We start from the raw sequence: 94343 nt of genomic DNA on the forward strand, positions 1-94343 counted from the left end.
CGCCTCCGCGCGGTGGGCCTCTCGACACCGGCGCGCCCCTGCGGCTCCCTCTCGGGCCGGCGCGTGGGGACAGTGGGAGTTGGTGGGCCCTTGCCCGGGGTTACTCCGTGGCGATGGCTCGGAGTAGGTCCAGATGTGCGGCTCGGCGGGCTGGACGGAGGCCTGCGAGTGCCCCTGCTGTCAGGCCTACCAGGGCTACCAGGAGGAGTTGTCGGGGTGGGATCGCGAAGGCGAAGGTGGTGTCGCTTGCGCCGTCCGAGGCCTTGACCAGGACCCAGCCGAGGAAGGCGCCGAGAGTGAGGCCGCCCAGGGTGCCGAAGGCGGCCACCAGGACCGACTCCCAGCGGATCATGGCCCTCAGCTGGCGGCGGGTCTGACCTACGGCCCTCAACAGGCCCAGTTCTCGGGTGCGTTCGTGGATCGCCAGGGTCAGTGTGTTGGCGATGCCGAGCAGGGCGATCAGGACCGCCAGAGCTAGAAGGGCGTAGACGAGGGTCAGCATCATGTCGATGCCGCCTGCCGAGGACTGCGCGTATGAGTGGCGGGTCTGGACCTGTGGGTTGCCGTAGCGCGCTGCGATCTCTTCGACCGCGGTCCTGCCCGTCGCCGTGCTCACGCCTTTCTTGAAGGACACGGCGACCAATGTGTCGGAGTCCTGGGTGCGGTGGGGGGCCCAGGCGGTTCGGGTGATGACGTAGTCTCCGACGAGTTCGGACTGGCCGTAGACCGCGCGGACCGTGAAGGTCTTCTTCTTGCCGTCGGTGAAGGTGAGTTGGGCCTTGCTGCCGGTGGTGAGGTGTTGGCGGTTCGCTTCTGTGCGGGTGATGGCGATGCCGTCGGTGCCCAGGGTGGTCAATGATCCTTGGACCTTGCCCAGGTCGAAGGTGCGGACCAGGCCCGTGGGATCCGTTACCGTCAACGCCCTTCCGCTGCCGTTGACTTCGGCAACTCCTCGGCCCAGGCCCACTGCTGTGTCCACCTCGGGCAACTTGGCTATGGCTCGGGCCAGTTGAGGGCTCAGGCCGCTGCCGCCCGCACCGAAGGAGGGGGTGCTGACCGCCACGTCTCCGGCGAAGGACCGGGACACGGTCTGGTCCATCGTGGCCTTCAGCGAGGCGCCGAAGACCGTGAACAGGGACACCACGGCCACGCCGATCATCAGTGCGCTCGCGGTGGCCGCCGTGCGGCGGGGGTTGCGGAGGGCGTTGCGCCTGGCGAGGCCGCCCGTGATGCCCCGCAGTCGGTCCAGGGGGCTGCCCAGGACGCGTACTGCCGTGGAGGAGGCGACCGGGCCCAGCACGACGAAGGCGGCAAGGGCCAGTACGGCGCCAAGTCCCGCCAGCGGGAGGGACGGTGACACCAGTACGCCTGTGAGGGTGACCGCGATCGCCAGGGCGGCGAGCCCCGTTCCGGTCACCGCGCGGACGCGGGACGCGCCGGACTGGTCGACGGCCGTCTCGCGGAGCGCGGCCAGAGGCGCGGTGCGGCCGGCGCGTACGGCCGGCATGAGTGCGGAGCCGAGGCAGACGACCACGCCGACGGCGAGGGGCAAGACCATGGAAGAGGCCCGGATCACCAAGTCGCCGTCCGGGAAGGGGAATCCGATCGCCGGGAAGAGTGCCTGGAGTCCGGCCGCCGTACCGATGCCGCCAGCGAGACCCGCTGCCGATGCCGTCACCGCGATCGCACTCGCCTCGGTGACCGTGGCCGCGGTGATCTGGCGGCGGGAGGCGCCGATGGCCCGCAACAGGGCGTTCTCGCGGGTGCGTTGGGCGATGACGATGGCGAAGGTGTTGTGGATGGAGAGGGTCGCGACCAGGAGGGCGATGCCGGAGAAGACCAGGAGGAACGTGGTGAACATCGTCAGGAATTGGGAGGAGATCATGTCGGTGTTCTCCTGTGCCGACTCCTGTCCCGTTATCGCCTCAACTCCCTTGGGGAGTATGGGATTCAGGCGGTCGACCAGTTGGTGCTGGCTGATGCCGGGGCCTGCGCGCACGCTGATGCTCGATGCCTCGCCGGGCCTGGCGGTGAGGTACTTCTCGGCGTCGGCCTGGGTCATGCCGGTGAATGTCACCTGGGCCATGCCGTCCTCGCCGGCGAAGGTCGCGAGGCCCACGATCTTCACCTTGACGGGGTTCGGTGTGCGCAGTGTTGTGGTGTCTCCGATCTTCAAGTGACCCTTGTCGGCGGCGCCCCGGTTGACGACGACCTCGCCGGGGGCAGTGGGCGTGCGGCCCTCGGCCAGGCGGTACGGGTTGAGTTTCGGGTCGGTGATCCAGTTGCCGGCGAGGGTGGGCGGACCCTTGCCGCCGATCGGTTCGCCGTTGGCGCCGACCAGTTGGCCCGCGCCCTGGATGCTGGGGGCGGCGGCCGCGACGCCGGGTACCTGGGCGATGGTCTTTGCCAGGGATGTGCTTACTGGTTGCCGCACGCCCTGGCTCTCGCCGGGGGTTGTGATGGCGTCGGCGCTGCGGACCACGGCATCCGTGCCGCTGGTCGCGTCGCCGAACATGGTGTCGAAGCCGGCGCGCAGGGTGTCGCCCATGACGAGGGTTCCGGCGAGAAAGGCGACGCCGAGGAAGACCGCGAGGAACGTACCGGCGAAGCGCCTTTTGTGGGCCCGTAGGGAGGACATGCTCAGGCGTACGGACGCGTTCACGACCTCACCTCGAAGGCCTTGAGGCGGTCCAGCACCTTGTCGGCCGTGGGGGATTCCATACGGTCCACCAGGCGTCCGTCGGCGAAGAAGACGACCTCGTCGGCGTGGGCGGCTGCGACCGGGTCGTGGGTGACCATGACGACCGTGCGGTCCGTCTGGCGTACGGCGCGGCGGAGCAGGCCGAGTACCTCGCCGCCGGAGCGGGAGTCGAGGTTGCCGGTCGGCTCGTCGGCGAAGACGACCTCGGGGCGGCCCGCGAACGCCCTTGCCACGGCGACGCGTTGCTGCTGGCCGCCGGAGAGTTCGGAGGGGCGGTGGTGGAGGCGGTCGCGGAGGCCTACGACGTCGATGAGTTCGTCGATCCAGTCGTGGTCGCCTCCGGCTCCGGACAGGTCGAGGGGGAGGGTGATGTTCTCGGCGACGGTCAGGATCGGGATCAGGTTGAAGGCCTGGAAGACGAAGCCGACGCGGTCGCGGCGGAGGAGGGTCAGGCGCCGGTCGTCGAGCGCGCCGAGTTCGGTGTCGCCGATGTAGGCGGCTCCGGAGGTGAGTGTGTCGAGTCCGGCTGCGCAGTGCATCAGGGTGGATTTGCCTGAGCCCGAGGGGCCCATGATCGCGGTGAAGCGGCCGGTCGGGAAGTCGACGCTCACTCCGTCGAGGGCGCGCACGGCGGTGTCGCCGACGCCGTAGACCTTCACGGCGTCGACGACCCGCGCGGCCGTGCGGGTGGTGGTCGCGGTGGTCATGCCGGGCCGCCTCCCTTGCCGACGCGGCCGAACTGCTCGTCGAGGACGGACAGGCGACGCCAGTACTCGTCCTCGTCGATCTCGCCGGAGGCGAAGCGGCGGCCGAGGACGGCGAGCGGGGAGTCGCCGGTGGGGCGGGGGTCGGGCATCGCGCGCCACGGGCCGCCGCGAGCGCGCCAGGCGCTGCGGCGGAGCACGGTCACCACGCCGACCACCACGGCCGCCCAGATCAGCGGGAAGAACAGGATCCACGGGCCGGGGCCGCCGCCGTTCCAATTCGCGAGAGTCTGCATGTCGATTCATCTCCAAGGAGTCATGAGCCCTCAACGGGCTTCCGGTGATGTATCGAGACTGGCTCCGGGACGGGGGCGGGTCGTCGTACGGCCAGCGGCAGTGTGTGTACCTCCCGGGGAGTAGGTGCGTTCGTTCCGGCTGCTCCTCAAGTCCTCAAGTCCTCGACTTCTGTAACTACTAGTATGTACAGTCAGTGCATGAGCACCCCGGAGCGGTTGATCGAGTCCACCCGCGAGCTGTTGTGGGAGCGCGGGTACGTGGGCACCAGCCCCAAGGCGATCCTGGAGCGCGCGGGCGCCGGGCAGGGCAGCATGTACCACCACTTCAAGGGCAAGCCGGATCTGGCCCTGGCGGCGATCCGGCGGACGGCCGAGGAGCTGCGGGCTACCGCGGCGGGAGTACTCGACGGGCCGGGCACCCCGTACGAGCGGATCGAGGCGTATCTGCGGCGTGAGCGCGATGTGCTGCGCGGGTGTCCGGTCGGGCGACTGACGATGGATCCGGACGTGATCGCCAGCGCCGAACTGCGCGAGCCGGTGGACGAGACCCTGGACTGGATCCGTGAGCGGCTCGCCGGAATCGTCGAAGAGGGCAAGGAGCAGGGGCAGTTCGGGGCGGAGCTGGACGGCGAGGAGATCGCGGCGACGATTCTCGCGACCGTACAGGGCGGGTATGTCCTGGCCCGTGCGTCCGGTTCGCCGGGCGCGTTCGACGCGGGTGTCCGAGGACTGCTCTCCCTTCTCACCCCGCATCGATCCACTCCCTGATTGGAGTCCAGGCAAGTGCAGATCACCAGGAAGCGTCCCGACACGCGGCAGGGTCCGGCGGAGAACTTCACCGGCATCGTGTGGCTCGACGAGCTCGCCGCGCCCGAACCGCCGTCCCGGATACGGATGTTCAGCGTGCACTTCACGCCCGGCGCACACACCGCGTGGCACACCCATCCGCACGGCCAGGTGCTGTACGTGACGGAGGGCGAGGGACTCGTGCAGCGCGAGGGCGGTGCCGTCGAGACGATCCGCGCGGGCGACACCGTGTGGATCGAACCGGGCGAGTGGCACTGGCACGGCGCCGGACCGCGCACGTTCATGACGCATCTCGCCGTCGTCGAGGCCGCCGAGGACGGCACGACCGCCGAGTGGCACGGGCACGTCGACCCCGCGAACTACCCCTCCTGAGGAGGCACTTGATGCACGCCATGCAGTACGAACTCACGCTGCCCGCCGACTACGACATGGGCATCGTGCGGGGCCGGGTGGCGCGGATCGGGCATCTGCTCGACGACTGGGACGGGCTCGGCTTCAAGACGTATCTGCTGCGCGAGCGCGGGGTGCACGGTTCGCCGGTCAACCAGTACGCACCGTTCTATCTGTGGAACACGGTGGAGGGCATGAACCGCTTCCTCTGGGGCGGTGCCTTCCAGGGGCTCACCAACGACTTCGGGCGGCCGGAGGTTCGGCAGTGGACCGGTCTCGCCTACGAGGAGGGCGGCGCCGCGGGCTCCTCCCCCGCCGTCGCCGTGCGCAGCCGGCGGCGGATACCGGAGGGGATGGAACTGGCCGCGGTCATGGAGGACGCGGTCGGTGAGACCCGGCGGCTGGCCGGTGAGGACGGCGCGGTGCTCGCTGCGGCGGCCGTCGACCCGCACCGCTGGGAGCTGGTGCACTTCTCGCTCTGGGAACTCTGGGAACCCTGGGAGCACGACAGGCCGAAGGCGGAGGGGGACGTGTTCCAGGTGCTGCACGTTTCGGAGCCCGGACGGGGCGCGTTGCCGCGCGGTCGGCAGTGGTAGCGGTGAGTTCCGTCGGCTTCGTCCGTACGGTGCTGGGAGATGTGGCCCCCGGGGAGCTGGGTGTGTGCGACGCCCACGACCACCTCTTTCTGCGCAGTCCCCAACTGCCCGGCCAGGAGCTGGAGGACGCCTCCGCAGCGCGGGCCGAGTTGGCCGCGTTCCGTTCGGTGGGCGGTGGCGGTGTCGTGCAGTGGACGCCGTACGGGATGGGGCGGCGGGTCGCCGATCTGCCCTCGCTGTCCCGGGGCACGGGTGTGCACGTGGTGTGCGCGACCGGGCTGCATCAAGCTGCCCATTACAGCCCGGAGTTGCTGAAGAGCCTGCGGCGCGGACTGGCCGAGGTGTTCGTCGCCGAACTAACGGAGGGCATCGGGCCGTCCGGTGTCCGTGCCGGGGTCATCAAGGTGGCGGGCGGCTTCCACGGCCTCGACGCACACGCGCGGTGGACGATGACCGCGGCGGCCGAGGCCCACCGTGCGACGGGCGCGCCGATCGCCGTCCACTTGGAGATGGGTACGGGCGCACTCGACGTACTCGACCTGTTGTGCGGGGAGTTGGGCGTGGAGCCGGGTCGGGTGATACTCGGTCATCTCAACCGCTCCCCCGACCTCGTGGTCCAGCGGCAGGCCGCGGAAACGGGGGCCCACCTCGCGTTCGACGGGCCGTCCCGCGCCCATCACGCCACGGACTGGCGCATGCCGGACGGAGTGCGGGCGCTGGCCGAGGCCGGTTTCGGTGACCGGCTGCTGCTCGGCGGGGACACGGTCGTCGCGGGCGCCCGCTCGGTGGACGGTGGGCCGGGGATGCCGTATCTGCTGCGGCGGGTCGCGCCACGACTCGCGCTGGAACTGGGTGAGGAGTTGGTGGGGCGCATCCTCAGGGAGAACCCCGCGCGGGCTTTCGCCGTCGACTGGCATTGAGCGGAACCCTGGGTACGAGTTCCGCCCCGGCCGCGCTCGACTGCGTCACCGTCGAGAAGGTCGCCAAGCCGGTGAACGCCTACCAGGACGCCCTGCCGTTCCCGACCTCGCGGTGACGGGCGTCTACGCCACGGAGATGTCCACGGACGGCCGCAGTTTGGCCGCGGCGGCCAGTGCCTCGTGCATGGGGTGGGTGTCGAAGGCCGTCAACAGGGCTTCGTTCGGCGGGAGTTCGGACGCCGGGTAGGCGATCTGCTCGCAGGCGGCCTGGAAGCGCGGGCCCCAGCGGCGGGTGCCGAGGCGGGCCGTGCGGGAGCAGTTGTCGACCATGTACGCCACGTCGCGGGCGTGCATGTAGGGCAGCAGGGAGTCGACCGCCTCGATGACGGACTCGTTGACGATCTCGGACCAGGGGTGCCCGCGCTCGGCGAACTCGTCGACCTGGGCGGTCATCGTCGCCACGAACACTCCTGCGGTGAACGCCTCGACGGGCAGGGCGCGTTCGGACCGGTGGGCGCGGACCTCCGCTCCGGCGGCCCACATGGGTGAGCCGCCGATCCCGCTCATCTCCCGTGCGCCGAGCCGCCGTTCGGCGAGGACGACGCTGCGCAGTTCGGTCCCGTCGGCGACCTCGTCGTAGATCTCGGCGACGATCTCGCGGGCGGGGCCGTAGGTCGCCGAGTACGCGCGGTCGAAGATCTCACGTCCGGCCGGGTCCAACTCCTCGCGGACGGCGCGGAGTCCGGCGTGCGAGATCGTGCGCGCGATCGGTCCGGTGACGTTCTCGCAGGAGCGCTCGTACGCGGTCACCGGGTCGTCGCCGGAAAGGCGGTAGCGGGTGTAGAGGCTCTCGACGATGCCGTGGACCGCGCCGAGCAGGATGGCGCGCTCGCCGACGATGTCGGAGCGGTACTCGCTCTCCAGGGTGGTTCGGAAGGTGTACGGCGAGCCGAGCGCGACCGACCAGCCGAGCGCGCGGTCGGTGGCTCTGCCGTCGGGGTCGGCGTGGACGGCGTAACTGCTGTTGATTCCGGCGCCGTTGATCTCGGCGCCCTGTTCGTAGAGGCGGCGCACGGAGTCGCCCATGCCCTTGGGACAGACGGCGATCACGCCGTGTCCGGGCGGGAAGTCGCCTCCGGTGGCCCGGAGATGGCCGAGGAGGAAGCCGTGCGAGAGGCCGATGGTGGCGCCGGGCTTGAGGGCCGCGAAGATCTCCTCGTGGTGGGCGGCGAGCGCTGCGTCCGCGATCAGGAGGATGACGAGGTCGCTGTCGGCGGTGACGGCGAGCCAGTCGCCGAGTGTGCCGTCCTCCTCGGTGAAGCCGTGGGCGCGGGCGTCGGCGGCGGACGCCGAGCCGGGGCGCAGTCCGACGCTCACCCGGATGTCCGTACCGGCGAGGGAGTCGCGCAGGTTGCGGGCCTGGGCGCGGCCCTGTGGGCCCCAGCCGATGACGCCGATGCGGTGGACGCCGGCGAAGGCCTGCGGGAGCAGCGGGAAGAGGTGCCGGCCGCCGCGCAGGATGGTCTCCGTGCCGCCGGGCACGTCCATCGTTTCGAGGGTGAAGACGGCGGAGGTGTGCGTGGTCGAGGTCATGGTCGAGTTGTAGGCTCCGGGCGAGTGTTGCGGCAAGCGCAATCTGTGCAGCGGACTGTTGCGAGAAGTGAAAGGACCTGGTCACGGGATGCGGGACAACCGGCGGGAGCTGCATCTTTTCCTGCATCTGGCGCAGACGCTGAACTTCGGGCGGACGAGTCTCGACTGCCATGTGAGTCCGGCGACGCTGACACGGACCGTGCAGCGGCTGGAGGCCGACCTCGGGCACCGGTTGTTCGACCGTGGGGCGCGCGGGGTGTCGTTGACGGCGGAGGGGCACCGGTTCCGTGAATACGCCGTCCAGGCACTGGAGTTGTGGCGTGCCTACCGCGAGGAGCATCCCGACCCGGCCGAACTCACCGGCCGCCTCGCCCTGTTCGCCACGGTGACCGCCTGCCAGGCCCTGCTGCCCGACCTGTTGGCGCCGTTCCGGGCCGCGCATCCGCAGGTGCGGCTCGATCTGCGAACCGGCGACGCGGCGGCCGCGCTGGCCCGGCTCGACGAGGGTGAGGTGGACGTGGCGGTCGCGGGCATCCCGGCGCGGCTGCCGGAGCCGCTGGTGAGCCGGACGGTCGCGGTGACAGAGCTGGTGCTGGTCACCGCCCGCGACCGTCCCGATCCGGGGCTGGACGGCCCGTTCGTCCTGCCGCACCGGGGTCTGGTCCGGGAGGCGGCCGACCGCTGGTTCCGGGCCCGGGGCACGACACCGGACGTGGTCTGTGAACCGGACGGCCACGAAGGGCTGTTGACGCTGGTCGCGCTGGGCTGCGGGACGGGCGTGGTGCCCCGGCTGGTGCTGGAGTGCAGTGCCGTACGGGAGCGACTGTCGGTGGTCGCGGCGGATCCCGCGCCGGAGCCGCTCCCGATCGGACTGTGCATACGGCGGGCGGACCTGCGCCGCCCGCTGGTGGCGACGCTGTGGAGCCTCACGGCTCCCTGGTAGGACCGGCCGCCGTGCGCGGCTGCTAGTCGAGGTCCACCGGACCGTCGTCCTTCTTGTCGTCCTTCTTCGCCGGGAGTTGGAGCAGGTTCTTGACCTCGTCGCCGGGGCGGCGGCCGTCGTTGTCCGCGTTGCCCAGGTTGCCCCGGACCGAGTCGAGGATCGTGAGGCCCTGGGAGACCAGGCCGGCCGCGATCTCGCCGAGACCGTCCGCGCCGTTGAGGACGTTGACGTTGGCGCCCGCGAGGCCGCCCGCCGCCTCCTTCACGATCTGCGGGAGCTGGTCGATCAGCATGCGGTCGAGCGCGACCCGGTCGTAGGAGGCCGCCGCCTCGGCCTGGATCTTCATACGGTCGGCCTCGGCGATGGCGAGCAGCTTGATCCGCTGGGCCTCGGCCTCGGCCGGCTTGACGATCTCGGCGACGAGCTGCTGCTGGCGCAACTCGGCCTGGCGCTGGGCCAGTTCGGTCTGCGCGGCGAGCACCTCCTGCTGGGCGTGGGCCTGTGCCAGCGGTCCGGCCTGCGCGGCCTGCGCCTGGGCGCGGTCCACCTCGGCCGAGTACTCGGCCTTGACGACGGCGGTCTGCCGGGCGTACTCGGCCTGGTTGCGGGCCGCGACCTGCTGCGCCTCGGCGGAGGCCTGCGTGGCCTGCGCCTGGGCGATCTGGGCCTGGCGCTGGATGGCCGCCTTGTGCGGGGCGGACATCGCCTCGATGTAGCCGGTGTCGCCGTCGTCGATCGACTGGATCTGCAGCGAGTCCACGATCAGGCCGATCTTGGCCATCTCGATCTTCGAGGTGTCCAGGACCTCGGCGGCGAGCTTCTGCCGCTCGGTGACGATCTCCTCGACGGTCATCGAGCCGATGATGGACCGCAGGTGACCGGCGAAGATCCGGCCGGTCAGGACCGACATCTGGTCCTGGTCGGACAGGAAGCGCTGGCCCGCGTTGATGATGCTCTCGGTGTCGTTGCCGACCTTGAAGGCAATCACGGCGCGGACGTTCAGGGCGATGCCCTGCCGGGTCACGCAGGTCTCGGTGACCTCCGCCTCGCACATCGCCAGGGTGAGGAAACGGGTCTTGCGGAAAACCGGGAGCACGAACTTTCCGTGCCCCGTCACGACTCGGAACGGCGCGCCCCCCAGTCCCCGCCTGCCACCCGAGATCAGCATCGCCTCATCGGGAGCGGGAACGCGGTAACCGAACATTGGTACTCCTCACTCTGCGCCGGCGGGGTCCCCGCCCAGCGCGTCCAATGGATCCACCCATTCGATGACGTGGACCTCACGACCCCCACGCGACTCGATCACGAGCACGGTCGCCCCCGTGGGCAGAGGATCGTCAGACCAGGCGAGGAAGGTCTCGGAGCCGCCGCGGACGCGTACCAGGATCTCGCCGGGGCCCGCGTTTCCACGCGTCCCGATGATCACCTGCCCCGTGCATCCGATCACGGGCTCATCCTGCGGCATCACCGGCCGCCTCCATCCTCTGGCCTTAGGTTTCCGACGATAGACCTACTCTGCCCCGGCTCCCAACGGGCTCGTCAATTCCTTCCGTCACGTGCCGTCCGCGCGGTCAGGAAAGGGCCGCCAGCGGATCGTCGAGCACGGGCTGCCACGCCAACTCCGCGGCGCCCACCAGGCTGTTGTGGTCGAGGGTGCAGGCGAGGATCGGCACGCCCCCGCTCTGCCCCCACAGGCTGCGGTCGGCGACGACCGCGCGCAGCCGGTCCGGGTCGGCGTCCAGGAGGGTGCGGTGCAGTCCGCCGAGGATGATCCGGTCGGGATTGAGGATGTTCACCAGCCCGGCGAGCCCCAGCCCGAGCCGGTCGATGAGGGTTTCGGCAGCCCGCCGTACGGACGGGTCGTCGTAGTGCCGGCGGATCAGGTCGTTGGACTCCTGGAGCAGGGACACCTCGGGGCCCGGCTCACGGCCGGCGGCCGTGAGGAAGGCGAGCGGGTCGGCCTCGACGTCGAGACAGCCGCGGCTGCCGCAGTAGCAGGGGCGGCCCTCGGGGTTGACGGTGAGGTGTCCGACTTCGAGCGCGAGCCCCGAACTCCCCGTGTGCAGACGCCCGTCGAGGACCAGCGCACCGCCCACACCCCGGTGCCCGGTCGCCACGCACAGCAGGTCGCGGGCGCCCCGGCCCGCGCCGTGCCGGTGTTCGGCGAGCGCGGCGAGGTTGACGTCGTTGCCCGCGAACGCCGGTCCGGCGAGACCGGCCGCGCGCACGCACTCGGCGAAGATCCGCCGCACGGGCGCGCCCGCGGGCCAGGCGAGGTGGAGGGGGTTCAGTGCCAGTCCGTCGGGTTCGGCGACGGCGGACGGTACGGCGAGTCCGGCGCCCACGCAGCGGCGGCCCGTCTCGCGCAGCAGATCCGCGCCGGCCTGGACGACCGAGCCGAGCACCTTCGCCGGGTCTGCGTCGACGGCCTCGCAGCCGGGGGCTGTCGCCACGATCCGGCCGCCGAGGCCGACCAGCGCGGCGCGGAAGCCGTCGGCGTGCACCTGCGCCGCGAGCACGACGGGGCCGTCCTCGGCGAGCGCGAGCCGGTGCGAGGGGCGGCCCTGCGAACCGGCTGCCGCGCCGGGCCTCGCGTCGACCCTGATCAGGCCCAGTGCCTCCAGTTCGGCGGCGACCGCGCCGGCCGTGGCCCGGGTCACGCCCAGTTCTGCGGTGAGTACGGCGCGGGTGGGGGCGCGGCCGGTGTGCACGAGTTCCAGCGCGGGGCCGAGGGCTCCGCGTCCTCGGTCCAGCCGCGCTCTTGAGGTTGTCCCTTCGCCGCTCATGAGGGGGAGTCTCCCATGATCCGTATCGAGAGCCAGTGGGGGTTGTGGTCATAGTGGCGGCCGGTGGGGGCTGGTCGCGCCCACGCGGCGGAGCCGCATATCGATACAGCCCCGCGCCCCTTCAGATCTTGCCCCCGTCTTGGAAGCCACTGACCCTCAGCGTCACGTTGAGTCTCCCCCTGAGCCCCAGCTCCCCCGGCGCCGTGCCCTCGTACACCCTCGGCACCCCGTGGTAGGCCAGCCGCGACGGGCCGCCGAACACGAACAGGTCCCCACTCCGCAACTCGACGTCCGTGTAAGGCTTCGTACGGGTGTCGGTGTTGCCGAAGCGGAAGACGCAGGTGTCGCCGAGGCTGAGGGAGACGACCGGTGCGTCGGACTTCTCGTCGCTGTCGCGGTGCATGCCCATGCGGGCGTCGGCGTCGTAGAAATTGATCAGCGCGATGTCGTACGGGGCGGTCGGCGTCCCGAGTGCGTCGGCGACCGCCCGCCGGCCCAGTTCGTCCAGCCAGGCCGGGAACGGCTTCACGGGGGTGCCGTCGCCGTCGGTCGTCTCGCGGGAGTAGGCGTACGGGTACCAGTGCCAGCCCAGGCACACCTGGCGGGCGGTCATCGTGCCGCCGCCGGGGGTGTGGACCGTGCGCAGGCCGGCCGGCGGGCGGGCCCACTCTCGGCAGGCCGCCAGGAGGTCGCGCTGGCGGGCCGGGTCGAGCCAGTCCGGCACGTGCACCGCGCCCGGCGCGATCTCCGTGCGGGCGCGGGGAAACAGCTCGGCGTCCATGTGATCCATCCTGCCCCGACCGGCCGTGAGCTGGTACTCGGTTAGCCTTGGCGCACGATGGACGACCATATCGACCGCATGACGACTCCGTGGGGCGACCGCGCCCTGGCCCGCTTCCCAGAGGACCCGCGCGACCGGCTGCGCGCCTGGGACGCCTCCGACGAGTACCTGCTGCGACATCTCGCGGCGCAGGACACCCCGCTGTCCGGCACGGTCGTGATCGTGGGCGACCGCTGGGGCGCCCTGGCCACGGCGCTCGCGCAGTACGGCCCGGTGCAGATCACGGACTCGTTCCTCACCCAGGAGGCGACCAGGGCGAACCTCGCCCGCAACGAGGTCGCCCCGGATGCCGTACGGCTGCTCACCACCCAGGACCCGCCGCCCGAGCGCGTCGACGTGCTGCTGGTCCGGGTGCCGAAGAGTCTCGCGCTGCTGGAGGACCAGTTGCTGCGGCTGGCGCCCGCGGTGCACGCCGGCACGGTCGTCGTGGGCACCGGCATGGTGAAGGAGATCCACACCTCGACGCTGAAGCTGTTCGAGCGGATCCTCGGCCCGACCCGGACCTCGCTGGCCGAGAAGAAGGCCCGGCTGATCCACTGCACGCCCCGGTCGTCGGGAACGCGTGCCACCAATCCGTGGCCGCACAGCTACGCCCTGCCCGACGGCATCGGTGTCGTATCCGGGCACACCGTGGTCAATCACGCGGGCGTGTTCTGCGCCGAGCGCCTCGACATCGGCACCCGGTTCCTTCTTCAGCATCTGCCCTCAAGCCGCGGGCGGCGCCGGGTCGTCGACCTCGGGTGCGGGAACGGTGTCGTCGGTACGGCGGTGTCGCTGGCGGATCCGGAGGCCGAAGTCCTGTTCGTGGACGAGTCGTTCCAGGCCGTGGCGTCGGCGGAGGCCACGTACAAGGCCAACGGGGTGCCGGGGCATGCCGAGTTCAGGGTCGGGGACGGGCTGACCGGGGTCCCGGCCGAGAGTGTGGACCTCGTGCTGAACAATCCGCCGTTCCACTCGCACCAGGCGACGACCGACGCGACGGCCTGGCGGATGTTCTCCGACGCGCGACGCGCGCTGCGCCAGGGCGGTGAGCTCCACGTGATCGGCAACCGGCATCTCGCCTATCACGTGAAGCTGAAGCGGTTGTTCGGCAACAGCCAACTCGTCGCCAGCGACCCGAAGTTCGTGGTGCTGAAGGCCGTCAAGCGGTAGCCGGACCGAATGTGGCGAGCACGCCGATGATGCGGGTCACCGCCCCGGCCATCGCCTCCCGGCCCACGCTCAGGTACTTGCGGGAGTCGACCGCCTCCGGATGCTCGGCGAGGTAGGCGCGGATCGCGCCGGTCATCGCGAGGTTGAGGGCCGTACCCACATTGACCTTGGTGATGCCGCCCGCGACGGCCGCGATCAGCTCGTCGTCGGGGACTCCCGAGGAGCCGTGCAGGACGAGGGGGACCTCCAGGGTGGCGGCGAGCCGCTTGAGGAGGTCGTGGTCGAGGGTGGCCGTACGGGTGGTCATGGCGTGGGAGCTGCCGATGGCGACGGCGAGGGCGTCCACGCCGGAGTCGGTGACGAAGGCGCGGGCCTGGGCGGGGTCGGTGCGGGCGCCGGGTGCGTGGGCGTCGAGCGGGGGCTCGCCGTTCTTGCCGCCGACCTCTCCCAACTCGGCCTCGATCCACAGCCCTTGGGCGTGTGCCCAGTCGGCGGCGGCGCGGGTCGCGGCGAGGTTGTCGGCGTAGGGCAGACGGGCCGCGTCGTACATGACGGAGCTGAATCCGGCGCCGGGTGCCTGGCGCAGCAGGTCGTCGCTCCGGACGTGGTCGAGGTGCAACGCGACGGGTACGGCGGCCCGTTCGGCGGCGGCTACGGCCGCGCGCGCGAGCGGGAGAAGGCGGCCGTAGCGGAACTTGACGGCGTTCTCGCTGACTTGGAGGACGACGGGCGCCTCGGCGGTCTCGGCACCCGCGACGACGGCCTCGATGTGTTCCAGCGTGATGATGTTGAAGGCGGCCACGGCGGAGCGGGACTCGGCGGCGCGGGTGACGAGTTCGCCGGTGGTGACGAGGGGCACGGCTTCTCCTGTCCTTTCAGGGGGCGAGGATCACCGAGCGGGTGAGGTGGCGCGGGCGGTCGGGGTCGAGGTCGCGGTGTGCGGCGACGGCGACGGCGAGGCGCTGGGCGCGGACGAGTTCGGCGAGCGGGTCGAGGCCGCCGTCGATCCACAAGCCGCCGGTGGCGCGCACCTGTTGGGCGAGTCCCTCGGGTGCCTCGCCGAGCATCCAGGTGGCGGTGCCGTGGGTGGTGATGCTGATCGGACCGTGCCGGTACTCCATCGCCGGGTAGGCCTCGGTCCAGGACAGTGAGGCCTCTCGCATCTTCAGGCCTGCCTCGTTGGCGAGCCCGACCGTCCAGCCGCGGCCGAGGAAGGTGAACTGGGTGCAGGCGACGAGCTGTTGGGGCAGTTCGGCGGCGAGTGCGGTGCGGGCGTCGGCTACGGGGGTGTCGGTGTGCAGGCCGAGGTGGGCGCGGAGCAGGGTGACCGCGGTGGTCGCGAACCGGGTCTGCACGACGGAGCGTTCGTCGGCGAAGTCGAGCACGACGATCTCGTCGGCGGCCGCCATGACGGGCGTGTGCGGGTCGGCGGTGATCGCGGTGGTGCGGATGCGGCCCTTCAACTGCCCCAGGAGTTCCAGTACTTCGGTGGTCGTGCCGGAGCGGGTGAGGGCCAGGACCCGGTCGTACGGGCGGCCGTGCGGGAACTCGGAGGCGGCGAAGGCGTCGGTCTCTCCCTGGCCCGCCCCTTCGCGCAGTGCGGCGACGGCCTGTGCCATGAAGTACGAGGTGCCGCAGCCGACGATCGCGACCCGCTCCCCCGGCGCCGGCAGCACCCCTCGAAACCCGGGCGCCTCCGACGCGGCGCGTATCCAGCACTCGGGCTGGCTCTTCAGCTCGTCCTCGACATGGGTCATGCCGTACCCCTCCCCGCCAATGCTTGTTCTTGCAAGATATAGCCATCTTTCGAGCACAATCAAGCATTCCGGCGGGGATGGTGTGCGCTAGGGTCGCCGGAGAATCGAGGAACGGAGAGTGCGGATGTCGCGCGACGCCCGCTGGAAGGCGCTGCTGGAGCTGCTCGTGGAACGCGGGCGGCTCGACGTCGAGGAGGCCGCCGCCGACCTCGCGGTGTCGGCCGCCACGATCCGCCGTGACTTCGACCAACTCGCCGAGCAGCAGATGCTGGTGCGCACCCGGGGCGGCGCCGTGGTGCACGGGGTGTCGTACGAACTGCCGTTGCGCTACAAGACCGCCCGGCACGCCTCCGAGAAGCAGCGCATCGCCAAGGCGGTCGCCGAACTCGTCGCGCCGGGCGAGGCGGTGGGTCTGACCGGCGGTACGACGACCACGGAGGTGGCCCGCGCCCTGGCCGTGCGCGGCGACCTCACATCCGGAGCCCCCGGAAGCTCCGGATCGGCCGCACTGACCATCGTGACGAACGCGCTCAACATCGCCAACGAGCTCGCCGTACGGCCCCAGTTCAAGATCGTGCTGACCGGTGGGGTCGCGCGCCCACAGTCGTACGAACTCGTCGGGCCGCTCGCGGGCGGGGTGCTCTCGCAGATCACCGTGGATGTGGCGGTGCTCGGTGTGGTGGCCTTCGACGTGACGCACGGTGCGGCGGCGCACGACGAGGCGGAGGCCGCGATCAACCGGCTGCTGTGCGAGCGCGCCGGGCGTGTCATTGTCGCGGCCGACTCCAGCAAGCTCGGGCAGCGGGCCTTCGCCCGGATCTGTTCGGCCGAGTCGGTGGACACGCTGGTGACGGACTCGGCGGTGGAGCACAACATGGCAAGGCGGTTCGAGGAGGCGGGGGTTCGGGTCGTAGCGGTGTGAACCCGCTTCGGCGGAGCCGGAGTTGCGGGACGCCGGACTTCGACGTCCCGCACCGGCCGTGCAGTTGACAATGCGTCAGCCGAACACCTTCACGGCCTGGTAGTACGTCCACGCCGTGCTGTCGCAGGCGGTCGCGGTGGCCCCGCCGTACGCGGCGCAGACGCGCTTGAGGTCCTCGTAGAAGGCGCTGTCGAGCCGCGATTTGTTGGCGTCGAAGCCGCCTGCGGCCTTGTAGTTGCGGTAGCCGAAGTCGTGGCGGGCGCAGGATGCGGCGAAGGGGAAGCCGAAGGGGTTGTCGGGCGAGTCGGAGCAGTAGTCGGTGGACCAGTCGAACTCGTAGGCGGACCAGGCGGTTTGGTTGGCGCGGGCGGCGGCCCAGAGGTTGTAGCTCGACGCGCTGGTCTGGGTCCAACCGGAGAGGACCTGGGGCTTGTCGGCGGGTACGGCGGTGGCGGCTGTCGCGGTGGCGACGACGGCGACCAGGGCCAGGGTCGAGGCGGCGAGACCGGTGGCGAGTCTGCGGTGCATCCAACACCTCCATGAGACCGCGATCCGCCCATCGGATCGCAGGTTCATGACAAAATGATTTCCGGCTCGACCCCGCCTTCACACCGCATGTGCCCCAATGACCCGTCAACTCTCGGATGTGCCAGGAGATCGGGACATGAACCCCATGGGAGACACCGGCGGCGGGGCTCGGGCGACCCGGTTCCGGGGCAGTGAAACCGTCGTGAAACCGCGCTGAATGCGGCCTGCCGCACGCTCTGCGGCATGACGACAACGACATCGCACGCACTCGGCATCGCGGCCAAGGGGCTGCGCAAGGCCTACGGGGACAAGACGGTCCTCGACGGCATCGACCTCTCGGTACCGGCCGGCACGGTTTTCGCTCTGCTCGGTCCGAACGGCGCCGGCAAGACCACCGCCGTCAAGATCCTCTCCACCCTCATCGCCGCCGACGCCGGCGAACTGCGCGTCGGCGGCCACGACCTGGCCGTGGACCCGCAGGCCGTACGGGCCGCGATCGGCGTCACCGGGCAGTTCTCCGCCGTCGACGGACTGATCACCGGCGAGGAGAACATGCTGCTCATGGCCGATCTGCACCACCTGCCGCGGAAGGAGGGACGCCGGGTGGCCGCCGAACTGCTGGCCCGCTTCGACCTCACCGAGGCGGCGAAGAAGCCCGCCTCCACCTACTCCGGCGGCATGAAGCGGCGTCTCGACATCGCGATGACGCTGGTCGGCAGCCCGCGGATCATCTTCCTCGACGAGCCGACCACCGGTCTCGACCCGCGCTCCCGGCACACCATGTGGGGCATCATCCGCACGCTGGTCGCCGACGGGGTCACCGTCTTCCTCACCACCCAGTACCTGGACGAGGCCGACGAACTCGCCGACCGCATCGCGGTGTTGAACGACGGCAGGATCGCCGCCGAGGGCAGCGCCGAGGAACTGAAGCGGCTCGTCCCCGGCGGACACGTCCGGCTCCGCTTCACCGACCCGGTCGCCTACCAGTCCGCGGCCACCGCCCTGCGCGAGGTCACCCGCGACGACGAGGCGCTGTCACTCCAGATCCCCAGCGACGGCAGCCAACGCGAACTGCGCGCCGTCCTCGACTGGTTGGACGCCGCCGGCATCGAGGCCGACGAGCTGACCGTGCACACCCCCGACCTCGACGACGTGTTCTTCGCCCTCACCGGCGACAGCAAGATCCCCCACCAGGCCAAGGAGAACGTCCGATGAGCACCCTCGCCCTCGCCGTCCGCGACTCGTCCACGATGCTCCGCCGCAACCTGCTGCACGTCCGGCGCTACCCGTCGATGACCCTGAACCTGCTGCTCACCCCGATCATGCTGCTGCTCCTCTTCGTCTACGTCTTCGGCAACGTGATGAGCGCGGGCATCGGCGGCGGCGGTGCCGACCGCTCCGACTACATCGCCTATCTCGTCCCGGGCCTCCTGGTGATGACGATCGGCAGCACGGTCATCGGCGCCGCGGTCTCCGTCTCCATGGACATGAGCGAAGGGCTCATGGCCCGCTTCCGCACGATGGCGGTCTACCGCGGCTCCGTCCTCATCGGGCACGTCGTCGGCAGTGTGCTGCAGGTCCTCGCCAGTCTGGTCCTCGTCGGCGCCGTCGCGGTGGCGATCGGCTTCCGTTCCACGGACGCCACCGTCCTGGAGTGGCTGGCGGCCTTCGGACTGCTCGCGCTGTTCGCCCTGGCGCTCACCTGGATCGCGGTCGGGATGGGCATGGCCAGCCCCAACCCCGAGGCGGCCAGCAACATGGCGACCCCGCTGATCCTCCTGCCGCTCATCTCCAGCGCCTTCACCCCGGCCGACACGATGCCGGGCTGGTTCCAGCCGATCGCCGAGTACCAGCCCTTCACCCCGGCCATCGAGACCCTGCGCGGTCTGCTGCTGGGCACCGGGATCGGCAACAACGGGTGGATCGCGCTCGCCTGGTGCGTCGGCCTCACCGTGCTCGGCTACCGCTGGTCGACGGCACAGTTCAACCGCGACCCGAAGTAACCGCGATGGCAGCGCGGGCCGCCTCCCGCAACTCGTCCCGCTCCAGGGCGGCGTACTCCGACACCGCGTCGGCGTACGCCGCCCCGTCGGCGTCCTCGGCCGCCCGGCGGGCACGCTCCGCCGACATGGTCGGCTGGAAGTCGCGCAGCACCCGCAGCCGTTCGGCGAGCGCGATCAGCCGTACGGCGGAGGCGTCGCCGGAGACGATCCCGGCCATACCGAGGGCGTGCAACCCCGTCCCGAACACGGGGAGTTCCATGGGCGAGCGGGCCGGTCCCGCGAGCAGGGCGCGCAGCCGCCGCAGCAGCCGGTCGACCACGTCCGTGACGAGCCCGAGCCGGTCGGCGTGCGCGTGTGCCGTCACCGCCGCCGACTGGACCTGCAGCAGCCACCGGTCGTAGAAGGGGTCGTCGCTCCCCGTCGAACCGGCCTCGGAGATCGCCTCCACGTTGCGGCGCCACACACCGAGTCCGACCTCCGTCAGCCCGCGGGCGAGCGCGATCTCGGCACGGCCGCCGAAGTCGGGGCTGTAGACGTCGTCCTTGTGCGCGGGGTTGCGCTCCTCCGCCTGCCGCAGCCAGTACTCGGCCTCGTCGGGCTCGCCGCGCTGCAGACAGGCGAGGACGAGACCCCAGCGGACGCCGATGGAGTCGTGCTCGTCACCGAGGCGCGGCAACGCGGCGAGCGCCGCCCTGAGACTCTCGTACGCGGCCTCGCCCTGCTCCGTCTGCAGGCACAGCTCGCTCAGCCGGGCGTGCCCGAGGACCTGGAGGAAGGGGTGGTCTACCGGTGCCAGTGCCGTGATGCTGCGCCGCGCGGAGGCGAGCGAGCGGTCGATGTCGTGCTCGTACTCCCAGACGTAGGTGGCGACGCACTCGGCGATACCGGCGAGCAACGGCCGCTCGCTGGCGCAGAGTTCGCGCAGCACGCCGTAGTCCGGGGGCAGCATCTCGGGGACCGCGCCCAGCACGGCCGAGATGGCGCGCAGCAGGGTGTCCGGCGGGGCCGGGGGCAGCCGCCGGAGGGTGACGAGCTGGCGTACGACCTGTGGGCCGTAGCCCATGAACAGGCTCGCCGTGCACAACACCGCGGCGGCGCGGGCGACTTCGACGTACTCGGGCTCGGGGTGGTAGTGCGACAACGGCGGCCCGGTGTCCGCGGCGAGCGCGGTGAGGCGGGGGTAGCTGGAACCCGTCGACCACAGGGCGGCGAGGACCGCGGTGAGGGCGGCGATGGTGGGACAGTCCGTACGGGCCAGGGCGTAGCGCAGGGCCAGTACGAGGTTGTCCTGCTCGCCCCTGATCCGCTCCCAGGCGGCCCGCGGCTCCGAGCCGAAGAACCAGTCGTGGTACGCGACCCCGAAGTCCCGCGCCCAGAGCAGGAATTGGTCTACGGCGGCCTCGTCCTCGCCCGCCTCGGTGCGCCGGGCCGCGCTGAACTCCCGCACGGTCTCCAGCATTCGGAACCGTACGCCCGCCGGGGTGTCGGCGACGGTGAGCAGGGACTGGTCCGCCAGTTGCTCCAGGAGGAACAGCGGGTCCTCGCCGAGGACTTGTTCCGCCGCCTCGGCGAGGAAGCCGCCGGGGAAGACGGAGAGGGTGCGCAGCGCGGCGCGGGCGTCCTCCGCGAGGAGGTTCCAGCTCCACTCCACGACCGCGTGCAGGGTGCGGTGCCGTTCGGGTGCGTCCCGTGCGCCGCCGCGCAGCAGGGCGAACCGGTCGCCGAGGCGCCGGGCGATGTCCGGCACCGAGAGGACCCGCACTCTCGCCGCGGCCAGCTCCACGGCGAGCGGCAGCCCGTCGAGGTGGCGGCACAGTTCGGTCACCGCGTCCGACGGCAGCTCCACACCGGGCCGGGCGGCGCGCGCCCGCTGGGTGAACAGTTCGACGGAGGTGGCGAGACCCAGCTCCGGGAGCGCGTACACCGCCTCCGAGGTCAGGCCCAGCGGGGCGCGGCTGGTGGCGAGGACCCGCAGGTCCTTGGAGGACGAGACGAGCGCCTGGACGAGGTCGGAGGCGCCGCGGACGATCTGCTCGCAGTTGTCGAGGACCAGCAGCGCGGGCCCGCCGCCGAGGACGCCGAGGACGGCGGTCACCGGGTCGCCGGCGGCGGGTCCGCTCATGCCGCCCGCGCCGAGCGCGGCGGCCACCTCGGCGGCCACGTCGGCGTCGGCCGTGACACCGGCGAGCGGCACGAAGTACACGACGCGCTGTTCGGCCCGGCGGCTGACGGCGTGCGCGAGGCGGGTCTTGCCCAGGCCGCCGGGGCCGACGACGGTGACGGCGCGCGAAGTGTGCAGCGCCCGCTCGACGGCCGCGATGTCCTCGTCGCGGCCGAGGAGGGGGTTGGGTTCGTGCGGCACGCCGTGTCGGACCACGGGTGCCTCGCCACGCAGCAACTCCTCGTGCACGGCCTTGAGTCCGGCGCCGGGGTCCGTGCCGAGGTCGTCGCGGAGTTCCCTGCGGTACGCCTCGTAGCGCATCAGTGCGGCGGACGGGCCCGCCGACGCGGCCTCGCCGCGCAGGAGTTCGGCGAGCACCTCCTCGTCGCGGGGATGCTCCGCGGCGGCCGCGGCGAGCGGGCCGGCCGCCTCCGCGTGCCGGCCCAGGCGGGCGAGCGCGAGCGCACGCGCGCGGACGAGCGTGCTGTGGACGGGGGCGCGCTCGGCGCGCAGTACGGCCACCGGGTCGGCGCTGTCGGGGTCGCCGTCGGGAGTGCCCTCCCACAGGGCGAGTCCGGCCTCGGCGGCGGCCAGCGCTCCCGCGTGGTCCCCGGCCCTGGACCGGTCGGCGCTGACCGTGGCGTGCAGCAGCAGGGCGGAGCTGTCGACCTGGTCCTCGGTGAGGGCGAGCCGGTAGCCGGTCGGGGTGCTGGCGATGACGTCGGCGCCCAGCTGGGAACGGGCCCGGGACACCAGGACCTGGACCGCCTTGCCCGGCCGTTCCGGCAGCTCGTCCGGCCACAGCCCCGCCACCAGCCGCTCGGTGCTGCAGCCGGTGCGCAGGTCGCCCGCGAGCAGCGCGAGGAGTCCGCGCAGCCGGGGCGCGGTGACTTCCTGTCCGCGGTGGGCGACGCGGGGCAGCAGGGTCAGATCGGTGGTCACCCGTGCAGGTTAACCAAGGTCGGGGCGTTGCGGCTCCCGCGGTCCGAACGCCCGTGTCGGCAGCGGCAGTTCGCGTTACCGGGTGGGTGTGAGGGGCAGGTCGTCCGTGAAGGCGTTGACGGGTTGGGCGATGCGCCGGGTGCCGTGGACGTCGAGGGCCGCCGCCGCGGACTTCGTGCCGAGGGCGCCCTGGGTGTGCCAGGTTCCGGTGACGGCCAGCCAGGTGTTGGCGGGCGGGGCGGGGGTGCCGTACATCCGGATCTTGACGGTCTGGGCGTCCGCCGCGCAGCAGGTGAAGATGATCCGGGTCAGGTCCCAAGTACCGCCCTGTCCCGGTGTCACGAAGCCGGTCATCTCGACCGTACGGCCCTGGATGGCGCGTTCCTTGTCCTGCTGGACCCGGGTGGTGAAGTCCGTGAGGGTCATCGGGAGGGGGGAGGTCGCGGGGAGTGCGGCGAACCCCTTCTGCTGTTTGACGGTCTCGCTGCCGGCGTGCGCGGCCGTGTAGGCGCCGAGGGCGGGCGGGGCGTAGAGGAGGAGGCTGAGCGCGGGGAGGAAGAGCAGCCAGGCGATGCGGGGTGCGGTGGAGTGGTCGTGCCCGTGGGCGTGGTCGTGGTCCTCCTTCTCGCCGGTGTCGTGGTCGAACGCAGCGTGGGCCAGGCCGAGGAGCAGGAGGAGAACCCCGGAGACGATCAGGAGCGGGCGCAGGCCCTCCTTGACGTAGCGCAGGTAGAGGTCGGTGAAGAGGGCGGTGTGCAGCAGGCCCAGGCCGGTCAGGATCAGGAGCGTGATCTGTGCGGTGCGCTTCACAGCAGGGCGCCTCCGATCAGGACGCTGGCGGCCACGGCGACGACGGTGGTCGCGGTGGAGAAGCGGACCGCGAACGCGCGGCCGAAGGTGCCGGCCTGGAGGGCGATCAGCTTCAGGTCCACCATGGGGCCGACGACCATGAAGGCCAGCCGGGCGGTGGGTGAGAAGCCGGTGAGTGAGGCCGCCACGAAGGCGTCGGCCTCGGAGCAGACCGCGAGGACGACGGCGAGCACGGCGAGGAACAGCACGGACAGCCAGGGCGAGCCGGAGAAGGTGTCGAGGACGGAGCGCGGGACGGTCACGTTGAAGGTGGCCGCGGCCATGGCGCCCAGGACGAGGAAGCCGCCCGCGTGCAGGAAGTCGTGCTGGAAGCCGAGCCGGAACTCGGTGAAGCGGCTGTGTCCGTGCCGGTGTCCGGTGTGCCGGACGACGGGGCGCAGCCATTCCGTGCGGCCGAGCCAGAGCCAGAGCCAGCCCATGACGGCGGCGGTGACGAGCGAGGCGAGCAGCCGGGCCAGCACCATGGCGGGGCTGCCGGGGAAGGCGACGGCGGTGGCGGTCAGCACGATCGGGTTGATCGCGGGCGCCGAGAGGAGGAACGCGAAGGCTGCGGCGGGGGTGACGCCCCGGCGGATCAGGCTGTTGGCGACCGGCACGGAGGCACATTCGCAGCCCGGCAGGACGGCTCCGGCGAGTCCGGCCACGGGGACCGCGAGCACGGCACGCCTGGGCAGCACCTTGGTGAACAGGTCGGCCGGCACGAAGGCGTTGATCGCCCCGGACAGGGCTGTGCCGAGGAGGAGGAAGGGGAGCGCCTGCACCGTGATGGCCAGGCAGACGGTGCGCCAGGCGGCCACGGCGGGGCCGTTCAGCCACGGTGTGCCCGACAGCAGGAGCGCGGCGATCGCCAGACCGAGGGCGGTGAGCGCCACCGTCGCGGGCGGAGGTCTGCGCGGGACGCGGCGGCGCCGTCGCTCGGGTGGGTGGACGGTGGCCGGGACCATCGCCTCCGTCACATCAAGCAGCTCATCCGTTTTTTGCATATTTGCTCCGAATGTCTGATGTTGCGACAGAACATAGTACGGTTCTCGCGTGATCAGCCCACTGTCCGTCACGATCGTCCGCGCGTGTCTGCGCGAGGGCGCCGGCGGAAGCCCCACCACGGTGTTGGACGAGGTGCCGTTGAGCGACGACGAGCGGCGTCGGGTGCCGGTCCGCGCGGGGACTTCGCACGCCGTCTTCGTCTCGGCACGCGGGTCCGAGGTGTCGCTGCGCTTCTTCACCGCCGAGGGCGAACTGCCCGCGTGCGGCCACGGTACGGTCGCCGCCCTGGCCTACCTCGCGGACCGTGCCCGGGGCGCGGGGTACCGGGGCATGCTGCACACCGCGGGGCGTTCGTTCGCCGGCCGGGCGGTACGGGAGGGGACTCGGTTCCGTGCCGCCTTCGAGCCGGGTCCCGTCGAGCTGCGTCAGCCGACCCCGGACGAGTGCGCGCACGTCCTGCCCCCTTTGGGCGTCACCCAGGACACGCTCGTTCGAGGCGCCCGCGTGGCCTCGGTCGGGCGGGCGCGCCTGCTCGTGCCGGTCGCCTCGCGCGCCGAACTCGCCGCGCTGGCACCGGACTTCGAGCGGCTCCGCGCGGCCTGCGACCGGTTCGGGCTGCTCGGCTGCTACGTCTACTCGGTGCCGGAGCCCTCCGGTCGGATCGCGGCCCGCATGTTCGCGCCGTCGATCGGCGTCCCGGAGGACATCGCGAACGCCAACAGCACCGCGTGCCTCGCCGCCGACCTGGCCGAACAGGGCGTCACCGAGATCGCCGTCGACATGGGCGACTCCCTGGGCAGCCCGGCCACGATCACCGCGAGCGCCCGACCCGTGCTGCGGCTGGGCGGCGTCGCGGAAGTCGCCGGTGCCGTGCGGGACACGGCCTAGCGGGCCCGGACCCGCTCCAGTACGTCGCGGATCAGGTCGGCGCTGATGGTGAAGTGGCCGCGGGCGATCTCCTCGGCGCGCTCGGGCTCGCCCGCCGCGATGGCCTCGTACAGGGCCTTGTGGTCCTCGCCGCCCTGGTGGAAGTGGGCCTGTTCGCCCCTGCCCCAGGGTTCGACGGGGAAGCCGAGGCTGATGCGGGCCAGCAGGTCCTGGCTGAGCATGACGATCTGGGGGTTGCCCGTGGCGGCGCGGACGGCCTGGTGGAAGGCGCTGTCCGCGGTGTGCGCGTCGCGCGGGGTGCTCGCGGTGAGGTAGGCGGACAGGGCGTCCTTCATGGGGTCGAGGTCCTTGGAGCCCCGGCGTCGGGCGGCCGTCGCGGCGACCATGCCCTCGACCAGGCCGCGCAGGTCGAAGAGTTGCTCGAACTCCTCCCAGCGGGGCAGCAGGGTGTGCCGGACGGCGGCGGCCGTCGACTCGGTCCAGCTGTCGCGGACGTAGGTGCCGCCGTTGCGGCCTCGGCGGATCTCGACGACGCCGACGGCCTGGAGGCGGGCGACCGCCTCGCGCACCGTGGGGCGGCTGACCCGGAGCAGACCGGTGAGTTCGCGCTCGGCGGGCAGCCGTTCGCCCGGCAGGAAGTCGCCGACGGCGATCGCGGTGAGCAGCCGGTCGGACACCTCGTCGACCGCCGAGGCGACCCGGACCGGGCGCAGCGCCGAGGACGGGGAGCCGCCGAGGAGGACACGGTCGAGGACGCGTGAGAACTCGTCCCCGGCCTCGGATGCCTCAGGTACGGATGTCAGCTGTCCTCCCCCTTCAATGCCGTTGCTGTAAACGCGGGCGGGCCACGTGAACTCGTCGTTACGTCTTGCCCAGTCCCCGCTAAAAGGTCTTGTGCACTGACCTTTTACCCAATCACTATCGCAGCCATCCGTCACATCCTTTTCGTTTCAGCCAGAGGCCAGGCCCGGAATACGGCCTGGCGGACGGCCCTCCTGGGAGGCCCTCGCGTGGCGATTCCCGAACCGAATCACACCGGCACCGTCGACTTCAACGGCCATTCGACCTGGTACCGGATCACCGGCACACCCGGCAGGACACCCCTGGTCGTCCTGCACGGCGGACCCGGCGCCGGTCACAACTACACGCTCAGCATCGCGGGCATCGCCGAGCAGGGACGCCAAGTGGTGCACTACGACCAGCTCGGCACCGGGCTGTCCACCCATCTGCCCGACGAGGGCGCCGACTTCTGGACCGTCCAGCTCTTCCTCGACGAACTCGACAATCTGCTCAAGGAGTTGGGCATCGCCGATGCCTATCACCTCCTCGGACAGTCCTGGGGCGGCATGCTCGCAGCCGAGCACGCGGTACGCCGGCCGGCCGGGCTGCACGGCCTGGTCATCGCCAACTCCCCCGCGTCCATGGAGCTGTGGCTCGCCGCGGCGGCCGAACTGCGCGGCCAGCTGCCGCCGGAGGTCCAGCGCACCCTGCTCGCCCACGAGGCGGCCGGGACCACCGACCACCCCGACTACCTCGCCGCCGAGCAGGTCTTCAACGAGCGGCATGTGTGCCGCCTGACCCCCAACCCGCCCGAGGTACAGGCGACTTGGGAGAACATCGCGGCCGACCCGACCGTGTACCACACAATGAACGGGCCGAACGAGTTCCATGTCGTCGGCACCATGAAGGACTGGTCCGTGATCGACCGGCTGCATCTCATCGAGGCGCCGACCCTGCTGGTGTCCGGCCGGTACGACGAGGCGACTCCCGAGACGCTGCGCCCGTTCGCCGACCACATCCCCGACGTGCGCTGGCACATGTTCGAGCACTCCAGCCACATGCCGCACGTCGAGGAGGAAGAGCTCTACCTCCGGGTCGTGGGCACCTTCCTCGACTCCACCGACTGAGCCTTCGGCCTCTCCCCCGGCCCGCCCTGGCCACCCCGGCCGCACCCGGCCACACCCGGCCACCCAACAGCCGTTTCCCCGACGGGAGTTCCCTGGATGTCCCGCAGCACGAGACGGAGCGCGTTCGCCGCCGCCACCGTCGCCCTCGCCCTGACCACCGCCGCCTGTTCGTCCTCCGACGACAGCTCCTCCTCCGGCCCGACCACGTCCTCGTCGGCGTCCGGCACTTCCGCCTTCCTGCCGCAGCACAAGGGCGGGACGCTGAAGCTGGTCGCCCACGCGGCTGCCGGCAGCCTCGATCCGCAGGTCAACTACACGCTCCAGTACTGGCAGTTGTACCAGTCGATGTACGACGGGCTGCTGTCGTTCAAGAAGGTCGGCGGCCAGTCCTCGTTCACGGTCGTGCCGGACCTGGCCGCCGCGATGCCGAAGGTCACCAACGGCGGGAAGACGTACACCTTCACGCTCCGCAAGGGCATCACCTTCTCCAACGGCAAGGCACTGACCACCGACGACGTGGTCGCGTCCTTCCAGCGCATCTTCAAGGTCTCCAGCCCCACCGCGGGCACCTTCTACAACGGCATCGTCGGCGCCACCGCCTGTCTGAAGACGCCCGCGTCCTGCACGCTCAAGGGCGGCGTGACCGGTGACGCGACGGCGAACACGGTCACCGTCAACCTCACCGCGCCGGACTCGGAGTTCCCGTACAAGCTGGCCGTCCCGCACGCCAGCATCCTGCCGAAGGACTCGCCGACGAAGGACGCGGGCACCAAGCCGCTGCCGACGACCGGCCCGTACATGGCGGCCTCCTACGACCCGAACCGCGAGCTGAAGCTGGTGCGCAACCCGCACTTCAAGGAGTGGTCGCGGGAGGCCGAGCCGCAGGGCTACCCGGACGAGATCGACTACACCTTCGGGCAGACCGTCGAGTCCGAGGTGACCGCTGTCGAGAACGGCCAGGCGGACTGGATGTACGACCCGCCGCCCGCCGACCGGCTCAACGAGATCGGCACCAAGTACTCGTCCCAGGCGCACGTGAACCCGCTGACCGCGTTCTGGTACGCGACGCTGAACGTCAACATGGCCCCGTTCAACAACAAGTTGGCGCGCCAGGCCATCAACTGGGCCGTGGACCGCTCGGCCGTGGTGCGGCTGTACGGCGGCACCAACCTCGCCTCCCCAGCGTGCACGATCCTGCCGCCGGGCTTCCCCGGGCACGTCGACTCGTGCGACTACACGAAGGGCGGCGGCAAGACCTGGACGGCCGCGGACCTCGCCACGGCCAAGGCGCTGGTGAAGCAGTCCGGTACGGCCGGACAGGAGGTCGGCATCGTCACCCAGGACGACGACGTCAACAAGTCGATCGGGCAGTACCTGCAGAGCCTGCTCACCCAGCTCGGCTACAAGGCGACGCTCAAGCCGCTGTCGGCGAACATCCAGTTCACCTACATCCAGAACACCAAGAACAAGGTCCAGCTCGCCCTCACGTCCTGGTACCAGGACTATCCGGCGGCCTCCGACTTCCTCAACGTGCTGTTCTCCTGCGCCGCGTTCCACCCGGGAAGCGACTCCAGCATCAACATCTCGGGCTTCTGCGACAGGGGCGTCGACGCGAAGATGCAGACCGCGCTGAAGACCGCGCAGACCGACCCGACGGCGGCCAACACGCAGTGGGGCACGATCGACCAGGCGATCATGCGGCAGTCCCCGGTCGTCCCGCTGATCAACCCGAAGATCATCGACTTCACGTCGAAGCGGCTGGGCAACTACCAGTTCAGCAAGCAGTTCTACATGCTCGTCGGCCAGACATGGGTCAAGTGAGCACCGCCGCACCCGAGTTGGCCACCCAGGAGGCCCGGCGCTCGCCGGGCCCCTGGCGGACGGCCGGCGCCGACCTGCTGCACAACAGGTCGGCGCTCGCCGCGGCCGTCGTCCTCTTCCTCGTCGTCCTGGCGACCCTGTGCGCGCCGCTGTACGCGCACCACATCGCCCACACCGACCCTTTCCAGTCCCATGTCTCCGGTACCACGGTCGTGGACGGGAAGACCGTGCCGGTGCTCACCCCGAGCAGCACCGGCCTCGGCCTCGGCGTCACCCCGATCGGCCCGACCTGGGCCCCCGCCCACTACTTCCTCGGCGCCGACAACCAGGGCCGTGACGTCATGGCCCGACTGCTCTACGGCGGCCGGACGAGCCTGTTCATCGGGTTCACCGCCGCCCTGCTCACCTGCGCCCTCGGCACGGTCGTCGGAGTCGTCGCCGGCTACGCGGGCGGTGTCGTCGACGCCGTCATCTCCCGTGTCCTGGACGTCATTTGGGCCTTCCCGGTGTACCTGCTCGCGATCTGCCTCTCGGTCGTCCTGCTCACCGACGGACTGCACCTCGGCCCGCTCACCGTCGAGGCGGGAAGTCTCTGGCTGCCCGTCGCGATCATCGCGGCGATCTATGTCCCGTACATCGCAAGGCCGTTGCGCGGTCAGGTGCTGGTGCTGCGCAACAAGGAGTACATCCAGGCGGCCATCGGCTCCGGGGCGCCGACCGTGCGCATCCTGCGCCGCGAGGTGCTGCCGAACGTGCTGCCCACGGCGATCGTGTTCGTCCCGCTGATGACCGCGCTGGCCATGCTGACGGAGTCGGCGCTGTCCTTCCTGTCGGTCGGTGTCCAGCCGCCGGACGCCAGTTGGGGCACGATCATCGAGGACGGACTCGGGCTGCTCTACACCCGCCCCGCCGTGACGATCGCGCCCGGCCTGCTGATCGCGCTGACCACGGCGGCGCTCAACGTCCTCGGCGACGGCGTGCGCGACGCGCTCGACCCGGGCGCCCGGCTGCGCGGAGGGGTGTGACGTCCATGCTCCAGTTCATCGTCAAACGCTTCGCGTCCGCACTGCTGGTCATGTTCGCAATCAGCGTGCTGGTGTTCCTGATCTTCTTCGCCACACCGGGAGTCGATCCCGCCGCCCGTATCGCGGGCCGCAATGCCGACCCGGCCACCCTCGCCCAGGTCCGGCACTCCTTCGGCCTCGACCGACCCATGCCCGTCCGCTACCTGCTGATGATGCGGCACCTGCTGATCGACCGGGACCTGGAGTCGTTCGTCAACCGCGGCTCCCGCGTGATCCCGCAGATCGTGCAGGCCACTCCGGTGACCCTGTCGCTCGTCGTCGGCGCCGCACTGATCTGGATGACGGCCGGCATCATCATGGGCACGGCGGCCGCGGCCCTGCGCGGCAAGGCGGCCGACCCGGTCATCATGCTCGTCGGCGTGGTCGGGGTCTCCCTGCCGGCCTACTGGCTCGGCGAGGTCGTCAACCTCATCACCCAGAAGCAGCTGCACAGTTCGGTGTTCTCCTGGGTACCCCCACCGGGATACGTCGACCTGAGCCACGACCCCGGCCAGTGGGCGCTGCACCTGCTCTTCCCCTGGCTGACCCTCGCACTGCTCTACGCCGGGATCTACGCCCGCCTGCTGCGCGGCGAGGTCGTCGGCGCGCTGAACGAGGACTACGTCCGCACCGCGCGGGCCAAGGGTCTCTCCGAGCGGCGCATCCTGATCCGGCACGCCCTGCGCTGCTCGCTCATCCCGATCGTGTCGCTGTTCGGCCTGGACTTCGGCGCGCTGGTGGGCGGCGCCGCGCTGCTCACCGAGGTGGTCTTCGGCCTCCCCGGCATCGGCAAGCTCACCTTCGACGCCCTCCAGAACCTGGACCTGCCCGTGATCATGGGCACGGTCCTGTACGCGGCGTTCTTCGTCGTCCTCGCCAACGCCCTGGTGGACATCCTGTACGCCCGACTCGACCCGAGGGCCCGCCATGCCTGACCAACCCCTGCTGGACGTAAGCGACTTGAGAGTGTCCTTCCGCACCCGCCAAGGCTCCGTCACCGTCGTGGACGGTCTTTCCTTCTCGGTGGCGCCCGGTGAAATCCTGGGCGTGGTCGGCGAGTCGGGCTCGGGCAAGAGCGTCTCGATGCTCGCCGTACTCCGTCTGCTGACCAGTCCCAACGTGACCGTCGAGGGCGAAGTCCGCTTCCGCGGAAGGGACTTGCTCACCCTCCCCGACAAGGAGATGCGGGCGGTACGGGGCCGGGAGATCGCCATGGTCTTCCAGGACCCGATGACCGCGCTCACCCCCGTGTACACCGTGGGCTGGCAGATCGCCGAGCAGATCCGGGCGCACGAGAAGGTGTCCCGCAAGGAGGCCCACGCGCGTGCCGTCGGTCTCCTCTCCGACGTGGGCATCCCCGACGCGGCCTCGCGGGCGAACGCGTATCCGCACGAGTTCTCCGGCGGTATGCGGCAGCGCGCGGTCATCGCGATGGCCCTCTCCTGCGGCCCCGCGCTGCTGATCGCCGACGAGCCGACCACGGCCCTCGACGTGACGGTCCAGGCCCAGATCCTCGACCTGATGCGGGAGTTGAACACGGAGGGCTCGGCCGTCGTCCTCATCACGCACGACATGGGTGTGATCTCGCAGATCGCCCACCGGGTCCTGGTCATGTACGGCGGCCGGGCGGCCGAGGAGGGCCCGCGCCGGGCGGTGTTCCACGGACCGCGGCACCCCTACACCTGGGGGCTGCTCGACTCGGTGCCCCGGGTGGGCGGACCCCGGCTGCGGCGGCTGCCCACCATCGCGGGAATGCCGGTGGCGCCGGGGAATCTGCCGGAGGGATGCGCGTTCGCGCCCCGGTGCCGGTTGCGGCACGAACAGTGCGAGGAGCGACCGGAGTTGAGGGACTTCGGTGGCAGCGCGCACCGCGACGCCTGCTGGCTCCCCGACGACGACCGCGCCTCGTTGCGCCTGACCGCACGGGCCGCGGCGACGGACGTACCGGACCTGGAACGAGAGGCCACACCGTGACCGCGCGGACGACAACGACAGAGGCGCTGCTGCGCGCCTCGGACGTCACCAAGCACTACCCCCTGCGCGCCGACGGGTTCTCCCGGCACCGCAAAGTACTGCGTGCCGTGGACGGCGTGTCCCTGGAGGTGCGCGCCGGTGAAACGCTCGGCATCGTCGGCGAGTCGGGCTGCGGCAAGTCGACGCTCGGCCGCTGTCTGGTCCGGCTCACCGAACTCACGGGCGGCCGGGTCGAGTTCGACGGCCAGGACATCAGCACCCTGTCCACGCGGCGGCTGCGTCCCGTGCGTCCGGGGATGCAGCTGGTGTTCCAGGACCCGCAGGCCTCGCTCAACCCGCGCCGCCGTGCCGGGGACATCGTGGCGGAGCCGCTGCTCGTGCACCGTTACGGCGACGGGGCCGCCGTTCGCCGTCGGGTCGCGGAGCTCTTCGACGTCGTAGGGCTGGCGGCGGCCCATCTGGACCGCTATCCGCACGAGTTCTCCGGCGGACAGCGCCAACGCATCGGTATCGCGCGGGCGTTGGCGACGAATCCGAAGCTGATCGTCGCCGACGAACCGGTGTCGGCGCTCGACGTGTCGATCCAGGCGCAGGTGCTGAACCTGTTCGCCGATCTCCAGGAGGAGTTCGCGCTCACCTATGTCTTCATCGCGCACGACCTCGGGGTGGTCCGTCATGTGTCGGACCGGATCGCGGTCATGTATCTCGGTGAGATCGTCGAACTCGGCGAGACGGAGGCCCTGTACAAGGAGCCGGCCCATCCGTACACGCAGGCGCTGTTGTCGGCGGTCCCTGACATCGACGACGGCACGCTGGACGACGAGGTCCCCCGGGAGCGGATCGTGCTCACCGGTGAGGTGCCCAACCCGGTGGACAAGCCCACGGGTTGTCCGTTCCGCACCCGCTGCCCGTACGCGCGGGAGCGGTGTGCCGTGGAACGTCCCCGGCTGACCGTGACGGCCAGTGGCAGGCACACCGCCTGTCACTATCCCCTGGCCCGATGATCAGGTGAAGATGATCTGGCCGCCGGCCGCCCGCTCGTAGAACTCCCCCACGGTGATGATGTCCTGGACGTGTTCGACGAGGTCGTCCTTGTCGAGTTCGAAGAGGTCGACCGAGGCCTTGCAGGCGTGGATGCCCGCGCCCGTGTCGGCGATCATCTCGATGAACTCGGGGATCGGCGGGATGTCGAGCTTGTCCATCTTGCGTTCCATGTACCGGGTGACCAGGTCGGGGACGCCCGGCATGCCGCCCAGCAGGGTGGGCAGGTGCAGGCCCGGGTTGCCGACGGTGGCCAGCTTGATGTGCTCCCAGCGCTTCTTCGTGATGGCGTCGAGGCCGAAGAAGGTGAAGAACAGGTCGGCCTCGATGCCCTCGGCGCGCGCGCCGTTGGCCAGGATCAGGGCCGGGTAGATCCCTTCCAGGGATCCCTTGGAGACGATGATCGAGACCTTCTCGATCGTGGCGGTGTCGGCCATGGCGGACGCGCTCCTCGGTGACGGGCTCGGTGACGGACGTGTCAGATGCAGCCGCGGGGCTTGGGGATGCCGGCGATCCTCGCGGCGGTCTTCGCCGGTCCCTTGGGGAAGAGCTGGTAGAGCTCCTTGACGCTCACGCCGGACGTCTTGCCGAGGACGCGCACGGTCGGGCCCGTGCCCTTGGTCTCGTAGGCGGTGCGCATGAAGCGGATGACCTGCCAGTGCCGGTCGGTCAGTGTCCCGACGCCGCTCTCGCGGGCGAGTTGGGCGGCCATGGGCTCGGTCCAGCGCGCGGGGTCGGTGAAGAAGCCCTCGTCGTCGACGGGGACGGTGACGCCGTCGTAGGTGGCGGTGGGCATGGTGCGGGCCTCCTCGGCTCAGACGTGGACGGGATGCTTGCCCTGCTCGGGCATCGCCGAGCCGACGCCGGGCATGTCCCGGCCGGGCAGCAGGGTGTGCCAGTACAGCCACTCGAAGGCCAGCTTCCCGAGGTGGTTGGCGTGCGACTCCTTCAGCAGCGGCAGTCCGACGGAGCCGGGGAAGTGGCCGGGCAGCGGCTCGGTCTCGTAGTTGAAGTCGATGAGCAGGGCCTTGTGGAAGCCGGTCTCCACGAAGCAGTTGGTGTGCCCGTCGAAGGACGCGTCCAGCGGTTGTCCGGCGAGGAAGCGGCCGATGTTGCGGACCAGTACCTCGCCCTCGAAGTGGGCCACCGAACCGGCCTTGGAGGCGGGCAGACCCGCCGCGTCGCCGATGGCGAACACGTCCGGGTGGTCGGGGAGTTGGAGCGTGTGCGGGTCTACGGGCACGAAGCCGAGTTCGTCGCCCAGGCCCGGAGAGCGGTCGACGTACCCGGCGCCGCCGTGCAGCGGCACGACGACCGCCAGGTCGAACGGCAGCTCCCTGTCGTCGTACGACACCAGCCGGCCGCCGGCGCCGTCGGCCTGGACGCTGCCGAGAGTGAACTCGGTGACCAGCTCGATGCCCTTGCGCTCCAGCAGTCCGCCGAGCTCCCGCGCGGCGGCGGGCTTGGTGAAGGCGGCGTCGAGAGGCGTGGCGTAGGTCAGCCGCACCTGGTCGCGGATGCCGCGGCGCTGGAAGTACCAGTCGGCGAGGAAGGCGAACTCCAGTGGTGCGACAGGGCACTTGACCGGCAGGTCCGCCACGTCGATGACCACTCGGCCGCCCTCGAAGCGCTCCAGCGCGTACCGCAGGTCGACGGCGCCGGGCAGGTCGTAGAAGGTGAACACCGACTCGCCCAGGCCGGGGCCGGTGAGTCCCTCGGTCTCGTCGGGCAGCAGCCGGGCGCCGGTGGCGACGACGAGGACGTCGTAGGTGACCCAGCCGCCGACGGCGAAGTGCACCACGTGCTTTTCGAGGTCGACCCGGTCGATGCGGCACCTGCGGTAGTCGATGCCGTCGTGCAGCTGGCGTGGACGTGAGCGCAGCAGGCCGTGCGGCTCGGCGAGGCCGAACGGCACGAACAGCAGGCCGGGTTGGTAGACGTGGATGTCGTCCTGGTCGACGACCGTGATCCGCAGGTCCCGCTCGTCGTACGCGCGGCGCAGCCGGTTGGCCGTCATGGTGCCGGCGGTTCCGGCGCCGAGTATCACGATGTGTTTGCCCATGCCTCCAGCGTGGTCCGGGAGCCGCGGCGGAGTCAGGGGCCGATGGTCCTCCCCCGGGTACCCACAGGGGTATGTACGCGACCCCGCGCGGTGTGCGACGGCGGGTGGTGCCACCTGCTCGAAGAGCCGGGCAGGGTAGCCCACTCTCCGATCGCCCCGCCAGAGCCGAAAGGGCCCCGGCCGGGCCCCGACCGCCCCTCGCCCCGTCGCCCCCGGCCGCGTTCCACTGGAAGCGGAAGCGACAGGCAGTGACGAGGAGACAGAGCCATGGCAGGGACAGCGCCGGGGACCACCGCCCCGCATCCTCCGGAATCCACCGCGCACATCCTCGAAGTGAGCCATGTCCACGGCGACGCCTTCGCCATCGACATCCGCGACCACCGTCTGCTGGTCGACCAGCCCCTGGAGGCGGGCGGCACGGACACGGCCCCGACTCCCACCGAACTCTTCGCCGCGTCCCTCGCCGGCTGCGTCGCCTTCTACGCGGGCCGCTACCTGCTCCGCCACGGTCTGAACGGCGAGGGACTGCGGGTCCGGGCCGAGTTCACCATGGCGACCGACCGGCCGCCCCGCGTCGACACCGTCCGGCTGGTCGTCGCCCCGCCCCGCGGACTGTCCGAGCAGCGCCGCGCCGCCCTGCACGCCGTCGTCTCGCACTGCACCGTCCACAACACCCTGCTGCGGCCGCCCGAGATCGTCGTCGAGGTGGCGCAGTGACCTCACAGGCCGCGCCGACGGGCCCGGACGGTTCCGGCGTGCTGCGTGCCCCGACCCCAGGAGGTGCGGTTCCCGTGCCTTTTCCCCGGCTTCTGAGCCGTCTCCTGCGGGGCTCCGTCAACAGGACGACCCTCCGCTTCGCCGGCCACCTCGCCTTCGTCGACCTCGAACACGTCGGCCGCAGAACCGGCACCGTGCATCACACGCCGCTGCGCGCCTTCCGCAGGGGTGACACGGTCGTGGCCGGGATCAACTTCGGGCGCGACTCCGACTGGTTGCAGAACATCCGGGCAGCGGGGCGGTGCCGGATGCAACTGGGCGGCTCCTGGCTGGAGTTGGGTGCACCACGGATCGTTCCCGTGACGGAGGGCGTACGCGGAATGCCGTGGCTGTTCGGCGCCGTACTCACCCACGTCCTGCACACTACGGAATGCGTCGAGCTGCCCGTCGTCGGAGCGCCCGACCGAGCGGGGACGCCGCCATGGTCGCCGTAGCCTGCCTGCTTCAACTGCTCATCCTCGTGGGCGCGTTGTACGACACCGCCCGCCTGCTGCACCCGTCCGCGGGCCGCCGTCCGGCGCCGTCCCGGCTCCGGTCCCGCCGCGCCGCCCTTGAGGCGGCCGAACAACGGCTCGTGGCGGAGCGGTTGTGCGGCCGCATCGACGCGGCCTCCTACCGGGAGAGGATGCGGTCCCTCGCCGAAAGAGGCTGACGCCGGGATCGGCCGCCTCAAGGGCGGCGCGGCGCCACCGGGGACGGCCACGAGCCGATGTTCGGCACCAACCACCTCGGTCACTTCGCGCTCACCCCGCGGCTGACGCCCCTGCTCTCCGCAGCGCCGGTCGACGCCGGTACAGATGTGCTTCGGCTTCGAACTCGACCGCCGTCCGGTCCCGCGTGCCGCGTGCGGGACCGGCCGACCGCGCGTAACCGCGCCGCAAGGTGCCGAACGGCCCACCATCGGGGACATGTGCCCCTCCTGCAACCCCCGGCACGGAACGATCATTGAATCAGGCGCGGAGGCCGGGCACGGCCACCACGAGGGGTCCCCCCGTCCCCCCGGGCCGCAACGGCTTCCGCGCCAGGGGGACGGGTCCCCACAGGGACCGCGGTCGCACGTGGGTCGCGGCCGTGTCCCGCCCGGCCCGTCCCCCGTCCCGCGTACGGGAGCGCCGCTCTGCGCGGCGTCCGTCGGCGCCGGGTGACGGACCGGTCGCGGAACGCGGCATGATGGCCGGCATGCGCATCCGTATCGACGCCGTCGACCTGCCCGGCCGTACCTTCCCGGCCCCCGCCGGGAAGCCCGTCGCGACGTACGACGACGTGCATGTCGCCGTGCAGCGCCGGGACCGGCCGGCCGAACTCCTCGATCCGCAGCCGGGGGACGGCGCGTCCGCGAGCTGGACGCTGGAGTGCGCGGCGGAGGTCACGCCGGACGGCGTCGTGGTCACGGGCCCCTATGTGCAGCGCCGGATGGGCCTGCGGTTCGTCTATCTGTCCTGGGGCACGGTCGACGGGGACGGGGTCTTCACGATGTTCCGGCGCGCCAAGCTCATGCTCGACTCCGTGCCCGCCGACGTCCTGGCCGCCGCCGCGAACGACGGCCTGCTGGTGGGCCGCCTCGGTCTGACCGACGCGAACGGCGGCCCGTTGTGCGCGCGGGTGGATCCCCCGCGCATCACCTGGACCGCCGCCGCCGGTTAGCCGTGGGTCAGGACGCCGAGTCCTTCTTGTTGGTCGCCGCCCGGTAGGCCTGGGTCGGGGTCATCGCGACGCCGTTGAGGCTGACCGTCTTGTAGGGGCTGACCTTGGCGCAGGACTTCGACTGGTCGGCGGTCGAGGCCTGGGCGTTGGAGGTGGCCGCCTTGGTGTCGGCCGGGGCCGGGGAAGTGGAGCCGCCGGGGAGCGTCGTACCGCTGGGCCAGTCCGTGCCGATCACCAGGGTCAGACCGGTACCCGTGCCCTGCTTGAGGTGCGAGGAGCCGAGGCCGATCGCCTTGGCCACGGTCTGGGCCTCGGCCTTCTGCCCCGTGCCGTAGGTGAGCGTGGTCGTGGTCGCGCTGACGGAGGCGTTGCCGGTGGTTGTGCCGGAGCTGAAGCCGCCGTCTATCAGGCCGGTGGCGACGGTGGAGGCCCGGCCGCTGATGCTGGTGCCGTTCTCCACCGTGACCGCGATCTGCGCGGCCGGTACGGCGGCCGCCGTGGCGGTCGCGGTGGCCGCCGCCGACTTCTTGCCGGACGAGCTGGTCAGCGACTGGTCGTTGGCGATCGTCGCGAACAGGCTCTTCGCGGCGGCGGCGGGCACGACCCGGTTGGCGTTGGCCGGGTCGGCGCCGGTCTGCATCGTGGTGAACGTCATGCGCTTCGTCGGGACCTTGTCCAGGTCCGCGGCGAGCCCGATGAGCTTCTTGACGGTGCCGAGGCCCGTGTCGACGGTGAGCGCCTTGGTGGCGGCGTCGGCCAGGTTGTAGACCGCCGAGGGGTTGGTGAGGGTGCCCGCGCTCTTGAACTTGCGGATCATCGCGCTGAGGAAGAGGTGCTGGGAGACGGTACGGCCGAGGTCGCTGCCGTCGCCGAAGCCGTGCCGGGAACGGACGAACTCCAGCGCCGCGGTGCCCTTGAGGGTGTGGGTGCCCTTGGCGAGCTTCAGGTGCGAGTAGGTGTCGTAGACGTCGGCGTCGACGCACACCGAGACACCGCCCACCGCGTCGGACATCTTCACCACACCGGAGAAGTCCATCTGCACGAAGTGGTCGATGGTGATGCCGGTGAGCGCGTGCACGGTCTTGACCTGGCATTCCTGCCCGTACTGGAGCGCGCTGTTGATCTGCCCGTAGTAGCCGGGCGTCGACTGGCCGCTCTTGGGGTCCTTGCAGGCGGGGACCTGGGTCATGGTGTCGCGGGGGATGCTCATCACGGTGGCGTTGGAACGGTCCGCCGAGATGTGCACCACCATCTCCACGTCCGCGTTGCCGTTCCCGGACTGCACACCGGTCGCCGAACAGCCGCCGCCGAGCTTGCAGTCGGTCGCGCTGGACCGGGCGTCGCTGCCCATCACCAGGAGGTTGATCGGCGTCCGGCCGAAGGCGTCGGCCTTCTCCTTGCCGCCCGCGCCGTCGTCGATCGGGACGCTGTTGATGTTGCCGTTCAGGTGCTCGTAGAACCACCAGCCGGCGCCGGCGGTCACCATGATCACCACCGACAGGGATATCGCGCTGATCTTCAGCACCCGCCTGCCGCGCGGGGGCTGCTTGCGGCGCGAGGCCGCACGGCCGGCCGCCCGGGATCCGCCGCGCGGTGCCTGGCGGGCCGCGGCGCGGGAGGCGGCCCGACCGCCGGTGGGCAGCGGCTCGTCGGCCTCACCCGCCCGCGGTCTGGGCACCCCTCGTGTGCGGCTGCGCGTGGCGTGTCCCACGGGGCCGTCCCCGAGGTCGGTCATCTGGCACTCCCACAAAACGGTCGGGCCGTTCAGGCCGTCGGTGCTGCGGCCAGGGGCGCGCGGCCATGTCAGGTCGGACGAGGCGGGGTTCCCGTCTCGCTTGCGTGGTTGCGCAATATAACAATCTCTGATGAGAACACCGCAGGCGCTTTCTCATTTACGGACTTTCATTTTGCGTCAAGGTCGGTCAACTGGTCGGAATGCGGGCGGTGGTGATGGTCATCGGAGTACCGGTGACCGCGATGAGATAGAAGCGCGGATGCGAGCCGCCCGGCACCCGCCGCAGACCGCCGGGCGGCTTCACGACATACGTCGCCGACGCGTGCGGGGCGAGGGACTCCGGGCCGCCGGAGGCGGTCCACCAGTCGGAGGCGCCCTGCCCGAGGCGGCTGGCGAAGTGAGGGGTGAGCCGGGTGCCGGTCGTGTTGACGACCCGGGCGACGAGCTGCGTGATGTCGCGGTGCCCGGAGCGCTCCACGATGTCCGCCGTGACGTTCATGCGCAGCGGCGGCGGGCTGGCCGCGGCGATCGTCACACACACGACGGCGGGCGCGAGGAGCCCCGCGGCGAGTACGGCCCGGGCCGGGCGTGCGGTCAGGCGCGGGATACGGGGTTGCCAGGCCGAGGCGAGCGCGGAGGCGGGGACGGTGGCCGCCGCCGCGAGCCACAGCGGGGTCATCATCAGGAAGTAGCCGTCCTGGGACCTCGTGGCGAGGTAGAAGCTCAGCCAGGGCAGTACGGTGATCGCCGGGCCGAGCCGCCGCACGAAGAGCAGCGTGGCGGTGAGCAGGCCGAACAGGAGCAGGAGACTGCCGTAGGAGTAGTAGTCGAGGTGCCTGCTGCCCGAGGTGAAGTAGTACGAGATCCCCATCAGGCCCTGGCCGTGCAGGATCGCCTTCTGGGTGATCGGGAGCAGCAGTCCGTGCAGCCAGCTGGAGAAGTCCTCGGCGGCGAAGTAGGCGTTGATCGCGGCCCAGGTGAGTGCGGCGGTGCCGGCGTAGCGGGCGACCACGCCGAGGGCGAGCCGGGGGCCGAGCTCGCCGCGGCGGACGGCGTAGAGGCCGAGGAGGAGGAACGGCGTGAGGAACCAGGCGAGTTGCTGGGTGGCGCAGGCCGCGCCCAGGCAGAGGGCCTGGAGCACTCCGGGGAGGCCGAGCCGGCCGCCGGCTCCGGTCTCGGGCCACCTGACCACCACCGGGATGAGCAGGACCAGGGCGAGGACGGCCGGGTAGCCGGAGTAGGCGTAGCCGGGCAGGAAGCCGAAGCCGAGGCACACGGCGGTGGCGGCGGACCGCCAGGGGGTCGGGAGCAGCAGCCACAGCAGGACGGCGCCCGCGAGGAGCGCGCCGGTGGTCACGAGGGTGGCGGCGGCCGTGGAGTGGATCACGGCGTGCACGGGGGCGGCGAGCAGCGCGGTCAGCGGCGGATAGCCGTAGGTGTAGTCGGCGCCGCCGGACATGGTCTTGGTGATGCCGACGGACGAGGAGTCGAAGAGCCAGGGCCAGGGCTGGCCGTAGACGGGGTGGCCGTGCAGGATCTGGTTCGCGGCCTGCGCGGTGAGCACGCCCTCGTCGGTGCCGGCGTGGTTGAGCCAGTAGCCGCAGAGCACCAGGACGCCGGCGAGCACCAGGACGCCGGCGTCGACCCTGGTCAGGGCGCGCCGGGTGCGGGTGGTGAGCGCCAGGACTCCGGCGACCAGGATCCCGGCGTAGCAGACGGAGATGATCCCGGCGACGGGCGGGCGGGAGGTCATCGCCCGGGTCCAGGCGTCGCGGGTGCCGATGAACAGGCTGATCGTGGCGATCAGCGTCATCCCCCGGTGCAGCTGCTGCGGCGCGGCGGACCCGGTGGTGGGCGGCCGGGTCAGCGGCGGTCCGGCGGTGGCGGGCGCGTCACGGCGCCGCAGTCGAAGACCACCGCCGGCGCGGGGACCGTCGTCCATGGCGTCCTTCTCCTCCTCGTTCCACCCTTGTCGGCCGGCGGTTCATGCCGGTGCAACCCCTACTACATGTCGTAGAGGTGAAAGGAGCCGTCGAGGTTCACCAACGGAAGGGAAGAGCTGGGCAAGAACCGCGGATCGCATCGGGCCGGGGCCCGGCGTCCGGTCGGCGGGGAAACGGTCGGTGCCCAGTACAGCGAGCAGGGCGAGCTGCTCGTCGAAACCGTCCAAGGCCTCCTCGGCTCCCCCGCCGCCCAGGAACGTGTCGATGTGCCTTTTGTCCGTACGTCGCGGAGCGCACCGTGGTGTGTGCGCCGCCGAGAACACGGAACACCACGGACGACTCCGGCGGGTACTCGATCTCGGTGAAGAACGACAGGTGCCCGTCGGCGGGCAGTTCGATGCCCAGGACGCCGCGGGGCACTCACAGGTCCTGGACCGTCGGTCGGGCGAATGGTTCGGGCCGTCGGCCGGGCGAGTGGTTCGAACCGTCAACTCGTCGGCAGTTCCGACGCGGTGAAGCGCTCGAAGCCCGCGTGGAAGGCCGTGCCGTGCGGGTCGGTCGCGCTGTAGTGGAAGGCGGCCACCCCGCAGCCCCGCGCGTCGAAGGCGACGCCGGTGTAGGAGGCGACCCGGGTGCCGTTGACGGCGAGTTCCACCTTGATCCGGCCCGCACCGGCCGAGGAACAGGTCATCGACATGTCGACCTCCTTCCCGGTCTCCACTTCCAGACCCAGGTCGGCGAGGTTGACCTCGACGACCCGGTCGTGCTGGAAGGCTCCCTTGTATCTGAACTCGCGCACGATCAGGGCTTCCTGATCCGTCGTCAGATAGGTCGCCCAGCGGGAGCCCTTGCGGAAGTCCCCCGTGCCGTCGCACCACAGCCCGACCCCGCCCTCGCCGCCGTACCACTCCGTCTGGGTGCTCAGCCGTACCGCGAACGACGACGGCCCGAAGGGCGCCTGCGGCCACACCTCCAGCTCGGACTTGGGATCCACCAGCATGGTCCCGCCCTTGTGCGTGATCGTCGCCAGGGTCGGGTCCTTGTACGACCAGTCGCCCGAATCGGTCAAGTCGTCGGTGTACGTGAGGGGTTGGGCGCTCGTGGAACTCCCGGAGCCGGGCGTCCGCGGGCCGTTCTCGGTCGCCGATCCCCCCGAGGTGGTGCTGAGCACGATGGCCAGCAGGACGGCCACCGCGGCACTGCCGGCCGCGAAGCCCCACAGGCGCAGCTGTTTGGCGCTTCTGCCGGGGGCGGGTTGGGGGTCGGGGCCGGATGCGGGACCGGTGCCGCTGCTTCCGCCGCCGCGTCCGGGTGGTGGCGTACCGGTCTCCGTGCGCGCGCCGTCCGTCGCCTCCACCGCTTCCGCCGATTCCGCGGCTTCCGCGAGCCGCGTGATGAGCTGGGCGGCGGTGGGGCGTTCCGCCGGGTCCCTGCGGAGGCAGTCGGCGATGGCCGAGCGGACCGGTTCCGGTACCGCCGTGAGATCCGCGTCGCGGGTGGACACGGCGACCAGCACCTCGTAGTCGCTCTCCCCCTCGAAGGGATGTCTCCCCGTGGCGGCGAAGTAGAGCGTGCCGCCGAGGGAGAACACGTCGGTGGCGCTGGTGACGCGGAGCGATTTGACCTGCTCGGGTGACATGTACGCGGGTGAGCCGAGCACACTGCCCGGTGTGGTGAGCGCCGACTCCAGCAGGCGCTCGTCGCGGGCGATACCGAAGTCGATGATCCGCGGTCCGTCCGGGGAGAGCAGGATGTTGGACGGTTTGATGTCCCGGTGCACGACACCCGCCCGGTGCACCTGTGCCAGCGCGTGCGCGACGGCGAGTGCCAGGGACTGCAGCCGGCCCGAGGACAGCGGGCCGCCCGTCGTCACATGCTGGTGGATCGTGGGGCCCGGGACGAACTCGCTGACGATGTACGGATGCCGGCCGGTGAGGTCCGCGTCGAGGACGCGAGCCGTGGCCAGTTCACCGACCCGGCTCGCGGCGCCGAACTCCCGGCGCACCCGGGCGAGCGCGACCTCGTCGTACTCCTTGCCCGGCAGCAGGAACTTCACCACGACCTGCTGTCCCGTCCGGTCCCGGGCGAGCCACACCACGCCTTGTCCGCCGCGGCCCAACTCGCGCTCGCAGACGTACCCGCCCACCGACAACTGCATTCGCGGATCCATGTCCACGCCCCCAGCCCCGCCCCCGACATGGCTGTCGTTCAGCGTATCGGCTCGCCGGTCACCGAACACCGGGGACGGGCGGACGCGTTGCCGTCATGGCGGCCGGCGATTCAGCTTCAACCGATGCGTGCTCCCGCGCCGCCGACGCGGACGCGGGGGTCGCCCGCGCGCAGCGTCACGGTGAGTTCGCCGGGGCGACCCAGGTCCTCCCCCTGGTGGAGTGTGAGGACGGCGTCCTCGGGGACCAGGCCGAGTTCACGCGCGTACGCGCCGAAGGCCGCGGCCGCCGCGCCCGTCGCCGGGTCCTCGACGACGCCGCCGACGGGGAAGGGGTCACGGACGTGGAAGACCGTGGCGGACTCCCGCCACACCAACTGAACCGTGGTCAGGTCCAGTTGGTGCATCAGGGCTTCGAGGCGCCCGAAGTCGTAGGCGAGATCCGCGAGTCGGGCGCGGGTCGCCGCCGCGAGCACGAGATGGCGGGCACCGGCGAAGGCGATACGGGGCGGGAAGGCGGGGTCGAGATCGGCTCGCGGCCAGTCGAGCGCTGCGAGAGCCTCGTCGAGGTCGGCGTCGGCGATCTCCTCGGTGTGCGGTTCGACGCTGGTGAGGATGGCCCGGAGCGTCCCGTTCTCCTCGGTCACCTCCACCGGTACGGCGCCCGCGCGCGTCGCGAACAGCAGTTCCCCCGTGCCCGTCCGTTCGGCCAGCGCGACGGCGGTCGCGACGGTGGCGTGCCCGCAGAACGGCACCTCGGCCTTGGGGCTGAAGTACCGGATGCGGTACGCCCGTCCGTCCGGACCGGCGAGGCCCTCCGGGGGCGCGGTCAGGAACGCGGACTCCGAGTATCCGAGCTCGGCGGCGATGGCCAGCATGTCGCTGTCGGCCAGGTCGGTGGCGTCCAGAACGACACCGGCGGGGTTCCCGCCGGACGGATCGCTGGAGAAGGCGGTGTAGCGCAATACCTCGGGGCGCGGCGCGTTCGTCGTCATGGTCGTGGCAACGCGGGGCGGGTTCCCGACCATTCCCGGACACCGCGCCGGTTCATCGTGCGCCTTCTTCTCAGCCCAGTTGCTCGGCCAGTCCGACGATGATGCCCTCCGGTCCGCGGACGTAGCAGAGGAGATAGATGTCCTCGAACCGGGCGATCTCGCCGAGGAGTTCGGCGCCGTGCGGGCGCAGGCGGGCGACGGTGTCCTTGATGTCGTCGACGGCGAACATGACGCGGTGGGTGCCCAGGATGTTGTGCGGCCGGTTGCGTGGCCCGTCGCTGATCGCCGCGGGGCTTCGGTACTTCGCCAGTTCAAGCTTGCTGTGCCCGTCCGGGGTCCGGACCATCGCGATCTCGCAGTGGACGCCGTCGAGTCCGGTGCACTGGTCGGCGAAGAGGCCCTGGACCTCTCCCCTGCCCTCCAGCTCCATTCCGAGTTCCACGAAGAACGCGACGGCGGCGTCCATGTCCTCGACGACGATGCCGACGTTGTCCATCCGCTGAATCGCCATGCTGGTCTCTCCCTCTTTCTCGTGCGGCCGGTGGCGACCGCTGCCGTCCCTGGGACGGAGTCGGTGGCCCGTTCTCGACATGCGCGGACCACCGGACTCCGAAAGAGGGTTCTCACTTCTCGGGTCAGGCCCGGGCCTCGGTGTCCTGCGCGGCGGCCGCGAACTCCTCGGGGCCCTGCTCCGCCGCCGCCGGGTCCATCCACATGACCTGCCAGCCGTGGCCGTCGAGGTCGTAGAAGCTGCGTGAGTACATGAAGCCGTAGTCCTCGGCACCGTCCACCTCGGTGCCGCCCGCCGCGAGTGCGGCGGCGCTGACCGCGTCGACCTCCTCGCGCGAGGACACGCTGAAGCAGTAGAGCGCCAGCGTGTGCGTGGTGGGGTCGGCCAGCGGCAGTTTCGCGAACTCCGCGAACTTCTCGCGGGTGAGCAGCATGACGAAGGCCTGCTCACCGACCAGCATGCAGGTGGCGGTCTCGTCGGTGAACTTCGGGTTGAAGGTGAACCCGAGCTTGGCGAAGAACGCCTTGCTGCGCTCCAGGTCCACCACGGGGATGTTCAGGAACAGCATGCGGCCGGGGTGTGCGGGAGTGGTCATGATGGGTCTCCGGTCAGTGGCTCGATGATGTACGTCCTGGTAGACCGGCCCGGTCCGCAAAACTCATCGGTGGCCCCGGCCCCGGTCTCGGTCCGGTGCCGCGATCAGGTGGCGACGGCCCGGAGCAGCACGGTACGCGTGCCGATCGCCGCCCGCGTGGAGGGCAGGACGGACGAGTTCGCGTCCGTCCGTGACGCTGCCGCGACGGGCTGGTGAACGCGGCGCTGTTCCAGAACTCGGGCATGGTCGAGCCGGAAGATCCCGGGGACCTGCGCCACGACCTGGTCGACCACCCGGTGGCGGGTGCCGTGGCACGCGATGAACTGCCGCCGGTCGACGGCTGCTTCCTCGCGGAGCTGCCGACCGGCCCGGTGCACCTGTGCGTCGGCCGCGGCCTGCGTCCCTTCACCCGCGCCGAGGCGGAAAGGGTCACGGACGTGGTCCTGGCCGGGCTGTGGCACACGCCCGACTGACATTCGCGGCCCACAACACACGGCCGGGTGCCTGACCGACGCTCGCCGGTCAGGCACCCGGAGTGTCCGAACTGATCGTCACTTCTTGACGATTGACTCCACCCAGCTGATGAAGTTCGTCGTCGCGTCACCGGTGCGCTCGGCCATGGTGTGCGCCATGGCCCACACCGTGGCGAAGTCGACGTCGCGGATGCCGTAGTTCTTCAGAGCCAACTGGAGGTTGATCTCGGTGGTGTTGCCCGTGTCGCCCTGCATGATGCCGGTGCGGATGCGCCAGTGCCGCGCCACCTTCGACCGCCGGTAGCCGGCGAAGGCGGGCGAGAGGAAGTACAGCGGGTTGTAGGCGTCGGCCCGCCAGGCCATGTCCTTGCCGACGCTGTCCTTCTTCGCGAAGTCGCTGTCGTACGCGGCGGATCCGTAGGCGGTGTCCCAGTCGGAGTACGTGGCGTACGTCGTCTCGTTCGCCTTGACGACGTCACGCGTGAGCGGCGCGAAGTGGGACGGGGCACCCAGCCCCATCGCGAAGACGCTGTTCTCGCCCTGCCCGCGGGAGACCCCGTCGAAGGCGCCGACCGGCTTGTTCGCGTTCTTCTGGCTGTTGACGAAGCCTTCGAGGCCGGACACCGTCGCGGTGTTGGTCGTGGCGTCGTAAGTGACCCATGTGCTGCTGGTGTTGAGGTAGGCGATGTAGTCGGCGACCGTCTCGTACGTGGTCGAGGTCCCCGTCTGGCCCGAGCCGGGCGGCCCGCCCTGGGTCGTGATGGTGTACGGGAAGGTGTTGTCCGACAGGAAGTTGTTCAGCGAGGTGGTGATCACCTCGATCAGGTGGTCGTAGTAGCTGCCGGCCAGGTACGTGCCGCCGGCGGACTCGGTCAGCTCCAGGCGCCCGCCGTGCTCGTCGCGCAGCCCGAGGCGGTTGAGGTACTTGGGCCAGGCCTTCGCGAGGTCGGCCGAGTAGGCGCTGGTCCATGTGGTGGACGCGCGGGTGCCGGTCGAGGCGAACTGGCCCATGTTCCACTCGTAGGACAGGTTGGCCTCCGCCAGGTTGGTGATCGGGCACCAGGCCATGACGCCCGCGACCGCGTCGCTGAGGGGGCGGCCCTGGGCGTCCTCCATCGCCGCGCCGATCGTGCGCAGGTACGGGTGGTAGAGGGGGCTGTCGCCGGACGTGCCCGCCACGGTGTCCTGGGCGCCGCCGCCGCTCATGCCGAACAGGACGATGTCGTCCGTACTGCCGGGCAGGACGCTCTCGTTGTAGCGGAGGAACCGGATCGCGGCCTTCAGGTCGGTCACGCCCCAGGGGGCCGCGTCGGAGCGGGTGCTGGTCGAACTGTCCCGGCCGCGCAGGCCCGGCCAGACGTAGACGAGCCCGGCCGCGAGGTACTGCGACACGCTGCTGTAGCTGTAGGACGTGGCGGGCGCCTGCTGGGCGTAGCCGGGGGTGTTGACCGGGATCACGATCGGCGCCGTGCCTCCCGAGTACTGGCCGACGGTGCCCTTCCGGTTGAGCTTCGCGGTGTACGTGGTGCCGTCGCTGTTCGCGGTGGCCGTCAGATAGGCGCCCGGCACATAGATCGACAGGTTCTCGTAGTCCGCCGCGGCCGGGTTGGCGACGTACACCTTCCCGAGCTGGTAGTACACGTCGTTCGTCGCGTCGTACGACCAGGCGGTGGAATCGAACTCCAGCGAGTACGCCGAGGACGTGCCCGTCGAACTGCTCGACGAACTGCCCGACGACGAGGTGGCGGCGAAGGCCGTGCCCGCCGTGCCCTCGGCGACTCCGAACGCGGTCATGGCCGCGACGCCCGTGGCGCTCCGGATCACAGTTCTGCGATTGACGTCCACCCGTGGACCTCCTTGTACAGCTGGTTGCGTGGTCACAGCCGTACGCGCCCAGCGCCTCGGCGACAGCGCGGGCGGGTTGGGCGGCGTGCGGCTCGGTCGCGTCCCAGACTGTCGGCCAGGGGGCCAGGATTGTTAACAATTTCGATGATAATTCTGTTAGAAGTCGGCGCGCGGGACGTTCGCGGTCGGAGTCCGGCGCTCTCGTGCACGGTCGAATCAAACCGGGTCACCGAAGCCGCCACAACCTCTCTCCGTGATCACCACCACGTCCCCACCAAGGAAGTGCGACGGTAGCGGCCGGAGACAGGAATCACACAGGCGAAGGAGCCCCTCCCGGCCGCGGAGGCCGTGTCGACGCCTCCCTGCCCCCGCAGGCGCACGGGCCGCACCCCCTGCCCGGCAGCCGCTCCTCCACCCCGCACGGACACCAATGACCACCGAAAGCCACCACCGCTCCCCCCACACTCGAAAGGCCCCCTACGTGAACGTTCCTGCCCTTCGTCGAATCCCCACGCGCCATCTCGCGACAGCCCTGACCGCCTCCGCGTCCGCGCTGGCGCTCACCGCGTGCGGCGTCATCGACGGAGTCGGCGGAAGCGACAGCTCCGCCTCCCCCAGGAAGGGCGACGACATCACGGTGGGCCTGCTCCTGCCCGACAAGGACACCGCACGCTTCGAGAGCTTCGACCACCCGGTCATCGAGAAGGAGGTCGCCGCCCTCACCCACGGCAAGGGCAAGGTCGTCTACGCCAACGCCGAGGCCAGCCAGGACAAGCAGAGCCGGCAGTTCCAGCAGATGGTGGCCCAGAAGGTCGACGTCATCCTGGTGGACGCGCTGGACGCCAGGGCGATCGCCCCCGACGTGCAGAAGGCCAAGAACGCGGGCATCCCCGTCATCGCCTACGACCGGCTCGCCCAGGGCCCGATCACCGCGTACGTCTCGCACGACAACGAACTCGTCGGCGAGATCCAGGCCCGCGCGATCATCGACGCGCTCGGCAGCAAGGCGGCAACGAGCAGGATCGTCATGATGAACGGCGACCCCGCGGACACGAACTACGCCAAGTTCAAGGAGGGTGCCCTCGGCGAACTGAAGGACAGGGTCCGGATAGCCAAGGAGTACGACACGGCCAAGTGGTCGCCGAAGGTCGCCGAGGCGAACATGAAGAAGGCGATCCAGGCGGTCGGCCTCGACAACATCGCCGCCGTCTACGCGGCCAACGACGGCCTGGCGGGCGCCGTCATCCAGGCCCTCAAGGACGCCGGTGCCACGAAGATCCCGCCGGTGACCGGCCAGGACGCGAACCTCGACGCGGTACAGCGGATCGTCTCGGGCGAGCAGTACATGACCGCGTACAAGCCGTTCCCGGACGAGGCCACCCGCGCCGCACAGATCGCGGTGTACAAGGTCCAGGGCCGCGACATCCAGTTCGACGCGCTGACCCGGGACACCGTCGACAGTCCCACCGAGAAGAAGATCCCCGCGATGCTGGTACCGGTCGTCTCCCTCACCAAGGACAACATCAAGGACACGGTGATCGCGGACGACATCTACACCGTCAAGGACATCTGCACCCCGAAGTACGCGACGGCCTGCGCCGCGATCGGCCTGAAGTAGCGGCCGCCGGTTCCCGCCGAGGAGGCGATCTGCGGCTGGGTGCGGAAGACCTGGCCGCAGGGGGAAGGACAGCGGCTGTGCTCGACACCCGGACCGTCGTCGAGGACAGTCCGACTTCTCGACGACTCCGCCGACCGGCCGCGCCGCGACGACGGCCGGCTCGACGGGCCGCACGGACTTCGCCGGGACCGACTACCGCGACCTGCACCGCCCTCGCCTCCGGGGGGGGGCGATGCGCCTACGGCACCTTCGCCGGCGCCGCACGCCGGCGGTTTCCGAACGCGAAGTCCCGGAACAGGGGCGTCTCGGCCCTCCCCGGTCCGCGCTGGCGGAGGGCGTAGCCGACGAGGGCGTGGTTGACCATGTAGAGGCGGTGCTCCTCGTGTCCTCCGGTGGAGAGCTGGTCGACGACCCAGGCGATGGGTGTGGCTCCGGCACAGGCCTCCCTCGGCTCGAACAGCAGGTGCGCGGCCCCCACTTCGCCCAGCACGTTCAGCGTGCAGGCGAACGGATAGGGGCGGTTGATCCGGTCGTCGTCGGTGCGGTTCAGGTCGGGGAAACCGTCCACCAGCCGCTCCAGCGTCTTGCCGCTGATCAGGTCCATACGGCCGGTGACCATGGCGGTCTGGATGACGTACGCGTACGCGATCCCGTTGAGGAAGTAGTTCGCTCCGGGATAGATGTGCACCCACCGGCCCACGGTGCCCTCGACGAAGGCGTCCGGGTCCGGCACCTGCTCGTCCAGGCGGCCGAGGTTGTGCAGGGCGATGAGGTAGTACAGGCCCATGTGCGTGCGCTCGACGGGGGTGATGCGGCCGAACAGGTCCCTGGCCTCCGCCGGCCGGTCCCGCCGGTGGGTGAGGTACTCGTCCGCCCGGCCGCTCATGGCGATGGTGTTGAGCATGGTGAGCAGCGGATAGATCCGCACGAAGCTCTCCGACATGGGCTGCGGGAACGCCGGCGGCAGGTTCAGCCCGTCGGCGCGGTCGAGGTGGGTCAGGATGTCCTTGATGTGGTCGCGGCCGTCGTCGAAGACGAACCGCTCGTATCCCAGCAGCGAGATCACCGACAGCAGCACGGAGCCGCCGCGCCCGCGGAAGAACGGTGCCGGGATCTTCTCCAGGAGTTGCAGCGCCTCGCGGACGTAGTGGCACCGACCGGTCACCAGCCGTTCCTTCAGGCCGAGTTGGCCGATCGCGAGAAAGACCGCGGAGTAGGCGGACAGCTTCTCGTAGTGGCCGTGGCGTCCGGCGTTCTCGTCCTTGATCCGGTCGGGCTCGATGGTGTCCGCGACGGCCAGGATCTCCGCCGGGAAGTCGGTCTCCGCGTTGAAACCAACAGGGCACGTTCCAGGCCGAGTTCGGCGACGGCGTCCATCAGGATGCAGCCGGCCATGACCCGGAAGTACGGGTTCTCCTCGGCCCGGACCGCGTCCATGATCGGGCGGAGACCGGCTTCCGGGTCCGAACGGCGCGCGCCCCGGCCGGGATCGGCGACGTCCAGCACGAAGTGGGCCATGAGCCGCGAGAAGCGGGTGTAGGCGTCGACGACTCCCTTCTCGGTGAGGAGGTCGAACGCGTGCCGGATCCGGGCGGCGGCGTCCGGGTCGTAGGCGACCGGGTACTGGCCGAGGCCCGTGCCGCGCTCGGCTCCGCGTCAGCACCGGAAGGCCCATGAAGACACACGACACGCCCGGCACAGGCGACCTCGCGCCGCTGCTCGAACCCCTCAAAGGCGCTCGCCAACCCCGTGCGGCTGCAAGTGCTCCAGTGGCTGCGCGCACCGGAAGAGCACTTCCCGGTGGACCCGACCGTCACCGATCCGCGCACGGTCGGCGTGTGTGTCAGTCATATCCAGGCCAAGACCGGACTCGCGCAGTCCACCGTCTCCGCCTATATGGCCGTGCTCGAACGCGCGGGCCGGGTGCGCTCCACCCGCGTAGGGAAGTGGACCCACTACCGACGCGACGAGGAGCACATCGCGCGGTTCGTCGAGGAACTCGGACTCGGGGGCGGGCAGGCCCACCTGGCGGAGCTCCTCTCCCAGTGAATCCGCTTCCCTTCCCAATGAATCTGCTTCCCTGACGGCCCGAGGGTCCGGATCACGCCCGCCCTCGGCCCGCCGTCACGCACCCGTCGCCGACGGCTCCTGCCGCTGGAGCCCGTTCGCCTCGGGCAGCAGACACAAAGGCTTTGCCGGCTTCTCACCGCGCACCGTCGCGTCGTCGCGTCGTCACCGTGCACCGTGCCACCCCGGCCATCGGTACGGCGGCGCAACGCGTCCACACAGACATACCGCATGAAGTATCGGGCGTCGGTCGCGCAGCGGCGCGGCGAACGCCGTCTTCGGCCGCGGAGCCCGGCGTTCGGCGGCCGAAGACAGCGAAGCCCGGAATGACCTACGACGTGCGTACGTCCAGGTTCGTCTCTCGGGCGTGATCCACCTCCCGGGCCGCAAAGCCACACAGCGGCTTCCCGTCACCGTCCGCGACCGCCTCACGGCACCGGCAAAGAGGCCTCCTTCCCGGGGAGGCGTGATCGAGGCGTCCTGAACAGGCCACTGGGGGAACGGAAGTGCGGGAAACCCTGAACGTACGCCACCGCTCGGCTAGCCTCGTGATTCCTTGAGGCCGAACTGACGTACGGCGCACATCACTTCGGGGGTTCCTTGTCAGAACAGCGGCCGATGTCACCGGACTTGGCAACGAACGAGGCCGCCGCACTGCGGCAGACCGGTGCCTCACCCCTACGCCTCGGCGACCCGGACCACATCGGCCCCTATGTGCCACTGGCACTGCTCGGTAGCGGCGGTATGGGGCGGGTCTATCTCGCACGTCCGGCGGACGGCGGTCCCGGTCTGGCCGCAGTGAAAGTGATCAGGCCGGAGTACGCGGACGATCCTGGCTTCCGGCGCCGGTTCGAGCGTGAAGCGTCGGTGCACGAACGGGTCGGCACGTCGCACACACCGAGACTGTGCGGCACGGGCTTCCAGGACGAGTTGCTGTGGATGGCCACCGAGTACCTCCCGGGGCTCGATCTCGCGCATGCCGTACGTGAGCACGGCGCCCTGGAGACGGCCGCGGTCTGGCGTCTGGTGGCGGAGCTGGGGCAGGCGCTGGCAGACCTCGCGGTCACGGGGATCGTGCACCGGGATCTGAAGCCGTCCAACGTGCTGTTGTCCGTCGGGGGCGCGCATGTGATCGACTTCGGCATTTCGAAGGCCGTGGACGCCAGCACGATCACCGGCACGGGTGTCCGGGTGGGAACTCCGGCCTACATGTCGCCGGAACACTTGAGGACCGGCAGATCCGACACGGCGTCGGACGTGTTCTCACTCGCCGGGACCCTGGTGTATGCGGCGGCGGGGCATGCCCCGTTCGGCGACGGTACCGGAGTCGACGTGATGCACCGGGTGGCGTTCGAGGAGCCGGATCCCGAGCTGATCGCCGAGATCTCGGCTGCGGACGCGGCACTCGGCTCGCTGCTGACCGCCTGCCTGGCCAAAGAGCCCGAACGGCGGCCCACAGGGCAGGACTTGATCATTGCCGCCGGTGAACGCACCGAAACGACCGTGTGGCCCGAGCCGCTCGCCGGCCAACTGCTGGCCCGGCAGCGGGCGTACGAGGTGCTGTACCGCCTCCCTGTCGCATCGCAAGCCCGCTTAGGGTCTCCGGACGAACGGCCGATGGCCATGCCGTCGGCACCGGCCGGGCAGGGCGGCCGACCTGGTCCGCCCGTTCCCGAACCACCGGTGGTGGCCGCCGACGCCGCCTCCGGGACACCATCGGCACGTCCCCAGGAGGGCAAGGTCCGCACCTGGGCACGGAGGAAGTCGGTACGGGCCATGGCCGTGGGCATCGCCGTCTGCGCGGTGGCCGCAGGGGGCTTCGTGCTCAGTCGCCATGACCCCCCGCCCGCCACTTCCGCCCCGGGGTCCGCTTCGCCAACCGGCCGCACCGTGGCCGGCGGCACCGTCTTGTCACCCATACCCGGGGCCTCGGACGTGGGGGCCGCATCCGGCAAGAGCGTCGACGGCGCCGCGAACCCGAACGGCGCGTCCGCGAACCCCGGGGATTCCGGCTCCGCCGCACCGGGGGTGCACGGCACTCCCTCCGCTCCCGATGCCGATCCCAGCGCCTCGGCCGCCACTACTCCCTCGTCGTCTCCGAGCAGTCCGCCCACCACCGAGCCCGCGACCCCGGCCTGGATCTCGGACTGCACGTACTACAACGGCAACGGACGCACGCGCCTGGGAGACAGCGGCAAGCGTGTACTGCAGGTGCAGTGCATGCTGACGAAGCGCGGCTACGGCGTCGGGAGCACAGGCGTGGACGGCGACTTCGGTGCCGGAACCGAGTCCGCGGTGCGGAGCTTCCAGAGCGACAAGCTGCTGGACGCCGACGGCGTCGTGGGCCACGAGACCTGGCTCGCGCTGCGCAGCACGGAGTGATGCACCTGCCCCGCCCGCCGCGATGTCCGACCCGGCGGCTCGGTCGCCGCATCCGACCCGGGTGACACGGCGTTCGAGTGTCTCCGGAACGTCACCCGCGGCGAACCGCGCGCGGTAGTGCGCTGTCCGCGGCACCTGACCCGCCGGCTCCCGCCCTCTCTCTGATCGTCACGGCACACGCTCGTGGTGGGCCTGCGCCGCCCAGGACGCCGTCACCTGGCCCTGTCCGGCCGGAGATGGACCAGGCCGACGAAGACGGTCAGTCACCACCCCGGGGACTCGTTGGGTCCTTGTCGTCTCGCATGGCCCCGTTCCCCCCTCTGCCCGGGCGGAGCCACCACTTCCGCGAGGAGAGCTGAGGGAGCGTCGACGAGAGTGCGAGCGCCGCCGCGAGATCGGTGTCGGTGATCTCGTCGACATACGGTTCGACGCCCCCACAGAACAGCGCCTCGGCCTCGGGACTGAAGCAATGCCGCTGTCGTCCAGGGCGGTGGCGTCCGGAACGACGCCCGGACGTGGGTGAACTGATGGCCGAGGTCACAGGAACGCGCCACCGCCGCCCACCTACGGACTTCGTCCAACGGCCACCGCGCGTAACGCCACCGCCTACCGGGCCGATCCCTCAACGCGCCCCAACTCCCTTGCCCCGGCAACAGCACCCACCTAACCTGACTTTGTGCCGCAAATAAACAAACCCCGAACGCACAACGCCGTGCCGGGCACCCCCACCGACCTCACCCGGCTCCGAGCCGTCCTCACCGCCTTCTTCGCCCTCGACGGCTTCATCTTCGCCGGCTGGGTCGTCCGCATCCCCGCCATCAAGCACCAGACCGGCGCCTCCGCCGGCACCCTCGGCCTCGCGCTCCTCGGCGTCTCCGCCGGCGCCGTCGTCACCATGATGCTCACCGGCCGCCTCTGCCACCGCTACGGCAACCACCAAGTCACCGTCGCCTGCGCCGTGCTGCTGTCCCTCAGCGTCTCCCTCCCCCCGCTCACCCACTCCGCACTCACCCTCGGCCTCGTCCTGCTGGTCTTCGGCGCGGCCTACGGAGGGATCAACGTCGCGTTCAACAGCGCGGCGGTCGAGCTGGTCCGGGCCATGCGGCGGCCGATCATGCCCAGCTTCCACGCCGCGTTCAGCCTCGGCGGCATGGTCGGCGCCGGCCTCGGCGGGCTGGCCGCCGGAAGCCTGACCCCCACACAGCACCTGTTCGGCCTCACAGTGCTCGGCCTCGTCGTCACCGCCCTGATCGGCCGCCCCCTGCTCCGCCTCCAGCCCCCGGCACCGCACGAGGACCCACCGCAGGAGGAGGCCGCGCCCCGCCGCCTCACCACCCGCACCCGCGGCCTCGTCGTCACCTTCGGCCTGATCGCCCTCTGCACGGCCTTCGGTGAAGGGGCCCTCGCCGACTGGAGCGCCCTGCATCTGCAACAGGACCTGGATGCCACGGCCGGTGCCGCCGCCATCGGCTACTCCTGCTTCGCGCTGGCCATGACCGCCGGCCGGCTCAGCGGCACCCGGCTGCTCGAACGTCTCGGCCGGACCCGCACCCTCGTGGCCGGCGGCACGACCGCCGCCGTGGGCATGCTGCTCGGTGCGCTCGCGCCCACCCTGTGGGCGGCCGTCCTCGGCTTCGTGATCACCGGGCTCGGCCTGGCCAACCTCTTCCCGGTCGCCGTCGAACGCGCCGGCACCCTCGCCGGTCCCGACGGAGTCGCCATCGCCTCCACCCTCGGCTACGGCGGCATGCTCCTGGGCCCGCCCGCCATCGGCTTCATGGCGGACTGGTACTCGCTGCCCGCCGCCCTCACCAGCGTCGCCGTCCTCGCCGCCACGGCCGCGCTCATCGGATTCCTCACCCGGCACGCGGCAGAACGTTGACTCCCGTTCACCCGGGGTGGCAAACAAGCCAACGGGCGGCCGAACAAAGGCGGTTGGGACCGGCGGGGCGCATGAGCCGAGGCGTGGGGGAATAACGTGGGCCTCCACGACCGGTGTTCGACGGTTTCGTGGCTCTCACCACGGTGGTCGCGACCACGGTGGCTCTCACCACGTACACACAGGAGTGACCATGACGGACGAGGCAGCCAGCTCCGAGCAGGAAGCGCTCTCCAAGTTCGATACGACGGTGCCGCAGTCGGCCCGGATCTGGAACTACTGGTTAGGGGGCAAGGACAACTACGAAGTGGACCGCGTAGCCGGTGACGCCTTCCGCGAGATCTTCCCCGGGATCGAGACCGGGGCCCGCGCCGCCCGCTACTTCCTCGCCCGCGCCGTGCGCCATCTGGCCGCCGATGAGGGCATCCGACAGTTCCTGGACGTCGGCACCGGGCTGCCCAACGTGGACAACACCCATGAGATCGCCCAGCGGGTGGCCCCCGAGAGCCGCATCGTCTACGTCGACAACGACCCGCTGGTGCTGGCCCACGCCCGCGCCCTGCTCACCAGCACCCCGGAAGGCGTCACCAACTACGTCGACGCCGACCTCCGCGACCCGGACACCATCGTGCGGGAGGCGGCGAAGACCCTGGACTTCGACCAGCCCGTCGCGCTCATGCTGATGGGCATCCTGGGGCACATCGAGGACTACGACGAGGCCCGGTCGATCGTGCGGCGACTGGTGGACGCCCTGCCCGCCGGCAGCTATTTCGTGCAGTACGACAGCACGAACACGAGCGAGGCGTACGTCGACGCCATCCGGCAGTACAACGAGGGCGGTTCGATCCCGTACATCCTCCGCAGCCCCGAGCAGATCGCGGGCTTCTTCGAGGGTCTGGAACTGCTGGAGCCGGGCGTGGCCTCGTGCTCGCGCTGGCGGCCCGACGAAAGCGCCTGGGGCCTGCCCGCGGAGGTGCACCAGTACGGCGGCGTCGCCCTCAAACGCTGACCTCGGCCCGCCCGACCCGCCCGGTCCACGTCCCGGCTCAGGTCTCCTGAAGGATGCGATGCAGGATCGTCGGAGTCTCCTCCGGCGATTCCGCCTCGACCACCAGGCGGTTCATGACGTCCCAGTAGCACTCGATCTCGCTGGGCCGGTCGGGATAGAGGGCGGTGACGCGCTGTTCGAGGTAGACCATGTCGGGCAGCCGGCCGCCGGGCAGCCGCAGGATCGTCACCGGACCGGCTTCCCCGGCGTGGCCGCCGGCGACGAACGGCATGATCTGGACGGTGACCTGAGGCAGCCGGCAGATCTCGATGAGATGCCTCAACTGGGCGCGCATCGTACGGATGCCGCCCACCGGGCGGCGCAGCGCCGCCTCGTCGATCACGGCCCAGAGCTGCGCCGCCGGCCGCCTGCGCAGGATCCGCTGGCGGGTCATCCGCAGCATGACCCGCCGGTCGAGCTCCGCCCCGCGAGCGTCCGAGTGGGCGAGCCGCAGGGAGGCGCGCGCGTAGTCCGGGGTCTGGAGCAACTGGGGCACGCGCTGGACCTCAAAGCAGCGGATGAGGCTCGCCGCCTGCTCGGCCCCGAGGTAGGCCTGCGTCCAGGTCGGCACCACATCGTTGAAGTACTGCCACCAGGCAGGGGTGTTGGCCTCTTCGGCCAGGGTCAGCAGGGTGGCGCGCTCGCCCTCCTCCCGGACGCCGTAGAGCGTGAGCAGGTCGGCCACGTCGCGCAGTTTGAATCCGTGCCGCCCCGCCTCCAGCCGGCTGATCTTGGACCGGGAGGCGCGGATGACCTCGCCTGCCGCCGTGCGGGAGATGTGCCGCGCCTCTCGCAGTTCGCGCAGCCGCGCGCCGAGGACCAGACGCGGCACCACGGGGCCGGCCGAACCCCCGTCCAGGAGCGCGCTGTCGGGCGGTGTGGTTAAGACCTCGTCGGAACCCATGGTCGAACTCCCTGCGGTGCACGCGACGTTGTGTGGGGACGAACGCTACGGTCAGTCATCCTAGGCGCTCTTGGCTGTCAACTCGCCGCGCCCAGGCGTTTACTTTCCTATACGATTTTCTGGGCCACCTGGCGTTTGAAACACCAGAGATACCCCTGCTGCCGCCTCTTGTTGCCGCAAGCCTTGACGCACAAGGGTTCCTGCCCCACGATCGCGGCATCCATTTCCTATTTGATTTGCCGAGGGTCGGGCATGCGTTTCCCCACCAGATCCGTCCTGCCCGGAGTTGTCGCCGTCGCGCTGCTCGGCGCCGGGACGACGGCCTGCACCTACCGCAACTCGGTTGACCGGTACGGCGGTTCGGCCTCGTCGGCCGCGCGGGCGGGCGGCGGCGCCGACCTCGTGGACGGCTCCGGGACCAAGGTCGCCCTCGTGCCGGGCGGCGCGCACCCCTACTTCCAGCCCTGGAAGACAGCGGGCGCCGCCGCGAGGAAGACCTACGGCCTCGGCGCCGTGGCCTTCGACGAGACGGCCGAATGGGACCAGCAGAAGCAGAACAACCTGCTGTCCACGCTGGCGGCGCGCGGCTACAACGCGTTCGGGGTGTTCGGCGTCTCCCCCACCGACATCAACGCGACCTTCGCGGACCTCAAGTCGCAGGGATTCCCGGTGGCTTCGCTCGGTTCCTGTCCCGCCGGCGACAAGGACGAGGCCGACTTCTGTCTCGCCACGGACGTCCGACTCGCCGCCTGCAAAGCCGCGAAGGCGGCGATCGCGGCCATGGGCGGCCACGGCGTCCTGGTCCACCTGACCGGCAACAACGTTGACGCCGATACCCAGTTGAGGATCAAGGGCGGCGCCCGGGCCGTGCGGGAGACGGGCGGCAAGGTGAAGCTCCTGCAGACGAAGCAGTGCTCCGTGCGCGATCCCGGCGTACGGGTGGACTCCGGTTCGTTCGTCGTCGACAGGGCGAACGCCTCGGCCTACGACACCGCGCGGCGGGCGAAGACGGCCCAGCTGAAGCAGCAGTTCGCCGACAGGATCCTCAACTGCGCCTGACCGCCACCTGATCCCCACGACAGAAATCGGAACCGCCGGATGACCATCATCACGACCGCGACCGCCAGGCTGGTCGACATCGCCGTCGAACAGGACCGCACCGACGCCGTGCAGTCGTTCGTCAAACAGGAGACGATCCTGGTCGACCTGCAGACCTGGGACGGCGGCACGGGAACCGGCTACTCCTACACCATCGGCACCGGCGGCACCTCCGTGCTGGCACTGCTGCGCGACCACCTGCTGCCCGCCCTCGTCGGGCAGGACGCCCGCAACATCGAGGCACTGTGGCAGCGCCTGTTCGCGCTGACCCGGGCGACCACCACCGGAGCCATCACCTCGCTCGCCCTCGCCGCCGTGGACACCGCCCTGTGGGACCTGCGCTCCAGGCGGACCGCCGAGCCCCTGTGGCGACTGGCCGGCGGCCACCGCCAGGAGGTGCCGGTCTACGACACCGAGGGCGGCTGGCTCCATCTGAGCACCGAGGAACTGGTCAAAGGCGCCCTGCGCGCCCAGGAGTCGGGCTGGGCGGGCGTCAAGATCAAGGTGGGCAAGCCGCATCCCGACGAGGACGCGGAACGGCTGCGTGCCGTGCGCGAGGCCGTCGGCCCCTCGCTGCACATCATGACCGACGCCAACCAGTCGCAGACGGGATCCTCGGTGCTGCGGCTCGCGGCGGCGCTGGAACCGTACGACCCGTACTGGCTGGAGGAGCCGCTGCCCGCGGACGACATCAGCGGGCACGCCCGGCTCGCGGCGGCGACCCGCATCCCCGTCGCCGTCGGCGAGTCCATGTACTCGCCGACGCAGTTCCGCTCGTATCTGGAGTCCGGCGCCGCCTCCGTCGTCCAGGTCGACGCGGCCCGGATCGGGGGCATCACGCCGTGGCTGAAGGTCGCGCACCTGGCGGAGAGCCACAACGTCATGGTCTGCCCGCACTTCCTGATGGAGCTGCACGTCAGCCTCGCCGCCGCGGTCCCCAACGGCCAATACGTCGAGTACATACCGCAGTTGAGGGCGGTGACCCGCACCGAACTGACCATCCGTGACGGCATGGCGGTGGCCCCGGACGTACCGGGCATCGGCATCGACTGGGATCCGGACGCGCTGGACGACCGGAGGGTGGCATGACGACCGCCGTCGGCCCGCCGGACACCGTCCCGGAGGAGCGGACGGCACCACGACGCCTGCCGTTCTGGGTCAACCAGCGGCTCGGCCTGCTGCTCCTGGTCATCTCGCTCAGCGCCCTGTTCGGCGCGCTGCGCCCGGCGTTCCTCGACCAACGGCTGGTCCTCTTCCCGCTGTTGCGGGACGTCGCCACCCTGACCGTGGTCGCGCTGGCCCAGATGGTCGCCCTGTCCATCGGCCACATGGACCTCGCGGTCGGCAGGGGCCGTTCAGGCGACGGGCTCCGCGCCGTCGTCGAGCTGTCGCTCCAGGCTCCGGGTGAGGTGCTCCGTCATCGCCTCGGCCGCCCGTTCGGAATTGCGGCGCAGGATGGCGCGGACGATCCGTTCGTGCTCCGCGACGGTCGGGCCCTCGGCGCCGACCACCTTGCTGAGCCGGAAGATGTGCAGATGAGCGTGGAGCCGTTCCACCGCGTCCGCGAGCAGCGGCCGGTGGGTGGCCTGTCCGATCGCCTCGTGGAAACGCTGGTCGAGAGCGGCGAAGTCGCGGTAGGAGGCGTACCGGCCCTTGGGGCTCGGGTGGGCCTGCAGTTCCTCGACGATCCGCTCCAGGCCGTCGAGTTGCGCCTCGGTGGCGTTCACCGCGGCCAGCGCGGCCGCCCTGGGTTCCAACAGCAGCCGCATCTCGAAGAGTTCCTCAAGACCCCGGCGGGTCAGCAACTGCGTGGCCCGGTATCCGGAGAGCGCGCGCTTCACGACCAGGCCCTCGGACTCCAGCCGGGCCAGCGCCTCCCGGACGGGGGTCGGCGAGACCTTGAGCGTGCGGGCCAGCGAGTCGATGCCGACACGTGCGCCGGGGGCGATCTCGTGGTCCATGACCATCGCCTTGACGCTCTCGTACACACTGTCCGACAGCGCCTGCCGGACGGGCGGCACGCTCAGCCCGTCGCCCTCGTCCGGAACCCCGGCCACGGAAGGGCTGTGCGGCGGCATCCCCACTCCCCCTCACGGCTTGCTGTGTCCGGCCAGTTTAGCCAGTGCCGGGTGGGCGGAGCGGGACAGCCGGGGACCGGTCAACCCAGCTGCGCCGCCACCGCCGCTTCCCCGCTCTTCTCGGTCAGGTCGAGGCTGCTGCGCAGGCTGACCGGCTTCAGCAGGATCGCGGCGACCACCGCGAGCAGGGCCGCCCCGGCGGAGAGCAGGAAGATCTGCGCGGTGGCGTCCCCGTAGGCGACCCGGACGATCTCCCGCACGGCGACGGCGTCCGATCCGGTGGCGGTGCTCCGCAGTCCCGCGTCGGCGAGACCGTGCACGATCTGGTCCTGGACGTGCCGGGCCAGTACGGCACCGAGCACGGAGACACCGATCGTGCCGCCGAGCGAGCGGAAGAAGGACACCGTGGAGCTGGCCGCGCCGATGTCCTTCAGGGGCACGGTGTTCTGCACGACGAGCACCAGGTTCTGCAGCGTCATCCCGACGCCCATCCCGACGCAGAGCATCTCCACGCTCAGCAGGAGGACGGGCGTCCTGGAGTCGAGGGTGCCGAGCCCGGCGAAGCCGACCGTGAGCAGGACGGCGCCTGTGATGACGAACGGCTTGATCTTGCCGGTCCTGCTGATCAGCCGCCCCGCGACGGTGGAGGCGATGAGGATGCCCGCCATCATCGGAATGGTCAGCAGACCGGCCTCGGTCGGACTGTGCCCTCGGCTGAGCTGGAAGTACTGACTGAGGAAGACGGCGGCACCGAACATCGCCGTACCGACGGCCAGGCTCCCGACGATGGCCAGAGCCGTCGTCCGCTGCCGCACGATGCCGAGCGGTACGACGGGTTCCGCGGCCCGCGACTCCACCCACACCGCGACGGCGAGCAGCACCAGCCCGCCGCCCACCATGGCCCCGGTCTGCCAGGAGGCCCAGCCGAAGGAGTTGTCGACGAAGGACACCCACACCAGCAGCACGCTGACCCCGGCGGCGATCAGGGTCGCGCCCAGGTAGTCGATCCTGAAGTTCTCACGGCGGATGACGGGCAGGTTCAGCGTCCGCTGGAGCAGGAACAGGGATACGACGGCGATCGGCACACCGATGAAGAAGCACCACCGCCACCCCAGCCACGAGGTGTCGACGACGACCCCGCCGAGCAGCGGCCCGCCGATGGTCGAGGTCGCGGTGACACTGCTCAGGTAGCCGCTGTAGCGACCGCGCTCGCGGGGCGGGATCATCGCCGCCAGGGATATCTGGACGAGGGCCTGCACACCTCCCACGCCGACGCCCTGGAGGGCGCGCGAGGCGATGAGCTGCCCGGCGGTCTGGCTGATCCCGGAAGCCACGGCCCCCAGGACGAACACGGCGATGGACGCCTGCACGAGGGTCTTCTTGCTGAACAGGTCGGCGAGCTTGCCCCAGATCGGTGTCGTCGCCGTGGTGGTGAGAAGGGTGGCGGTGACGACCCACGTGTACTGGGTCTGCGACCCGTGCACCGCCCCGCTGATCTTCGGCAGCGCGCTGGAGACGACCGTACTGCTGAGGGTCGACACGAACAGCGCGAGCAGCAGCCCGCTGAGCGCCTTCAGCACCTTGCGGCGGGCCGCGGGGGAAGTCTCCGCGGGACCCGCCCAGTTCACTGCCGTGCTCATCCGACGAACCCCCAGCGGCCATGTCGCTATACACCGCGTATAGCGACATCGCCTCACCATACATGGCGTATGGCGAAGGGTGACAGGGCCGTCATGTGCGACCTGGTGGGGCGCCGCACGTCACGGTGATCGACGTGTGCGGGCTGCGCGGTGGCAGTGTGAGTGTCAAGGTGTGGGTGGTCCGGTCGAAGTGGTAGGTGTCGGGGGACAGTTGGACCCCTCCTACGCGCACGGTGCCCGGGGCGGTGACGCCGAGCAGGGAGACGGTCCACTGCCGGGTGCGGACCTGGCCGTGGAACGTCCCGGTGGTGGGGCTGATCGTCAGCGTGCGCCTGGCGCCGTTCTCCCGGTAGTGGATCCTGGTGGTGGCCGTGTGGCCGCGTCCGGTGGTGGTTCCGTCGTCCTCGTAGAGGGAGGAGGAGCCGGAGGCGCCCGCGGCGACGGTGAGCGTGACCTTGGTCAACGGGGCCTTGTCGTCGCTGGTGACGTTGTGCGTGCGGGTCGGGACGACTGCGCCCGCCTTGACGAACACCGGCATGGTGTCGAGGCCGGAGGTGATGTTCTGGGTGGTGCCACCGGCGTAGGTCTGTCCGGTGAAGTAGTCGGTCCACCGGCTGCCGGGCGGGAACCACACCGAGGTCGTGGCCGTGGTGCCGGGTGTGGTGACGGGGGCGACGAGCATGTCGGGGCCGTAGAAGTACTCGCTGCCCGAAGTGGCGTACGCCTGCGGCTCGTCGGGATATTCCAGGTAGGTCGGGCGGGTGACGGGGACGCCGGTGGCGCTGGCCTGCTGGGCGAGTGAGTAGGTGTAGGGCACCAGGTTCTCGCGCAGGTTGAGGAACTTGTCCGCCGAGGCGCGGGCCGCCGCGCCGTACTGCCAGGGCAGGCGGTCGCTGTGGTTGCTGTGCAGGCGGTCGATGGGCTGGAAGGTGCCGAGCTGGACCCAGCGGGCGTACATGTCGTCGGGGAGTTTGTGCGTGGTGCGGGTCGTGCCGTCGGAGGTGTAGGTCTCCGAACCGGTCAGGTTCGTGGTGTCGTTGTGGCCGCCGATGTCATGGCTGATCGCCGACAGGCCGGTGGCCGCCGCCTCGCCGGGGGTGTAGCCGACCTCCGCCTTCAGGGTGCCCCAGGTGGAGGAGGTGTCGCCGGTGAAGTGGACGGTGGTGCGCTTGTCGGCCCACGGTCCGGTCGGCAGTCCCTGCTGGCCGCTGTAGCCGCCCGCCTGGAGGGAGCCGTAGGCGCGGGAGACGACGAAGCCGCGGCCGACGGTCTTGTCGGCGTCGGTGGCGTACTGCTGGTTGATCCACGCGTCGGGGGTGACGCCGGGCAGCGAGGACTGGGAGTTGTCGCAGCACCAGTCGGGCCACCAGAAGTCGTTGCCCTGCTGGTCCATGGTCTGGTGCAGGTCCATGTACGCCTTGAGCTGGTCGGGATCGCCCCAGTCGAAGGTGTAGCAGTCCCCCGGTCCACTGTTCGCCGAGGGGGCGCAACCGCCCTTGTGCAGCTTGCCCTTGGCGGTCGCCTGGGCCTGGGCGAACTGCGGGTCGCCGCTGAGGATGCTCGGGTGGACGTTGAGGGTGTTGTGCAGACCTTGGGCGGCGGACCAGTCGAAGAACCCTTTGGGATCAGGGAACTTGGACGTGTCGATCTCCCAACCGCTCCAGGTGTTGGGCGACTTGAAGTCGGTGTCGGTCACCAGAACGTCCAGGGGCACGCCTTCGGCACGGAAGGCGGGCAGGATCCTCTTCTCGTAGTCGGCGGCGGTGCGGTCGATGTACTCCGAATACCAGACGCCGTAGGCCCATTGGGGAAGGAGCTGGGGCGGGCCGGTGAGGGTGGCCAGGTCGGACAGGGCCTGTTGGTAGTCGTGGCCGTAGCCGAAGACATAGCCGTCCTGGTACGGCGTGCCGCCGTGGGACGGGCGTGGGGTGACCTGGCGGGTGCCGGTGTCGTAGAGGGCCGAGACGGTGTCGTCGAGCAGGTACCAGCCGTCCTTGTACAGCAGACCGGGTGTGGTGGCCGGTGCGCCGTTGTCGCCGTTGAAGCCGTCGAGGCTGCGGCGGTAGCCGCCGAGCGCCAAGTGCGGTTGCGGGGGCGGTGAGTTGGCATCGGTGACGGAGACCGTGTCGAGGTTGACGTGGCAGCTCGCCGCGTCCGGACAGCCGACGGAGATGTCGTTCGCTCCGGCCTTGAGGGCGACCGGGACCGAGGCGGTCTTCCAGGTGTCCCAGTTACCGGTGACGGGCAGCGACAGGGTCTGCGCGGTGCCGCCGGAGGACACCGTCGCCGTACGGGTCCGGTTGAACCCGTCGCTGCCGGTGGAGTTGGCGTAGCGGACCTGCAACGCGTAGGTGCCGTCGGCCGGTACGCCGACCACATGGGTCGACAGGCCTGCCCCCTGGTTCAGTTCGGCGAGGAAGCCGCTGCCGGAGTAGCCGGCGTGGTCGGTGGCCGTGATCGCCGAACCGGAGACGCGGTCGGCCTCCGCCTCGCAGTTGACACCGAATCCGCAGCCGGTGATCGCGGTCGTCGACGTCGACGGATAGGCGTCGCCGTCATTGACCAGGGCGACGCTGTCGATGTTGACGTCGCCGGAGTCCGCTGCGGTCCTCGTCAGCGCGATCGTGTGGTGGCCGGCGCCCAGTTGTACCGCGCCGCCCGCCAGACCCCAGGTGTTCCAGTCCGCGGTGACGGGCAGGCTCACCGATCGGTTCGCGCCGCCGTCCACCGACAGGGTGAGGGTGCGCGTCGTGTTCTGCCCGTCGCCGCCGAGGGAGTTGGCGTAGCGGAGGTCGAACCGGTACGTCCCCGAGGTGGCGACGTCGACGTCCGCCGACAGGGAGTCGCCCGTCCCCTCGAAGCCGGCCAGGAATCCGGAGCCGGTGTAACCGGAGTGGTCGAAGGCCATGCCCGGCCCGCTGTGCGGCAGCTGCTCGGCCTCGCACAGGGTGCCGAGGCCGCACGTGAGCCGCCGCCAGGGCGTGGCGTCGACGGACGACCCGCCGGCCGCCAGGCGCACGGAGAGGTTCTGGGCGTCGAAGGGCCCGGAACCCACCTGGTACCGCAGGGTGAGCGCACTCGTCCTGATGGTCAGCCAGCCGTCGGACGTAGTCGAGGTGTACGAGGCCGGCGCGAACGCGGTGCGGCCGATCGCGTTGAACGTCGCGCCGTCGGTGAACTTCCCGTCCTGCGCGTACTCGGTGCGGATCAGGGTCGGGGACAGGATCTGGAAGCGTGCGTTGCCCGAAGTCACCGACGCCGTACGGTGGTTCGCCGACGCCTCTCCGGTACCGGTCACCGTAAGCGCCGCCAGGCTGCTCACCAGGGCGATGACCGCGAGGCGTCTTCGCAGGAAGCGCGTCGTGCGTAACGCTGATCTTCTTCTCATGGACAGCTCCGTCCTGAAGCGGGTGCGCCGGTCGCCGTGCACGCCTGATGGAAACTGCCGCCGGTCGACATCGTTGTCAAGCCCCGGCGTTCACATCCGTCGGCATCCGCGCGAGCGGGTCCGCCCCGGCACACGTGGGGCGTGTGCGCCGAGGCGGACGCCGGCAGCTTCGGGCAGGCGCGGTCCGGTCTGTCGGTTTGTCTCAGCCCTGCGGCGAAGATCTCGTCAGGCTCTGGTCCGGCGCACTCCCCCGTCCCGGGCCGGTCACCACACGGAGGTGTGATCCGTCCGGGTCCCCGGAGTCGGTCTCCGCCAGACGCTTGAGCAGCGTCGGGGTCAGCCCTCGGTACGCGGCCGGGTCGACCGGGCCGAGCCAGTGGACGGCGCGGACGAGCGGGCTGATGTTGAGGTCGAGGTCGCTGAGTACTTCGTCGGCGTTGTGCATCGAGAACGGGATGATCTTGGTGCCGCGGCAGTGGTGGGTGTCGGTGGCGACGTCCATGAAGGCCAGCTGCTCGACGACCGCGTGCCTCATGGTGTCCGTGTCGGGTGCCTCCAACGCGCCGGCGAGGTCGGCCGCGATCCACAGCGCGGCGAGCTCGGCGTTGAGCGGGCTGAAGAAGGAGGAGTTGTAGCCGTTGAAGTACAGGCCCGGGATCCCGAGGGGCAGGATCTGGCGGTAGAGCATGAAGTTGCCGCGCTCGTCGAGCAGTTGGGCCCGCACTCGCTCGGGCAGGAACGGGACGCCCTGGGTGAAGCCGGTGGCGCAGACGACCAGGTCGGCGGGGAGCAGGGTGCCGTCGGAGAGGCGGGCGGAGGGGGCGCCGTCCACGACGAGGAGCTGCTCGATGGCGCGGTCCCGGTGGACGGTGATGGCGCCGGCGGTGACGGCCTCGAAGAATCCCTCGGTCGCGAGCCCGATGGCGCCGCGCACGATGTCCTCCATCGCCCCCTCGGGCACCAAGTCGAGCCGCTTGAGGCCGAGTTGCCGTATCGACACGGTGCCGATGGAGTTGATCATCCGGCGGCGCAGGCCGTTGCCGGGGCCGTGCAGGAAGCGTTCGAGGCCGCGTGGGCGGATGTAGCGGAACAGTCCCTCGCCGAGCCGGGTGAGCAGCAGCATCTTGAAGTTCAACCGGCCGCCGATCCTCCGCGGGACCTTCCACAGCAGTTGGCGCGCGATCACATCGGTCCGGGCGGCGACGGCGCTGATCGGCACGGCCACGTCGCAGGCCGACTTGCCGTAGCCGACGACCAGGACGTTGCGGCCCCGGGCCTGCTCGGCGTCGTGGAACTCGGTGCCCGCGCACACCTTGCCGCCGGCCGCGGTGAACTCCGGCAGGCCGTCGAACTTCGGTACGGCGGGTTCGCAGAACACCCCGTTGGCGACGACGAGTCGGTCGTAGGTCTCCGTGGTGTGCGTACCCGCGGCGTCGCGGTACTCGACGTTCCACGTGCCGTCGTCGGCCGGCCCGGCCGAGATCACTTCGGTGCTCAGGCGCAGGGCGGGTTCGAGTCCGAAGTGGGCGGTGTAGTCGGCGAGGTAGGACTGGACCTGGGCGCCGTCGGGCCACTCCGGGAAGTCCTTGGGCATGGGGAAGTCGGAGAAGGAGTACTGCGCCTTCGGGCTCTGTGTCGTCACTCCCGGGTAGCGGCGCGTGCGGCTCCACACGCCGCCCACGTCCGGTGTCTTCTCGAACACGTGCGTCTGGTGCCCTGCCTGGGTGAGCACTTTCGCGGTGACGAGGCCCGCGACGCCGGCGCCGATGATGCCGATCTTCATGGTCACGCGACCTCGGGCGGCAGTTGGAGCTCGATGCCGAAGTCGGCCATGATCTTCTTCATCAGCCCGATGTCCTTGGGTCCCGGCGGCATCTCCGCGAGCGCCTGGTAGTAGCCCTCCAGGCCGGCGGGCGAGACGACGGAGATGACGCGCGACTCCTCCGGGTAGGGGTTGCGGAACGCGTGGATCACATCGCGCGGCAGGTAGAGGTAGTCGCCGTGTTCGAGGACGAAGTCCCTGCCGCCGAGGTGGACGTCGAGGCGTCCGGCCAGGCAGATGAAGGACTCGTCCTCGCGGGTGTGCAGGTGCGGCGGCGGTCCGTCGGTCTCCGGCGGGACCGTGTACTCGAACAGCGAGTACGCGTCGCGTGTCGCCGCGCCGTCCGCCTTGAGGGTGATGCCAAGCCCGATCGCCGCGATCCTGTGTCCGTCGCGGGAGGGCAGCATGTAGCCACCGCCTAGAGTCACCGTCGTCTCCTTCCGGTCGCCACCGCGGCCGTCCGACCGCGGCGCTGATCCGCTGCGCCCAGCGTGGGTTCGACGCGGTCGGTGCGCAATGACCGGGTCCCACGGGCTGGGACGATTTCAGCGACGGGTGCTGTAGGCCCGGGAGGCCGCCGCGGCGGCGAGCCGCACGGCCGGCCCGGCCCGGTCGGTGCGGACCAGGGCGGTGGGCCCGGTGACGGACAGGGCGGCGGCGACCCGGCCGTCCGGGCCGAAGATCGGGGCGGCGACGCAGCTCACGCCGATGTTGCCCTCCTCGCGTTCGACCGCCCAGCCCCTGGCCGGTACGGCGGTCAGTTCGCGGATCACGGCTACCTTGGCGGTCAGGGTGCGCGGGGTGCGCGGCGGCATGTCGGCGTCGAGCACCGCCTCGATGGTGGCCGGGTCGCTGTAGGCGAGGATCGCCCGGCCCAGCGCCGAGCAGTACGCCGGGATGATCCCGCCGACCTGGGAGAGCATCGGCATCGGGCGATGGCCGGTGATCTTCTCGACGACCAGGATCTGCGTGCCTTCCAGGACGCCGAGTTGGACGGTGATCCGGGTCGCGCTGTGCAGGTCCTGGAGGTAGGGAAGCACGGCCTCCCGCAGTTCGAGCCGGATCGGCGCCAGGCTCGCGATCTCGAACAGCCGGTTGCCGATCCGGTAGTGGGCCTGGGGTTTGTCCAGCCAGCCGAGCCGGATCATCCGCTCGGCGGTGCGGTGCGTGGTCGACCGGGGCAGCCCGCAGCGGGCGACGAGCGCGGAGAGGGTCAGTTCGCGGTGCGCCGCGTCGAAGGCGCCGAGGATCGCGGCCGCGCGCTCCAGGCCCTTGGTCTCCGTCGCGCCGTCCCGCGCAGTGGGACTCGTCCCTTGTTCTCCGGGGCTCATGCCGGTCACGCTAAGGCCGTCCCGTTCCTCGGACAAGGAGCGGATTCAGGAGGATGCCTACATCATGCGGACAGCACTGGTCGGCGGCGGTTCCAGCGGTATCGGCCACGCGATCGCCGAGCGTCTGGCGGGTGCGGGCGACCGGGTGGTGATCACCGGCCGGCACTCCGACTCCCTCGAAGCCGCGGCTGCCCGACTCGGCGGCACCGTGGCCGGAGTGCACGCCCTGGTGAGCGACATGGCCGACCCCGCCTCGGCAGCGGCGGCGATGGAAGAGGTCGAGCACCGCCACGGCGGCCTCGACGTGCTCGTGCTCAACGCCGGGGGTCCACCGCCCGGTGGGATCCTCGACCTCGACGACACGCGCTGGCGGGAGGCGTCCGAACTGTTGCTGCTCGGCCCGCTGCGGCTGGCCCGCCTGGCGATGCCGGGCATGGCGAAGCGCGGCTTCGGGCGGGTCGTGTTCGTGACGTCCACCGCGGTGCGCCAGCCCCAGCCGGACCTGGCCGCGTCCGTGGTGCTGCGCTCCGCGGTCACGGCCGCGGCCAAGCTGCTCTCCCTGGAGTTCGCGGCCCAGGGCGTCACGGTCAACTGCGTTGCGCCCGGCGCCACTTCGACTGAACGCCGTACGCGGATCCTGGCCAACCGGGCACGCGCCACGCGTCGCGGTTTCGACGAGCTCGACGCGCAGGACCTCGCGCGGATTCCGGCCGGGCGCGCCGCGCGGCCGGCGGAGATCGCGGGCGCCGTGGCGTTCCTGGCCTCCGACGACGCGGCGTACATCAACGGGACCGTGCTCACGGTCGACGGCGGAAGGACGGAGGCGATCTGATGTCCGCATCGGGATCCCGCTTCACCATGGCCGATTTCCTCGGCTCGATCCACGACACCGTGCGGCCCGGCGCCGCGCGGCCGGTCGTCGTGCACGCCGACGAGCTCGCGCCGCTGCCGGCCGACCAGGTGCACAACCCGACCGTGCTGGCGATCGCCGGTCTGCTGCCGACGGCCACCTTCGAACTCTTCCGGCAGACCATCCCGCCGGGCCTGAGCTCGGACATGCAGCGCCACCATCACGAGACCGTGCACTTCGTCATCAGCGGGCGCGGTCACAGCGAGATCGAGGACGACACCGAGCCCTGGGCCGCCGGCGACTTCGTCTACACCCCGCCCTGGACCTGGCACCGCCACTACAACGACTCGGAGACCGAGTCGGTCGAGTTCCTGACCATCGAGAACTCCCGTCTGCTGAACCTGCTGGGCGTCGGGCGCCGGCAGAGCGCGGGACTGGTCACGGTCGCCGAGGCCCGCGCACGGTTCAAGGAGGAGCAGGCATGAGCCCGTTGCCCGCCCACATCGGCATCTGGGGCGAACTGTCCGACGTGGAGCACGAGTTGCGGTTCGTCGACGTCGCCGGCGTCCGTACCCGGGTGCTGCGCGCGGGAGTTGGCCCCGACCTGATCCTGCTGCACGGTACCGGCGGGCACTTGGAGGCCTACGCCCGGGACATCGCCGGGCTCGCCGCCGACTTCCGCGTCACCGCCTACGACATGGTCGGCCACGGCTGGTCCGACCTGCCCGACCGGCCCTACACGATCGACGTGCTCTCCGATCACCTGGTCGGCCTGATGGACGCGCTCGGCATCGACTCGGCTCACCTGTCCGGCGAATCGCTCGGCGGCTGGGTGACCGCGTGGACCGCCGCGTACCACCCCGACCGTGTCGAACGGCTCGTGCTCAACACCCCCGGGAACATCGCCAACAAGCCCGAGGTGATGGTCCGCATGCGCGAGAGCACCCTGGCCGCCGTCCGGGACCCGAGCGACGCGACGGTGCGCCGCCGCGTCGAATTCCTCTTCCACGACACGTCGTTGGTCACCGACGAGTTGGTGAACCTGCGCCGCGCCGTCTACAGCCGCCCCGGCTTCCTGCGCGCGATCGAGAACACCCTGGTGCTGCAAGACCCCGAAGTACGCAGGGACTTCGCCTGGGACCCCGCCTGGGTCGGCGCGATCACCGCGCCCACCCTGCTGCTGTGGACCGACCACGACCCGACCGGCGGACTCGACGAGGCGGCGCTGCTCCAGAGCTGGCTGCCCGACGCCCGCCTGTACGTGATCGAGGGTGCGGGCCACTGGCCGCAGTGGGAGAAGCCCCCCGAGTTCCTCCGCGCGCATCGCGACTTCCTGCTGCTCGGCAAGGACCCGGCATGAGCGAGATCATCGGCATGGTCGCCCTGTCCCACTCCCCCTTCGCCACACTGCTGCCGCCCGCCGGCCCCGAGCAGCCCGGCGGCCGGTTCCTCGCCGAGGCGGCCCGGCTCTCCCGCGCGGTGGCCCGGCTCGCGCCCGACGCCGTCGTGGTCGTCGGCCCCGACCACTTCCACGGGAACTTCTACGACGCGATGCCGCCGTTCCTCATCGGTGTCGACCACGCGACCGGATTCGGCGACTTCGGCAGCCGGTCGGGCCCCCTGCCCGTCGCCGGCGAACTGGCCTGGTCGGTGTACGACGGCCTCACCAGCGCGGGATTCGACCTGTCGCTGTCCTACTCGCTGACCGTCGACCACGGACTCGTGCAGAGTTACGAGATGGTCTGCGGCGGCGCGGAGATACCGATGGTGCCGCTCGTCGTGAACACCGCCGCTCCCCCGCTGCCGACCATGGAGCGCTGCATCGGCTTCGGCCGGGCCCTGGGCGACGCCCTTCGCGACGGTGGCGGCACCGGCCGGGTGCTGGTCGTCGCGAGCGGCGGGCTCTCCCACTGGCTGCCAAGCAACGACCCCCGCGATCCGGCGATGGCCGAGGAGCGCCGGCACGCGGTGATCCACGGACGCGAGGCCCTCCGTGCCTTCTCGGCCGCGCGCGAGCACCGGGTGCGGGAGATGGGCGGCAACCGGCACGCCCACGTCAACAGCGGGTGGGACCGCTGGTTCCTCAAGCAGTTGGGGACCGGGGAGTCCCGGCCGATCGCGGCCCTCGGCGACGCGGGTCTTGAGGAGCAGGCGGGCAGCGGCGGCCACGAGATCCGCACCTGGCTGGTCGGGCAGGCCGCCGTACGGGCACCGCTGGTGTGGACCGCGTACGAGCCGGTCCCGGAATGGATCACCGGTATGGGCCTCGGCGCCACCTTCGAGGTGCGCTGACGTGCGCTGACGAGTCCCTGGGTGTGGCCCGCCGCCCGGTCGGCCCCGGGCCGCACCCAGGGACTCGTCGCGCCGTTCGCGGACCTGCGGGCTCGCCCCAACTGGGCTGCTGGAGATGCCAGTTGGACGGGGAAGCACGGTCGGGCCTGCGCCTGCCCGCCAGTACGGCCGACCACTCGCGCCGAGCGGCCCCACGGCCCACGCCCGGCTTGCTGCGGCTCTGAAACAGGCATGCCCTCACGATGAGAGTTCACTTGCATAAAGAGAGCTGACCGCCTAAGTTCATGAGAGCCAACCCCAATAAACACAGCGGTCTCTCTCCCCGGAGGTTCAGATGACGGACGTCTCAGTGGTCGGCCCGGACGACGGTGAGTCGATCCAGCTCGGCCCGACCCTGATGCGGATCCTTGAGGACGGCACCACGACCGACCACCGCCTCGGCATCGGGGAGATCACGCTCGCCCCGCACACCGACGGTCCGCCGCAGCACCGGCACGCCCGGCACGACGAGGGGTTCTACGTCGTGTCCGGCGCGGCCAGGTTCACGGTCGGCGAGACCGTGTACGACGCGCCCGCCGGAACGCTGGTCATGATCCCGCCCGGCGCCCCGCACACCTTCGCCAACCCGACCGACGGCACCACGGTCCTGCTCAACACGTTCACGCCGGACCTGTACGTCAACTACTTCCGGGACCTGCGCGACATGATCGCCGGCGGCCGGCCGCTCACCGACGAGGCGACGATCGAGGCGATGAGCCGGTACTCCACCGAACCGTCCACCGACTTCGCCTGAACACCCGCGCCTGTAACTGCACTTCCAATCAAGGAGACGACCGTGGGAATCACCACTCAGTACACCGTCAACCTCGACGAACTCGGCCCGGTCGAGGTGTCCGTGGCCGCATACGGCTCCGGTCAGCCGTTCCTGCTGCTGCACGGCGGAGCCGGCCCGCAGTCCGTAACCGGGTTCGCCGAGAAGTTCGCCGCCGCTCACGACGTGCGCGTGCTGGTCCCGACCCACCCGGGCTTCGACGGCACCGTACGACCCGGCGCACTGGCCTCCGTCCCGGGCCTGGCCGCGCTCTACGGAGCGCTGCTGGACCAGCTCGACCTGACCGACGTGACCGTCATCGGCAACTCGATCGGCGGCTGGATCACCGCCGAGATCGCGCTGCTGAAGTCGCCCCGGGTCAGCGGTATCGTCCTCGTCGACGCGGTCGGGATCGAGGTGTCCGGCCACCCGGTGGCCGACTTCTTCGCCCTGACCATGGATCAGGTCTTCGAGCTCAGCTTCCACGATCCCGAGCCCTTCCGTGTCGACCCCACGACCCTGCCCCCGGCGGCGCAGGCGATCGCCGCGGGCAACCGGGCCGCGATCGCCGTCTACGCGGGCTCCGCCATGACCGACCCCACCCTCGCCGGGCGTCTCGGCTCCCTGGAGCTCCCCACCCTCGTGCTGTGGGGCGAGAGCGACGGGATCGTCGACGTCGACTACGGGCGCGCCTACGCCGCCGCGATCCCCATGGCCCGGTTCCAACTGCTCCCCGAGACCGGGCACTCCCCGCAGCTGGAGACCCCCGACCAGGTCGACCACGCGATCTGGGACAGCGCCGACACGGACTTCTCCGTTTTCACCCGCTGAGCCGGGACCACCTGCCGACCCTGCCGACCCCGCCGCCCCCTCACGGAGACCCCGCCATGCCCAAGACTGCGGTCACCCGCATCACGCACAGCTGCCACCTGATCGAGACAGGCGGCCGCACCTTCCTGACCGACCCGTGGTTCAGCACCCGGCCCGGCTACTACCAGGGCGAGTCGATCGCGATCGGCATCCCCGACCTGCCCCGGCTCGACGGCGTACTGATCAGCCACGAGCACTACGACCACTGCGACCTGGACGCCTTCGCCGCGTACCGGGACCGCACGGTCCCGCTGTTCGTCGCCGGGACCGTTGTGGAGGCCGCGCGCAAGCACGGCTTCACGAACGTCACGGCCCTCGCGCCCTGGCAGGAGGCCGAGGTCGGCGGCGTCACCATCACAGCGACCCCGGCCGAGCACGGTGTCTACGAGGTCACCTTCGTCCTGCGCGCCGGCTCCGACGCGGTGTACTTCGCCGGAGACACCCTGCTCATCCCCGAACTGGCCGAGATCCCCAGGCGGTTGGGGCACATCTCCGTCGCCCTGCTGCCCACCAACGGCCTGCACATCCGGCCGGCAGACGACCTGCAGGTCGTCATGAACGCCGACGAGGCGGCCCAACTGACCGCCGTCCTCAAGCCCGAACTGGCCGTCCCGCACCACTACGCCTTCACCAAGGGCTTCCTGGGCGACCGCTTGATCACCCGCAGCGACAAGAACCCGCTGCGCTACCAGGACGCCGCGCGCGACCTGGCCCCCGACACCACCGTCCGCATCGTCGAACCCGGCATCAGGATCGAGCTCTGAACCATGACCGACACCGAGGACTTCCTCACCGCGAGCCTCGCCCACGGCAACCTCCGGGTCGACACGGAGGACCCGAACCCCCGCCCGATGATCGCCGTTCTGGACGCCAGGCCCGGCCTGGAGGACAGCTTCCGCGCGAGGATCGTCGAACTCGTCCGCGAGGTGCGCCGCGAACCCGGCTGTGTCACCTTCACCGCCTACGAAGCGCGTGACGTCCCCGGCCGGTTCTACCTCTACGAGGTCTACACCGACGCCGCCGCCTTCGACGCCCACCTCCGCACCGAGCACGTCCACCGGTTCATCTCCGCCCTGCCCGAGCTCAGCACCGGCGGCCCCGAGAGCCTCGTCCAACTCGACGAACTCCCCATCGACCAGCCGTAGTCGGCGACTTCTTCGGCACCCACGCCACCGCCCACAGAGAGGATGGACATGACGACGTACGAGTCCCCGGCCGACGGCGGCCGTCGGCGGGCGGGTGTGGTTCTGGCCGTGTGCTGCCTGAGCCTGCTGATCACCGCCCTGGACACCACCGCGGTGAACGTCGCCCTGCCCGCCGTCGGACACGATCTGCGCGCCTCGGTGAGCGGCCTGCAGTGGACCGTGGACGGCTACACACTGGTCGTCGCCGCCTTCATGATGCTCGCCGGATCCACCGCCGACCGGATCGGACGGCGCCGGGTGTTCCAGGCCGGTCTGACCCTGTTCACCGTCGGCTCGCTGGCCTGCTCCCTGGCCCCGACCCTGGGCTGGCTGATCGTCTTCCGTATCACCCAGGGGCTGGGCGCCAGCATGCTCAACCCGGTCGCCCTGTCGATCATCACCCACGCCTTTCCCGATCCTCGCGAGCGCGCCCGCGCGATCGGGCTGTGGGGCACCACGGTCGGCCTGTCACTGGCCGCGGGCCCGGTGGTCGGCGGTCTGCTGGTCGCCTCGGCCGGCTGGCGCTCGATCTTCTGGATCAACATCCCGATCGGGCTGGCCGCCCTGGCGCTCACCGCGGTGTTCGTTCCCGAGTCCAGGGCCGCGACAGCACGACGACCGGACCCGGTCGGCCAGTTGCTGGTCGTCACGATCCTGACCTCGCTGATCTTCGCGATCATCGAGGGCTCCCGCCAGGGCTACGGCAGCGTCCACATCATCGCCCTGTTCGCCCTGTCGGCAGCCGCGGTCGTGGCGCTCCCCTGGTACGAACGACGCCGCGAGCAGCCGTTGGTCGACCCGGTGTTCTTCCGCTCGGTCCCGTTCACCGGTTCCTTCGTCGCCGCCGTCACCGCGTTCCTCGTCCTCTCCGGCTTCCTGTTCCTCAACACCCTGTATCTGCAGGACGTGCGCGGCTACAGCGCACTGCACGCCGGCCTGCTGACCGTGCCGCTGGCCGCCGGCACCGCGATCGCCTCACCACTGTCCGGGCGCCTCACCGCCCTGCGCGGTCCCCGCCCGCCCCTGGTCGCCGCGGGCCTGCTGATCGCCGCGGCGACGCTGACGCTGACCACGCTCACACCGACCACCCCCTGGGCGGTCCTGCTCGTCGCCTACGTGCTGCTCGGCATCGGATTCGGCCTGGTCAACGCCCCGATCACCAGCACCGCCGTGGCCGGTATGCCACGCGCCCAGGCCGGGGTCTCCGCCGCGATCACCACCACCGGCCGCCAGGTCGGCAACAACCTCGGCGTCGCCGTCCTGGGCGCGATCGTCTCCGCGCGCACCCAGGCGCCGGGCCGAGCCGGATTCGCCGCCGCCAGCCACCCCGCCTGGTGGATCCTGACCGCATGCGGCCTGCTGATCGCGGTGATGGGCCTGGCCACCACCACACCCCGCGCCACCGCCACCGCCGCCCGGGTCGCCGCACGCTTCCCGGCCGATCCCGCAGCCGATCCCGCGACCGCCTTGAGCGGCGCGCCCGGCGTCCGCGGAGGCGCACCGGCGTGATGTCGCATCAGGCAGTTCGACGAGCCACCGGCTCGTGCGGGACTCCGCATCCCAACTCTGCTCGAAATAAAGGAAGTTGCACGTCCACGTTCCTCGACGACCTGCAGAAGTCCGGCAGGGCTGTCGACGGGGTCGTTGACGGTCGGCCGCCCCTTGGCGCAGGGCAGGTTCACCAGGGGAGCTTCCCGGATCGGTCGATGAACTGTCCCGTAGGCCCGTCCGGGCCGAGCGTCGCGAGGGTCACGATGGACTCCGCGCCCTCGGCGACGCTGTGTCCGAGACCGCCGGTGAAGTCGGTCGCGGTCTGCCCGGGGTCCGCGGCGTTGACCTTCATGTCCTTCAGTTCCTTGGCGTACTGCGTCGTGAGCATCGTGACCGCGGCCTTCGAGGCGCAGTAGAGGGGCAGGGCGTACCGCGACTCGATCCGTGCCGGGTCCTGGGTCATGCCGAAGGAGCCCATCCCGCTGGACACGTTGACGATGACGGGGTTCGGTGACGTGCGCAGCAGCGGGAGGAAGGCGTGGGTGACGCGCACGATCCCGACGACGTTCACGTCGAGCACGGCGCTCATGTCGGCCGCGGTGTACTCCTCGACGGGGCCGACCCTGCCGAGGACGCCGGCGTTGTTGACCAGGACGTCGACCGTTCCCTCGTGCGCGGCGACATCCGCGGCCGCGGCCCGGACCGAGGCGTCGTCGGTCACGTCGATCCGAACGAACCGGGCGCCGAGCGCCTCGGCCGCGGCCCGCCCGCGCTCACTGTCGCGGGCGCCGAGAAGCACGGTGTGCCCCGCCTCGACGAGGCGACGAGCGGTTTCAAGACCGAGGGACTTGTTGGCCCCGGTGATGAATGTGGTGGTCATGCGGGCTCCTCCTGACTCCGAACAGCACGGTCGTGCGCTGTTCACGCACTTCATGCTGGGTCGTCGGGAGGGACGGCGGGAGCTACGGAACTTCCTGGTACGGCGCGTACCACCCGGAAGCCCGGTCCACCGGACGGAGCGGAACGCGAGCCTTCATTTCTCGCGCGCCTTCATCCCTGGGGAGACATCCTCTGGACCCCGATCGCCGCGAGGAGTTCGAGTTTGCCGCGGGCGTCGGTGCCCGGCTGCGGCGTGTACACCACGAGGCGCAGGTTCGTGTCCTGGGTGGTGAGGATGTCGGAGTTCAGGACGATGTCCCCGACGTCCGGGTGCCGGACGAGTTTGTGCGCACTCTGGTGACCGCCCACCGCTCGGCGGTTCCACAACTCGCCGAACCGTGGGCTGAGGTTCAGCCTCGACACCAGCGCCGCGAGGTCGGGATCGTCGGGGTAGCGGCTCGTCGTAGCGCGCAGGTCGGCTACGAGGGACTCCTCGAACGCCGCCCGCTCGGCCGCCGTCTGCCGGACCCGCGGCAGCTCACCCAGGAACTGCCACACCAGGACGTTGCGATCTCCCACACCGCGGACCGTGGGATCGCCGAACGTGGCGGCGAACAGTGGATTCCAGTGCAGCAACTGCCAGGTGGCGTCGTAGATCGCCAGCGGGTTGCCGGCGAGCTGGTCCACGATCCGGTACAGGCTCTCCGGGATCATCCGCGGCACCCGGGCCGGATCCGCCGCATGGCCCGCCATGCGCAAAAGGTGCGCATGCTCGGCGTCGGACAGGTGCAGGGCGCGGGCCAGGGCCGAGCAGACCTGCGCCGAGGGCGTCGCCACCCGCCCCTGCTCCAGCCGGACCACGTACTCGACCGAGATGCCGGCCAGTGTCGCCAGCTCCGCACGCCGCAGACCGGGGACCCGCCGGGGTGCGCCGTGTGCGAAGCCCACGGTCGCGGGGTCCAGCCGGTCCCGCCATGCCCGCAGCGCGGCACCGAGTTGATCCATGCGCACCATCCTCCCGCAGACCCCGCTCCGCTGGGTGGTACGCGCTGTACCACGAAGCCCCGTTGTTCCCGCCGAGCCTCCCCGGGGCCCGGTGTCGAGTCGTGAACGGCGCACCACGACGCTGTTCGGAGTCCAGGAGGAGCAGGCATGACGGCGTGATGTCGGTGACGGAGGCGAACGTCTCGACGCCCGCGCTCGTGACAACGACGGTGATCGGACCGTATGCCTCGCGGACCGTCCGGATCGCCGAGGCGACCGCACGGCGGTCGGAGACGTCGCAGGTGTTGGCCGTCGCTTCCGCGCCGGTGTCACGGAGTCGGGCGGCGGCCGACTCGGCTTCCTCGGGCCGCCGGTGGAGCAGGGCCAGGCGGTTTCCTGCTGCCGTCAGATGATGCGCGACCGCGAGCCCGATCCCCGACGCCGCTCCGGTGATCACGGCGGTTCGGGGGCTCGCCGAGGCGGGGTCCGTGCTGGGGCGCATGGGCCTTCCTCTCGGTACGGGCCGTCAGCCGACCGGGGTGTAGCCGAGGTGCAGGGCCCTCAGGCCGTGCAGGATGTAGGTGGGTTCATAGCTGAGCCGACGGTCGGAGACCGGGCCGTGCTCCGCCTCGTCGAGGTGGATGTCGGCCATGCGGTCCAGCAGCCGTTCGACGCTCACCCTGGACTCGACCCGCGCCAACGGGCTGCCCGGGCACGCGTGGACGCCGCGGCCGAAGGCCAGGTGTTCGCGTGCGTTCGGCCGGTCGACGCGGTACCGGTCGGGCTCCTCGAAGCGGGCCGGGTCGCGGTTGACGGCTCCGTTGAGCAGCATCACGGTGGTGCCCGCGGGCAGGTCCACGTCGTGCAGCGTGGTGGACCGGCGCACGAGGCGGAAGTCGCACTTGACCGGGCTCTCCAGCCGTAGCGGCCCTCCCGGGCATCCTGCGACGCTATGGAGTTCCGCCCGAGACCTGTCTCCCGATCGTGCTGGTGTTCCTCAGCACCTGCGTCGCCCGGGTCCTGGTCCCGGAGGACCGCCTGGGCATGTCCGCCGGCCACGACGAGACACGCGCGTACGTGGAGGACCTGATCCAGCGCCTGGAGGAACATCCGTCACGACGTGACTGAACGACCGTCAACTCCCCTGTGCGATCAGGCCTGTTCGGGGTCGAGGGCGGCACCGAGGAAGCGGTGCGGGTCGGTGTCCGCGGGGGCGAAGCACAGCGGCTGGGCGGTGCCGGCCAGCCAGTCGAACAGCGCGCCCCCGGCGGGAGCACCGGTGAGTCGGACGGGGACCGCGTCCGGGGCGTGGGCGGTGATCTCGGCGACCGTTTCGAAGACCGTCGCACTCCCGGGCCCGGCGAGCCGGACGGCGACGTGCTGGGAGAGCAGGTCGGCGCCGCGCACACCGAGCGTGGCGACGGCCGGTACGTCGGGCCGGTCGCGTTTCTCGTGGACGGTGAGCCGGACGGCGCCGGAAGGATCGTCGGGGCGGGCATCCCGGTCGGCGGCGTGCACGGCGACGTAGGCGCGCGTGGCCTCCCAGGTGATCTGTGAGTAGTACGCGATGCCCTCCTCCAGTACGTCGGCCAGGTCGTCCGGTGTCCCGGTCTGCAGCGCGGGATTGGCCAGGCAGCCGACGGCGGCCCGGGTCAGCAGCGGTCCACGACGCGCCGGGTCGGCGGCGAGCCAGCCGGCGACCCGGCCGGGCAGCGGCACGCCGTGTGCCGTGGCACCGTCCAACGCCGTGCGCACGACGTTCTCCCAGTCGACGTTGAACAGGACCGTGGGAAACCGGGCCGTGATCGCGGAGTCGGTGACGGCGGCGAGGTGACGCTCGTACCGGTCGCGCCAGTCGTCGGACGTGTGGGCGTAGTCGCGGAATTCCAGGATGCCGTTCGGCGCGAGGCCGTCCGCGATCCGGGCGCGCTGGTGATCGTAGGCGGCGAGCCGGGCGGGACAGGTCAGCAGTGCTTCGGTGAAGCGGCTGCCGCCGGTGAGCACGGTGAGCCGTACGCCGGGCTCATGGTCCAGGAGCTCGGCCGCCGCCCGGGCCAGCGCGGTGAGCCGGGCGAGGGCGTACGCCTCCGCCAGGTCCGCCGAAGGGCCGAGGGTCTTCAGTCCGCCCGCACCGCGTTTGGCCTGGCCCCAGGCGATCTCGAACCGCAGGGGCCCGCCGTGCCGCAGGGCCGTCCGGAGCCGCTGCTGGAGGCGGCGGACGTCGAGGCGGCCGGCGTTCTTGGCGGTGGCGGGATTGCGGAACAGCTCGGCGACGAGGGCCGCCGTACGGGCCGTGGGGTCGTCCAGGTGGCTGTAGAGGGCCTCGCCGGAGAGCACCTCCAGCGTGCCGCGTGCCCGGCGGATCATCCCCTTGACCTGCTTGTCGACGCCCTTGCTCCAGCGCGGCAGCACGTCGTCGCGCAGCACGCCGAGGTCGAGGACGTGGGCCGGACCGCCGCCGCCCGGTTCGTCCTGCCAGATGGCCCCGGCCGCACTCTCCGGGTCGTTGCGCAGCAGGGTCAGCAGACCGCTGTCACTCACGATGCGGTCCTCTTCAAGAGCGGCCTTGTCGCTCACGCGTCGCTCCTCCCGAACATCTGGTGCAGCCTGCCCCGCAGCAGCGGACCGGTGTCGTCGACGTAGGCGATGGGCTGGCCGGCCGACTCCAGGCGGGCCAGTGGGCGGTAGCGGGCATCGGCCTCGGCCCGGACGACCGCGCCGGAGACCAGGACCGGGGACTGCCCCCGCGCCTCGCGTTCGACGAGGTACCGGTAATCGGGCCGGGCGACGTCCCCGCTGACGGTGTATCCGCCGGTGGAGTGCTGGGCGGTCATATTGACGTCGCGCGAGGTGGCGGTGACCATGTGCAGCTCACCCGGCTTGCCGTGGATCGTCAGTTTCACCGCCCGTGGCGACCGCTCGCCCAGCAGCTCCAGCTCCCGGTCGGTGAGTGAGATCGCCACGTAGCGGCAGGCCGCCGCCCATGCCTCGTGGCGCAGTTCGCGGTGGAGCCGGCGCACATCGGTGTCCGCCGGGCCGCCGATGTCCCGCCGCCACTCGTGCGCGGACAGTTTTCTGGGCAGCGAGGCGACGTAGTACGCGTACGCGCGCCGGTCGCCGTCCGTCCAGTCGCCGTCGGCCGCACCCGCGAACCGCTCGTACCTGACGGAGGTGGCGATCGACCAGAAGGTGACGGCCAGTTGGCGGCCGATGTCGTCGCGCTCGCGGATCCTGGCCAGACCGGCCGACGGGTCGGCCGCGTCGAACAACGGTGTGTAGGTGGCGGTCAGCCGGTCCACCCACTGCGGATACAGCCGGTCGCGGGCAGCGATCAGCTGTTCGTCGAGGCCTTCGCGCAGCCATTGTTCGTAGTCGCTGATGTGCAGCACGGAGGACGCGCCGAGTTCGGCGGTCCACTCGCGCAGTGTGTCCTGGTAGGCGGTCACGGTGGCGTCGGGGGTGCGGCAGGCCCTGTTGTACTTGCGCCCGTCGGCGAGGACGGTGAACCGGCACCCGGTGGGGCTGAGCGCGTCGACGGTGTGGGCCAGCGCGGCGAAGCGGACCAGCGAGTGCAGTTCGGCGACATCGGGTGAGGCGCCGCGGTTCTTCAGCGGCGAGCCGGGCTTGCGGGAGAAGATCGGGAAGACGAGCTCCACCGGTTCGCCGTTCCCGATGGAGCGGGCCACCTTGTCGCGCAGCGCGGCCCGGCCGACATGGTCCGGCTTGGTCTTGAACCACTTGCCGTCGAAGAGCGCTTCGGTCACCGCCTCGGCGGCCCGGGGCCGGCCCACTCCGTAGACCTCGCGCGCCTTGCGGGATCTGGCCAGCGCGGCGTCGATCCGGGCGACCGTGACCCGGCTGACGAGCGCCGACAGGGCGGGTAACACGCTGTCGATCCAGTAGGCGGCGTCGACGAAGACGGCTCGGGTCGCGAACTCGCCGGCCGAGTACAGCGCGAAGGGCTGCCGCCGGGCCAGGTCGATCAGCCGGTGCCCGTCGGATATCTGGCTGCGGCGCTGCTCGGCGTGGAGGTGCCGGTGCGACGCGGGGCGTCGCGCGGAGATGGGGTCGGAAGTGGCGTCGTCGGAGACTCCGGAGGTCGTAGGGGCAGGACTGGACACCTTGATATGCATGACATTCCTGTCGGGATCGGACTACGGCTGTTCCGCGCGCGGACCGGCCGCACGCAGATGGAAGGCGGTGACGCCGGCACAGACCGCCAGCGGTACGAGGTAGACGGCGTTGGTATGCGTCCAGCCGATGACGGCGAGCAGTGGCCCGGCGGCCAGTGCGCCCAGCGCGGACCCGCCCAGGGTGAAGACCTCCCCGACGCCCTGCACGGCGGAGCGTTCCTCGGGTCTGTAGGAGGCGGCCAGCAGGGTGCTGCCCGAGACGTACATCAGGTTCCAGCCGACACCGATCAGGGCCAGCGCCACCATGAAGTGGGTCTGCGTGGTCCCCGTCACGGCGGCCAGCGTCCCCGCCGTCGTGACCAGCGTCCCGCCGAGCAGTGTCGGGGCGGCCCCGAACCGGCGGGCGAGCCGCCCCGAGAAGAAGGCCGTTCCGTACATGCCGACCATGTGCCACTGGATCATCCGGGCGCCCTCGGCCATGGTGTGGCTGTGTTCCGAGGAGGCGATGGGGGCGCCGGTCATCGCGGAGGTCATGACGAGGTAGCCCGTGCACATCCCGGTGACACCGGTGAGGAACACGCTCTGCCGGGCGATCTTCCCCAGTGTGCGGATCGCCTCGGTCACCGCCGCCTCGCCGGAGTTCGCAGCGTCGGTGGAGTCCCCCGCGTCGGTGGACGAGGGGGGTGTCTCGTCCACCGACAGCAGCGAGGTCACGCCCACGGACACCAGGGCCAGCGCCGTGACCAGCAGATACGAGGCGGCGAACTCGACCGGGAGCACGTCCTTCAGCGCGGTCGCCATGAACGGACCGGCCACCGCGGCCACGATGCCACCGCCGAGCACCGTCGAGATCGCCCTGCTCTTCCGGTCCGGCTCGGAGATGTCGGCCGCGGTGTACCGGTAGTAGCCGGCGAACGCCTGGTAGATCCCGATCAGCGACACACCCGCGCAGAACAGCCAGAAGGAACGTCCCCAGAGCGCCGTAGCCGACAGCAGCCCACCCACCACGGCCGCACCGGAGCCGGTGCGGAAGCCCGCCCGGCGGCCGAACCTCCGCATGAAGCGCGACGCCGGAAAGGTCACGGCCCACGAGCCGACGCTGATCAACGCGAAGGGCACCGTGGCCAGCGCCGGGACGGGGGCCAGTCGGTAGCCCGCCAACCCGGTCAGGGTGAGGTCGACGCTGATACCGCACTGGTAGAGGGTCTGCGCGGTGGTCAGCAGGGAGAGGTTCCGGGCTCGCGTCCGCCGCCTGTGGGAAACGGGGGGACCGAGTACAGGATGGGCCGGCACGCACACACTCCAGACGAGGCATGGATCGCCGGTCCGTCGGGCTCTCCGCCACGCGACCGAACCTGACACACAGTCGGACGGCCCGGGCGATCCGGTGGTATCGGGCTGTCAGTTGACAGTGTGGAAAGCCACGGAGCCGCCGTCGCGCACTGTTCCGTTGACCGGACCCGGGGCCCCGGTCCCCCGCCGGACGAGCCGAACCCCCGTCGGCGCTCGCGGCTGTCGGCTGTCGGCTGTCGGCTGTCGGCTGTCGGCTGTCGGCTGTCGGCTGGACCGTCCCCAACACGGCCGACCCGACAGTAGCGTGATCGGCATGACGGCGGAGGAGGGGACGGCAGCGGGCGAAGCCCTGGTCGGCGGTATGGCGAACGCGGGCGCGGTCTTCCGCCACGGTGCGGTGGTGGAACGCCCGGCGCCGCCCACCGCGCGCGCCCTCCACGCCCATCTCCGCGCGCTTGAGGAGCGCGGGTTCGACGCGGCCCCGCGGCCGGTCGGTCTCACCGCCGACGGCCGCGAGCAGCTGACCTTCATACCCGGCGACGTAGCCCTCCCGCCGTTTCCGGGGTGGGCGATGACCGGGACCGCGCTGAGATCGGTGGGAGTCCTGCTGCGGCGCCTGCACGACGCCGGCGCCGACATCCCGGTCGACGAACACGTCGAGTGGCCCCGGTCTTTTGCCGACCCGGCGGGAGGAACGATGCTGTGCCACAACGACGTGTGCCCGGAGAACGTCGTCTTACGGGAAGGCCGTGCCGCAGCCCTGATCGACTTCGACCTGGCGGCCCCCGGCCGAGCGGTGTGGGACGTCGCCATGACCGCCCGCCACTGGGTTCCCCTGCTCGATCCCACGTCCGCGGCGCCTTCCTACCCCGCGGGACTGGACGACCCGACGCGACTGCGGATCCTCGCCGACAGCTACGGCCTCTCCCCGCAGGACCGCGCCGAACTGCCCACCGTCATCGAACAGGCCACCGCGTCCTGCCGGACCTTCGTCTCCGACCGAGTGGCCGACGGTGACCCCGTCTTCACCAGGGCGCTGTCCGAGCGCGGCGGTTGGCAGCGTTGGGACCGCGTCCAGGAGTGGCTGGCGGCTCAGCACGAAGTGTTCACCGCCGCCCTGTTGGGATGACGGGCGAGGATGTCCGCGCCGCGCGCCGTGTCCCGTGGGCCTGTGCGACGGCCCACGGGACACACCCGTGCGTGAGCCCCTTCACCCCCGAGTTGTCCTTGACAGTGATGTCGACCGGGTGGCGGACCGTCTGCGCCGTGCCCACGATGACGTTGCCGCCGCCGTTGACGACGGTCTTCACCACCCGGACATCGCCCCGCCCCTGCGCGTGCGCCCCGGTCGCCGTCACCAGCACCAGGGCCGCCGCCCCGCCGGCCGCGGCCCAGGCCGTTCATCACCTGCTACGTCTGCCGACGTGCTTACCGGTCCAGGTGGGCGAGCAACAGGTTGGGGTCCTCGGCGGTGACGTAGGCCGCGCTCAGGACGTAGACCCTGTCGCCGCGCAGGGCGACGGAGGTGGGGTTCCGCAGCCCGTCGGCCTTGGTCAGGACGACGGTGTTGCCGATGTGCGGCTCGACGAGGACGACCTCGCTCGAACCGTTGACGGTGGCGAGCAGTTGGTCCCCGCGCCCGGTGAAGGCGAAGTCGTCGATCCCCGGCAGGCCGGTGGCCTCGGTGCGGACCCGGCCCGCGCGGCCGTCCCGGAGGACGGGGATGCTTACGACGGTGCCCTGGTCGAGGTTGGTGACCCAGAGCGCCTTGCCCCGGATCTTCAGGCCGTTGGCACCGAGGAAGCCGGCCGACGCCAGTTCCGGGGCGGTGGACCAGGCGGTGGGGGTGCCACCGGAGACGGGCACCGTCCAGACGGTGCCGAGCACGGAGTCGGTGACGTACAGGGTGTGCGAACGGGCGTCCAGCGCCAGGCCGTTGGGCAGTCCGTCCGCCGGCAGCGCGGCGATCCGCTCCGGTACGCCGCCCGGCCGCAGCCGCCATACGCCGGTGAGGTCGGCGGTGCCGGTGGCGTAGAGGAAGTACAGCGTCCCGTCGTGCGCCCGGACAATGCCGGACGTCAGCGCGAAGCCCAGGACGGGGGTGTGGACCCCGCCGTCCGCCGGCGCGGGCAGGGTGGCCAGGATCCGGGTGGCGCCCTTGGGCGAGAGGCGGGCGATCTGGCGGGCGGCGGCGAAGGTGACGTAGGCGCTGCCGTCCGGGGCCAGTGCGATGTTCTCCGGGGTCTGCCCCTCGGCCAGGTCGAAGTGGCGGGCGATCCGTGCGTCGCTCAGCGGCGCGGAGGCGGCCGATGCGGGAGCCGGGGAGAGCACGGCGGTGACGGTCGCGACGACGACGGCCGCGGACAGGGCCGACTTGGTAAGGGTCTTGAGCATCAGTTGGTTCCTTCGGACAGGTCGGTTCGGCAGGTGATTTCGGGCATGCGGCAGCAACGTGCCGAGGCGGTGGTGACGGGGAACACGGGAGGATGGCCGCCGGGGGCGGAGTCAGTCCATGGCGACCCGGGGGCGGAGTCGGTCCGCGCCGACCCGGGACCGGACAGACGCGGACTCCGCCGGTACGGCGGCCGGGCGAGCAGGGCCAGCGCCGCGCGCGATGGTGAGTCGGCCGGGGTGGTGGCGACGACGAGGCTGATGCCGCGCCCGGGACCGAGGCTCTGCTGTACGACCGTCAGCGGGCCCACCAGCGGATGGTTCATGTCGTACGAGGCGAACATGTGCGACTTGACGCGGTGATCGGCCCACATCGAGGCGAACTCGCCGCTCTTGGCGCTGAGTTCACCCACCAGCGCGTGCAGCGCCGCGTCGTCGGGGAACCGGCCCGCCATCAGCCGGAGGTTGCCCACCACCGCCCTGGCCTTGCTCGGCCAGTCCGCGTACAGGTCGCGGGTGTGCGGGTCCAGGAACACCAGCCGGGCCAGGTTGGGACGCTCGGCCGGCCGGTCCGGGGCTCTGGGGTCGAGGTGCCCGGCGAACAGCGCGTGCCCTCGTCGGTTCCACGCCAGCACATCGGCGCACCGGCCCTGCACGATCGCGGGAGTGTCCCCCAGTATGTCCAGGAGTTGGGCGTTCTCCTCCGTCACCCGCTCGGGCGGGAGCCGCCGGCCCCGGGGGCGCTGTCTGCCCGTGCGGGCCAGATCGTGCAGATACCGCCGCTCGGGCTCGTCGAGCCGCAGAGCTCCGGCCAGCGCGTCCAGTACTTCCGGCGACGCGCTCGGCGACTGTCCCTGTTCCAGCCGCGTGTAGTAGGAGACGCTCATCCCCGCAAGAAGCGCCAGTTCCTCGCGCCGGAGACCGGGCACGCGTCGCCGCTCCCCGTAGGTGCTCACCCCGACGTCCTCAGGACGGAGGTGAGAACGCCGAGCCTTCAGAAAATCCCCGAGCTGCGTTTCTCCGTTCACGGAACTCAGTATGGGCAGCAATCGCACCCGCAGCCTGACCCAACTCCGGGTAGGCAAGGCAGGGTCAGGGTCGCCGAGCCGTCGCCCTCGTCCTCGTCCGTGTCGAGTCGCACCACTTCGCGATGCCTTGCTTCATCCCGTCAGGTGGAGAAAGGAATTGCACAGTCATTACGGCTTCATGGTGCGACAACTCCGTTGCCTGTTCGGCGAATACCGTCGGCTACATACCGGCCCGCCACTCACACACACAATGCCCCTGTCACTCCGGGTGAGCGCGCTTGACACGAACTCGTTGGCGATTCGTCAGTGTCGGACGTGACATCCTCCGCGGTGCGGCCGGACGGGCATCCGCTGCGCCTGCTCTGCGAGTCGCTGCAGTCCCGGCTCGACGAACTCAGCGTCGAGCTCACCGACGACATCAGACGCGAGCTCCCCTCGTACGCGGCGATGCCGCTCGCCGAACAGCGCCGGACGGTGCGGGTCCGCCTCGGCTATGTGCTGCGCGGCCTCGCCCTGGATGTGGAACCGACGGCCGAGGACCTGCTGGAGGTGCAGACCGCGTCCCGCAGAAGGGCGTACTACGGTCTGCCCGTCCAGGACGTGCTCGCGACCTTCCATCTCGTCTCCCGCCACAGCGTGCTGTTCGCCCCGCACATGCGCGTCGACCACCCGCCTGACCCGGCCCCCGGGGTCCGTGACGAACTGGTGACCCGCGTGAGGGCCTACTGCCGGAAACCGCGGAAGTCGGGGCGCTGGGTGCACATCTGACGGTACGTCGGCCAGCAAACCCATATCAGTGTCCTCGACGCCGCCGGCACGTCACCCCTCGGACCTCGCGGCGGACGGGAGGTCGGCCCGAGAAACGAGGACCGCCGGTTCGAGCAACGACAACGTCCGCTGCCCGGCGTCCAGTTGGGCACGGACACCGACCGGCATCGGCAGGTTCGGCCCGGCATGCCCGATCTCGACATTGCCCAGGACCGGGATGTCACGGTCGCCAAGGACGTCGAGAACGATTTCCCGGAGAGTCGGGGACCCGTCGCCAGGTGTCCCGAGCCCGTCGATCTCGTGCGGGACGCCCACGACCATGCCGGAGATCCGATCGAGGATGCCGCAGTGCCGCAGCACGTGCAGATAGCTCCACACATACGCCGCCTGGCCGCCCATCTCCTCCCAGAACAGCACGGCGCCGTCGAACCGTTCGAGCGGCAGCGCGTACGGCGTCGCCTGCGCGAACACGATGCGATTGATCACTCCGCCGATCAGCGGGCCTTCGGCGCGACCGGGGCGCCAGCACTCCCAGGACGGGGTGGCCGGCAGCGCGCCGATCGCCCCGTCGCCGGTCAGCAGCCTCAAGTAGAGCCGCTCCAGCACTACTTGGCGCGACGCCGACGCTCTCTGCCAGTGGCCGCCGAGTCCAGGGGTGGCCAAGTCGGCGTGGAAGCCGACGAGACCGGTGCGCGCGTGGAGTACGAGATGCAGCAGCGAGATGTCGCTGTAGCCGAGGACCGGCTTGGGGTCGGCGACGACCGCCTCGAAGTCGATCAGATCGAGGTAACCGAGCGCCGTCTGACCGCCGTCGTGCGCGACGATCGCACGCACCTCGGGATCACGCAGCAGACCGTTGAACTCCTCGGCGATCTCCACCGGCCGAGCCGCACTCCACCAACGCTGCCGCCCGGCCTGCAGAAGCGGCGCCCGCCGCACCCGGAACCCCATCCGCTCCAACACGGCCACCGCCCGCTCAAGGTCGGGTTCGTAGACGGCGTGCAACGGCCCGGACAGCGAGGCGATGACGACGAGGTCGCCGGGCACCAGGGCCCGGGGCCGGAGCAGTTGGGGCGGGACGGTACGGGTCACCGGGGCAGTTTGCAGGCGCCCGCACCACCACGCCACTCATTAACCACCCGCTCTCCTGCGCACCCGCGTAACCCCAAAAACATATCGATCGTTGCGCAAACACACATCACAACCACCACCAAAGACAAGAGGACCCGTTCATGCCTCACGGCAGCGCACTGCGCAGCGCGATCACCGCTTCCGGCACGACGCCTCTGATCGGCGTGTACGACATGTACTCGGCGTCGATCGCCGCCCAGCACTACGACGGCCTCTTCGTCTCCGGGTTCGGATTCGCGGCGTCCTTCTACGGCCTGCCGGACATCGGTTTCATCGCCTGGCCGGACATCGTGGCCTTCACGGAGCGGCTCCGCTGGGCCTTCCCCCGCCATCACCTGCTCGTGGACATCGACGACGGTTACGGCGACCCGGAGGTGGCCTGTCATGTCGTACGGCGGCTGGAGCGGGCCGGTGCCTCGGGGGTGATCCTGGAGGACCAGAAGCGTCCGCGCCGGTGCGGTCACGTGGCGGGCAAACAGCTCCTCCCGCTCGACGAGTACCTCGACAAGCTCGAACGTGTGCTGGCCTGCCGGACCACCGATCTGACCGTGGTGGCGCGGACCGACGCGACCGACGAGGCCGAGATCCTCACGCGGGCCAAGGCGCTCGCCGCCACCGACGCCGACGTGGTGCTGGTGGACGGGGTGCGCGACGTCGACGCGATCCGCCGGATCCGCGACTCCATCGGCGACAAGCCGCTGCTGTTCAACCAGATCGCCGGTGGCCGCTCTCCCCGCTTGTCACTGGGCGAGTTGGCGGAACTGGGCGTGGACGTCGCGATCTACAGCACCCCCTGTCTGTTCGCCGCGCACGAGGCGATGGACAAGGCCCTGACCGACCTCGAAGCGACCGACGGACGGCTCCCGGAGGCGGGGGACGACCGAGTCGGCGTACCCCAGTCCGTCGAACTGCTCACCCGCAATCTCCAGGGAACACAGGGCACACAGGGCACTCGCCGCGGCTGACCCGACGCAGTCCTCTGTCTCCGGTTGGACTCGGTGATCGTCCCGGGGCACGAGGCCGGCGTCGCGCCCCCGCCATAGCCTCGATCACATCGAGAAAGCGCGCGGCCGCTCGACGGAGCCGGCCGCCCGCTCTCCGGCAGGCCGCGGCGCCGGCAGCACAGTGCGCCGCGGCGATCCCAGTCCACGAGAGCGCGGAGGCGTTGGGCCCCTGTTCGGATTGCCCCCATTCCCCGGCCGACGGTCGCGAAATCTCCGTACCGCCACGGCAGTTGTGGTCACCTCGGCCGCCGCGTTCACGCTGAGCGCGCCGACGGCGACCCCGATCTCGGCCGTGTCCGCATCGGCGTCCACGTCTGCCGGGACCCCGGTGGTCGGTACCGGCGGCGGGTCCCGCTACGTCGCGCTCGGCGATTCCTACGCCTCGGGCGCCGTGCTGGCCGGCGTGAAGGACGCGGAGTGCGACCGTACGAGCGGCAGTTGCCCCAGCCTGATCGCCAGATCCCTCGCCGTCGCCGGGCCGCGCCTTCAAGGACGTCACCTGCAGCGGTGCCACCACCCGCGACTTCTGGAACGCCCGGGGCAGCAGGCCTCCGCAGATCGACGCCCTCACCTCCGACACGAGACTCGTCACCCTGACGCTGGGCGGCAATGACGTCGGCTTCTCCGGCGTGCTCGCCACCTGTGCGCGCGTCGCCTCCTCCGACCGGGACGGCAGTCCGTGCGAGCGGTACTTCACGGCGGACGGCAGGGACGCGCTGGAGGAGCGCGTCGCCACCATGGAGGGGCGCGTCCGCGATGTGCTCGCCGGCATCAGGCGGCGCAGCCCGCACGCGAAGGTGATCGTCGTCGGATATCCCGCGCTCTTCCCCGACGACGGCGTCGCCTGCCCCGAAGTCTCCTTCGCCAAGGGCGACTTCGCCTATCTGCGGGACACCACGAAGAAGGCCAACCGGGCACTGGAGCGGCAGGCGGCGGCCGCCGGGGCGGGTACGTCCTTCGCGGGCACCTATACGCCGACGATCGGCCACGACATGTGCCGGCCCCGCGACGAACGGTGGATCGAGTCCCTGGCCCCTGCCGCGGACACCAGGGCCGCGCACCCCAACTCCCTCGTCCAGTCCGTTATGGCGGCGTCGGCGCTGTGGGAGATCTACCAGCCCTTCCACAGGCCGTAGCGGTCGACTGCGCCAAAACACCAGGTCAGAACAGCACCGGTCAACAGACCGCGCCCCACCCGCCGTATAGTCGCGTCATGCAAGAGACTGGGCGGATGGAGCCGACGCCCCGCAGGAACCTGCGCGAAGAGCAGAAGATCCTCACCCATCGCCGACTGCTCGAAGCGGCCGTCACGGTGTTCACCGAGAAGCCCTTCCTCGAAGCGCGCATGGAGGACATCGCCCAGGCCGCGGGGGTGACCCGGGTGACGGTCTACGCCCACTTCCCCGGCAAGGCCGAGATCGTGGACGCGCTGGTGGAGCGCCTGTACGGACTGATGGGCGAGGCCTACGCCGATCTGGCCGCGCTGCCCCGGTGGACGCCGGCGGACATCCGGGCGTGGCTGGAGGAGGCCGCGGTCCGCTGGCGGGAGATGGCGCCGATCCGCCGTGTCGCCAACGCGGCGGCCCCGACGGCGCTGCGCAGTCTGGGCGACGGCCGGACGCAGTACGTCGAGGCGCACGAGCGGTATGTCGGGATGCTGGTCGGTGACTTCGGGCGCTGGCGGGGTGTGGACCCCGCGGAGGCCCGGCAGCGTGCGCTGATGGCCGTACTGCAGACGGAGTCGTTCTTCTCCGCATGGATCGCCGTCGAGTGGCCGTTGGAAACCGCGGACCCGCTGCGTCTGTTGGCCGACTCGCTCTGTCATCTCCTCGCCCCCGCGGTGGAGAGCGACGACGCCTCGGCCTGAACGAACCCCACGACAGGGGTGGTTGGCCGTCGGTGTCGTAGCCGATGGTCAACCACCCCTGGAACAGCGGTCGTTGGTCAGCCGGTCTCGCCAACGGCCGTCGCACCGGCGGCCGGGTGCGTCGCCGCCGCGGCCTCTGCCGGGGTCTCGGCGTGCGGGGCGCGGGCGCGGACGCCGATCGTGACGAGGGCCGCGGCGGCTGCCACGAGCATGCCGACTCCGCCGACGAAGGCGCAGGTGTGCAGCGCGTCGGTGAAGCTCGCGCCGTAGGCGGCCAGTGCCCGGCCGGTCGCCTCGCCGGAGTTGAGGTGCAGGAAGGCGCCCGCCTGGATGCCGACGCCGTTGACCGTGCCGATGACCTGGCCCTGGTCGGCGGGGCTCAGGCCGGACGTGGCGATGTGGCCGGGCAGGGTGTCCAGGGTGCGGTTGGTGAGGACGACGCCGAAGATGGCCGGGCCCAGGGCGCTGCCGATCTGGCGGAGCGCGCTGTTGGCGGCGCCTGCGGTGCTGCCGAGGCGGCGCGGCAGGCTGTTCATGGCGATCGTGGTGATCGGGGCCATCGCGAGTGCGATGCCGATGCCGAACACCGCGATGACCAGGGCCGCTTCGCCGGTGCCGGTGGTGGCGTCGAAGAGGTTGACCAGGAGCGCCCCGATGCCGCCGACGAGCAGGCCGGTCACCAGCACGAGGCCGGGCGAGAAGCGGTGCATCAGCCGGCCGACGACCGGGCCGAGGACGACGGTGAAACCGTTGAGGGCGATCAGGCGGACCCCGATGTCCCAGGTCGAGGCGTGGTGGACGAGGCCGAAGTACTCGCTGAGCGAGAAGACGAGGCCTACCTGGGCGAACAAGGTGAGCGCCATGACGAACGCGGCCCCGGAGAACGCCGTGGACTTGAACAGGCGCATGTCCAGCATCGGGCAGCGGGAGCGCAGTTCGACGACCACGAAGGCCGGCAGGGCGAGGGCGGCCACGACGAACGCCGTCACGACCTCAGCCGAGCCCCAGCCCGGAGCGCCGCCGCCCTCGATGACGCCGTAGACGATGCCGGTGATGGCGACGATCGCGAGGAGCTGGCCGGGGATGTCGAGGTGGCGTTCGCGGTCGGAGCGGGAGTCGACCAGGAGGACGGCGCCGGCCAGGACCGTGAGGGCGCCGATGACCAGGGTGGGCAGGAAGATCCAGCGCCAACTGGCGTGTTCGACGATCAGGCCGTTGAAGAGGGGGCCGAGGGTCAGGCCGAGGCCGAGGGCGGCCGTCCACAGGGCTATCACGCCGGCCCGCTTGCGGTGGTCGGGGCAGACGTGGCTGATCAGGCCGAGGGTGGCGGGCAGCAGCGCGGCGGTGCCGACTCCGGTGAGTGCCTGGCCGACGCAGACCTGGACGACGCTGTGCGCGGTGAGGGCGACGAGACAGCCGACGCAGGACAGTGCCAGGCCGATCAGGTACATCTTCTTGCGGCCGAAGAGGTCACCGATGACACCGCAGGTCAGCAGCAGGGCGGCGGTCGGGAGGATGAACGCGTCGGTGATCCACTGGAGCCCGGTGGTGGAGGCGTCCAGCGCCTGCTGGATCACCGGGAGCGCCACCGACACACCGACGACCGGCAGATAGGAGACGAAGACTCCCAGGCAGGCCAGCAGGATGGTGGCGGTGACGTGACGGGACGGGGAGTCCGGCTGGGGGGACGCGGGCGGGACTTCGGAGACCAGGGTCGGCATGGCACCTCTTCGACGTCGTACGGGGCTGATTGACCGGGTGTGAACTGCGCGTGGCGTTCCGCGGGCGGCTACGACGGGGGTGACGGTGCCGACTCCGTCAGTCGTGTCCCGGGGCCCGGAGGCTGACGTGGTTGTTCGGCTTGAATCTCCATTGACGTAAGCCATTTCGTTGCGGGAAATCGCTTCGGACCGTATACCGGGGACCCGGTCCTGGAGATGCCGTTGGACCTGCAAACTAAGCTGAACAGCGGCGACGACACACTGCTCCGTGGGGCATGAACGCGCAGGTGGGAGGCCGGTCAGCCGGCGGCGACGTTGGCCGTGATCAGCCGGAGGAGCTGCTTGGCCAGGGCGTCCTGGTCGGGGGTCAGACCCATCGCGTCGCCGATCGACACGGGCACGGCGGCGGCCCGCTCCCGCATCCGCGCGCCGGTGTCGGTGAGCCGGATGGCGACCGAGCGCTCGTCGTCGCGCCGACGTTCCCGGCGCAGCAGTCCGTTCGCCTCCAGCCGCTTCAGCAGCGGGGAGAGCGTGCTGGATTCCAGCTGGAGCGCGGCGCCCAACTCCCGTACGGAGATCGAGTCCTGCTCCCAGAGGACGAGCATGACGAGGTACTGCGGGTAGGTCAGGCCCAGTTCGTCGAGCAGTGGCCGGTAGCGGGCGGTCACCGCGCGGGAGGCCGCGTACAGCGCGAAGCACAGTTGGTCGTCGAGGAGCAGCGATCCCTCGGCCGGTTCCGCGGCGGCTGGGCTCATGGTGCGACTCCTCGCTCCGGTGCTCTTCAGGGCGATCACCACCTTATCGTTCGGGTCCAGTCGATCCTATCGAGCACATTTAAGTTGTGCACGACTTAATCGCGCGCTACTCTCATCCTCGTACCGCACCACCGGCCCGGGCCCCACCGGAGCCGTCCGCGGCACCCGTTCGGAGGAGAGATCGCCATGACCGACAACACCGCACCCCGCCCGGTCCTCGAACCCGCGGCCCAGGCCTTCGCCGAGGCGACCGCGAACCCGCCCTATCTCTTCGACCTGACGCCCGCCGAGGGCCGCA

At 70.8% G+C, this 94343-nt stretch carries 87 protein-coding genes and 3 pseudogenes; 44 read left to right on the plus strand and 46 right to left on the minus strand.

Annotation, left to right across the window (positions count from 1 at the left end; all coding sequences use genetic code 11):
* Positions 1-100: 100 nt before the first annotated feature.
* Genes ACWDEW_RS40015 through ACWDEW_RS40025 form a run of 3 tightly spaced genes read right to left on the minus strand, consistent with a single transcriptional unit; the run spans position 101 to position 3701 of the window.
* Positions 101-2662 carry an ABC transporter permease gene (locus tag ACWDEW_RS40015; RefSeq protein WP_450519920.1) on the minus strand — a complete coding sequence of 854 codons (2562 nt, stop codon included), beginning with the start codon at positions 2660-2662 and terminating at the stop codon, positions 101-103.
* Positions 2659-3408 carry an ABC transporter ATP-binding protein gene (locus ACWDEW_RS40020; protein ID WP_450519922.1) on the minus strand — a complete coding sequence of 250 codons (750 nt, stop codon included), beginning with the start codon at positions 3406-3408 and terminating at the stop codon, positions 2659-2661. The genes ACWDEW_RS40015 and ACWDEW_RS40020 overlap by 4 nt, the downstream gene beginning before the upstream one ends.
* Positions 3405-3701, minus strand: a complete 297-nt coding sequence (locus ACWDEW_RS40025; protein ID WP_450519924.1) for an SHOCT domain-containing protein — start codon at positions 3699-3701, stop codon at positions 3405-3407. The genes ACWDEW_RS40020 and ACWDEW_RS40025 overlap by 4 nt, the downstream gene beginning before the upstream one ends.
* A 198-nt stretch (positions 3702-3899) precedes the next feature.
* Here ACWDEW_RS40025 and ACWDEW_RS40030 point away from each other — a divergent pair, with 198 nt between their 5' ends.
* The 4 genes from ACWDEW_RS40030 to ACWDEW_RS40045 are packed head-to-tail and all read left to right on the plus strand — an operon-like array spanning position 3900 to position 6414.
* Positions 3900-4469, plus strand: a complete 570-nt coding sequence (locus ACWDEW_RS40030; protein ID WP_450519926.1) for a TetR/AcrR family transcriptional regulator — start codon at positions 3900-3902, stop codon at positions 4467-4469.
* Positions 4470-4484: 15 nt separating this feature from the next.
* Complete coding sequence (locus ACWDEW_RS40035) at positions 4485-4880, plus strand: (R)-mandelonitrile lyase (RefSeq protein ID WP_450519928.1); 396 nt, start codon at positions 4485-4487, stop codon at positions 4878-4880.
* Between the two features lie 11 nt (positions 4881-4891).
* Positions 4892-5494 carry a DUF4865 family protein gene (locus ACWDEW_RS40040; protein WP_450519930.1) on the plus strand — a complete coding sequence of 201 codons (603 nt, stop codon included), beginning with the start codon at positions 4892-4894 and terminating at the stop codon, positions 5492-5494.
* On the plus strand, positions 5488-6414 hold the full coding sequence (locus tag ACWDEW_RS40045) for a phosphotriesterase family protein (protein ID WP_450519932.1): 927 nt from the start codon (positions 5488-5490) through the stop codon (positions 6412-6414). The genes ACWDEW_RS40040 and ACWDEW_RS40045 overlap by 7 nt, the downstream gene beginning before the upstream one ends.
* A 123-nt stretch (positions 6415-6537) precedes the next feature.
* Here ACWDEW_RS40045 and ACWDEW_RS40050 read toward each other — a convergent pair whose 3' ends face one another.
* Positions 6538-8007 (minus strand): ketol-acid reductoisomerase, encoded by a 1470-nt coding sequence (locus ACWDEW_RS40050; RefSeq protein WP_450519934.1) that lies wholly within the window; start codon positions 8005-8007, stop codon positions 6538-6540.
* 88 nt (positions 8008-8095) lie between these two features.
* Here ACWDEW_RS40050 and ilvY point away from each other — a divergent pair, with 88 nt between their 5' ends.
* Positions 8096-8950 (plus strand): HTH-type transcriptional activator IlvY, encoded by an 855-nt coding sequence (gene ilvY / locus ACWDEW_RS40055; protein WP_450519935.1) that lies wholly within the window; start codon positions 8096-8098, stop codon positions 8948-8950.
* A 22-nt stretch (positions 8951-8972) separates the two neighbouring features.
* Here ilvY and ACWDEW_RS40060 read toward each other — a convergent pair whose 3' ends face one another.
* The 4 genes from ACWDEW_RS40060 to ACWDEW_RS40075 all read right to left on the minus strand — a co-directional run bounded on the left by ACWDEW_RS40060 (position 8973) and on the right by ACWDEW_RS40075 (position 12517).
* Positions 8973-10154, minus strand: a complete 1182-nt coding sequence (locus ACWDEW_RS40060; protein ID WP_093630662.1) for an SPFH domain-containing protein — start codon at positions 10152-10154, stop codon at positions 8973-8975.
* A 9-nt stretch (positions 10155-10163) separates the two neighbouring features.
* Positions 10164-10415, minus strand: a complete 252-nt coding sequence (locus ACWDEW_RS40065) for a hypothetical protein (RefSeq protein WP_026178689.1) — start codon at positions 10413-10415, stop codon at positions 10164-10166.
* 106 nt (positions 10416-10521) lie between these two features.
* Positions 10522-11736 carry an ROK family protein gene (locus tag ACWDEW_RS40070; RefSeq protein WP_450519938.1) on the minus strand — a complete coding sequence of 405 codons (1215 nt, stop codon included), beginning with the start codon at positions 11734-11736 and terminating at the stop codon, positions 10522-10524.
* 121 nt (positions 11737-11857) lie between these two features.
* Positions 11858-12517 carry an alpha-ketoglutarate-dependent dioxygenase AlkB family protein gene (locus ACWDEW_RS40075; RefSeq protein ID WP_450519939.1) on the minus strand — a complete coding sequence of 220 codons (660 nt, stop codon included), beginning with the start codon at positions 12515-12517 and terminating at the stop codon, positions 11858-11860.
* A gap of 78 nt (positions 12518-12595) precedes the next feature.
* Here ACWDEW_RS40075 and ACWDEW_RS40080 point away from each other — a divergent pair, with 78 nt between their 5' ends.
* The gene (locus ACWDEW_RS40080) at positions 12596-13729 is read left to right on the plus strand and encodes a methyltransferase (RefSeq protein ID WP_450520061.1); all 1134 of its coding nucleotides are present in this window, start codon (positions 12596-12598) and stop codon (positions 13727-13729) included.
* Here ACWDEW_RS40080 and ACWDEW_RS40085 read toward each other — a convergent pair.
* Together ACWDEW_RS40085 and ACWDEW_RS40090 are read right to left on the minus strand one after the other, a co-directional pair.
* The gene (locus ACWDEW_RS40085; protein WP_450519940.1) at positions 13719-14588 is read right to left on the minus strand and encodes a class II fructose-bisphosphate aldolase; all 870 of its coding nucleotides are present in this window, start codon (positions 14586-14588) and stop codon (positions 13719-13721) included. The two genes, ACWDEW_RS40080 and ACWDEW_RS40085, sit on opposite strands and share 11 nt — an antisense overlap.
* A 16-nt stretch (positions 14589-14604) precedes the next feature.
* Complete coding sequence (locus ACWDEW_RS40090; protein ID WP_450519942.1) at positions 14605-15486, minus strand: SIS domain-containing protein; 882 nt, start codon at positions 15484-15486, stop codon at positions 14605-14607.
* A 124-nt stretch (positions 15487-15610) separates the two neighbouring features.
* Between ACWDEW_RS40090 and ACWDEW_RS40095 the strand changes: the two genes are divergently transcribed.
* The gene (locus ACWDEW_RS40095; RefSeq protein ID WP_450519944.1) at positions 15611-16408 is read left to right on the plus strand and encodes a DeoR/GlpR family DNA-binding transcription regulator; all 798 of its coding nucleotides are present in this window, start codon (positions 15611-15613) and stop codon (positions 16406-16408) included.
* A 75-nt stretch (positions 16409-16483) separates the two neighbouring features.
* Here the strand turns inward: ACWDEW_RS40095 and ACWDEW_RS40100 are convergent, their stop codons facing one another.
* The gene (locus ACWDEW_RS40100; RefSeq protein ID WP_450519945.1) at positions 16484-16936 is read right to left on the minus strand and encodes a phospholipase; all 453 of its coding nucleotides are present in this window, start codon (positions 16934-16936) and stop codon (positions 16484-16486) included.
* A gap of 243 nt (positions 16937-17179) precedes the next feature.
* On the opposite strand from ACWDEW_RS40100, the gene ACWDEW_RS40105 reads away from it, so the two are divergent.
* Together ACWDEW_RS40105 and ACWDEW_RS40110 are read left to right on the plus strand one after the other, a co-directional pair.
* Positions 17180-18151 carry an ATP-binding cassette domain-containing protein gene (locus ACWDEW_RS40105; RefSeq protein WP_450519947.1) on the plus strand — a complete coding sequence of 324 codons (972 nt, stop codon included), beginning with the start codon at positions 17180-17182 and terminating at the stop codon, positions 18149-18151.
* Entirely contained in the window at positions 18148-18939 is a 792-nt protein-coding gene (locus ACWDEW_RS40110) for an ABC transporter permease (RefSeq protein ID WP_450519949.1), read from the plus strand. Before ACWDEW_RS40105 ends, ACWDEW_RS40110 begins: the two co-directional genes overlap by 4 nt.
* On the opposite strand, the gene ACWDEW_RS40115 is transcribed toward ACWDEW_RS40110, so the two are convergent.
* The 3 genes from ACWDEW_RS40115 to ACWDEW_RS40125 form a co-directional block, all read right to left on the minus strand.
* Entirely contained in the window at positions 18920-22042 is a 3123-nt protein-coding gene (locus ACWDEW_RS40115; RefSeq protein ID WP_450519951.1) for an ATP-binding protein, read from the minus strand. The two genes, ACWDEW_RS40110 and ACWDEW_RS40115, sit on opposite strands and share 20 nt — an antisense overlap.
* Before the next feature lie 75 nt (positions 22043-22117).
* Positions 22118-22852 carry a TIGR03943 family putative permease subunit gene (locus tag ACWDEW_RS40120; protein WP_450519953.1) on the minus strand — a complete coding sequence of 245 codons (735 nt, stop codon included), beginning with the start codon at positions 22850-22852 and terminating at the stop codon, positions 22118-22120.
* Positions 22849-23895: a permease gene (locus tag ACWDEW_RS40125; RefSeq protein ID WP_450519955.1), complete on the minus strand. Its 1047-nt coding sequence runs from the start codon at positions 23893-23895 to the stop codon at positions 22849-22851. The genes ACWDEW_RS40120 and ACWDEW_RS40125 overlap by 4 nt, the downstream gene beginning before the upstream one ends.
* 49 nt (positions 23896-23944) lie before the next feature.
* On the opposite strand from ACWDEW_RS40125, the gene ACWDEW_RS40130 reads away from it, so the two are divergent.
* Positions 23945-24784 (plus strand): PhzF family phenazine biosynthesis protein, encoded by an 840-nt coding sequence (locus ACWDEW_RS40130; RefSeq protein WP_450519957.1) that lies wholly within the window; start codon positions 23945-23947, stop codon positions 24782-24784.
* Here the strand turns inward: ACWDEW_RS40130 and ACWDEW_RS40135 are convergent.
* Positions 24781-25461, minus strand: coding sequence for a FadR/GntR family transcriptional regulator (locus tag ACWDEW_RS40135; protein WP_307783032.1), 681 nt, complete (start codon positions 25459-25461; stop codon positions 24781-24783). The two genes, ACWDEW_RS40130 and ACWDEW_RS40135, sit on opposite strands and share 4 nt — an antisense overlap.
* 333 nt (positions 25462-25794) lie before the next feature.
* On the opposite strand from ACWDEW_RS40135, the gene ACWDEW_RS40140 reads away from it, so the two are divergent.
* The 6 genes from ACWDEW_RS40140 to ACWDEW_RS40165 all read left to right on the plus strand — a co-directional run bounded on the left by ACWDEW_RS40140 (position 25795) and on the right by ACWDEW_RS40165 (position 32554).
* On the plus strand, positions 25795-26691 hold the full coding sequence (locus ACWDEW_RS40140; protein ID WP_450519959.1) for a proline iminopeptidase-family hydrolase: 897 nt from the start codon (positions 25795-25797) through the stop codon (positions 26689-26691).
* A 96-nt stretch (positions 26692-26787) separates the two neighbouring features.
* A complete protein-coding gene (locus tag ACWDEW_RS40145) occupies positions 26788-28512 on the plus strand; it encodes an ABC transporter substrate-binding protein (protein WP_450519961.1) in 1725 nt (574 codons plus the stop codon).
* On the plus strand, positions 28500-29537 hold the full coding sequence (locus ACWDEW_RS40150; protein ID WP_450519963.1) for an ABC transporter permease: 1038 nt from the start codon (positions 28500-28502) through the stop codon (positions 29535-29537). Before ACWDEW_RS40145 ends, ACWDEW_RS40150 begins: the two co-directional genes overlap by 13 nt.
* 5 nt (positions 29538-29542) lie before the next feature.
* Positions 29543-30511 carry an ABC transporter permease gene (locus tag ACWDEW_RS40155; protein ID WP_450519965.1) on the plus strand — a complete coding sequence of 323 codons (969 nt, stop codon included), beginning with the start codon at positions 29543-29545 and terminating at the stop codon, positions 30509-30511.
* A complete protein-coding gene (locus ACWDEW_RS40160; protein ID WP_450519966.1) occupies positions 30504-31550 on the plus strand; it encodes an ABC transporter ATP-binding protein in 1047 nt (348 codons plus the stop codon). The genes ACWDEW_RS40155 and ACWDEW_RS40160 overlap by 8 nt, the downstream gene beginning before the upstream one ends.
* Positions 31547-32554, plus strand: coding sequence for an ABC transporter ATP-binding protein (locus ACWDEW_RS40165; RefSeq protein WP_450519968.1), 1008 nt, complete (start codon positions 31547-31549; stop codon positions 32552-32554). The genes ACWDEW_RS40160 and ACWDEW_RS40165 overlap by 4 nt, the downstream gene beginning before the upstream one ends.
* Here the strand turns inward: ACWDEW_RS40165 and ACWDEW_RS40170 are convergent, their stop codons facing one another.
* Genes ACWDEW_RS40170 through sqr form a run of 3 tightly spaced genes read right to left on the minus strand, consistent with a single transcriptional unit; the run spans position 32555 to position 34653 of the window.
* Positions 32555-33028, minus strand: a complete 474-nt coding sequence (locus tag ACWDEW_RS40170) for a DsrE/DsrF/DrsH-like family protein (RefSeq protein WP_450519969.1) — start codon at positions 33026-33028, stop codon at positions 32555-32557.
* 41 nt (positions 33029-33069) lie between these two features.
* The gene (locus tag ACWDEW_RS40175; RefSeq protein ID WP_450519971.1) at positions 33070-33387 is read right to left on the minus strand and encodes a TusE/DsrC/DsvC family sulfur relay protein; all 318 of its coding nucleotides are present in this window, start codon (positions 33385-33387) and stop codon (positions 33070-33072) included.
* Between the two features lie 18 nt (positions 33388-33405).
* On the minus strand, positions 33406-34653 hold the full coding sequence (gene sqr, locus ACWDEW_RS40180) for a type III sulfide quinone reductase, selenoprotein subtype (RefSeq protein WP_450519973.1): 1248 nt from the start codon (positions 34651-34653) through the stop codon (positions 33406-33408).
* A 267-nt stretch (positions 34654-34920) separates the two neighbouring features.
* On the opposite strand from sqr, the gene ACWDEW_RS40185 reads away from it, so the two are divergent.
* The 4 genes from ACWDEW_RS40185 to ACWDEW_RS40200 all read left to right on the plus strand — a co-directional run bounded on the left by ACWDEW_RS40185 (position 34921) and on the right by ACWDEW_RS40200 (position 37074).
* Positions 34921-35370 (plus strand): OsmC family protein, encoded by a 450-nt coding sequence (locus ACWDEW_RS40185; RefSeq protein ID WP_450519975.1) that lies wholly within the window; start codon positions 34921-34923, stop codon positions 35368-35370.
* A gap of 74 nt (positions 35371-35444) precedes the next feature.
* Positions 35445-35864, plus strand: a complete 420-nt coding sequence (locus tag ACWDEW_RS40190; RefSeq protein WP_450519977.1) for a nitroreductase family deazaflavin-dependent oxidoreductase — start codon at positions 35445-35447, stop codon at positions 35862-35864.
* Positions 35852-36082 carry a hypothetical protein gene (locus tag ACWDEW_RS40195; protein ID WP_450519979.1) on the plus strand — a complete coding sequence of 77 codons (231 nt, stop codon included), beginning with the start codon at positions 35852-35854 and terminating at the stop codon, positions 36080-36082. Before ACWDEW_RS40190 ends, ACWDEW_RS40195 begins: the two co-directional genes overlap by 13 nt.
* 527 nt (positions 36083-36609) lie before the next feature.
* Positions 36610-37074, plus strand: coding sequence for a DUF5990 family protein (locus tag ACWDEW_RS40200; protein WP_450519980.1), 465 nt, complete (start codon positions 36610-36612; stop codon positions 37072-37074).
* A gap of 7 nt (positions 37075-37081) precedes the next feature.
* Here the strand turns inward: ACWDEW_RS40200 and ACWDEW_RS40205 are convergent, their stop codons facing one another.
* The 6 genes from ACWDEW_RS40205 to ACWDEW_RS40230 all read right to left on the minus strand — a co-directional run bounded on the left by ACWDEW_RS40205 (position 37082) and on the right by ACWDEW_RS40230 (position 45020).
* Positions 37082-38809, minus strand: coding sequence for an LCP family protein (locus ACWDEW_RS40205; protein ID WP_450519982.1), 1728 nt, complete (start codon positions 38807-38809; stop codon positions 37082-37084).
* Positions 38810-38996: 187 nt separating this feature from the next.
* The gene (locus tag ACWDEW_RS40210; RefSeq protein WP_450519983.1) at positions 38997-40751 is read right to left on the minus strand and encodes a hypothetical protein; all 1755 of its coding nucleotides are present in this window, start codon (positions 40749-40751) and stop codon (positions 38997-38999) included.
* Positions 40752-41239: 488 nt separating this feature from the next.
* Positions 41240-42922, minus strand: coding sequence for a serine/threonine-protein kinase (locus ACWDEW_RS40215; protein WP_450519985.1), 1683 nt, complete (start codon positions 42920-42922; stop codon positions 41240-41242).
* A gap of 116 nt (positions 42923-43038) precedes the next feature.
* Positions 43039-43914, minus strand: coding sequence for a PhzF family phenazine biosynthesis protein (locus ACWDEW_RS40220; protein WP_450519987.1), 876 nt, complete (start codon positions 43912-43914; stop codon positions 43039-43041).
* 70 nt (positions 43915-43984) lie between these two features.
* Positions 43985-44425, minus strand: coding sequence for a VOC family protein (locus ACWDEW_RS40225; RefSeq protein ID WP_450519989.1), 441 nt, complete (start codon positions 44423-44425; stop codon positions 43985-43987).
* Positions 44426-44549: 124 nt separating this feature from the next.
* On the minus strand, positions 44550-45020 hold the full coding sequence (locus ACWDEW_RS40230) for a VOC family protein (RefSeq protein WP_450519991.1): 471 nt from the start codon (positions 45018-45020) through the stop codon (positions 44550-44552).
* 242 nt (positions 45021-45262) lie between these two features.
* Between ACWDEW_RS40230 and ACWDEW_RS40235 the strand changes: the two genes are divergently transcribed.
* On the plus strand, positions 45263-45493 hold the full coding sequence (locus ACWDEW_RS40235; protein WP_450519993.1) for a hypothetical protein: 231 nt from the start codon (positions 45263-45265) through the stop codon (positions 45491-45493).
* Between the two features lie 78 nt (positions 45494-45571).
* On the opposite strand, the gene ACWDEW_RS40240 is transcribed toward ACWDEW_RS40235, so the two are convergent.
* Positions 45572-47287, minus strand: coding sequence for an esterase (locus tag ACWDEW_RS40240; RefSeq protein WP_450519995.1), 1716 nt, complete (start codon positions 47285-47287; stop codon positions 45572-45574).
* 532 nt (positions 47288-47819) lie between these two features.
* Between ACWDEW_RS40240 and ACWDEW_RS40245 the strand changes: the two genes are divergently transcribed.
* The gene (locus ACWDEW_RS40245; protein WP_450519996.1) at positions 47820-48956 is read left to right on the plus strand and encodes a sugar ABC transporter substrate-binding protein; all 1137 of its coding nucleotides are present in this window, start codon (positions 47820-47822) and stop codon (positions 48954-48956) included.
* 238 nt (positions 48957-49194) lie between these two features.
* Here ACWDEW_RS40245 and ACWDEW_RS40250 read toward each other — a convergent pair whose 3' ends face one another.
* Entirely contained in the window at positions 49195-50121 is a 927-nt protein-coding gene (locus ACWDEW_RS40250; protein ID WP_450519998.1) for a hypothetical protein, read from the minus strand.
* A 584-nt stretch (positions 50122-50705) separates the two neighbouring features.
* Here ACWDEW_RS40250 and ACWDEW_RS40255 point away from each other — a divergent pair.
* The 4 genes from ACWDEW_RS40255 to ACWDEW_RS40270 all read left to right on the plus strand — a co-directional run bounded on the left by ACWDEW_RS40255 (position 50706) and on the right by ACWDEW_RS40270 (position 56293).
* Complete coding sequence (locus ACWDEW_RS40255) at positions 50706-51005, plus strand: ArsR/SmtB family transcription factor (protein WP_450520000.1); 300 nt, start codon at positions 50706-50708, stop codon at positions 51003-51005.
* A 636-nt stretch (positions 51006-51641) separates the two neighbouring features.
* Positions 51642-53405: a protein kinase domain-containing protein gene (locus ACWDEW_RS40260; protein WP_450520002.1), complete on the plus strand. Its 1764-nt coding sequence runs from the start codon at positions 51642-51644 to the stop codon at positions 53403-53405.
* A gap of 712 nt (positions 53406-54117) precedes the next feature.
* On the plus strand, positions 54118-55287 hold the full coding sequence (locus ACWDEW_RS40265) for an MFS transporter (RefSeq protein ID WP_450520003.1): 1170 nt from the start codon (positions 54118-54120) through the stop codon (positions 55285-55287).
* Positions 55288-55477: 190 nt separating this feature from the next.
* Positions 55478-56293 carry an SAM-dependent methyltransferase gene (locus ACWDEW_RS40270; protein WP_450520005.1) on the plus strand — a complete coding sequence of 272 codons (816 nt, stop codon included), beginning with the start codon at positions 55478-55480 and terminating at the stop codon, positions 56291-56293.
* 37 nt (positions 56294-56330) lie between these two features.
* Here the strand turns inward: ACWDEW_RS40270 and ACWDEW_RS40275 are convergent, their stop codons facing one another.
* Positions 56331-57236, minus strand: coding sequence for a helix-turn-helix domain-containing protein (locus ACWDEW_RS40275; RefSeq protein ID WP_450520007.1), 906 nt, complete (start codon positions 57234-57236; stop codon positions 56331-56333).
* Between the two features lie 252 nt (positions 57237-57488).
* Here ACWDEW_RS40275 and ACWDEW_RS40280 point away from each other — a divergent pair, with 252 nt between their 5' ends.
* Together ACWDEW_RS40280 and ACWDEW_RS40285 are read left to right on the plus strand one after the other, a co-directional pair.
* Positions 57489-58295 (plus strand): sugar ABC transporter substrate-binding protein, encoded by an 807-nt coding sequence (locus ACWDEW_RS40280; RefSeq protein ID WP_450520008.1) that lies wholly within the window; start codon positions 57489-57491, stop codon positions 58293-58295.
* A gap of 39 nt (positions 58296-58334) precedes the next feature.
* On the plus strand, positions 58335-59423 hold the full coding sequence (locus ACWDEW_RS40285) for a mandelate racemase/muconate lactonizing enzyme family protein (protein WP_450520010.1): 1089 nt from the start codon (positions 58335-58337) through the stop codon (positions 59421-59423).
* Positions 59424-59689: 266 nt separating this feature from the next.
* Here the strand turns inward: ACWDEW_RS40285 and ACWDEW_RS40290 are convergent, their stop codons facing one another.
* The 6 genes from ACWDEW_RS40290 to ACWDEW_RS40315 all read right to left on the minus strand — a co-directional run bounded on the left by ACWDEW_RS40290 (position 59690) and on the right by ACWDEW_RS40315 (position 68593).
* Positions 59690-60412 carry a GntR family transcriptional regulator gene (locus tag ACWDEW_RS40290; RefSeq protein ID WP_450520012.1) on the minus strand — a complete coding sequence of 241 codons (723 nt, stop codon included), beginning with the start codon at positions 60410-60412 and terminating at the stop codon, positions 59690-59692.
* 80 nt (positions 60413-60492) lie between these two features.
* Positions 60493-62052 (minus strand): MFS transporter, encoded by a 1560-nt coding sequence (locus tag ACWDEW_RS40295; protein WP_450520014.1) that lies wholly within the window; start codon positions 62050-62052, stop codon positions 60493-60495.
* A 91-nt stretch (positions 62053-62143) separates the two neighbouring features.
* Complete coding sequence (locus ACWDEW_RS40300) at positions 62144-65440, minus strand: TIM-barrel domain-containing protein (RefSeq protein WP_450520015.1); 3297 nt, start codon at positions 65438-65440, stop codon at positions 62144-62146.
* 202 nt (positions 65441-65642) lie between these two features.
* A complete protein-coding gene (locus ACWDEW_RS40305) occupies positions 65643-67223 on the minus strand; it encodes a flavin-containing monooxygenase (protein WP_450520016.1) in 1581 nt (526 codons plus the stop codon).
* Between the two features lie 2 nt (positions 67224-67225).
* Entirely contained in the window at positions 67226-67690 is a 465-nt protein-coding gene (locus ACWDEW_RS40310) for a cupin domain-containing protein (RefSeq protein ID WP_450520018.1), read from the minus strand.
* A gap of 117 nt (positions 67691-67807) precedes the next feature.
* Entirely contained in the window at positions 67808-68593 is a 786-nt protein-coding gene (locus ACWDEW_RS40315; RefSeq protein ID WP_450520019.1) for an IclR family transcriptional regulator, read from the minus strand.
* A gap of 64 nt (positions 68594-68657) precedes the next feature.
* Here ACWDEW_RS40315 and ACWDEW_RS40320 point away from each other — a divergent pair, with 64 nt between their 5' ends.
* From ACWDEW_RS40320 to ACWDEW_RS40360, 9 genes are all read left to right on the plus strand, one after another.
* Complete coding sequence (locus ACWDEW_RS40320) at positions 68658-69425, plus strand: SDR family oxidoreductase (protein ID WP_450520021.1); 768 nt, start codon at positions 68658-68660, stop codon at positions 69423-69425.
* Positions 69425-69928: a cupin domain-containing protein gene (locus tag ACWDEW_RS40325; RefSeq protein WP_450520023.1), complete on the plus strand. Its 504-nt coding sequence runs from the start codon at positions 69425-69427 to the stop codon at positions 69926-69928. The genes ACWDEW_RS40320 and ACWDEW_RS40325 overlap by 1 nt, the downstream gene beginning before the upstream one ends.
* Positions 69925-70803 carry an alpha/beta fold hydrolase gene (locus tag ACWDEW_RS40330; protein WP_450520024.1) on the plus strand — a complete coding sequence of 293 codons (879 nt, stop codon included), beginning with the start codon at positions 69925-69927 and terminating at the stop codon, positions 70801-70803. The genes ACWDEW_RS40325 and ACWDEW_RS40330 overlap by 4 nt, the downstream gene beginning before the upstream one ends.
* Entirely contained in the window at positions 70800-71735 is a 936-nt protein-coding gene (locus tag ACWDEW_RS40335; protein WP_450520025.1) for a DODA-type extradiol aromatic ring-opening family dioxygenase, read from the plus strand. Before ACWDEW_RS40330 ends, ACWDEW_RS40335 begins: the two co-directional genes overlap by 4 nt.
* A gap of 334 nt (positions 71736-72069) precedes the next feature.
* A complete protein-coding gene (locus ACWDEW_RS40340; protein WP_450520027.1) occupies positions 72070-72528 on the plus strand; it encodes a cupin domain-containing protein in 459 nt (152 codons plus the stop codon).
* 42 nt (positions 72529-72570) lie between these two features.
* A complete protein-coding gene (locus ACWDEW_RS40345) occupies positions 72571-73377 on the plus strand; it encodes an alpha/beta fold hydrolase (protein WP_450520028.1) in 807 nt (268 codons plus the stop codon).
* A gap of 56 nt (positions 73378-73433) precedes the next feature.
* The gene (locus ACWDEW_RS40350; RefSeq protein ID WP_450520029.1) at positions 73434-74180 is read left to right on the plus strand and encodes an MBL fold metallo-hydrolase; all 747 of its coding nucleotides are present in this window, start codon (positions 73434-73436) and stop codon (positions 74178-74180) included.
* A gap of 3 nt (positions 74181-74183) precedes the next feature.
* Positions 74184-74561: a putative quinol monooxygenase gene (locus ACWDEW_RS40355; RefSeq protein WP_450520031.1), complete on the plus strand. Its 378-nt coding sequence runs from the start codon at positions 74184-74186 to the stop codon at positions 74559-74561.
* Positions 74562-74609: 48 nt separating this feature from the next.
* Positions 74610-76109, plus strand: a complete 1500-nt coding sequence (locus tag ACWDEW_RS40360) for an MFS transporter (RefSeq protein ID WP_450520032.1) — start codon at positions 74610-74612, stop codon at positions 76107-76109.
* A 169-nt stretch (positions 76110-76278) separates the two neighbouring features.
* On the opposite strand, the gene ACWDEW_RS40365 is transcribed toward ACWDEW_RS40360, so the two are convergent.
* From ACWDEW_RS40365 to ACWDEW_RS40380, 4 genes and pseudogenes are all read right to left on the minus strand, one after another.
* Positions 76279-76971, minus strand: a complete 693-nt coding sequence (locus ACWDEW_RS40365; RefSeq protein WP_450520034.1) for an SDR family NAD(P)-dependent oxidoreductase — start codon at positions 76969-76971, stop codon at positions 76279-76281.
* Positions 76972-77141: 170 nt separating this feature from the next.
* Positions 77142-77975, minus strand: coding sequence for a helix-turn-helix transcriptional regulator (locus ACWDEW_RS40370; protein WP_450520036.1), 834 nt, complete (start codon positions 77973-77975; stop codon positions 77142-77144).
* 31 nt (positions 77976-78006) lie between these two features.
* Positions 78007-78456: pseudogene (locus ACWDEW_RS40375) on the minus strand (SDR family NAD(P)-dependent oxidoreductase); the annotation flags it as partial.
* Positions 78457-78480: 24 nt separating this feature from the next.
* Positions 78481-78873: a cytochrome P450 gene (locus tag ACWDEW_RS40380; RefSeq protein WP_450520063.1), complete on the minus strand. Its 393-nt coding sequence runs from the start codon at positions 78871-78873 to the stop codon at positions 78481-78483.
* 71 nt (positions 78874-78944) lie between these two features.
* Here ACWDEW_RS40380 and ACWDEW_RS40385 point away from each other — a divergent pair, with 71 nt between their 5' ends.
* Positions 78945-79082 carry a hypothetical protein gene (locus tag ACWDEW_RS40385; RefSeq protein WP_450520038.1) on the plus strand — a complete coding sequence of 46 codons (138 nt, stop codon included), beginning with the start codon at positions 78945-78947 and terminating at the stop codon, positions 79080-79082.
* Positions 79083-79106: 24 nt separating this feature from the next.
* Here the strand turns inward: ACWDEW_RS40385 and ACWDEW_RS40390 are convergent, their stop codons facing one another.
* The 3 genes from ACWDEW_RS40390 to ACWDEW_RS40400 are packed head-to-tail and all read right to left on the minus strand — an operon-like array spanning position 79107 to position 83380.
* On the minus strand, positions 79107-80531 hold the full coding sequence (locus ACWDEW_RS40390; protein ID WP_450520039.1) for a hypothetical protein: 1425 nt from the start codon (positions 80529-80531) through the stop codon (positions 79107-79109).
* A complete protein-coding gene (locus tag ACWDEW_RS40395; RefSeq protein WP_450520040.1) occupies positions 80528-82087 on the minus strand; it encodes an L-tyrosine/L-tryptophan isonitrile synthase family protein in 1560 nt (519 codons plus the stop codon). Before ACWDEW_RS40395 ends, ACWDEW_RS40390 begins: the two co-directional genes overlap by 4 nt.
* Positions 82088-82108: 21 nt before the next feature.
* The gene (locus tag ACWDEW_RS40400; protein WP_450520042.1) at positions 82109-83380 is read right to left on the minus strand and encodes an MFS transporter; all 1272 of its coding nucleotides are present in this window, start codon (positions 83378-83380) and stop codon (positions 82109-82111) included.
* Positions 83381-83693: 313 nt separating this feature from the next.
* On the opposite strand from ACWDEW_RS40400, the gene ACWDEW_RS40405 reads away from it, so the two are divergent.
* Positions 83694-84509 (plus strand): phosphotransferase, encoded by an 816-nt coding sequence (locus tag ACWDEW_RS40405; protein ID WP_450520044.1) that lies wholly within the window; start codon positions 83694-83696, stop codon positions 84507-84509.
* On the opposite strand, the gene ACWDEW_RS40410 is transcribed toward ACWDEW_RS40405, so the two are convergent.
* From ACWDEW_RS40410 to ACWDEW_RS40420, 3 genes are all read right to left on the minus strand, one after another.
* The gene (locus ACWDEW_RS40410) at positions 84487-84738 is read right to left on the minus strand and encodes a hypothetical protein (RefSeq protein WP_450520046.1); all 252 of its coding nucleotides are present in this window, start codon (positions 84736-84738) and stop codon (positions 84487-84489) included. The genes ACWDEW_RS40405 and ACWDEW_RS40410 overlap by 23 nt on opposite strands.
* Positions 84739-84808: 70 nt before the next feature.
* Positions 84809-85774, minus strand: coding sequence for a hypothetical protein (locus ACWDEW_RS40415; protein WP_450520048.1), 966 nt, complete (start codon positions 85772-85774; stop codon positions 84809-84811).
* Positions 85774-86727, minus strand: a complete 954-nt coding sequence (locus ACWDEW_RS40420) for a helix-turn-helix domain-containing protein (RefSeq protein WP_450520049.1) — start codon at positions 86725-86727, stop codon at positions 85774-85776. Before ACWDEW_RS40420 ends, ACWDEW_RS40415 begins: the two co-directional genes overlap by 1 nt.
* Positions 86728-87114: 387 nt before the next feature.
* On the opposite strand from ACWDEW_RS40420, the gene ACWDEW_RS40425 reads away from it, so the two are divergent.
* Positions 87115-87567, plus strand: a complete 453-nt coding sequence (locus tag ACWDEW_RS40425) for a hypothetical protein (RefSeq protein ID WP_450520051.1) — start codon at positions 87115-87117, stop codon at positions 87565-87567.
* A 51-nt stretch (positions 87568-87618) separates the two neighbouring features.
* On the opposite strand, the gene ACWDEW_RS40430 is transcribed toward ACWDEW_RS40425, so the two are convergent.
* On the minus strand, positions 87619-88659 hold the full coding sequence (locus ACWDEW_RS40430; RefSeq protein WP_450520053.1) for a S66 peptidase family protein: 1041 nt from the start codon (positions 88657-88659) through the stop codon (positions 87619-87621).
* 140 nt (positions 88660-88799) lie between these two features.
* On the opposite strand from ACWDEW_RS40430, the gene ACWDEW_RS40435 reads away from it, so the two are divergent.
* The 3 genes and pseudogenes from ACWDEW_RS40435 (at position 88800) to ACWDEW_RS40445 (ending at position 91569) form a co-directional block, all read left to right on the plus strand.
* Positions 88800-89663: an isocitrate lyase/PEP mutase family protein gene (locus tag ACWDEW_RS40435; RefSeq protein WP_450520055.1), complete on the plus strand. Its 864-nt coding sequence runs from the start codon at positions 88800-88802 to the stop codon at positions 89661-89663.
* Positions 89664-90253: 590 nt separating this feature from the next.
* Positions 90254-90838, plus strand: a pseudogene (locus ACWDEW_RS40440) (SGNH/GDSL hydrolase family protein); the annotation flags it as partial.
* Between the two features lie 77 nt (positions 90839-90915).
* A complete protein-coding gene (locus tag ACWDEW_RS40445) occupies positions 90916-91569 on the plus strand; it encodes a TetR/AcrR family transcriptional regulator (protein WP_450520057.1) in 654 nt (217 codons plus the stop codon).
* Positions 91570-91646: 77 nt separating this feature from the next.
* Here the strand turns inward: ACWDEW_RS40445 and ACWDEW_RS40450 are convergent, their stop codons facing one another.
* Positions 91647-93290, minus strand: coding sequence for an MFS transporter (locus ACWDEW_RS40450; protein ID WP_450520059.1), 1644 nt, complete (start codon positions 93288-93290; stop codon positions 91647-91649).
* A 299-nt stretch (positions 93291-93589) separates the two neighbouring features.
* Complete coding sequence (locus tag ACWDEW_RS40455) at positions 93590-94045, minus strand: MarR family winged helix-turn-helix transcriptional regulator (protein ID WP_406450814.1); 456 nt, start codon at positions 94043-94045, stop codon at positions 93590-93592.
* A 186-nt stretch (positions 94046-94231) separates the two neighbouring features.
* Between ACWDEW_RS40455 and ACWDEW_RS40460 the strand changes: the two are divergent.
* Positions 94232-94343, plus strand: a pseudogene (locus tag ACWDEW_RS40460) (esterase); the annotation flags it as partial.

Source organism: Streptomyces sp. NPDC001100 (assembly GCF_053598575.1).

Excerpts from the sequence above, each read along its gene's own strand:
- ACWDEW_RS40075 (WP_450519939.1), bottom strand. The coding sequence starts at position 12,517 with ATGGACGCCGAGCTGTTTCCCCGCGCCCGCACGGAGATCGCGCCGGGC.
- ACWDEW_RS40405 (WP_450520044.1), top strand. The coding sequence starts at position 83,694 with ATGACGGCGGAGGAGGGGACGGCAGCGGGCGAAGCCCTGGTCGGCGGT.
- ACWDEW_RS40020 (WP_450519922.1), bottom strand. The coding sequence starts at position 3,408 with ATGACCACCGCGACCACCACCCGCACGGCCGCGCGGGTCGTCGACGCC.
- ACWDEW_RS40215 (WP_450519985.1), bottom strand. The coding sequence starts at position 42,922 with ATGGATCCGCGAATGCAGTTGTCGGTGGGCGGGTACGTCTGCGAGCGC.
- ACWDEW_RS40260 (WP_450520002.1), top strand. The coding sequence starts at position 51,642 with ATGTCACCGGACTTGGCAACGAACGAGGCCGCCGCACTGCGGCAGACC.
- ACWDEW_RS40025 (WP_450519924.1), bottom strand. The coding sequence starts at position 3,701 with ATGCAGACTCTCGCGAATTGGAACGGCGGCGGCCCCGGCCCGTGGATC.
- ACWDEW_RS40065 (WP_026178689.1), bottom strand. The coding sequence starts at position 10,415 with ATGCCGCAGGATGAGCCCGTGATCGGATGCACGGGGCAGGTGATCATC.
- ACWDEW_RS40240 (WP_450519995.1), bottom strand. The coding sequence starts at position 47,287 with ATGACCGCGTTCGGAGTCGCCGAGGGCACGGCGGGCACGGCCTTCGCC.
- ACWDEW_RS40270 (WP_450520005.1), top strand. The coding sequence starts at position 55,478 with ATGACGGACGAGGCAGCCAGCTCCGAGCAGGAAGCGCTCTCCAAGTTC.
- ACWDEW_RS40235 (WP_450519993.1), top strand. The coding sequence starts at position 45,263 with ATGGTCGAGCCGGAAGATCCCGGGGACCTGCGCCACGACCTGGTCGAC.
- ACWDEW_RS40280 (WP_450520008.1), top strand. The coding sequence starts at position 57,489 with ATGCGTTTCCCCACCAGATCCGTCCTGCCCGGAGTTGTCGCCGTCGCG.
- ACWDEW_RS40330 (WP_450520024.1), top strand. The coding sequence starts at position 69,925 with ATGAGCCCGTTGCCCGCCCACATCGGCATCTGGGGCGAACTGTCCGAC.
- ACWDEW_RS40300 (WP_450520015.1), bottom strand. The coding sequence starts at position 65,440 with ATGAGAAGAAGATCAGCGTTACGCACGACGCGCTTCCTGCGAAGACGC.
- ACWDEW_RS40320 (WP_450520021.1), top strand. The coding sequence starts at position 68,658 with ATGCGGACAGCACTGGTCGGCGGCGGTTCCAGCGGTATCGGCCACGCG.
- ACWDEW_RS40200 (WP_450519980.1), top strand. The coding sequence starts at position 36,610 with ATGCGCATCCGTATCGACGCCGTCGACCTGCCCGGCCGTACCTTCCCG.
- ACWDEW_RS40290 (WP_450520012.1), bottom strand. The coding sequence starts at position 60,412 with ATGCCGCCGCACAGCCCTTCCGTGGCCGGGGTTCCGGACGAGGGCGAC.
- ACWDEW_RS40350 (WP_450520029.1), top strand. The coding sequence starts at position 73,434 with ATGCCCAAGACTGCGGTCACCCGCATCACGCACAGCTGCCACCTGATC.
- ACWDEW_RS40450 (WP_450520059.1), bottom strand. The coding sequence starts at position 93,290 with ATGCCGACCCTGGTCTCCGAAGTCCCGCCCGCGTCCCCCCAGCCGGAC.
- ACWDEW_RS40195 (WP_450519979.1), top strand. The coding sequence starts at position 35,852 with ATGGTCGCCGTAGCCTGCCTGCTTCAACTGCTCATCCTCGTGGGCGCG.
- ACWDEW_RS40220 (WP_450519987.1), bottom strand. The coding sequence starts at position 43,914 with ATGACGACGAACGCGCCGCGCCCCGAGGTATTGCGCTACACCGCCTTC.
- ACWDEW_RS40110 (WP_450519949.1), top strand. The coding sequence starts at position 18,148 with ATGAGCACCCTCGCCCTCGCCGTCCGCGACTCGTCCACGATGCTCCGC.
- ACWDEW_RS40415 (WP_450520048.1), bottom strand. The coding sequence starts at position 85,774 with ATGCTCAAGACCCTTACCAAGTCGGCCCTGTCCGCGGCCGTCGTCGTC.
- ACWDEW_RS40370 (WP_450520036.1), bottom strand. The coding sequence starts at position 77,975 with ATGGATCAACTCGGTGCCGCGCTGCGGGCATGGCGGGACCGGCTGGAC.
- ACWDEW_RS40360 (WP_450520032.1), top strand. The coding sequence starts at position 74,610 with ATGACGACGTACGAGTCCCCGGCCGACGGCGGCCGTCGGCGGGCGGGT.
- ACWDEW_RS40105 (WP_450519947.1), top strand. The coding sequence starts at position 17,180 with ATGACGACAACGACATCGCACGCACTCGGCATCGCGGCCAAGGGGCTG.
- ACWDEW_RS40395 (WP_450520040.1), bottom strand. The coding sequence starts at position 82,087 with ATGCATATCAAGGTGTCCAGTCCTGCCCCTACGACCTCCGGAGTCTCC.
- ACWDEW_RS40175 (WP_450519971.1), bottom strand. The coding sequence starts at position 33,387 with ATGCCCACCGCCACCTACGACGGCGTCACCGTCCCCGTCGACGACGAG.
- ACWDEW_RS40230 (WP_450519991.1), bottom strand. The coding sequence starts at position 45,020 with ATGACCACTCCCGCACACCCCGGCCGCATGCTGTTCCTGAACATCCCC.
- ACWDEW_RS40170 (WP_450519969.1), bottom strand. The coding sequence starts at position 33,028 with ATGGCCGACACCGCCACGATCGAGAAGGTCTCGATCATCGTCTCCAAG.
- ACWDEW_RS40080 (WP_450520061.1), top strand. The coding sequence starts at position 12,596 with ATGACGACTCCGTGGGGCGACCGCGCCCTGGCCCGCTTCCCAGAGGAC.
- ACWDEW_RS40095 (WP_450519944.1), top strand. The coding sequence starts at position 15,611 with ATGTCGCGCGACGCCCGCTGGAAGGCGCTGCTGGAGCTGCTCGTGGAA.
- ACWDEW_RS40050 (WP_450519934.1), bottom strand. The coding sequence starts at position 8,007 with ATGACCTCGACCACGCACACCTCCGCCGTCTTCACCCTCGAAACGATG.
- ACWDEW_RS40100 (WP_450519945.1), bottom strand. The coding sequence starts at position 16,936 with ATGCACCGCAGACTCGCCACCGGTCTCGCCGCCTCGACCCTGGCCCTG.
- ACWDEW_RS40210 (WP_450519983.1), bottom strand. The coding sequence starts at position 40,751 with ATGGACGACGGTCCCCGCGCCGGCGGTGGTCTTCGACTGCGGCGCCGT.
- ACWDEW_RS40315 (WP_450520019.1), bottom strand. The coding sequence starts at position 68,593 with ATGAGCCCCGGAGAACAAGGGACGAGTCCCACTGCGCGGGACGGCGCG.
- ACWDEW_RS40150 (WP_450519963.1), top strand. The coding sequence starts at position 28,500 with ATGGGTCAAGTGAGCACCGCCGCACCCGAGTTGGCCACCCAGGAGGCC.
- ACWDEW_RS40030 (WP_450519926.1), top strand. The coding sequence starts at position 3,900 with ATGAGCACCCCGGAGCGGTTGATCGAGTCCACCCGCGAGCTGTTGTGG.
- ACWDEW_RS40355 (WP_450520031.1), top strand. The coding sequence starts at position 74,184 with ATGACCGACACCGAGGACTTCCTCACCGCGAGCCTCGCCCACGGCAAC.
- ACWDEW_RS40185 (WP_450519975.1), top strand. The coding sequence starts at position 34,921 with ATGGCAGGGACAGCGCCGGGGACCACCGCCCCGCATCCTCCGGAATCC.
- ACWDEW_RS40225 (WP_450519989.1), bottom strand. The coding sequence starts at position 44,425 with ATGGCGATTCAGCGGATGGACAACGTCGGCATCGTCGTCGAGGACATG.
- ACWDEW_RS40275 (WP_450520007.1), bottom strand. The coding sequence starts at position 57,236 with ATGGGTTCCGACGAGGTCTTAACCACACCGCCCGACAGCGCGCTCCTG.
- ACWDEW_RS40445 (WP_450520057.1), top strand. The coding sequence starts at position 90,916 with ATGCAAGAGACTGGGCGGATGGAGCCGACGCCCCGCAGGAACCTGCGC.
- ACWDEW_RS40160 (WP_450519966.1), top strand. The coding sequence starts at position 30,504 with ATGCCTGACCAACCCCTGCTGGACGTAAGCGACTTGAGAGTGTCCTTC.
- ACWDEW_RS40340 (WP_450520027.1), top strand. The coding sequence starts at position 72,070 with ATGACGGACGTCTCAGTGGTCGGCCCGGACGACGGTGAGTCGATCCAG.
- ACWDEW_RS40435 (WP_450520055.1), top strand. The coding sequence starts at position 88,800 with ATGCCTCACGGCAGCGCACTGCGCAGCGCGATCACCGCTTCCGGCACG.
- ACWDEW_RS40455 (WP_406450814.1), bottom strand. The coding sequence starts at position 94,045 with ATGAGCCCAGCCGCCGCGGAACCGGCCGAGGGATCGCTGCTCCTCGAC.
- ilvY (WP_450519935.1), top strand. The coding sequence starts at position 8,096 with ATGCGGGACAACCGGCGGGAGCTGCATCTTTTCCTGCATCTGGCGCAG.
- ACWDEW_RS40285 (WP_450520010.1), top strand. The coding sequence starts at position 58,335 with ATGACCATCATCACGACCGCGACCGCCAGGCTGGTCGACATCGCCGTC.
- ACWDEW_RS40090 (WP_450519942.1), bottom strand. The coding sequence starts at position 15,486 with ATGACCCATGTCGAGGACGAGCTGAAGAGCCAGCCCGAGTGCTGGATA.
- ACWDEW_RS40305 (WP_450520016.1), bottom strand. The coding sequence starts at position 67,223 with ATGAAGATCGGCATCATCGGCGCCGGCGTCGCGGGCCTCGTCACCGCG.
- ACWDEW_RS40040 (WP_450519930.1), top strand. The coding sequence starts at position 4,892 with ATGCACGCCATGCAGTACGAACTCACGCTGCCCGCCGACTACGACATG.
- ACWDEW_RS40125 (WP_450519955.1), bottom strand. The coding sequence starts at position 23,895 with ATGCAAAAAACGGATGAGCTGCTTGATGTGACGGAGGCGATGGTCCCG.
- ACWDEW_RS40145 (WP_450519961.1), top strand. The coding sequence starts at position 26,788 with ATGTCCCGCAGCACGAGACGGAGCGCGTTCGCCGCCGCCACCGTCGCC.
- ACWDEW_RS40365 (WP_450520034.1), bottom strand. The coding sequence starts at position 76,971 with ATGACCACCACATTCATCACCGGGGCCAACAAGTCCCTCGGTCTTGAA.
- ACWDEW_RS40335 (WP_450520025.1), top strand. The coding sequence starts at position 70,800 with ATGAGCGAGATCATCGGCATGGTCGCCCTGTCCCACTCCCCCTTCGCC.
- ACWDEW_RS40205 (WP_450519982.1), bottom strand. The coding sequence starts at position 38,809 with ATGACCGACCTCGGGGACGGCCCCGTGGGACACGCCACGCGCAGCCGC.
- ACWDEW_RS40155 (WP_450519965.1), top strand. The coding sequence starts at position 29,543 with ATGCTCCAGTTCATCGTCAAACGCTTCGCGTCCGCACTGCTGGTCATG.
- ACWDEW_RS40070 (WP_450519938.1), bottom strand. The coding sequence starts at position 11,736 with ATGAGCGGCGAAGGGACAACCTCAAGAGCGCGGCTGGACCGAGGACGC.
- ACWDEW_RS40295 (WP_450520014.1), bottom strand. The coding sequence starts at position 62,052 with ATGAGCACGGCAGTGAACTGGGCGGGTCCCGCGGAGACTTCCCCCGCG.
- ACWDEW_RS40060 (WP_093630662.1), bottom strand. The coding sequence starts at position 10,154 with ATGTTCGGTTACCGCGTTCCCGCTCCCGATGAGGCGATGCTGATCTCG.
- ACWDEW_RS40325 (WP_450520023.1), top strand. The coding sequence starts at position 69,425 with ATGTCCGCATCGGGATCCCGCTTCACCATGGCCGATTTCCTCGGCTCG.
- sqr (WP_450519973.1), bottom strand. The coding sequence starts at position 34,653 with ATGGGCAAACACATCGTGATACTCGGCGCCGGAACCGCCGGCACCATG.